Here is a 113,015-nt window from a genome sequence, read left to right as displayed (position 1 = left end):
CCCGGCCTCGGGCTGGATCGCCGACCGCTTCGGCACCAAGAAAATTTTCTTCAGCGCCATTCTGCTGTTCAGCTTTGGCTCGTTGCTCTGTGCCTTGTCCGGCACCCTCAACGAGCTGATCGGTGCACGGATCATCCAGGGCCTGGGCGGCGCCCTGATGCTGCCCATCGGCCGGCTGGTAGTGCTCAAGGCCTACCCGCGCTCGGAACTGGTGCGGATCATGGGTTTTATTACCATCCCCGGCCTGCTCGGCCCGCTGATCGGCCCCACGATGGGCGGCTGGATGGTGCAGTACCTGAGCTGGCACTGGATCTTCCTGATCAACCTGCCGGTGGGCATCCTCGGCTGCTGGGCAGTCTGGCACTTCATTCCGGATTTGCGCGGCAGCGAACGCACCCGTTTCGACGGCCTGGGTTTTGTGCTGTTTGGCGCGGCGATGGTGTTTATCACCATTGCTATGGAAGGCCTGGGCGAGCTGCATATGCCGCACCTGCGGGTGATGTTGCTGCTGTTTGCGGGCATGGCGTGCCTGGCAGCGTACTGGCTGCGCGCGGGTAATATCAGCAACCCGCTGTTCTCCCCGGTGCTGTTTAAAACCAAGACCTTCGCGGTGGGCATCCTCGGTAACCTGTTCGCCCGCCTGGGCAGCGGCGCCCTGCCGTTTCTGGTGCCGCTGCTGTTGCAAGTCGCACTGGGCTATTCACCGTCGCAGGCCGGGATGAGCATGCTGCCTTTGGCCGCGGCTGCGATGCTGGCCAAATGGGTGGCAAGGCCGCTGATTGAACGCGTGGGCTATCGCACGGTGCTGACGGCCAACACCTTCGCCCTGGGCCTGATGCTGGCCAGCATGGGCCTGGTGACCGAACACACGCCTTACCCGCTGTTGCTGTCCATGCTGGCTGTGCTGGGGGCGATCAACTCGCTGCAGTTCACCGCCATGAATACCGTGACCCTGATCGACCTCGACGACGCCAGCGCCAGCAGCGGCAACAGCTTGCTGTCGGTGGTGGCGCAGCTGTCCCTGAGCCTGGGCGTGGCCTGCGCCGGGGCATTGCTCGGCGGTTTTACCGGGGATGGTGGCAGCGATGGCGTAGACACCGTATTGGGCGCGTTCCAGCTGACCTTCCTCACAGTGGGGATCATGGCCATGCTGGCGGCGGCGATTTTCCTGCAACTGTCACCCCAGGACGGGCGCAAACCCAAGGCCAACTCGGAGCATGAGCTGGAACATTAAGCTGCTTTTTATGCAGAACTGGATGACATCTCGTCCAGAATGTTCAGGCAAAGGGCATGGGACTGGTACACTGCGCGACATTTTGTTTTGCAGGCCAGTCCCGTGACCACCATTGCCACCGCTTTTAATACTCTGCCTCTGTCCGCCGCCATGCTGGCTAACCTCGACTCCCTCGGTTATGCCCAGATGACGCCGATTCAGGCGCAGAGCTTGCCGGTGATCCTCAAAGGCATGGACCTGATCGCCCAGGCCAAGACCGGCAGTGGCAAAACTGCCGCCTTCGGCATCGGCCTGCTGAACCCGATCAACCCGCGCTTCTTCGGCTGCCAGGCTCTGGTGATTTGCCCGACCCGCGAACTGGCTGACCAGGTTGCCAAGGAAATCCGCCGTCTGGCCCGCGCCGAAGACAACATCAAGGTGCTGACCCTGTGCGGCGGCGTGTCGTTCGGCCCGCAGATCGGTTCGCTGGAGCACGGCGCACACATCATCGTCGGCACCCCGGGCCGTATCCAGCAGCACTTGCGCAAAGGTTCGCTGGTACTGGACGGCCTGAACACCCTGGTACTGGACGAAGCTGACCGCATGCTCGACATGGGCTTCTATGACGCCATCGAAGACATCATTGTCAAAACCCCGGAGCGTCGCCAGACCCTGCTGTTCTCGGCCACCTACCCGGCCGGTATCAAGCAGTTGTCGTCCAAGTTCATGCGCAACCCTCAGCAGGTAAAAGCCGAGGCGCTGCACACGGACAGCCAGATCGAGCAACGCTTCTACGAAATCTCGCCTGAAGAGCGCATGAGCGCCGTGACCAAGGTGCTGGGCCACTTCCGCCCGCAGTCTTGCGTAGCGTTCTGCTTCACCAAGCAGCAGGTGCAGGAAACCGTTGATCACCTGACCTCCAAAGGCATTTCGGCTGTCGGCCTGCATGGTGACCTGGAACAGCGCGACCGTGACCAGGTGCTGGCGATGTTTGCCAACCGCTCGACTTCAGTACTGGTTGCCACCGACGTGGCGGCGCGTGGTCTGGACATCGACGCGCTGGACATGGTGCTCAACGTTGAGCTGGCCCGCGACTCGGAAATCCATATTCACCGCGTTGGCCGTACCGGCCGTGCCGGTGAAAAAGGCGTGGCCATCAGCCTGGTTGCTCCGTCCGAAGCGCACCGCGCCCAGGCCATCGAGCAGTTGCAGAAAGCGCCGCTGAACTGGGAAACCCTGGACACCCTGACCTCTCAAGGCGGCGCACCGTTGCTGCCGGCCATGAGCACACTGGTGATCGGTGCAGGTCGTAAAGACAAGGTGCGCCCGGGTGACATCCTCGGTGCCCTGACCGGCGACGCAGGCATCCCGGGTGCCCAGGTCGGCAAGATCGCGATCTTTGACTTCCAGGCTTATGTGGCGGTTGACCGCACCATCGCCAAGCAAGCGGCCCAGCGCCTGAGCGAAGGCAAAATCAAAGGCCGCGTATTGCGCGTGCGGGTTTTGTAAATAATCGCCTGAACAACAGCGATCAAATGTGGGAGCGGGCTTGCTCGCGATGCAAATAACTCGGTTCATCTGAATGACCGGGGTGCTGCAATCGCGGGCAAGCCCGCTCCCACATCAGGTTTGCACTGACCATAAATTTTGTGAGGACACCGCTTTGCGCTCTACCGACGTTGTGATTATTGGCGCTGGCGCCGCAGGCTTGATGTGCGCACTGACCGCCGCCAACCGCGGGCGCAAGGTGATGCTGATCGACCACGCCAACAAGGCCGGCAAAAAGATCCTGATGTCGGGCGGTGGCCGCTGCAACTTCACCAACATGTACACCGAGCCGAACAATTTCCTGTCGCAGAACCCGCACTTCTGCAAGTCGGCCCTGGCCCGCTACACCCAGTGGGACTTTATCGAGATGGTCACCAAACACGGCGTGCCCTATCACGAGAAAAAACTCGGCCAGCTGTTCTGCGATAACAAATCCAGCGACATCCTTGAAATGCTTCTCGACGAGTGCAAACAGGCGGGCGTCAGCCTGCACCTGGACACATCGGTCGAGCAGATCGAAAAAACCGACAACGGCTACAGCCTCAACACCACACTAGGCCCGGTTGACTGCCAGTCGCTGGTGGTCGCCACCGGCGGGCTGTCGATCCCGACCCTGGGCGCCACGGGGTTTGGTTATCAAATCGCCAAACAGTTCGGCCACACCTTGTTGCCGACCCGCGCAGGCCTGGTGCCGTTCACCATCACCGATCAGCTTAAGGAAATCTGCACCGAGCTGTCGGGCACGTCGGTGGATTGCCTGGTGAGCTGCAACGACCAGAGCTTTCGCGAAAATATCCTGTTCACCCATCGGGGCTTGAGCGGGCCGGCAATCTTGCAGATTTCCTCGTTCTGGAACCCGGGCGACACGGTTGAAATCAACCTGCTGCCCGACCTCGACGCCCTGAGCTGGCTGCAGACCCAGCAGGCTGAACGCCCCAACAGCGAGCTGAAAACCTTGCTGGGGGAAATCTTCACCAAGAAAATGGCCAACCTGCTGGCCGAGCACTGGTTCGAATCCAAGCCGATGAAACAGTACACCCCGGCAGAACTGGCGCAGGTGGCGGACAAACTGGCGAGCTGGAAAGTGGTGCCCGCCGGCACCGAGGGCTATCGCACCGCGGAGGTGACCCTGGGCGGGGTGGATACCCGTGAAGTGTCGTCCAAGACCATGGAATCGCTCAAAAGCCCGGGCTTGTACTTTGTCGGTGAAGTGCTGGATGTCAGCGGCCACCTGGGTGGTTTCAACTTCCAGTGGGCATGGGCCTCGGGGTATGCGGCGGCGCAGTTCGTCTGACCTGAGCCAGCGCCAAGCGCATCGCGAGCAAGCCCGCTCCCACAGGAATATCGTTGTTCCTGTGGGAGCGGGCTTGCTCGCGATGGGCCTTTGCATAAATATTTTTGGTTCGATGTGACAGCCCCATTGCGCTGTCGTCTTATCTGGCTCAAGTTAGCGAATCACGAGCCAGGCACCGCCACTTCATGTCATCGAAAAGCTTTCAGCATTCCTTGCGTCGCCTGTGGGCACTGGACAAGTTCAGTTACAGCGTACGGGTATTTGTCGCCCTGACCGGCAGCATGGCTTTCTGCTGGTATCAGGATGAGATGTCGTTGCTGATCCCGTTGTTTCTGGGGATTATCGCCAGCGCCCTGTCTGAAACCGATGACAGCTGGCAGGGCCGCCTCAACGCCCTGCTGGTGACCCTGGTGTGTTTCACCGCCTCGGCCCTGAGTGTCGAGCTGCTTTTCCCCTACCCCTGGCTGATGGTCTGCGCGCTGGCCCTGGCCAGTTTCGGCCTGACCATGCTCGGGGCATTGGGCGAACGCTACGGGGCGATTGCCTCGGCCACACTGATCCTGGCCGTATACACCATGATCGGCGTGGACCAGCGCGGCGGCGAAGTCACCAATTTCTGGCATGAACCCTTGCTGCTGGTGGCCGGTGCGGCCTGGTACGGGATACTGTCGGTGCTATGGCAGGCCCTGTTCTCCAATCAACCGGTGCAACAGAGCCTGGCCCGGCTGTTCTGGGAACTGGGGCTGTACCTGAAGATCAAGTCGGCGCTGTTCGAGCCCATCCGCAAGCTGGACGTAGAAGCAGGCCGCCTGGAACTGGCCCGGCAAAACGGCCGGGTGGTGGCGGCGCTGAACACCGCCAAGGAGATCATCCTGCACCGGGTCGGCAACACCCGGCCTGGCTCCAAGCTCAGCCGCTACCTCAAGCTGTATTTTCTCGCGCAGGACATCCATGAGCGCGCCAGTTCGTCCCATTACCCGTACAACGCCCTGGCCGATGCCTTCTTCCACAGTGACGTGATGTTCCGCTGCCAGCGCCTGTTGCGCCAGCAGGGCGTGGCCTGCCAGCGGCTGTCGGAATCGATCAAGCTGCGCCAGCCATTCGTCTATGACGACAGTTTTGCCGAGGCCCTGGGCGACCTGCACGCTTCCCTTGAACACTTGCGCATCCAGAGCAACCCGGCCTGGCGCGGGCTGCTGCGCTCACTGCGGGCGCTGGCCGCCAACCTGGGCACCCTCGACCGCCTGTTGAGCGATGCAAGCAACCCCGACACCCTGGCCGATGCCACCGACAGCAGCCTGCTGGACCGTTCGCCGCGTAACCTCAAGGATGTCTGGTCGCGCCTGCGCCAGCATCTGACGCCAACGTCGCTGATCTTCCGCCACGCCCTGCGCCTGCCTCTGGCCCTGAGCATCGGTTTTGCGATGGTGCACTGGATTCACCCCAGCCAGGGTTACTGGATCATCCTCACCACGCTGTTCGTGTGCCAGCCAAGCTACGGCGCCACGCGGCGCAAGTTCAGCCAGCGGATTATCGGCACCGCCATCGGCCTGGCCGTGGGCTGGGCGCTGTTCGATCTGTTTCCCAACCCGCTGGTGCAGTCGATGTTTGCCGTGGTGGCCGGGGTGGTGTTCTTTATCAACCGCACCACGCGCTACACCCTGAGCACGGCGGCCATCACCCTGATGATCCTGTTTTGCTTCAACCAGGTGGGCGATGGCTACGGGCTGTTCCTGCCGCGCCTGTTCGACACCCTGGTGGGCAGCGTGATCGCGGCAGCAGCAGTGTTCCTGTTCCTGCCGGACTGGCAGGGCCGTCGCCTCAATCAGGTGCTGGCCAATACCCTGAGCTGCAACAGCCAGTATCTGCGCCAGATCATGCAGCAATACGCCCAGGGCAAAAGCGACAGCCTGGCCTATCGGCTGGCACGGCGTAACGCCCACAACGCCGATGCCGCGCTGTCGACCACCCTGGCCAATATGCTGATGGAGCCCGGGCACTTCCGTAAGGATGCCGATATGGGCTTTCGTTTCCTGGTGATGTCCCACACCTTGCTCAGCTACTTGTCTGGCCTGGGCGCCCACCGCGACACCGTATTGCCCGCCGAGGTGCGCGAACAGTTGATTGAAGGGGCCGGGAGCAAGATTGCCGACAGCATCGACCAGATTGCCCAGGGCCTGGCCAGCAAGCAGGCGGTTGCGGTGCAAAGTGACGAGGAAGAGACCCTGGCCGGCGAGCTTGAGCAAATGCCGGACGAAATCGATGAGAACCAGAGGCTGGTGCAAACCCAACTGGCGCTGATTTGCCGCCAGCTCGGGCCGCTGCGCACCCTGGCCGCGCATTTGGTCAAGACGCCTTAGGCCTTGGCGCCAGTCGGTATCGCGCCTACTATCGGGGCATGAACTCGCCAACAAGGACAAGATCGTGACCACCGACTGGCTCTGCAAACACCACAACGACCTGGGCAAGGAACAGCTCTACGCCATTCTCGAATTACGCTCCAAAGTATTTGTCGCCGAGCAGAAATGCGCCTATCAGGACGTCGACGGGCAGGACCTGACGGGCGATACCCTGCATGTGATGGGCTGGCAAGACGACCAGCTGGTAGCGTATGCACGCATCCTCGACCCCGAGTCCCAGGGCGGTGACGTGGTCATTGGTCGCGTGATCGTTGCCGTCGAGGGTCGCGGGCAAAAGCTTGGGCATACCCTGCTTGAACAGGCCCTGGAAAACATCGAAGAATACTGGCCGGGGCAGCCCGTGTTCCTGTCGGCCCAGGCACACCTGCAACCTTTCTATGAGCAACACGGGTTCAGTGTTCAGGGCGAGATGTACCTGGAAGACAACATCCCGCACATCGGCATGCGCCTGACAGCTCAGGGGTAACCCAGCACCTGCTTGATCTGCACCAGGTGCCCGCCGACCCAGGCTTTGTCCACCGGGCCCCAGCTGCGGATCAGGTAGCGACCGGCGTGGTTGCGGGCGCCGTCCTGCTGTTCAAACTCGCAGATGATGTCCAGATCCGCCAGGGCCGCAATGGTGTCCTGCGCGGTACGACGCGGCATGCCGGTCACCTCGGTGAGTGCCGGTACGCTGCTGGCGGTCTGGCTGTCGATCAACCAGGCCACATACAGGCGCCGGTAAAAACTGCTTTTGGTTTTACTGACTTCCATTCAGAACTCCTGCCCGCCTGTACGGGCCCGGCGCGCGTGGGAGCGGGCTAGCTCGCGATTAAATCGCTGCGGTTCGGCAGTTGTACCGAGGCGACCATATCGCGGGCAAGCCCGCTTCCACACACAAAGTAAGTGTCAGGTTTTGCCCTGCATATCCCGCCACGTCAGGTAGACACGCAGGTCAAACTCCAGCTGGTGATAACCCGGCAACATGTGCTCGCATAACTTGTAGAACGCCTTGTTGTGGTCCGACTCTTTCAAGTGGGCCAGCTCGTGAACCACGATCATGCGCAAAAACTCGGGCGCCGCTTCCTTGAACAGCGAAGCCACGCGCAGCTCCTTCTTGGCCTTGAGCTTGCCGCCCTGGACCCGTGATATGGCCGTATGCAAGCCCAGCGCACGGTGGGTCAGGTCGAGTTTGTTATCAAACAGCACCTTGTCAAAAGACGGTGCATTGCGCAGGTATTCCTGTTTGAGTTCCTGAGCGTAGGCATACAAGGCCTTGTCGCTTTGTACCGCATGACGCTGAGGGTAACGCTCGCTCAGGTAACCGCCCAGCTGCTCGCGCGCAATCAATTGGCGCACCTGCTCTTGCAAGGTCTGGGGGTAAGCCTGGAGGTATTTGAGAACAGTCATGGGCGCCAACGCACAGCGTAAAAGTATGCCAGTGTAGCGAATTCACTCCTCAGACGCCCACGTCAGACATTTACGCTGCCAAAAGGCAGACGCTTCCGAGAAAGCGTGGCGCCTGCAAGGGCTGCTTGCAGGCCGGAAACCCGCAAGGCTATCTTCACCAGTCGCCGATGATCCGCGTGGAAGAGACATGAAAAAGACGACGCACGACGATCCCAAAGCCAGTCACCCTCCCCGTGATGATCATCAGCACGATGAGGCCACCCGCAGCCTGTTTGAGGCCCTGCAGCAGGCCCCGCGGGTTTCCCTCGCCAACCTCAAGCCCACGCGGGCGCACAAGGTCAGCGCCACATCACCTTTTGCCGTACAGCCTGATATTCGGGCAATAGAGGCCCTGTCCCATGTGTCGCTGATGCTCAAAAGTGCAGAAGAGGTGTCGGATGAAATCACCGTTCATGCCAGTGGCATAGAGCGCGGGCTGGTATGGTCGCTGGTGCATTCGGTGGAGATGTCCCGCTCGCTGGTCGATGCCCTGCTCAGGGCAAATGGCGTGGACCCTGAGCAGCTTAAAGCACAACCGTCCCGCTAACCCTGCACAGTGCAGGCTGGCCAGGGCCGCTCGAACAGCACAAACAAAAACGCCCCGATCAGATCGGGGCGTTTGTTTGTCGGGCCGGATTAAGCGGCAATCGACAGTTTGAGCTTGTTCATCGCGCTTTTTTCCAACTGACGAATCCGCTCGGCAGACACGTTGTACTTCTGTGCCAGGTCGTGCAGCGTGGCTTTGTCTTCAGCCAACCAGCGCTGATACAGAATGTCACGGCTGCGGTCGTCCAGCACTTCCAGCGCTTCGTGCAGGTTGCTGGTGGAGTTATCGGTCCAGTCAGCATCTTCCAGTTGGCGCGCCGGGTCGTACCGGTGGTCTTCCAGGTAGTTGGCTGGCGACTGGAACGCACTGTCGTCGTCAGCTTCGGCTGCCGGGTCGAAGGCCATGTCATGACCGGTCAGGCGGCTTTCCATCTCGCGCACTTCACGAGGCTCTACGCCGAGGCTTTCAGCCACACGATGAACTTCGTCGTTGTTCAGCCACGCCAGGCGTTTTTTCTGGCTGCGCAGGTTGAAAAACAGTTTGCGCTGGGCCTTGGTGGTCGCGACTTTCACGATCCGCCAGTTACGCAGGATGAACTCGTGGATCTCTGCCTTGATCCAGTGCACCGCGAACGACACCAGACGCACACCCATTTCTGGGTTGAAGCGTTTGACCGCCTTCATCAGGCCGACGTTGCCTTCCTGGATCAGGTCAGCCTGAGCCAGGCCATAGCCCGAATAACTACGGGCAATGTGTACAACAAAACGCAGGTGGGCGAGCACCATCTGCCGAGCCGCCCCCAAATCCTGCTCATAGTAGAGACTCTCGGCCAGTTCACGCTCCTGCTCCGGTGTCAGCAGTGGAATGCTGTTCACCGTATTGACATAGGCCTCGAGGTTCGCACCAGGGACCAACGCATACGCAGGTTGCAAAGAAGTGGTCATACGAAAAAACCTCCGTCTCACATAACTCGTGCAGTTCAGCACTGCGAAAGTTGACCGGAAACCTGAAAAAAAGTTCCCAAAAAAAGCTGAAAAGGTCAACAGGTGTCAAGACACTACTTGGGCGAAAGCTCACGCAAATGCCGCGCTACTGCAATCCATGCACCGATATACCCTAACAGCACCGCGCCAAGCAAGAGAGACAGACCATCGGCTACCGGCACGCCCGCCAGGGCAAAGTTGCTGCCGTACAAACCGGCCAACCCCACCACCGCATCATTGAGCCAGTTCAGGCCGAATGCCAGAACTCCCCACGAAAGTACACCGGCACCAAAGCCATAAAGCGCGCCCATATACAGAAAGGGCCTACGGACATAGCTGTCAGTGCCGCCAACCAGCTTGATGACCTCGATTTCGATACGACGATTCTCGATATGCAAACGAATCGTATTACCGATAACCAGCAGCAAAGCTGATACCAGCAATACAGTCAAGCCAAACACGAAACGGTCACCCAATTTCAGGATGGCCGCCAAGCGCTCGACCCAGACTAGATCAAGTTGCGCCTGTTGCACTTTTGGCAACTGCGCCAAACGCTCACGAAGAGCCTCCAGCGTGGCTTTATCGACCTCGGCCGGGGTAACCAGCACCACGCCAGGCAACGGGTTGTCGGGTAGCTCTTTAAGCGCTTCGCCCAGCCCTGACTGCTGCTGGAACTCTTCAAGGGCTTTTTCGCGGCTGATAAATTCTGCGTCAGCTACCCCCGCCATACCTTTTATCTGATCGCTGAGATTTTCACCCTGCTCGCTGCTGGCATCCATCTGCAAGTACAACGAAATCTGCGCCGCGCGCTGCCAGGAACCGCCCAGGCGCTCGACGTTGTTGAGCAACAACGACAGGCCCATCGGCAAGCTCAGGGCAACCGCCATCACCAGGCAGGTGAAAAAGCTGCCAATCGGTTGTTTGCCCAGGCGCTTGAGGCTGTCGAGCAAGCTCGCACGGTGGGCTTCAACCCAGGCGTGAAACAACATGGCGAAGGTCGGGCCATCGTCATCATCGTGTTTTTTCTTCGGTGGCTGCGGGTCGGCGGCCTTGGGCGCTACGCGTTCGGACACTTTGGGGCTGCGGGTGGCACTCATTGCGCAGCCTCCCCGTCACCAATCAGGCGCCCGCGCTGCAAGGTCAGCATGCGATGGCGCATGCGGGCGATCAGTGCCAGGTCATGGCTGGCAATCAGTACGCTGGTGCCCAAACGGTTGATGTCTTCAAATACGCCCATGATTTCCGCCGCCAGACGCGGGTCGAGGTTACCGGTGGGTTCATCGGCCAGCAGCAAGGCCGGACGATGCACGATGGCGCGGGCAATGCCGACACGTTGTTGCTGGCCCGTGGACAAGTCGCCCGGGTACAGATCGGTTTTATCCGACAGCGCCACGCGCTCCAGCGCCGAATCGACACGCTTGGCAACTTCAGCCTTGGACAAGCCGAGAATTTGCAGGGGCAAGGCGACGTTGTTGAACACCGTGCGATCAAACAGCAACTGGTGGTTCTGGAACACCACACCGATCTGACGACGCAAAAAAGGGATCTGCGCGTTGCTGATCTGCCCCAGGTCCTGCCCTGCCAACAGCAATTTGCCGCTGGTGGGGCGTTCCATCGCCAGCAGCAGGCGCAACAGCGTGCTTTTGCCTGCGCCGGAGTGGCCGGTCACAAAGAGAAATTCGCCTCGACGGACCCGAAAGCTCAGCTCGTGCAGGCCCACGTGTCCATTTGGATAGCGCTTACCGACCTGCTCGAAACGAATCATGGACGCTCCCGCTCCGCAAACAGAGCCTGGACAAAGGGTTCGGACTCAAAATCACGCAAATCATCGATGCCTTCACCCACCCCGATATAACGGATAGGGATATTGAATTGCTTGGCCAGGGCGAAAATCACCCCGCCCTTGGCTGTGCCATCGAGCTTGGTCAGCGCCAGGCCTGTAAGGGCAACGGTCTGATCGAACTGCTTGGTCTGGCTGATGGCGTTCTGCCCGGTACCGGCATCCAGCACCAGCAGCACTTCGTGGGGAGCGTCTTCGTCAAGTTTGCCCATGACCCGGCGAACTTTCTTGAGCTCTTCCATCAGGTTGTCTTTGGTGTGCAGGCGACCGGCGGTATCGGCGATCAGCACGTCGATGCCACGGGCCTTGGCAGCTTGCACGGCGTCAAAAATCACCGACGCAGAATCTGCACCGGTGTGCTGGGCAATCACCGGGATATGGTTGCGTTCGCCCCACACCTGCAACTGCTCAACAGCAGCGGCACGGAAGGTATCACCGGCCGCCAGCATGACTTTCTTGCCTTCCAGCTGCAGTTTTTTCGCCAGCTTGCCGATGGTGGTGGTTTTACCCGCACCGTTGACGCCCACGACCAGAATCACGAATGGCTTGTTTTGCGACTCGATTTTCAGCGGCTGTTCAACCGGCTTGAGCATGGCCGCCAGCTCTTCCTGCAGCGACTTGTACAGTGCGTCGGCATCGGTCAATTGCTTGCGCGCAACCTTCTGCGTCAGGTTCTTGATGATCACCGAGGTGGCTTCAACGCCCACGTCGGCGGTCAGCAGGCGGGTTTCGATTTCTTCGAGCAGATCGTCATCGATGGCCTTTTTGCCCAGGAACAGGCTGGCCATGCCTTCGCCAATACTGGCGCTGGTCTTGGACAAACCTTGCTTGAGCCGGGCGAAAAAGCCGGTTTTTTGCTCGGGCGCGGCCACTGGCGCGGGGGCCGGGGCCTCAACCACGGCTGCAGGTGCAGGCACGACCACCGGTGCCACAACGGCAACTGGCTCTGGCTCTGGCTCTGGCTCTGGCTCTGGCTCTGGCTCTGGCTCTACAACAGTCTCGACCACCTCAGGCACTTCAACCACAGGCTCGGGGATCGGCGGCACGATATGCGGCGCTTGCACATCCTCCACCAGCGCCACCGGTTCTTCGGCAACGGGCAAGTGCGGCCAGGGCGCAGGCTCAGGGGCCACTTCAACAACAGGCTCGGCGGCCACCACGACCACTTCGGGCGCGGCCTCGACCACCACCGGGGCGGCCTCAATCAGCGGCTCAGGAGTGATTTCGGGTGCAGGCGCGGGTTGTTCCACGACGGTTTCCTGCGGCTTTCTGCGCAGCCATCCGAACAGGCCTTTTTTCTCGCCAGCCGCAGCTGGGTTCTTCTTGTCGTCGTTGGAACCAAACATGGAGGACGGCTATCTCATCGTAGCGACGCGCCACTGTGGCGCCTCGGCAAATAATATTCGGTGTGAAACAGACTGTAATTTTGTCAGCTTGTTCGCACGCAACTGTAGTCAGAGGGTAAAACACACCTCGTAAACTTCGTCTTAACTCGGGTCTGTCACGGGAAAGTCGGCAAAAATGCGAAATTTACCGGGATACATCCACACTTCCAAGCGGGCTCCTATACTGCCCGATCAAACGTCGTCTGATCGTCAAAGGCCTGATAGGCGTGGCCGCCAGTAAAACGGATCAGTATCCTAGCACCTCCTCACCCGCTGACGCTAAGGCCGAGCGGGTAGCCCAACAGGTTAAAAAACGAATGAATCTAGCCCGCCGCGCTGCTGGCCTGTTGCTCAGCACAGTTTTACTACCGCTTTCGGCCCTGGCGGCCGAACCGCAGCCCACCCACGAATTCCGCCTGGACAATGGCCTCAAGGTCATCGTTCGCGAAGACCATCGCGCCCCTGTGGTGGTTTCCCAGGTCTGGTACAAGGTGGGCTCAAGCTATGAGACACCCGGCAAGACCGGCCTGTCCCACGCCCTTGAACACATGATGTTCAAGGGCAGCAACAAGGTTGGCCCCGGCGAAGCCTCGTTGATCCTGCGCGACCTTGGCGCCCAGGAAAACGCCTTCACCAGCGATGACTACACCGCCTATTACCAGGTGCTCGCCCGCGACCGCCTGGGTGTTGCCTTTGAACTTGAGGCCGACCGCATGGCCAGCCTTCGCTTGCCGCCTGAAGAATTCAAGCGCGAAATCGAAGTCATCAAGGAAGAGCGCCGCCTGCGCACCGACGACCAGCCCATGAGCAAAGCCTACGAGCTGTTCAGCGCGATGGCCTTCCCTTCCAGCGGCTACCACACCCCGACCATCGGCTGGATGGTGGACCTGGAACGCATGAGCGTTGGCGAACTGCGCGCCTGGTACGAAGAATGGTATGCCCCCAACAACGCCACGCTGGTGGTTGTCGGGGACGTGACACCGGACGAAGTCAAAGCCCTGGCCCAGCGCTACTTCGGCAAGGTGCAAAAACGCGAGATCCCTGTCGCGAAAATCCCGCTGGAGCTGCCTACCCCGGGTGAGCGCCTGCTCAAGATCCACGTTCAGACCCAACTGCCAAGCCTGATGCTGGGCTTTAACGTACCGAGCATCGCGACGGCCAAAGACCCTGTCACCGCCAATGCCCTGCGCCTGATTTCCGCGCTGCTGGATGGTGGCTACAGCGCACGCATGCCGACGCAACTGGAGCGCGGTGAAGAACTGGTCTCCGGCGCATCGTCCAGCTACAACGCCTTCACCCGTGGCGACAGCCTGTTCATGCTTTCGGCAATGCCCAACAGCCAGAAAAAAGTCACCATGGCCCAGGCTGATGCCGGCTTGTGGCGCTTGCTCGACGACTTGAAAAAAACCCCGCCTACCGCTGAAGAGCTGGAGCGTGTGCGAGCCCAGGTGATTGCAGGCCTGGTCTACGAGCGCGACTCGATCACCAGCCAGGCCACTTCGATTGGCCAGCTGGAAACCGTCGGCCTGTCGTGGAAGCTGATGGACTCCGAACTGGCCGACCTGCAGAAGGTCACCCCGGCCGATATCCAGCAAGCTGCCCGTACCTATTTCACTCGCGACCGTCTAAGCGTTGCGCATGTACTGCCCGAGGAGAAAACCCATGAGTGAGCGTAAAGGCCCCCGCTACGCCCTGCTCGGTCTGAGCGCCGCCATACTGGTTGGCGCACTCGGCTATTTTTTGACCAACCCTGAGCAATCGGTTGCCAGCCAGGCGCTGGACCAGGCCAAGACCGAGCACAAGCTCGAATCCCTGGCCGAGCTCGACGGCAAGGCGCCCAGCCACCGTGCGCTGAACGTGCAAACCTGGAAAACCGCCGAAGGCTCCAAAGTACTGTTCGTCGAAGCCCGGCAACTGCCGATGTTCGACCTGCGCCTGACCTTCGCCGCCGGCAGCAGCCAGGACGACAACACCCCCGGCCTGGCCTTGCTGACCAACGCCATGCTCAACGAAGGCGTGGCCGGCAAGGATGTCGGCGCCATCGCCCAGGGCTTTGAAGGCCTGGGCGCGGACTTCAGCAATGGCGCTTACCGCGACATGGCCGTGGCCTCGTTGCGCAGCCTGAGCGATGTGGATAAACGCACCCCGGCGCTCAATTTGTTTGCCGAGGTGGTGGGCAAGCCCACCTTCCCCGCAGACTCCCTGGCGCGGATCAAGAACCAGCTGCTGGCCAGCTTCGAGTTCCAGAAACAGAACCCCGGCAAACTGGCCAGCAATGAGCTGTTCAAGCGCCTGTACGGCAACCACCCGTATGCCCACTCAAGCGATGGCACGGCTGAAAGCATCACTTCGATCACCATCGACCAGCTCAAGGCCTTCCACAACAAGGCCTACACTGCTGGCAATGCGGTGATCGCGATCGTTGGCGACCTGTCCCGTGCTGAAGCCGAGGCCATTGCAGCCCAGGTTTCCGCCGCGCTGCCCAAAGGCCCGGCGGTTGCCAAGACCGTGCAGCCGAGCGAGCCCAAGGCTGGCGAAACCCATATCGAGTTCCCGTCCAAACAGACCCACCTGCTGCTGTCTCAGCTGGGTATCGACCGTGACGACCCCGACTATGCCGCACTGGCGCTGGGCAACAGCATCCTGGGCGGTGGCGGTTTCGGCACGCGCCTGATGACTGAAGTTCGTGAAAAACGCGGCCTGACCTACGGCGTGTACTCCGGCTTCAGCCCGATGCAGGCTCGCGGCCCGTTCATGATCAACCTGCAGACCCGTGCCGAACTGAGCGAAGGCACGCTCAAACTGGTGCAAGACATTTTGGCCGACTACCTGAAAAATGGTCCGACGCAAAAAGAACTCGACGATGCCAAGCGTGAACTGGCTGGCAGCTTCCCGCTGTCCACTGCCAGCAACGCCGCCATCGTCGGCCAACTTGGCGCAATGGGCTTTTATGATTTGCCCCTGGATTACCTGGAAACCTTCATGCAGAAGTCCCAGGACCTGACCACCGAACAGGTCAAGGACGCCATGAACAAGCACCTGAGCGCCGACAAAATGGTCGTAGTGACCGCCGGCCCGACCGTGCCGCAAAAACCACTGCCACCACCTACCGACAAACCTTCAGAGCAACCTCTTGGGGTTCCGGAGCATTAATGGCAAAGCCAAAAAACACATCGCACTCCGGTGCGGGTCAGTTACGTATCATTGGCGGGGAATGGCGCAGCCGCAAGCTGGACTTCCCCCATGTAGAGGGCCTGCGCCCTACGCCCGATCGCGTGCGTGAAACCCTGTTCAACTGGTTGGCCCCGCATATTGGCGGCGCCAGGGTACTGGACGTTTTCGCCGGTAGCGGTGCGCTGTTCCTTGAGGCCATGTCCCGTGGCGCAGCCAAGGGCGTGGCACTGGACAGCAACCGCGATGCGATTTCCAACATCCGCGAAAACATGGGCATCCTGCGCTGCACCGTTGGCCAGGTGCAGCAGACCGACGCCCTGCGTTATCTGGACGCCACGCCGAGCGAAACCTTTGACGTGGTATTCCTCGATCCGCCGTTCAACAAGGACCTGCTCAAGCCTGCCTGTGATTTGCTCGAGCAGCGCGGCTGGCTGACCGAAGACGCCTGGGTCTACACCGAAAGCGAGTTGCGTCCGTCCGAGCTGGGCTTGCCAGCCAACTGGCGCCTGCACCGCGAGCAAAAAGCCGGCGGCGTGAACTACGCCCTGTGGCAGCGCGAAGCAACACAAGCCTGACGAACATGTAGTCGCTGCAGCAGGCTGCGATGGAGCCCGAAGGGGGCGCTTTTTCAAAAGCGAAGGCCTTTCGGCCCTTATCGCAGCCTTCGGCAGCGACTACAGGTTTTTTCGCTCCACGATATCTATGTAACGCCCGCCTCCCCCCTCCCAAGCCCAGTCTGTTCTGACGCTCACTCGTCAGGACACCTACCATGAAACACCCCCTCGCCGGGCTGGCTCTCGGCCTTGTGTTGCAACCGCTGACGGCCCTGGCCAGCAGCGAGACCTCCACGCACCAGTTCACCCTGGACAACGGCCTCAGGGTCATCGTCCACGAAGACCACCGCGCCGCCGTGGTGCATTCCCAACTCTGGTATCGGGTCGGCTCCAGCTATGAACCGCCGGGCCAGTCCGGCCTGTCCCACGCACTGGAACACATGGTGTTCAAAGGCAGCAGCAAACTCTGCCCGGCGGAGTCCGACCACATCTTTCAAAGCCTGGGCATCACCGACAATGCAGCGACGCAAAGCGATGCCACACTTTTTTTTCAAACCCTGCCACCCCACGCCCTGGCGGTCGCACTTGAAGTGATGGCCGACCAGATGAGCACCGCCCATCTGCCCGCCGCGCTTTGGGAAGGTGAACGCGAAGTCATCAAAAGTGAACGCAGCGAAAGCGTCGACAACGACCCCCAGCAGCGGGCCCTGGAGTTGCCCCTGCGCCTGGCATTTCCTGCCAGCGCCTCTGGCAGCCCGGTGATCGGCTGGATGCACGACCTCGAACGCATGCATGTCGACGAGCTCAAGCACTGGTACCAGAGCTGGTATGCCCCCAACAACGCCACGTTGATCATCGTCGGCGCGATCGACGCCGGGCAGGTCAAGGCGCTGGCCACCCGCTTTTTCGGCCCGATTGCCCGGCGCCAATTGCCTGCAATCAAACCCCCGCTCGAACTCGCAGCGCCAGGTGAGCGCAACATCACCCAGTACATCGACCATCAAATCCCCAACCTGAGCATGACGTTCAACGTCCCCAGCCTGAGCACCCAGACCGAACCCCATACGGCAGCCGCACTGGAGCTGCTCAGCGAGGTGCTGGGAGGCGGTGACAGCTCGGCACTCAAAAGCCGGTTGTGGCGCGGTGAAGAGCTGGTCATCAGCGTCGACTCACACTACAGCGGCATCAGTCGCGGTGATGTGCTGCTCAGTATCTCCGCCACCCTCAACCTCGAAAAAATCAAAACCCTCAGCGAGGTGCAAGCGGGTATCTGGGAAGTGCTCGAATCACTGAAACACACACCGCCCTCCAGCAGTGACCTTGAGCGCGCCCGCACGCGGATCATTGCCCGACAGGTATTCAACCGTGACGACCTGCAAAGCCTGGCCCTGTATCTGGGCGAACTGGACATTGCCGGGCTGTCGCCGGAGCACGACGACAAGCGCCTGCAGACCCTGAAGGCAATCACCCCCGAAGACATCCGCCACGCCGCGCAAACCTTCCTGACCCGCGACCGCATGACCGTCAGCCATGTGCTGCCCAAGGAGTCTCGCCATGAATCTGAATAAGCCCCTGCCAGTCGCAGCCCGATGCGCCTTGTACGCTACCCTGCTGCTCGCCCTGGTCACGCTATGTACCCGCACACAGGCGCAGGCGCCCGCGCCCCAGCTGCAATCGTTGCTTGAGTTAAGCCCCACGGTCCCCGCCACCCGCCTGCCAGCCATCAAGGCCTGGAAACTGGCTCAAGGTACCCGGGTGCTGTTTGTCGAAAACCATAACCTGGCCATGTTCGATTTACAGATCAGCTTTGCCGCCGGCAGCAACCAGGATGGCGACTCACCCGGCCTGGCCGCCACCGTGCTGAGCCTGTTCAACGAAGGCTCGGCACTCAAGGACGCCAATGCGCTGGCCGAGGGGTTTGATCGCCTGGGCGTGGCCCTGGGCAACGGCATCAGCAAGGAGCAGAGCTTTTTTACCCTGCGCAGCTTGAGCGCCCCGCACATCCGCGAACCGGCCATGCACTTGTTCACCGAGATGCTCGCCCGGCCGGGCTTTACCGTGGAAGGTCAGCGCCGGGTAAAAAACGAGCTGCTCACCCAGCTCAAAAAAGACCACGACGACCCCCACGCCCTGGCGCGCACATTGATCTACGACGAGCTGTACCCCGGGCAAGCGGTCGCCCGCCCCAGGTACGGTACAGCCGAGAGCCTTGAACGCATTGATGCCGCCCAACTGGTGAATTTCTATCGCCGAGCCTACACCGCCGCCAACGCACAGATCGTGATCGTCGGTGACCTGACCCTGCAACAGGCACAGACCCTCAGCCGCTCACTGGCCAACGCCTTGCCTGCCGGGCCGGCACTGACCCGGCCGCACGCCGTAACAGCCCCGTCTGCCCGCGGCAAAACCGTGCATATCGAAGATGAAGCCAGCCATACCCTACTGATGATGGCCCAGAACGCAGTGCCCACCCAGCACCCTGACTGGGCAGCCATCCGTGCCGGGAACATCATGTTCAGCCACATTCTCAACGGCGATCTGCGCGAGGATCGCAGCATCACCTACGGCGTGCTATCGGACATTACCAACGGCCAAGGCCCGGCGCCCTGGGTTATCAGCCTCAATACCCCCTCACGCTACAGCCAGGGTGCTCTGGCCCGGATCAAGGCCCTGTTTGCCCAGTACCTGGAAGAAGGGCCCAGCGAAACACAGCTCGACGACGTCAAGCAGCACCTGCTGCGAGCCTTGCCCCAGCACACGGCCAGCAATCTGGAGGTGCGCAATGAGCTGTCCATCATCGGCCGTTTTGACCAGCCCCTGACCTTCGGCTACAAAAACCAGCAGATCCAAGCCCTAACCCGTGAACAAATCAAGGCGGCCATGAACCGCCATCTCAGGGCCGACGGCTGGGTCAGCGTGACCGTCGGGCCTGACGTGGCACAACAGCCCCTGCCGGATCCCATAGCACCGCAGACAGTAACGCCACAAAGCTGCATGCCGGCCAACCGATAACCCCACGGCCTGCACGCAACACTTGGGCGTCAGGCCATGATGTGGCAATTTAGACAACCGCCGTACCTGTCATCCGATGAGAACCACCGTGCCTTTTTCAGACAGCCATGCTTTACCCCTCAAGCCGTTTGCTCCGGCTACGGGCCTGGGCAACCCCCATATCCAGACACTATGGGGGCCGTTGTGGCGCACCAAACCCGCCATTGAACATCGACGTGAACGTATCTGGCTCAAGGATGGCGATTTTCTCGACCTGGACTGGCACGGCCTATCATCAGCCCATGCACCGGTGGTACTGGTGCTGCACGGCCTGACCGGGTCATCGAACTCGCACTATGTACTGGGGCTGCAAAATGCCCTCGCCGCACGCGGCTGGAGCAGCGCCGCACTGAACTGGCGAGGCTGCTCGGGCGAGCCCAATTTACTGGCCCGTAGCTACCATTCGGGGGCCAGCGAAGATCTGGCCGAGGCCGTGGCCCATATACGCGCCGCACACCCCCTGGCCCCGCTGTATGCCGTGGGCTATTCGCTGGGGGGCAACGTGCTGCTCAAGTATCTGGGCGAAAGCGGCAGCGACAGCGGTTTATGCGGTGCCGTTGCGGTGTCGGTGCCGTTCCGGCTTGACCAGTGTGCCGACCGGATCGGCCTGGGCTTTTCCAGGGTCTATCAAGCCCACTTCATGCGCGAGATGCTGGCTTACGTCAAAGACAAAAAACACCGGTTCCAGCTCGACGCCCGACATGAAGGCCTGGCCAGCCTGACCAAGCTGGGCTCGGTCAAGACCCTGAGCAAAATGCGCACCTTTTGGGAGTTCGATGACCGCGTAACGGCGCCTCTCAACGGCTACCTGAATGTCGATGACTACTACCGGCGCGCCTCCAGCCGCTACTTTCTGGGGACCATCGATACACCGACACTGATTATCCAGTCCACGGACGATCCGTTCGTGTTCAAGCACAGTATTCCCGAACCCAGCGAGCTATCGCCCTGCACGCAACTGGAGCTGCACGCCAAGGGCGGCCATGTCGGATTTCTGGAAGGCTCGCCAGGAAGGCCGGGGTATTACCTTGAGCGCAGAATCCCGCAATGGCTGGCCGCGCTGCGGCTTGAATCTGCGTAATGGACGCAGAACAGGGTGAGTCGATCCGCTTCTGGCAAACGCCTCCCCTGACGGGTGTGGAGCTGCTGACGGCGCGCTATATCGAACACCGCTTCGTGCCCCATGTGCATGATGGTTTTGTGATCGGCATGATTATCGAAGGCGCCCAGCGTTATCGCTATCGCGGCGCCGAGCATCTGGCGGCCACCGGCACCCTGGTGCTGATCAACCCGGACGAAGTGCACAATGGTCACAAAGGCCATGATGCGGGTTGGCGCTACCGGGCTTTCTACCCGGACAACGCGCAAATTCAACAGCTGCTGGAAGAACTGGAACTGCCCGCCAGCCACTTGCCGACCTTCAATGACACACTGCTGTACGACTGCGAGCTGTTTCGCGGGTTGTTCCAGTTGCATCAATTGCTTGAAGGGCCAGAGACCGCATTGCAGCAACAAACGGCATGGCGCCAGATGATGCTTGCCCTGCTTAACCGCCATGCCCGCCTGCCGCTACCGGCAAAGCCCGGGGTCGAACACCGCGCCGTCAGCCGCGCCAAGGAAGTGCTGCAAGCCCGCCTGGCAGAGCCGCCATCACTGGAAGAGCTCGCCGCAGCGGTCAATTTGTCGCCATTCCACTTTGCCCGGGTATTTCAGCGCGCCACCGGCATGCCGCCGCACACCTGGCTGATGCAGCAACGTATCGCCCATGCCCGGGCGTTGCTGCAACAGGGCTGCTTGCCATTAGAGGTGGCGACGCAATTGGGCTTTGCCGACCAGAGCCACCTCAACCGGCAATTCAAGAAGGTCTATGGCGTTGGCCCCGGTGCATACCGATTGGCCAGTGCCAACTCGAACCGCTGAAATCTGCACACGTGCTGTGGGAGCGGGCTTGCCCGCGATTCAGACGCTGCGGTCTATCCGTTAAACCGCGTTGCTGGCATCGCAGGCAAGCCCGCTCCCACAGGTGTTGTGTACTGCACACCTCAATCGCCGGTGGCAATACCCCGCGCCGGATCGTTGATCCATTCACTCCACGAACCCGCATAGAGTTTGCCCAGCGGATAGCCCGCCAAGCCCATTGCAAAGAGGTTATGGCACGCCGTCACACCCGAGCCGCAATAGGCCACCAACTCATCAGGGGAACGACCAGCGAGCTTTTCGGCAAAACGCTGCTTGAGCTGCTCTGCAGGCAAAAAGCGCCCGCTGCTGTCGAGGTTTTCGCTGAAGGCCGCACATTGCGCACCCGGAATATGCCCGGCGATCGGGTCAATCGGCTCGACCTCACCGCGAAAACGCGGCTGGGCACGCGCATCGATCAGGGTCAGCTCCGGCTGGCCGAGGCGCTTTTGCAGTTTTTCGGCACTCAGCAACATATGGCTGTCGGGCTTGCCTTCGAATGTCCCGCGCAGCGTCGGCGCGGCATCCAGGCTCAGCGGGAAGCCCGCGCCATGCCAGGCCTTGAGGCCGCCATCAAGGATAAACACGCCATCACGCTTGCCCAGCCAGGTCAGCAACCACCATGCGCGAGCGGCAAAAGCGCCCGGGCCATCGTCATACAGCACCACATCGCTGTCGGCATTGATGCCCCAGGCTTGCAGACGCTCAACCAGGGTACGCGGGTCGGGCAATGGATGGCGGCCGGTCACGCCCTTGATCACAGGCCCGCTCAGGTCGCGTTCAAGATCGGCAAACTGCGCACCGGCAATATGCCCCTCGGCATAGCTGCAGCGGCCGTAGTCCGGGTCTTCAAGGGCAAAGCGGCAATCCAGAATAACCAGGCCGGGCTGCGCCTGACGTTCATTCAGGGCTTGCGGGCTGATCAGTTGCGCAACGGGCATAGTGGACTCCTGTGAGGGGTGAAATGCGGTTATTGAGCGTACAACGCATGTTCCAGGGGGACGTAGTATTCCTTGATCAACTCATCGACGGCTTCGCGAGCCTGCTCGGTGACAAAACCCGACTCCAGCACCAGCAGCTGGTACACACCGCGCTTGATGGCCTGCTCGCTAAGCTGGTCGCTGCTGTCACGGGTGGCACATAAAAAACCTACCCAGGAGGTAAGAATAATCCAGGCATTCAGGCTTAAGGATTCAATTTGCTGGGGGGTCATGCGCAAGATGTCAGCCTCGACAAACCCGGCGTAAATGGCCTGGGCCTGAGTGAGGCAGTGCTGGGAGAAACGTCGATAGCGGATGGCCAGTTCCGTGTCGCTGTGCAGCAAGTGTTCGATATCACGGTACAGAAACCGGTAACGCCACATGGCGTCCAGCAGTTGCTGCAAGTACTGGCGCTTGTCGGCAACGGTTGGCAACCGCCCTTGCGGCGGGTGCAAAAAGCTCAATACCAGCGCCTCGTACTCGCTGAACAAGACCGAGATAATCGCCTGCTTGTTGGGGAAGTGGTAATACAGATTGCCCGGCGAAATTTCCATGTGGGCCGCAATGTGGTTGGTGCTGACACTGCGTTCACCCAGCTGGTTAAAAAGCTCCAGGCTGCTATTGGCGATGCGCTGGCTGGTTTTTAGTCGTATGGCCATGGGCTTGCGCTTAAATTAAAAACGAAAGGCATCTTACGGCCTAACCTTGAAACGATAAACAACACCAAGGGCAGGCCTGCAATTGACAAGTTAGAGCATAGGCTCTAAAAACATGACTGCTCTGTAACGATAAAAACCGATAAAAAACGCCTGGAGCCTCTATGTCTGTCGACAGTTCCCACCTTCACGACGCCTCGCTCCAACCGGACGATCTCCAGTCCCTGCTCGACAAGCAGCGCCAGGCCTACGCCGCTCATCCATTCCCGCCCCTTGCACAGCGCCAGCAATGGCTAAAAAGCCTGCGCCAACTGTTGAGCCGCGAGCGCGAGGTGCTGATCGACGCCATCAGCCAGGATTTCAGCCACCGCAGCCCCGACGAAACCCTGTTTGCCGAGCTGATGCCGTGCCTGCACAGCATCGATTACACCCTCAAGCACCTTAAGCGCTGGATGAAACCTTCATCACGCCGCGTAGGCATGATGTTCGCGCCCGCCAGTGCCAAGGTGATGTACCAGCCGCTGGGCGTGGTGGGGATTATCGTGCCGTGGAACTACCCGCTGTACCTGGCCGTTGGCCCTTTGGTCGGGGCACTGGCGGCGGGCAACCGGGTCATGCTCAAGCTCAGCGAATTCACCCCGGCCACCGGGCGTTTGCTCAAGGATTTGCTGGGGCGCATTTTCCCCGACGACATGGTCACCGTGGTGCTGGGCGAGGCAGCAGTAGCGGTCGCGTTTTCCGGCCTGGCCTTCGATCACTTGCTGTTCACCGGTTCTACCCAGGTGGGCAAACAGGTGATGCGCGCCGCGTCTGAAAATCTGACGCCGGTCACCCTGGAGCTGGGCGGTAAATCTCCCGCCATCGTGTCGGCCGATGTACCGCTCAAAGACGCTGCCCAGCGCATCGCCTGGGGTAAAACCCTGAACGCCGGGCAAACCTGCATCGCCCCGGATTATGTGCTGGTCCCCCAGAATCGGCTTGAGGGTTTTATCGATGCCTATCGCCAGGCCGTGCTCAGTTTTTATCCGACGCTCACCGACAACCCGGACTACACCGCAATTATCAACGACCGGCAGCTGGCGCGCCTGGAACGGCTGCAAACCGACGCCACCCTCAAGGGCGCACGTCTGATCCCGCTGTATGAACAGGGCCAGGGGCGGCGCATGCCCCACGCCCTGCTACTGGATGTAAACGACGACATGCAGGTCATGCAGGATGAAATCTTCGGCCCGCTACTGCCCGTTGTGCCCTACTCCACTCTGGATCAGGCAATGGCCTACATCAACCGCAGAGACCGCCCTCTGGCACTGTATTACTTCGGCTACAACAAGGCCGAACAACAGACCGTTATCCACAACACCCACTCGGGCGGGGTCAGCATCAACGAAACACTGCTGCATGTGGCCATCGACGACCTGCCCTTTGGTGGTGTCGGCCATTCGGGCATGGGCCATTACCACGGTCACGAAGGCTTTTTGACCTTCAGCAAGGCCAAGGGGGTGCTGGTGAAACAGCGCCTGAACAGCGCTTTGCTGATCTACCCGCCCTATGGCCGAAAACTGGTAGGCATCATCCAGAAGCTGTTTATCCGCTAGCGGAGCCTTGACCATGCCAGCACACAGTGTCGAAAACACCCTGCTTTCACGTCGCGGGGTCTTGAAGGTCGGCGCAGTGGCCAGTGCATTACTGGCCACTGCCGGCATGGGTGCCAGCCTCAGCGGCTGTTCCGCCAGCAGCAGCGCCCGCGGGTTCTCGGTTCTGCGCAGCAGTGACCTGGCATTCTTGCGTGCACTGATCCCGGTGATGCTCGCCACCAGCGTAACCGAGCCGGCAATGCCCGGCGCGGTCAAGGCCACACTCGACGCACTGGACGACAACCTCAACCACCTGTCACCCGCGCTGCTGACCCTGACCCAACAATTATTCGACGTGCTGGCCATGCCTGTAACACGCGGGCCGTTGACCGGGGTGTGGGGGCACTGGGAAAACGCCAGCCCCGAACAGATTCAGTCATTCCTGCAGCGCTGGCATAACAGCAGCCTGAGCCTGTTGAAAATGGGCCACGGCTCGCTGGTGCAACTGGTGATGATGAGCTGGTACGAGTGCCCGCAGTCTTGGGGCGCCTGCGGCTACCCAGGGCCACCCAAGCTGTAAAAACCCTGTGGGAGTGGGCTTGCTCGCGATTCAGGCAACGCGGTACTTGCGACCTGTTGAGTTGATGCCATCGCGAGCAAGCCCGCTCCCACAGTGATATCTCACACTCATTTTGAGTACTTCCTATGCCTGTACCCGATCCGTTCCGAGAAGGCCTGGCCCGAGGCTGGAAAACCCATGACGGCTCCCGCCTCGACAGCGACCTGACCCTGGAGGCTGACGTTGCCATTGTCGGCAGCGGTGCAGGCGGCGGCACCACGGCAGAGATCCTCAGTGCTGCGGGTTACAAGGTATTGCTGATTGAAGAAGGCCCGCTCAAGACCAGCAGCGATTTCAAACTTCTCGAAAACGAAGCCTACGCCAGCCTGTATCAGGAAGGCGTCGGGCGCATGAGCAAGGACGGCGCCATCAGCATTCTGCAAGGCCGGGCCGTGGGCGGCACCACCTTGGTCAACTGGACCTCAAGCTTTCGCACGCCAACCCCGACGCTGGAGCACTGGGCCCGCGAACACAACGTGGCGGGGCACAGTGCCGAACAAATGGCACCGTGGTTCGAACACATGGAGCAGCGCCTGGGTGTCGCCCCCTGGGCAGTGCCGCCCAACGCCAACAACGAGGTGATCCGCAGCGGCTGTGAAAAGCTCGGTTACAGCTGGCATGTGATCCCGCGCAATGTGCGCGGCTGCTGGAACCTGGGCTATTGCGGCATGGGCTGCCCCACCAACGCCAAGCAATCGATGCTGGTCACGACCATTCCCGCCACCCTCGACAATGGCGGTGAACTGCTCTACCTGGCCCGCGCCTGGAAACTGCAGATCAGTGGCGAGCAGGTCACCGGCCTGCAATGTCAGGCTATGGACAGCCGCTGCGTAGCGCCCACGGGCCGCACCATAACGGTCAAGGCCCGGCACTATGTACTGGCAGGCGGCGGCATCAATACACCCGGCCTGCTAATGCGTTCCGACGCACCCGACCCCTACAAACGACTGGGTAAACGGACGTTTCTCCATCTGGTCAACTTTTCGGCTGCGCAATTTCCTACTGCCATTAACCCTTTTTACGGAGCGCCGCAGTCTATTTACTCCGACCACTTTCAGTGGAAAGACGGCGTCACAGGCCCAATGGGCTACAAACTCGAAGTCCCGCCTTTGCACCCGGCCCTGGCCGCCACCCTGTTTGCCGGCGTTGGCCAGACCAGCGCCGCACACATGGCACAACTGCCCAACACCCATATGATGCTGGCACTGATGCGCGACGGCTTTCACCCCGACAGCCCCGGCGGCCATGTGCAGTTACGCAGCGATGACACCCCCGTGCTCGATTACAGCCTCACGCCCTATGGTTGGGAGGGTCTTAAGCGCGCGTTTCACAGCATGGCCGAGATCCAGTTTGCCGCAGGCGCCAGCGCGGTGATGCCGCTGCACAGCGATGCTGGCTACACCACCCGCCTGAGCGCAACCCGTGACCTGATCGACAGTTTGAGCCTTGAGTTGTATCGGACCCGCCTGGCCAGCGCCCATGTAATGGGTGGATGTGCGATGGGGGAAAATTCGCAAATGGCCGTCAGCGACAGCCTTGGGCGCCATCATCAATTACAAAACCTGTCCATCCATGACGGCTCGTTGTTCCCCACCAGCATAGGCGCCAACCCACAATTGTCGGTATATGGGCTGACAGCAAAACTGGCAACGCGACTGGCTGAGCGCCTTAAAAATTCATGAAAAAGCAGTTATTTCGTCGCGTCTATAGTGCTTTCTTCTGCGAATGGCGACTTGGCCGACCGGGAATGCTGCGATACCATCCGACTCCCCAACGGATTCCCGCCAGGACGACGCGATGAACCGAGTGTTGTACCCAGGTACATTCGACCCTATTACCAAGGGCCATGGCGATCTGGTCGAACGCGCTTCGCGCCTGTTTGACCATGTGATCATTGCTGTCGCTGCCAGCACCAAGAAAAACCCGCTATTCCCTCTGGAACAGCGGGTGGAGCTGGCTCGTGAAGTCACCAAACACCTGCCCAATGTCGAGGTGGTCGGTTTCTCGACGCTGCTCGCGCACTTTGCCAAGGAACAGAATGCCAATGTATTCCTGCGTGGCCTGCGTGCCGTGTCGGACTTCGAATACGAGTTTCAGCTGGCGAACATGAACCGCCAACTGGCCCCCGATGTGGAGAGCCTGTTCCTCACGCCGTCGGAGCGTTATTCGTTTATATCGTCGACATTGGTGCGGGAAATCGCGGCATTAGGCGGCGATATCACCAAGTTTGTGCACCCGGTTGTGGCCGATGCTCTGACTGAGCGTTTTCGCAAGAAATAACCACTGAAGCGGCGCCCGCGTGCACTGCGGGCGCCAATGCGGCACAATTGACGCATTCGATTTCAGTTGCCCGGGCCGATCGCCCCGGCCGGAGTACCCATGTCCCTGATCATCACCGACGATTGCATTAACTGCGACGTCTGCGAACCCGAGTGTCCGAACGCTGCCATTTCCCAGGGCGAAGAGATCTATGTGATCGACCCCAACCTGTGCACCCAGTGCGTCGGCCACTACGATGAGCCGCAATGCCAGCAAGTGTGCCCGGTTGACTGCATCCCGCTGGATGAAGCCCACCCGGAAACCGAAGAACAGCTGATGGAAAAGTACCGGGCGATTACCGGCAAGGCCTGATTCATCGTCTATGCGATTTGTGTGGGAGCGGGCTTGCTCGCGATAGATTCACTGCGATCGACCCGTTCGACCGAGGGGGTTGCATCGCGAGCAAGCCCGCTCCCACAAGAGTTCAGCCCATTACGGGTGGCTATGTTTGGCAACGCGGGCAAAACACACTGGCGCGCTGGCCCAGCTTGACGTCACGCAGCTCAGTGCCGCAGACCTTGCACGGTTCATACCCGCGACCGTACACAAACAGCTCCTGCTGAAAGTAACCGGGCTGGCCGTCGCCGCCGATAAAATCGCGCAATGTGGTGCCGCCGCGCTCGATGGCGGCCGCCAGAATCCGCTTGATCTCAATCGCCAGCTTTAAATAGCGCGCCCGGGAAATGCTCCCGGCAGCGCGACGCGGATCAATGCCGGCAGCAAACAGCGCCTCGGTCGCGTAAATATTGCCCACCCCCACCACCACGGCGTTGTCCATGATGAATGGCTTGACCGCCATCGAACGCTTGCGCGACAGCTGAAACAGCCGCTCGCCATCAAACAGGTCAGTCAGCGGTTCCGGGCCCAGGCGCACCAGCAATTCATGGTTCAGCGGGTCAAGGCTCCAGAGCATGGCCCCAAACCGGCGCGGGTCGGTGTAGCGCAGGGCCAGCCCGGACTCCAGCTCGATATCCACATGCTCATGCTTGGCCGCGGGCAACCCGGCTTCCACCAGCCGCAGGTTGCCCGACATGCCCAGGTGACTGATCAGCGTGCCGACTTCAGCATTGATCAACAGGTACTTGGCCCGGCGCTCCACCAGCACGATACGCTGCCCCGACAACCGCACGTCGAGGTCCTCAGGGATCGGCCAGCGCAAACGCCGCTCGCGCACAATCACCCGACTGACCCGCTGCCCTTCAAGGTGCGGGGCGATGCCACGGCGAGTGGTTTCGACTTCAGGTAATTCAGGCATGGAGGCTCCGTACTCTGGAATAGCTGGCAATTCTAACGGAAATTTCTGCGCAACTGGCTCCGCGATCCGACGCAATGCGGTGAATCAGCCACGCCTCCGGGGTGCGTCTAAGGCTATAATCGCGCCCTTTTCAATACCCGGAGCGACGTCATGTCCCTGCCAAGCCTGCGCCTTAAAGCCAATGCCGATCGACGCCTGCGCGCCGGCCACTTGTGGGTCTACAGCAACGAAATCGATGTAGCCGCCACACCGCTGAACGGTTTTAAGGCCGGCGACCAAGCGGTACTCGAAACCGCCGGCGGCAAGCCGCTGGGCATCGTTGCCATGAGCCCCAATAACCTGATCTGTGCACGCCTGTTGTCGCGCGACATCAAGCTGCCACTGGACAAGTCGCTGCTGGTACACCGCCTCAACGTGGCCCTGTCCCTGCGCGAGCGCCTGTTCGACAAGCCATACTACCGCCTGGTCTACGGTGATTCCGACCTGATGCCGGGCCTGGTGGTTGACCGTTTCGGCGATATCCTCGTGGTCCAGCTGGCCTCGGCCACGATGGAACAGCACAAGGACGACGTGATCGCAGCCCTGGTGCAAGTGATCAAGCCAAGCGGCATCCTGTTCAAGAACGATTCGGCGGCCCGTGATGCCGAAGGCCTTGAGCGTTATGTTGAAACCGTCTTCGGCCTGGTGCCGGAGTGGGTGGCACTGGAAGAGAACGGCGTGAAATTCGAAGCCCCGGTGATCGCCGGGCAAAAAACTGGCTGGTTCTACGACCACCGCATGAACCGCGCCCGCCTGGCCCCGTACGTCAAGGGCAAGCGCGTACTGGACCTGTACAGCTACATCGGCGGCTGGGGCATCCAGGCCGGTGCTTTTGGCGCCAGCGAAGTGTTCTGTGTCGACGCATCATCCTTCGCCCTCGACGGCGTTGAACGCAACGCAGCGCTGAACGGCTTTGCCGAGAAAGTCACCTGCATGGAAGGCGACGTGTTTGAGGCCCTTAAAGAGCTGAAGGCCAACGAAGAACGTTTCGACGTGATCGTGGCTGACCCGCCTGCCTTTATCAAACGCAAGAAAGACCTGAAAAACGGCGAAGGCGCGTACCGTCGCCTGAACGAGCAGGCCATGCGCCTGCTCAACAAGGACGGCATTCTGGTCAGCGCATCGTGCTCGATGCACCTGCCCGAAGACGACCTGCAAAACATCCTGCTGACCAGCGCCCGTCACCTGGACCGCAACATGCAACTGCTGGAACGCGGCGGCCAGGGCCCGGATCACCCGGTACACCCGGCCATCCCGGAAACCCGCTACATCAAGAGCATCACCTGCCGTCTGCTGCCTAACAGCTGATGTAACGCCCGCTCCTTGCAGGAGCGGGCTTGCTCGCGATTAGTACGATGGGGTTAGCCAGACACACCTCGTCGCACCCTTCGCGAGCAAGCCCGCTCCCACTGCGCTTATTGCGCCTTGGGGTTCGGGCTCAGCTCCACGCCATCGATCAACAGCGATTGATATCGCGGCGCCACCACCTTGGCCTTGCCTTCACGGATCTGCTCGATCAGCTCCAGCGCATTGCCATCGACCTCAAACGTACCCGCCAACTGCCATTTACCCTGCGCATCACGGTTGAAGAAGTCCAGCGACCTCACCCAACCCCGCTTGGGCAACTGCAGCACCTCGCTTTGCCCATCCCTATCCAGATCAACCGCCCACAGCACACAGCCCGGTTTCTCGCAGGTCTGCTTGCCAAAGTCTGACGCTTCAAACTGTTCGCTGCCCGCCACTTCAGGGCCGATCCACTCCAGGGCTTTCTCCTTGGGCGCGCGTTTGCCTTTACCGGTGTCGGCATTCTTGAGCCGCTTGAGCAAGGCCTGACGCTCGGTTTGCGTGAGTACCTGCCCTTGCTCCACTTGCGCCAGCAGCGCGCTGAACGCCTGCTCACCGGGTTGGCCCAAGCGATAGCGCAAGGTATCGGCGTCAAACATATCCACCGGGGTCTTGCCGCTCAGTACACGGGCAACCTGGTTGCTTGCGCTGATTTTCAACGGGCTGAACCACGGCGTATGAATTGCCAGCAACAGCGCAACCGTCAGCAGCGCAATCACCGGGTTAGTGCGACGCACACTCCATAGCCACTGGCGCTGTGGCACCACTACCGCCCAGACGGCCGCCACACAGTGGGCAAAAATCACCGCCACCAGCAGGATTGCCAGCACCCGGGAAGGTGTCAGGCCGTACTGGGCAATGCGCAGCCACGTTGAATACCCCGCCAGCAACACCAGCACCGGCAAGCACAACAGGCACAGGTCGACCACACGCACCAGCCAGACCGGGTACCCGCTGCCCTGGGCACCGTCCTGGAACACGCCATTGAGCAAAAACAGATTGACCGCCACCAACCACAGCATGATGGGTGTCGAATAGCCGGTATCCCAGATGGGCTCCAGCCCGGTAAAGGGCAAGGCGAAAGTGAACACAATCGCAATCAACGCCCCCAGAGGCAGCAGGAAACGGCACAGTGTCAGCAAAATACCGCGCAGCAGGCCAATGATCCGGTCGTTCTCACGGCCCATGTTCAAGCCGAGGGCAAACACCATAGCCGAGCTGACGCAAATAAACCCCTCGGTTGAAAACAGCCGGTTGAGCGCCACGATCCCGAGCATCTTGAACAGGTTGCCCCACAACAGCAGCAGCCCCCAGAACACCACATTCAGCAACAAGCCCAGCAATACGATAAACACCGTGTCCCAGGCATGGCGGAACAAATCTTCATAACGCGGATAGCGCCCTTCGCGGGTTGGCCAGCTGAGGATGAACACCGTGCAGACGTAAGCAATCACCAGGGAAAAGAACGTCCAGCTGCCCGTCAGCCAGCGGTTGTTGAACAGTTGCCTGTCGCCGTCCACAAACACCCAGGTACTGATTGCCGCCATGACCACCGTGAGTCCGACCACCAGCCAGGCAGTGCCGCGCTGTCGCACGTTGTCACCCAACAGCAGCAGGTTGATGCCACCCACCAGCACGACAGTGGCCAAGGCAATCCTGGCCCCGGGGTCGTTCAGCGTACTCGCCAGCCAGAGCAGCAGGCCCTGTATCAGGCCGATGGTCAGGCTGGTTGTGACAGAGCGGTTGAGGGTTAGCATTTAGAGTCCTTCTTTGAAATGGTTGTTCCTACTTAAAGACGACTTTCAATCGACGTACGCATAATGAGAAAGCGGAAGGTAAACGCCCAGTGTAGTAAGGACAATCATCAAAGCCATATTGATCCCGAGAAATGGCCTTTCCAGCTGCAATTTCCGTTACACAACCTTATGGCGCTGCCCTGCTGCAGGCATTCATTACGCCAAGAAAATTCGAACACGGACGAAACTTCGAGCAGCATTGCGAACCAGGCATATACATCATTCGCCAATATAGAGACCTGAGCGTTATACCTCACAAGCCTATACTTGAAAAGTGCCATTATAAAAACCCAACCATATCAGCAATATACATCAAACACTGTACAACATAGGAAAACAGCCACCTTAATTAGAAAAGCATCCTACAAAATTTCTTATTGATACTCGCGCTTATGCGTCTACTATTTGCTTGCCGCCACAACACATTGCGGCCAACCCAAAAAACGAAAAAGGAGATCAACCATGAAGAAAGTTATCCTTGAACACCTTTCAGCCCAGCATCACGCAATGATGCTACACACTTCAAAATAATCACTAAAACGCCGTAGGCTGAGCAGCTCACGCCTGCTCAGCCAAAGCGCTCCAGCGAATTACAACGGAGCAATACAATGAATATAAACCCTTATATCTTTCTATTGCCGAAGCCCCCCTCGCTTATAGTATGGAATTACAAGACCCACGAGCAGTTTGAAATAGACAAGGCTCATAGCTATCGTTTAACCGAGCTTTTGGAGCAGCCCTCGCTATTCGATGAAGATAACGAACTGGATAAAAACCTTTTCAGCGCGGGCGTTCTGATCGATAAACCCCATCTGCCTGACCTATGGCAGTGGGATGCACTATCGAAAATTTTTCATGTCGGCACCAAAAACCTCGCTGCCGGCGTACTACCACAGACCCGTCAGGAGTGGGCCCAACATTACGTTGCTCAGTGTAAGGAAGCAATGGATCGCCCCTTACCGCCACCTCATCGGCTAGCCAGCTTGCAGCCCCAAGACATGATCCAACTGCCTCAACCACGAAGCAGTAGCGACCTGGACAAACCAGGAAGCCTCAAACAGAGCCTGTTAAACCGCAAAACATGCCGAGCATTTGAAAACACCCGTGTTTCGCTGGAGGATATTTCAACTATTCTCTACCTTTGCCTGGGATACTTATCAGAGCGAGAGTCAGAAGTCAGCCAGTTTACCCCTCCCCTGTTCAGGGCGAGGCGAAGCAGTCCCTCGGGAGGCGGCCTGAATGCCAGCGAAGGCTATTTATACGCATACAACATCAAAGAACTTGACCCAGGCTTCTATTATTATCACCCACAAAAACACGCTTTAAAATTCTTGAGTCGTACGAAAGAACCACTGGGCGCTTATTTACAGGGACAACATTTCGCCAACTCCTTACCCTTCGGTATTTTCATTACTTCCAGGCTCGACAAAATGTGGTGGAAATACCCCCACTCTCAAGCTTATAGAGTCGCACTTCTGGAAGTCGGGCATATTTCACAGTCCCTTCAGCTGTGTGCGACCTCATTAGGATTGAACACTTGGCTTACGGCGGCATTGTCCGAGCAGAAAATTGAAAAGGCGCTGTACCTTCCAGATCTTTCAGAGCAAGTTTTCCTCTTTTTTGGCGCAGGAAATAGTAATAATCAAGAAATCTTCAGTGAACTTGAAGAGCTATTAAAATAATAATCATGTCACGGGTATTAAAATGCCTCACCTTTTGAAATCAGACAGGCCACATTATTCAAGGCGTGAATTTGCATCCCGTTTCATACTGATTATGAACATCTCGTTAATCAGCTTTTTTCCACTGAACATTCTGCTGCCCTCGTTTCCGGCCCTGGCCGCAAGGTTCAATACACCTATCGCAGACATCGCACTCGCCATCGGCCTGTTCACACTGGTTTTTTCGATTTCCCAACTGATAACCGGCCCGCTCTCGGATAAGTGGGGGCGTAAAGAAGTGCTGCTCGGCTGCATCACGCTATCTATCCTGGGGGCTGTTGGTTGCGCACTGGCGCAGAACTACCTGACGTTTCTGCTGTTTCGTTCGCTGCAGGCAGCAGGCTGCGGCTTCTTCGTTCTGGCCCACGCGCTAGTGGAAGACCTGTTCGACGAACAGTATCGAGCACGTGTGCGCCTTTACTACATGACTCTCGGCGGATCGTTTGTCGCACTTTCACCACTGATCGGTTCGTGGCTTCAAACCACATTTGACTGGCAAGGCAGCTTCTATGGATTCGCCCTGATGGCGCTGGGCATGCTGATCCATGCGTTCTGCATCCTGCCTTCCAGGTCCTCAAGTGTGCATCGCACCCCCGTCTCGATCATTGACACCCTTACAGCCGTCGCAACCAATCGGGACTTTTTGCGCTACTGGTGGATCGCCGCTCTAGTATTCGCCTGTTACTTTGCCTTGATCAGCGTGACACCGCTTATTTTCATGGAAGGCTTGAAACTTTCCGAATATCAGTACGCGCTGGTACTGATGGTATACGGCGTGGCTTATCTGCTCGGTGGCGTTGCAGCCTCGTTTTTGCAGAAACGCATCACGCTGTCCCTGCAAATCTATATTGGCCTCGGGCTACTAGGCGTCGCCGGAGTGCTACTGGCCTTGATCATCAGTTACAAGGCCATCACCCCCGCGACCCTGCTGGTCCCGATGCTGATCAGCGCCCTGGCCGTCACCCTGGTTCGACCCGCCGCTATTTCAGCCGCGATGCTGTTATTTTCAAGTAGTGCAGGTACGGCGGCCTCAGCGGGCAACAGCATCATGTTCTTCACCGCCGCCATCAGCAGTGCTGCACTCACCCAAACGGGCGACCATCTGCTGATGATTATTGCCATCAGCTTCATTGTGTTCAGTTTTTGGGGCGCGTTGACGAATGCCAGGGTCAACAGATGAGTCCCGATTAGCGGTTTTACTCGCCCGCAATCCCTCCCGGCCGCTATCTTCACGGTTCAGACCATTCCCTCCAGCCGCCAGCGGTGTAGAATCTGCCCCATTCATCGCCAATCATCCCCGGCGGGTTTATGAGCTCAAGCCCCGGCGCGCGGCGATCCCGCAGCGTTTACGGCAACTCGCGGATACGTAGTCATTTTCTGTGTGATCCGTCAGTCATTAGAAGCTCACTTCCCTGTTTGTTACCTGATTAGCCGCCCGGAGTTGTTCCATGCCTGACTATCGTTCGAAAACCTCCACCCACGGCCGCAACATGGCCGGCGCCCGCGCTTTGTGGCGCGCCACGGGGATGAAAGATGCCGACTTTAAAAAGCCGATCATCGCCATTGCCAACTCCTTTACCCAGTTCGTACCCGGCCACGTCCACCTCAAGGACATGGGCCAGCTGGTTGCCCGCGAGATCGAGCGCGCTGGCGGCGTGGCCAAGGAATTCAACACCATTGCCGTGGACGACGGCATCGCCATGGGCCATGACGGCATGCTGTATTCGCTGCCAAGCCGCGAAATCATCGCCGACTCCGTGGAATACATGGTCAACGCCCACTGCGCCGACGCCATTGTGTGCATTTCCAACTGCGACAAGATCACCCCTGGCATGCTGATGGCCTCGCTGCGCCTCAACATCCCGGTGATTTTCGTTTCGGGCGGGCCGATGGAAGCGGGCAAGACCAAGCTCGCCAGCCACGGCCTCGACCTGGTAGACGCGATGGTCATCGCCGCCGACTCCAGCGCTTCTGACGAGAAGGTTGCCGAGTACGAGCGCAGCGCTTGCCCGACGTGTGGTTCATGCTCCGGCATGTTCACTGCCAACTCGATGAACTGCCTGACCGAAGCCCTGGGCCTGGCCCTGCCGGGCAATGGCTCGGCCCTGGCCACCCACAGCGACCGCGAGCAACTGTTCCTGCAGGCCGGCCGCACCATCGTCGACCTGTGCCGCCAGTACTATGTCGAGAATGACGAGTCGGTTCTGCCGCGTAACATTGCCAACTTCAAGGCATTTGAAAACGCCATGACGCTGGACATCGCCATGGGCGGCTCGACCAACACCATCCTGCACTTGCTGGCCGCCGCCCAGGAAGCCGAGATCGATTTCGACCTTAAAGATATCGACCGCCTGTCGCGCCATGTGCCGCAACTGTGCAAAGTGGCGCCGAACATTCAGAAGTACCATATGGAAGACGTGCACCGTGCCGGCGGCATTTTCTCCATTCTCGGTTCGCTGGCCCGTGGCGGCCTGCTGCACACCGACCTGCCGACCGTACACAGCAAGACAATGGCAGAAGGCATCGCCAAATGGGACATCACCCAGACTGACGACGAAGCCGTACACACATTCTTCCGTGCAGGCCCTGCCGGTATCCCTACGCAAACCGCGTTCAGCCAGTCGACGCGCTGGGACACCCTGGACGACGACCGTGAAAACGGCTGCATCCGCAGTGTCGAGCATGCCTACTCGCAAGAAGGCGGCCTGGCCGTGCTGTACGGCAACATTGCGCTGGATGGCTGCGTGGTCAAAACCGCCGGTGTCGACGAGTCGATCCACGTGTTCGAAGGCAACGCCAAGATCTTCGAAAGCCAGGACAGTGCCGTGCGCGGCATTCTGGCAGACGAAGTGCAGGCCGGTGACATCGTGATCATCCGTTACGAAGGCCCGAAAGGCGGCCCGGGCATGCAGGAAATGCTCTACCCGACTTCGTACCTGAAATCCAAAGGCCTGGGCAAAGCCTGCGCCCTGCTCACCGATGGTCGTTTTTCGGGCGGCACGTCGGGCCTGTCCATCGGCCATGCTTCACCTGAAGCGGCTGCGGGCGGGGCGATTGGTCTGGTGCAAGACGGCGACAAGGTGCTGATCGACATTCCGAACCGTTCGATCAACCTGCTGGTCAGCGATGAAGAGCTGGCGACACGCCGCGCTGCGCAAGACAAGAAAGGCTGGAAGCCGGTGGAAGTGCGTCCGCGCAAAGTCACCACAGCCCTCAAGGCCTACGCCTTGCTGGCTACCAGCGCCGACAAAGGCGCGGTGCGTGATAAAGCGCTGTTGGACAAATTGGTGCCGTAAGCCAATGCGTTAAACAAAAATCCCGGCCATGTGCCGGGATTTTTTATGACCTGCACCACACCTTTGTGGGAGCGGGCTTGCTCGCGATGGCATCGCCGTGGTCATGCAGGCAGACCGCGCCGCCTGCATCGCGGGCAAGCCCGCTCCCACAGGGATTACTGGATCTGATCCGGCTTGACGATCACCCAGTTCTTGTCCGCTGTTACCGGCAACCCCTCTTTGGCTTGCGCCGCCGCATTCTTGGCCATCATCCCTTCCAGCTGTGCCATGTATTTGTCCTTGCGGTTGATCCACAAGTGCACGCCACCCTTGGCCACGTCCACACCGTGAAACAGCATGTAGCCGTCACTGGACGGCGTGTCTCCGCCCACCAGCACCGGTTTTTTCCACTGGTCGATATAGGTCAGGATCGCCGCTTGCTTGCCCGCCATCCAGGTGGCCGGGGTCCACAGGTAAGGGGTCAGCTCCAGGCCCAGGTTGGCTTTTTCGTTGTAGGTGCCAGCGCTGATCTGTTTGCGCGCAGTGGTGAGTTCGCCCGTCTTGCGGTCCTTGAGCAGCGTGCTCACGCCAATCACGTTCTGCGGTTTGACGTTGTAGCCGTACTTGGGATCGGCCGCGACCATGCGCACCAGCTCTTCCGAGGCGGCGGTCATCACATAGACCTCGATGCCGTTCTCCATCAGCTTGTTGAACAGCTCCACCTGCCCGGTAAACACCTTGGGCGGCTGCACCTCGGAGGTCTTGACCACATCCCCCTCGAAGTAAGTCACCGGCACTGGCTTGCCTGACGCCATCAACTCGTCCACATAGCCCTTGAGCTGTTGCAGGGTAAAACCGGAAAACACCTGGGCCACCCACGGGTAACAGACCATGTCGTCCACTTCACACAGGCGGTAGTAGTAACTGAACAGGCTTTCCTTATGGTCGGCGGTGTCCTTGAACGGGATCAGCTTGAGCGACGGGTCGAGGCTGTCTCGGGTGATCTGGCCACGGTTTTCCATAAACGGCAGCAGCGCTTCTTCCAGGTCATAGCGGTAGCTGGTGTTGTCCATGTCAAAGACCGCGAAGTTACCCTTGTTCGCGTTGGCGGCGATCATGGCGTCCAGTTGCCGGGCCTGGTCGGCGGGCCAGTGCTTGAGCTCGGTGGCCAGTGCCTGCCCGGCAAGCCCCATGCACAGGGTTAATGCGGTCAACTTGGCGGTCAGTTTCATCAGCTATGCTCCTCGTCAAAGGCATCGACGCTAACAAACCTGCATGACAGTTTTTGGCTTGGGCACGACCGTCATCGTCTTGTCTGCGCCACCTGCTTATTCCAAAAACCTAGGTTGTCATTCCACATCGGTATATTTGTAGATATATCAACCTGTTACGATTTCCGGTTCGCAATAGTTACATCCAAGACTGGTACAAGTCGTCCCTCGGAGCTTTCATGAATTTCCCGCTGATCCTCAATCTGCTGGTGTTCCTCGCGTTGCTGTTCGGCTTGTCGCTGACCCGCCACACCGCGTGGAGCCTGGCGAAAAAAGTCTTGCTGGCGCTGGTTATAGGCGTGGTGTTCGGCCTGTGCCTGCACCTGACCTACGGTACAGACAGCCCGACCCTTAAAGCCTCCATCGGCTGGTTCGATCTGGTTGGCAGCGGCTATGTGCAATTGCTGCAAATGATCGTGATCCCGCTGGTATTTGCCTCGATCCTCAGCGCCGTGGCCCGTCTGCATAATGCCTCGTCCCTGGGCAAGATCAGCTTCCTGACCATCGGCACGCTGCTGTTCACCACCATGATCGCGGCACTGATCGGTATTGGCCTGACCAACCTGTTCGGCCTGACTGCCGATGGCCTGGTGGCTGGCGCGGCGGAAATGAGCCGCCTGCAAGTGATCCAGAGCGATTACGCGGGCAAGGTGTCAGACCTGAACGTGCCGCAACTGCTGCTGTCGTTTATCCCGCAAAACCCGTTTGCCGATTTGGCCCGGGCCAAGCCGACGTCGATCATCAGCGTGGTGATTTTCGCCGCGTTCCTGGGCATCGCCGCGCTGCAGCTGTTCAAGGACGAGCCGGAAAAAGGCGGCAAGATCCTCAGCGCCATCGACACCCTGCAAGCCTGGGTAATGCGCCTGGTGCGCCTGGTGATGAAACTGACCCCGTACGGCGTACTGGCCCTGATGACCAAAGTGGTCGCCATGTCCAACGTGCAGGACATCATCAAACTGGGCAGCTTTGTGGTGGTGTCCTACATCGCCCTGGCGCTGATGTTTGTGATTCACGGCGTGATCGTGTCGTTTTCCGGGGTTAACCCGCTGCGCTTCTTCCGCAAGGTATGGCCGGTGCTGACCTTTGCTTTCACCAGCCGTTCGAGCGCAGCCAGCATCCCGTTGAGCATCGAAGCGCAAACCCGCCGCCTGGGCATTCCGTCTTCGATCGCCAGCTTTGCTGCCTCGTTTGGTGCAACCATTGGCCAGAACGGCTGTGCCGGTTTATACCCGGCCATGCTGGCGGTGATGGTGGCCCCGACCGTGGGCATCAACCCGCTGGATCCGGTGTGGATTGCTTCGCTGGTGGCCATCGTGACCTTGAGTTCGGTAGGCGTGGCCGGTGTGGGCGGTGGCGCGACCTTTGCGGCACTGATCGTGTTGCCGGCGATGGGCTTGCCGGTATCGCTGGTGGCGTTGCTGATTTCGGTTGAGCCCCTGATCGACATGGGCCGTACTGCGCTGAACGTCAGCGGTTCGATGGTGGCAGGTACCGTGACCAGCCAGATCCTGCACCAGACCGACAAGGCCATCCTGGCTGAAGACGATCATGGTGATCTGGCGCACGCGTAACTCCTGACTGACCCCGCGCCCACTCTTGTGGGAGCGGGCTTGCTCGCGATTCAGGCAACGCGGTTTGTCTGTACCAACGCGGTGATGCAATCGCGAGCAAGCCCGCTCCCACAGGGTAATGGGTTGCCTTAAACCCTTTCCCACACCTCAAAACTGAACGCCGGCTTGCCATCAGCAGCCTCGTGCTTCTCTTCCGACACCAGTTTCCACTGCGCCTGATCAAACTCAGGAAACCACGCATCCCCTTCGGGGCTCAGGCCCACTCGCGTCAGATACAAGCGGTCGGCATCCGCCAAACCCTGGGTGTATAGCTGTGCGCCGCCAATCAGCATCACTTCGCTAACGCCCTGCTCATGCGCCCATTCTTCGGCACGCGCAACAGCGTCCTGCAGCGAGGCAAATACCTCGGCACCTTCTAGCTGCAAATCAGTCTGACGACTGACCACCAGGTTCAAGCGCCCCGGTAACGGCCTCCCCAACGAATCCCAGGTCTTGCGGCCCATGATGATCGGCTTGCCCAGGGTGGTGGCCTTGAAATATTTGAAATCCGCCGGCAAATGCCACGGCATGCTGTTGTCGACGCCGATCACGCGGTTTTCAGCGAGTGCCGCGATCAGGCTAAGGGGGAGTGATTTTTTCATGGCGCCGAGGATACCAGAGCCGCCCGCGCCGACAGTACCCCGCCTGACTAACAGCGGTTATGCTCTTGGTTCACTTGAATGGAATGTCGCGTGACTCAACTTTCCCCGCTACAACGCCTCTGGCTGACCGAAACCGTGCGCCTGCGCGAAGAACACGCGGGCCCGCTGGACGACCTTGAAGCCAATCGACGCGCCCGCACCACCGCCGGCGACTTGCCCACACGCCTGCAAAACCGCGCCCTGTGGCTGGCCGAGCGCGACGGCCTGCTCGCTGCCATGCAGCACTGGCTGCAAGGTGCGCGGTTGGCGCTGCTGGTACTGGCCGTGCTGGCCGTGATCAGTGGCGCCGGGCTGGCATTCGCCGCCCTGGGCGACGGGCAAACCCCGGTCAATGTGTTCTGGGCGCTGGGCAGCCTGCTGGGGCTCAACCTGATCCTGCTGTTGAGCTGGGCACTGGGCCTGCTGTTTGCCGGTGAACACGGCGCCAGCCTCGGTCGCCTGTGGTTGTGGCTCAGCGAAAAACTCGCCCGTGACGCCAAGGCCGCGCAATTGGCCCCCGCGTTATTGCTGTTGCTGCAACGGCGCAAACTCAATCGCTGGGCGCTCGGCACACTGGTCAATGGCCTGTGGTTGCTGGCCATGCTCAGCGCGCTGGTGATGATGCTGCTGCTTATGGCCACCCGCCGCTACGGGTTTATCTGGGAAACCACAATCCTCGGTGCCGATGTGTTTGTCGCCGCCACCCGCGCCCTCGGCGCGCTGCCCAATTGGCTGGGCATGAGCGTGCCCACCGTGGAGATGATCCGCATCAGCAACGACACCAGCCTCTATAACAATGAAGGGGTGCGTCAGGCCTGGGCAGTCTGGCTGGTAGGCGTGGTGCTGATTTACGGCGTGATCCCGCGTCTGCTGCTGGCGGCTTTGTGCCTGTGGCGCTGGAAAACCGGACGCAACGCCCTGCAACTGGACCTCAACCTGCCCGGCTATAGCCAGTTGCGCGAGCGCCTGATGCCCAGCAGCGAACGGCTGGGGGTCAATGACACCGCCCCCGAACACTTGCACAACGTGCAGGCCGGGCACAGCGACCTGCAAACCGATGGCGCCCTGATCGTGGCCATTGAGCTGGACGACCAGCACCCGTGGCCGCCCAAGCTGCCTGCAATGGTCAAGGACGCGGGCATCCTCGACAGCCGCGAGTCGCGGCAAAAACTGCTGGAACAAATGACCCGTTTCCCCCCGGCACGCCTGGCCATAGCCTGCGACCCGCGACGCTCGCCGGACCGCGGCAGCCTGGCGTTGATCGGCGAACTGGCGCGCAGTGCCCGCGAAACCCGCATCTGGCTGCTGCAAGCACCTCCCGGCCAGGCACTGGACGCCGACCGCCTGGGCGACTGGCATGTCGCGCTGCAAAAGCTCGGCCTGCCCTTCGCCGCCAGCGCCCCCCTCAACTGGCTGGAGACGGGCCATGACTAAGCCACTGACGCTGGCCGTGGTCGGCCACACCAATGTCGGCAAAACCTCATTGCTGCGTACCCTGACCCGGGATGTCGGCTTTGGCGAAGTGTCCCACCGCCCCAGCACCACCCGCCATGTCGAAGGGGCGCGGCTGTCGGTCGACGGCGAGCCGTTGCTGGAGCTGTACGACACGCCGGGGCTGGAAGACGCCATCGCCCTGCTCGACTACCTTGAGCGCCTCGACCAACCCGGCGAACGCCTGGATGGCCCGGCGCGGGTGGCCCGCTTTCTCCAGGGCAGCGAGGCGCGCCAGCGCTTTGAGCAGGAAGCCAAAGTACTGCGCCAACTGCTGGCTTCGGACGCCGGGCTGTATGTGATCGATGCCCGCGAGCCGGTGCTGGCCAAGTACCGCGACGAACTCAGCGTACTGGCCAGTTGCGGCAAGCCGCTGCTGCCAGTGCTCAACTTTGTCAGCAGCCCGCAACACCGCGAGCCCGAGTGGCGCGAAGCCCTGGCCCGCCTGGGCCTGCATGCGCTGGTGCGGTTCGACAGCGTGGCCCCGCCCGAAGATGGCGAGCGCCGCTTGTATGAAAGCCTTGCGCTGTTGCTGGAGCATTCCCGCGGGGCGCTGCAGCGCTTGATCACTGACCAGGAGGCCCAACGCGAAGCCCGCAAGCACAGCGCCCTGCGCCTGATCGCCGAACTGCTGATCGACTGCGCCGCCTGCCGACGCAGCGTGGCCAGCGAGAAAAACGCCGAGCAACAGGCCATCCAGCAGTTACGCGAAGTCATTCGCCAGCGCGAACAACGTTGTGTGGAAGCCATGCTCAAGCTGTACGGCTTTCGCCCCGGCGACGCGGCGGCCAGCGACTTGCCGTTGCTCGACGGGCGCTGGGGCGATGACTTGTTCAACCCGGAGACGCTCAAGCATCTGGGTGTAAGGGTCGGCGGCGGGATTGCCGCAGGCGCTGCGGCCGGTGCCGGTGTGGACTTGATGGTCGGCGGCCTGACCCTGGGCGCTGCCGCATTGGCCGGCGCCATTGCTGGCGGTGCGCTGCAAACTGCACGCAGCTACGGCAGCCGCTTGCTGGGCAAGCTCAAGGGCCAGCGCGAATTGACCGTGGACGACAGCGTGTTACGCCTGCTGGCCTTGCGTCAGCGGCAATTGCTGCATGCACTGAACGCGCGCGGGCATGCGGCCGTAGACAGCATCAAGGTCGCCACCCCGCAGGACAAGACCTGGCGCGAGGGCAAACTGCCTGAAGCCCTGAACAAAGCGCGGGCGCATCCACAATGGTCGTCGCTCAACCCGCATCCGAAGTTGAGCCAGGCCGAGCGCCAGGAGCAGATCGAGTGGCTGGCCGAGCAAATCTAGACGCCGCCCCCCCTTGTGGGAGCAGGCTTGCTCGCGATTGGATCACTGCGGTGAAGCTGATGTACCGCGCCGTAAGCATCGCGAGCAAGCCCGCTCCCACAATGATCAGTGATCACGCATTCAGCAGACGCAGGGCTTTGGCCTTGAGGATTTGCAGGTCGATAACTGGCACATGCATCGCCTTGGCCTGTTCATCCCACGCCCGCATGCGCAGGCTCAGCTGGCACAGCGGGTCCTGCTCGAATGCATCAGCCTCGGCCTCGCTCATCACCCCGCCCTGATAACCCAGGGTGCGAATGCTCGCTTCGCTCAACAGCGCGTAATACCCCGGCTGGCGCAAGGTAAGGTAGCGCTTGGCCTGTACATGGTATTCCACCAGCCTGGCCAGCCGCTCGCTGAACCCGGCCCGGCGCAGGTAATCGGCGCCAACCCGCTCATGGCTGACCACCCCGTAGCCGCCCATGTTCTGCGCACCTTTGCCGCAAAAGTGCCCGATATCGTGAAAGAACGCTGCCAGCACAACTTCATCGTCATAACCTTCGGCCAACGCCAACTGCGCGGCCTGGGACATATGCTCGATCTGTGACACCGGCTCACCGATGTAATCATCGGTGCCGTAGTGCTGGTACAAACCAAAAACCTCTTCAACCACTTGCTGCGCATGGGTCATCACATCGTCTCCAGCATCCGGGCGATATTGCCCTCGGCCATCGCCGGGCCCACGCTCATGCCCACGCCAGTGTGCATCAGCGCCGCATGCAGGCCGGGCTCGACCTCCAGCCAGGTGAAGGGTTTGGCCCCCCTGGCACCATAGACGCCCTGCCAGCGCTCGACCACCTGCACTTCACAGCCCAACGTGTCTTCGCACAATTGCAACATCCAGTTATCCACCTGTTCACCGTTGAAAGGTGAAGGATCCCGACTGTAATCGTGAGAATCGCCGACGATCAAATCACCATAAGGCGTCGGGCTGATCAGCAGGTGAATACCGTGCTGTTCCAGGTGCGGACTGTCGCGCAGGATTTCGGCCTGCACGGCTGCCGCTTCGGGCAAGTCGGCAAAAGCGCCGTAATGCACGCAACTCAGGCCGGTGAGCAGGGCATGTTGCAGCTTCAATTCCGTCTTGGGCCGCACGCGCAGCATTTGCAGACGGCACACCTGCGGGTTGAGTCTGGCCAGCGGCTCGGCCAGCAAGGTCAGGTAATCGTGACCCGAACACACAATCACCTGCGCGCCCTTGAAACTGCCTGCCGTGGTGTGGACTTGACCGGGTTCAACCTCGCGCACTAGGGTGGAAAAATGAAACTCGACCCCCAGCTCACGCTGCAAATAGTTGATAAGGGCCGGGATGGCTTCGCGCGAATACACCTGCTGGTCGTCAAGGCCATGCAATGCGGCGCGGTGATGGCTGAACTGGCCAGCGTACAGAGCCTCCATCGCTGCACCGCGCAATAATTCAACGCGATAGCCGGACTCCCGTGCACGGCCCTGGCAGAAGGCTTCGAGCAAGTGCTCTTCGGCTTCGGTGCGGGCGAACAGGTATGAGCCATTGCGCTTGAGATCAAAGCCTGCGCGGTGTGCCCAGTCAGCCCAGATGCTGCGGCTGGCGCGGGCCAGGTCGAGCATCACGCCCGGTGGTTGGCCGGTGACCAGCGCCTGGCCGAAGTTGCGCACCGAGGCGCCCAGTGGCGTGGCGGTACGTTCGAAGACGCGCACCTTGAGCCCGCGTTTTGCCGCAGCGTAGGCATGGGACAGGCCGAGGATGCCGGCGCCGACGATAAGGATTGGTAGAGTCATCACGATGTCCTGAAGGGCAACTTCACTTCCCTTGTGGGAGCGGGCTTGCTCGCGATACAAACGCTGCGGTGCGGCTGTCCAACCGCAGCGATCCAATCGCGGGCAAGCCCGCTCCCACAGGTCTTTTGTGGCTACAAAACTACTGCGCCACTTTCTCGGACTTGCCGTCATAGCGCTTGCGCCATTCAGCCAGGATGCTGTCGCGGTTCTGCGAGGCCCAGGCGAAGTCGTTCTTGATCAGGCGCTGCTCGTAATCGGCCGGCAGTTCGGTCTGCGGCTTGGCGATACCCGGCTGGGCCAACACGGCGAAGTTCTCTTTATAAAGCTCCATCGCCGCGGGGCTTGCGGAAAAATCGGCGAGCTTTTTCGCAGCCTCTTCATGGGGCGTGCCTTTAATCACCGCCGTGGCTTCGATTTCCCAGCCCAAGCCTTCCTTCGGCAATACGATGTCCAGCGGTGCGCCCTGGCGCTTGAGCTGCACGGCCGGGTATTCAAACGAGATACCGATCGGGAACTCACCCGCCGCCGCCAGCTTGCAAGGCTTGGAGCCCGAATGAACGTACTGGCCGATGTTCTGGTGCAAATCGTCCATAAACTGCCAGCCCTGCTTCTCGCCGAAGGTTTGCAACCAGGCGCTCACATCCAGAAAACCGGTACCGGACGAGGCCGGGTTGGGCATCACGATCTTGCCCTTGTATTCAGGCTTGGTCAGGTCTTGCCAGCTCACCGGCTTGCTCAGGCCCTGCTTTTCGGCCTCGATGGTGTTGAAGCAAATGGTCGCGGCCCACACGTCCATGCCTACCCAGGCTGGCGGGTTGGCCGCATCACGGTAGTTGCCGCCAATCTTGGCCAGATCCTTGGGCGCGTAGCTTTGCAGCATGCCCTGCTGGTCCAGAATCGCCAGGCTGGAGGCGGCCAGGCCCCACACCGCATCCGCTTGCGGGCGGGCTTTTTCGGCCAGCAGCTTGGCGGTGATGATGCCCGTGGAATCGCGCACCCACTTGATCTCGACGTCCGGGTTAGCCTTTTCAAAGGCCTGCTTGTAGGTCTTGAGCTGTTCGGCTTCCAGGGCCGTGTACACGGTCAGTTCGGTTTTGGCAGCGAACGCGTTAAGGCTAAAAGCGCTGAGGACTGCAGCGGCAAGAGCAAGAGGCTTGAACATGGTGCGGTTCCTTTTGGGTGTAGGGGGCAGGGTTATTGTTATTGCGCCGGCGCGCCCTGGCGCCAAGCCTGGGAACGGCGCAGCAAGCCGCGCGAAGCCCGGGCCAGGAGCAGGGACACGCCCGCCGAAGTGAACAGGATCAGGGTCGACATGGCCGCCGCGCCGCCCACGTTGCCGGCGTCGTCCATGTTCAGCACCGCCACCGCCGCCAGGATGGTGTCGGGGCTGTAGAGGAAGATTGCCGCAGACACGGTGGTCATCGCCGAGACAAACAGGTAGCGCATGATGTCCAGCAGCGCCGGCAGGCAAATCGGCACGGTGACGCGCCAGTAATGGCGATACAGCGGCGCCTTGAGCGACAGCGCGGCGGCTTCGAATTCGCCGTCGAGCTGGCGCAGGGCCGTGGTGGCGGTCATTTGTGCGGTGGTCAAATAATGCGCAATGGTGCAGGCCACCAGCAGGGTCATGGTGCCGTAGAGCACATGCAGCGGGTTACCCGGCAGGTTGAAAAAGAACACGTAACCCAGGCCCAGCACCAACCCCGGCACGGCCATCGGCACAAAGCTGAGCATGCGCAGGGCCAGGTTGAGGCCTTTCTGGCTGCGGGTTTTTTCCATCAGATAGGCGCCGGTGAAGATCACCGCACTGCCAATCACCGCCGTACACAGGGCCATCGTCACGCTGTTGCGATACGCCAGCCAGCCACCGCCAGCGGTGTCGTTGAACTGGTAGTGATTGAGCGACAACGACAGGTTATACGGCCAGAACTTGACCAGCGACGAGTACACCGCCATGCCGAACACCAGCAACAAGGTGGCGCAGATCAACAGCACAATGGCCAGATAGCAGCGGTCACGGACTTTCGACGGCACCGGCTTGAACACCTGGGCGCGGCCGCTCATCGAGTCACCATGCTGACGGCGCAGCCAGGCATCGACGCCAAAGCTGAACAGCGCAGGCAGCAGCAAGACCATGCCGATCAAGGCTCCGCGACCGAATTGTTGCTGGCCAACCACCGCCTTGTAGGCTTCCAGCGCCAGCACCTGATAGTCGCCGCCCACCACAACCGGTACGCCGAAGTCGGTGATGGTCAGGGTGAAAACCAGACAAAACGCTGCAAACACGGCCTGTTTGGTGCCCGGCCAGGTGATGCTGCGAAAGGCCTTGAAAGGCCCAGCGCCCATGCTAGAAGCGGCGTCAAACAAGCGCGCATCAGCCAGGGACAATGCCGAGAGCAAAATCATCAGCGCGTGCGGGAAGGTATAGATCGCTTCGCCGAGCACGATCCCCCAGAAGCCGTAGATATTGTCGGAAATCAGCCCGCGCAGCATGCCCTGATTGCCGAACAGGTACACAAGCGCGATGCCCGGCAGCATGGAAGGTGCCATCAGTGGCAACAGCGACAGCCCGCGCCAGATGCGTTTGCCGGGGATCAGGGTGCGTTGCAGGGCGTAGGCAAACAGATAGGCCAGCGGTACGACAATTGCCGCCACGCTGAGGGAAACCTTAAGGCTGTTACCGAGCAGCCAGTGAAAGTTGGCGCTGGTGACCAGCTCACGCGCCGCGACCCAACCGCCGCCCTGGCCGTCTTCGGCACTGAACCCGCGCCAGAAGATCGCCAGCAGCGGCATCAGTACTGCCACGCTCAACAACAGCAATAACAGCAGTTTGCCGCCGACTACGAAGATGCGGTCACCGAGTTCCGCGCGGCTGGCTTGGCGGGGGATTTTGCCGGGCAGTGGCAGGGCCATTTCAGCGGCCATCTTAGGCAAACACCTGCAGGCTAGCGGGCGGCAGGGCGACAACAATGTCCGGCGTGCCGAGGCGCGGCAAGTCCTGGCTGCCCACTTCAGCCGTCAGGGCATGGCCTGGCAGGTGGTTGAGTTCAAAACTCATGCGGCAGCGATTGCCCAAAAAGGTGATTTCGCGCACACGGGCCGGGAACAGGTTTTCCTGATGCAACACCGGGTTGACGCTAATGGCTTCGGGGCGGCAGAACAAACGGCCCGAGGCGGCGCGGCCGGCGTCGTCCGCCAGGCGCATGTTCATGCCACCGACCTGGGCATGGGTGGCGCTGTTGCGCATAAACGGCAGCCAGTTGCCCTGCCCCACAAACTCGGCAACGAACGGCGTGGCCGGCTTGTCGTAGATTTCCTGCGGTGTGGCGTACTGCTCGACCTTGCCGTTGTTCATCACCGCAATGCGGTCGGCCATCAGCATGGCCTCGTCCTGGTTGTGGGTGACCATCAGGGTGGTGATGCCCAGGCTGCGCTGCAACTGGCGCAGTTCGGTACACAGATGCTCACGTACGCGGGCATCCAGGGCCGACATCGGCTCATCGAGCAACAGCAGCGACGGCGACGGCGCCAGGGCACGGGCCAGGGCAACCCGCTGCTGCTGGCCACCGGAAAGCTGGCCAGGGAATTTCTTTTCGCTGCCAGTCAGGCCCACCAGTTCCAGCATGTCGCCAACGCGCTTGCGCACCACCTCGCGATTGCTGCCAGCCAGGCCGTAGGCAATGTTGGCCTCAACGGTCAGATTGGGGAAAAGGGCGTAGGACTGAAACAGAATCCCGTAGTCACGGGCTTGCGGGGCCAGCTCGGAGACATCGCGATCACCCAGGTACAGCGCGCCGTTGTCCTGGCGCTCAAGCCCCGCGATGCAGCGCAACAGCGTGGTCTTGCCGCAGCCGGACGGCCCGAGCAGGCACACCAGCTCGCCTGCGGCCACCTCCAGCGAGACGTTGTCCAGCGCGGTAAAGGCGCCAAAGCGCTTGCTCACATTGCGCACCTTCATCGGCACGCCGGGTTGGGTCAAAGCGGTTGCGTTCGAGCTGTTCATGGATGCACCTCATCAAGCAGATGGGGGTCATCCTAGAGACGCAATGCGTACAAGATGTGGCAACAAGGCCAAAGCTGGCGATAGTGGTATTGGTGGATTTGGGTATGCGAGCAAAGTCATTGTGGGAGCGGGCTTGCTCGCGATGGCCTTACCGCGTTTTGCCTGACAGACCGCATCGCCTGCATCGCGAGCAAGCCCGCTCCCACAATGGTTGTAACTAGGCCGGGGCCATTTCCTGCGCCAGCCCCAGAAACGCCGCTGGCAAACGCGCGCTTTTGCGTTCCTTGAGGCAGTACAGGTACTCATGGATAACCGGCGCATTCTCCAGCGTCAGCACCCGTAACTGCGGGTCATGGGGCACTTCCTGGCGGGCAATGATGCTGATGCCGATATTGCGCAGCACCGCTTCGCGGATCGACTCCCGGCTGCCAATTTCCAGCAGCGGACCAAAACTCACCCCGGCATTGGCCAGCAGGTCTTCGGTCAACTGGCGCGTGGTCGAACCCTGTTCGCGCATCAACAGGCAGTGCCCGGTCAGCGCACTGAGCGGTACATGCTCAAGCTTGGCCAGCGGGTGGTTGCGGTGCACCGCCAGCACCAGCGGGTCGGCACCCAGGATGCGGCGGATCAGACGGGGGTCTTCCACCAGTTGCGACGACGCGGCGATATCGACCCGGTATTCGTCCAGCGCTTCGAGCACCTGCTGGGAGTTGCCGATATCCACCGCCACTTCGATCTGCGGCAAGCGTTCGCGAAAGGCCTTGACCAGATCGAGGATGTAATACGGCGCAGTCGCGGCAATGCGCAACGTACCGCTGCCCTGGCCACTGTTGCGCAAAAAGAACTCAATGTCGGCTTCTTGTTGCAGCAACGCCTTGACCATCGGCAGCAGGCGCACGCCTTCGTCGCTGAGGGTCAGACGCCGGCCGCCGCGGTAGAACAGCTCCACGGCGTAGTGGCTTTCGAGGTTGCGGATCTGCGTGGTCACGGTCGGCTGGCTCAGCCCGAGCTTTTTGGCGGCCTGCGTAATACTGCCCAGTTGGGCCACCCGGTAAAACGCTTTCAGCTCGGCACTCAGCACAGCGACCTCTCTTGTTCTATTTACGCAGCAGGCGCAAACCGTTGAACACCACCAACAGGCTGACGCCCATGTCGGCAAACACGGCCATCCACATGGTGGCCAACCCGAGGAAGGTTACCGCAAGAAAGATCGCTTTAATGACCAATGCCAACGCAATGTTCTGCTTGAGGATGCTCGAGGTCTGACGTGACAGGCGGATGAATGCCGGGATCTTGCGCAGATCGTCGTCCATCAGGGCGACATCGGCAGTCTCGATCGCGGTATCCGTGCCCGCCGCCGCCATCGCAAAACCGATCTCGGCACGGGCCAGGGCCGGGGCGTCGTTGATGCCATCGCCCACCATGCCAACGTGATGACCCTGGGCGTACAGGGCTTCAATCGCCTTGAGCTTGTCTTCAGGCAGCAAGTTGCCCTGCGCTTCGTCGATACCGACCTGGGCGGCAATGGCGTTGGCGGTGTGCGGATTATCGCCAGTCAGCATCAGGGTCTTGATGCCCAATTCATGCAGCTCGCGGATCGCTTCGCGGCTGCTTTGCTTGACGGTATCCGCCACGGCGAACAATGCCAGCGGGCCTGAGGTGTCACACAGCAGGATAACGGTCTTGCCCTGCTCTTCCAGCGCAAACAACTTTTCTTCCAGCGCCGGGGAGCACAGGCCCAGCTCCTCAACCAACCGGTGGTTGCCCAGGTGATACAGCTTGCCGTCGATTTCGCCGCGCACACCGCGCCCGGCCAGTGCAGCGAAGTTATCCACAGCGAGCAGTTGCAGGTTTTTATCCACAGCCGCATTGGCCACTGCCAGCGACACCGGGTGGTCGGAACGCGAAGCCAGGCTCGCGGCCAGCAGCACCGCACTGTCCGTGACCAGCGGATCAAGCGGCAGGTAGTCGGTTTGCACCGGTTTGCCGTGGGTAATGGTGCCGGTCTTGTCGAGGGCCAGAAAGTCCAGTTTGTGGCCGCTTTCAAGGTACACCCCGCCCTTGACCAAAATGCCCTTGCGCGCCGCTGCCGCCAGACCGCTGACGATGGTGACCGGCGTCGATATCACCAGCGCGCACGGGCACGCCACCACCAGCAGCACCAGGGCGCGGTAGATCCAGTCAAACCACACGCCCCCCATGAACAGCGGCGGAATCACCGCCACCGCCAGGGCAAAGGCGAACACCAGCGGGGTGTAGATTTTCGCGAAGCTGTCGACAAAGCGCTGGGTCGGTGCCCGGGCGCCCTGGGCTTGTTCCACGGCATGGATGATGCGCGCCAGCGTCGAGTGGCTGGCCTCGGCCGTCACCCGGTATTCCAGGGCGCCGGACTGGTTGATGGTGCCCGCAAAAACCTTGTCGCCCACGGTTTTTTCGATGGGCAGGCTTTCGCCGGTGATCGGCGCCTGATCGACCGTAGAGGTGCCGGCCACCACTTGACCGTCCAGGCCGATGCGCTCGCCGGGCCGCACCCTGACCAGGCTGTCCAGGGCGATGTCCTTGACCTCACGCTCCTGCCAGCTGCCATCCGCCTGCTGCACGGTGGCCTTGTCCGGCGCCATTTGCATCAGGCCGCTGATGGCATTGCGCGCACGGTCGAGGGACTTGGCTTCGATCAGCTCGGCCACGGTAAACAGGAACATCACCATCGCCGCTTCCGGCCATTGGCCGATCAGTACGGCGCCGGTCACGGCAATGCTCATCAGGGCGTTGATGTTCAGGTTGCGGTTTTTCAGGGCAATCCAGCCCTTTTTATAGGTGGTCAGGCCGCCGCTGAGGATCGACGCCAACGCCACCAGCGCAATCACCCAGGTGGGCGCCGCGTCGGTAAAGTGCAGCACTTCCGCTGCCAGCGCGCCTACACCGGCCACGGCCAGGGGCCACCAATGCTTTTTCGCCGGTGGCGCAGGCGGTGTCGCGTCCGTCCCGGCATCTATAGGGTCAGCTTGCATGCCGAGGGATTTGATCGCGTCGACAATCGGCTCGACGGACGGCAGGTCATGGGTCACGCCCAATACCCGGTTGATCAGGTTAAATTCCAGCTGCTGCACACCGGCCAGCTTGCCCAGCTTGTTCTGGATCAGGGTCTGTTCGGTGGGGCAGTCCATCGCTTCGATGCGAAAGCTGCTCAGGCGAGCTCCCGCAGTCAGGGCAGTATCGAGCTTGATCACGCTGGGGCCGGCAGGGGCCGAGCAGCAGCTATGGGCATGGCTGGCATGGTCATGCGTGTCGCCATGATCGTGATCGTGCTTGTGCGGTGTGTGAATGGAATCGCTCATCGGGTTGCGTCCGGAATAGGTGCCTGTTGCCAAGTAAAGACCCTGTAGCCACTATAGGGTCAAGCATCCTTTCGGAGATAAGCGTGATGAAAATTGGCGAGCTGGCGAAATTGACCGACTGTCAGGTCGAAACCATCCGTTACTACGAACGCGAAGGGCTGCTGCCGGAGCCAGCGCGCAGCGAAGGCAATTACCGTTTGTACACCCAGGCCCATGTCGAGCGGCTGACGTTTATCCGCAATTGCCGCAGCCTGGACATGACCCTGGAAGAAATCCGCAGCCTGCTCAACCTGCGCGACAGCCCCCAGGACCAGTGCGAAAGCGTGAACGCGCTGATCGACGAGCATATCCACCACGTCAAGGCTCGGGTCGACAGCCTGCTGGCCTTGCAGGCGCAACTGCTCGACCTGCGGCAAAAGTGTGGCGAAGGGCCGAACGGCGAGCATTGCGGGATTTTGCAGCAACTGGAAGTCAGCGGCTCGGTCAGCACGCCGGAAGGCGAACCCAGCCATGTGGGCAGAAGCCACGGGCATTGATTGCAGTGCGCCGATGGGTGCCACGGCCCTTCAATCGCGCCGGACGCGGAGCGCCTAAAACGCTATTCTGTCGAGGATTTTCCTTTTACAGAATGTGAACCGCCAAATGCCAGACTGGAACCACTACGTACAGCGCGTCCTTGAGTTGATGAAGCGCTATCCAGGGCTGATTGCGGCGTTTGGTTTTTGCTCCGGCGTGGGCAGTTTTATCCTGGTCGACCGCCAGCAAGGCATGGCCCGCTGGATCGCCGTGATCCTGCTGGTGAGCTGGGTCTGGCTGATGCTGGAAAACACCTTTACCCAGTTGTTCAGCCGGGTGTTCAAGCGCGAAATACCCGAACCGTTGCTGCGCTATGCAACCCAGATGATCCATCAGGAAAGCTTTTTCTTCGTCCTGCCGTTTTTCTTTATCACCACCACCTGGAACAGCGGTCAGCTGGTGTTTACCGGGCTGCTGGGGGTGTGCGCACTGATCGCCATCACTGACCCCTTGTACTACCGATGGCTGGCCCCGCGGCGCTGGCTGTTTCTGGCATTGCACACCCTTGCCCTGTTCGCGGCGATGCTCACGGCCTTGCCGATCATCCTCAACCTCACCACTTCCGAGAGCTACAAGCTGGCGCTGGGCACTGCCGTGCTGCTGTCCATCCCCAGCCTGGCCGTGAGCCTGCCGCTTAAAACCTGGCGTGGCTGGCTGGTGTTGCCGCTGATTGTCCTGGCTTTGGGCGGCACCGGCTGGCTGCTGCGCTCGTGGGTGCCGCCGGCTACGTTGTGGATGACCGAGGTGGCCGTTACCACCCAGCTGCAAGACCGCACACCGGGTGAAAGCATCAAGCAGATCAGCGTCAGTGAGCTGCGCAGCCAGGGCCTGTATGCCTACACCTCGATCAATGCCCCGCGCGGCCTGAACGAGCGCATCTACCATGTGTGGCAACTCAACGGCCAGGAAGTCGATCGTATTGCCCTGGATATTCACGGCGGGCGCAAGGAAGGCTACCGGGCCTGGACCCACAAGCAGAATTTCCCGCCCAACCCCCAGGGGCGCTGGCAAGTGCGGGTGCTGACGGAAGATGGCCAGTTGATCGGGGTTTTGCGCTTCAGGGTTAACCTGGATCAATCCGCGCCGGCGGTTGTTAAGGCAAACTGAAACACTTTTACAGGATTGTGCTATTACATAGGGTCTGTGTTTAAACGTACTGAGCTGGGAGCTTAAGACTATTACGGCCATGGCGGGCAATGCCCAACTAGACACTTCCAGTAATCCGGCGCGGCTGTTGATCAGCGGCGACTGGACGCTTGCCCATTACACCGGCCTCAAGCAGCAGACCGAGCAACTGGTCGGCAAATACGATGACCAGACCGCCATCAACCTGGACGACGTGTCCAGCATCGATACGGCCGGGGCTTCGCTGCTGGTGGAGCTGCTGGGGGCCGAGCGCGTCAGCCAGCTGACCGATACCGCGCAAAAACTGCCTGCGGCCGACCGCGCCTTGCTGCAAACGGTGTATTCCTCGATGCGCGATTTTTGCGTGCCGGTCGCAGCCCAGGAACAGAACGTCGGCATCCTGTTGCTCAGCCGTATCGGCAGCGCGGTCTACAAGCTGTGGCAAGACACCCTGCAATTGCTGGGTTTTATCGGCCTGATCCTGCAAACCCTGGCGCGCAACCTGTTGCGCCCCAAACAATGGCGCATCACCCCGGTGGTGGCACATATCGAGCAAATCGGCCTCAACGCCGCGCCGATCGTGGTGTTGCTGACCTTTATGGTCGGCGCCGTGGTGGCGTTTCTCGGGGCCACGGTACTGGCCAACTTTGGTGCCGGGATTTTTACCGTTGACCTGGTGGCGTTTTCCTTCCTGCGTGAGTTCGGCGTATTGCTCACCGCCATCCTCCTGGCCGGGCGCACGGCCAGTGCCTTTACCGCGCAGATCGGCTCGATGAAAGCCAACGAAGAAATCGACGCCATCCGCACCCTGGGCCTGGACCCGATGGACTTGCTGGTGCTGCCACGGGTGCTGGCGTTGTTGATTTCCCTGCCGCTGCTGACGTTCATGGCCATGATGGCAGGCATCCTCGGCGGTGCCGTGGTGTGCGTGGTGTCGCTGGGCATCTCGCCGGACATGTTTATTTCGCTGCTGCACTCGGACATCGGCGTGCAGCACTTTTTGGTGGGCATGGTCAAAGCGCCGTTTTTTGCCTTTCTGATTGCCGCAGTGGGCTGCCTTGAAGGCTTTAAAGTCAGCGGCAGCGCCGAATCGGTGGGCGCCCACACCACGTCCAGCGTGGTGCAGTCGATCTTTATCGTGATCGTCCTCGACGCCGTGGCCGCGTTGTTCTTTATGGAGATGGGCTGGTGAGTACGTCCCTGCGCAAGCCCGGCGAGGCAGTGATCGAGGTGCGTGACCTGTGCAACCGCTTTGGTAGCCAGACCGTGCATGAACACCTCGACCTTGATGTGTACAAAGGTGAGATTCTCGGTGTGGTCGGCGGCTCCGGTACCGGTAAGTCCGTGCTGTTGCGCAGTATTGTCGGCCTGCGTCGGCCCACCGAGGGGCAAGTCCGGGTATTTGGCCAGGACTTGATGAGCCTTGATGAGCAAGCGCGCTCAATGGTCGAACGGCGCTTTGGCGTGCTGTTTCAGATGGGCGCGCTGTTTTCTTCGCTGACGGTAAAAGAGAACATCGCCCTGCCCCTGATCGAGCACGCAGGCCTGAGCCGCCCTGATGCCGAGCACCTGGCGTGCGTCAAGCTGGCGCTGTCGGGGCTGCCCCTGTCGGCGGCAGACAAGTACCCGTCCTCGCTGTCCGGCGGCATGGTCAAGCGCGCTGCGCTGGCCCGGGCGCTGGCGCTGGACCCGGATATCCTGTTTCTCGACGAACCCACTGCCGGGCTCGACCCGATCGGGGCGGCGGCTTTCGACCAACTGATCCTGACCCTGCGCGATGCGCTGGGCTTAAGCGTATTCCTCGTGACCCACGACCTCGACACGCTGTACACCATCACTGACCGGGTGGCGGTGCTGTCACAAAAACGGGTGCTGGTGGCAGCGCCCATCGCTGAGGTCGAAGACTACGACGACCCGTGGATTCATGACTATTTCCATGGCCCCCGTGGCCGCGCCGCATACGAAGCGGCAACCCACCTCAAGGAGCAATGACATGGAAACCCGTGCCCATCATGTATTGATCGGCCTGTTCAGCGTCCTGGTTGTCGTCGGGGCCATGCTGTTCGGCCTGTGGCTGGCCAAGGCGAGCATGGACAGCACGTTCAAGGATTACGAAGTGGTGTTCAACGAAGCCGTCAGCGGCCTGTCCAAAGGCAGCTCGGTGCAATACAACGGCATCAAGGTCGGTGACGTGATCGAGCTGCGCCTGGACGACAAGGACCCGCGCCGGGTGCTGGCGCGCATTCGTCTGGCGGCCAACACGCCGGTCAAGGTCGACACCAAGGCCAAGCTGGCGCTGACAGGCGTTACCGGGACTTCGATCATCCAGCTCAGTGGCGGCGACCCCAACAGCCCGGACCTCAAGGGCAAGGACGGCAAGTTGCCGGAAATCGTGGCTTCGCCCTCACCCATTGCCCGCCTGCTCACCGATGGCAGTGACGTGATGGCTAACGTCAATATGCTGCTGCATAACGCCAATGCGCTGTTCTCCGAAGACAACGTCAATCGTGTCAGCAAGACCCTGGACAACCTTGAGCAAACCACTACGGCCATTGCCGGCCAACGTGGCGATATCAGCCAGACGTTGAAACAGCTGGCCCAGGTTGGCAAACAGGCCAGCGTCACACTTGAGCAAACCAACGTGCTGATGCGCAATGCCAACGGTCTGTTGAGCACCGAAGGCAAGCAGATGTTCAACAGTGCCGAACAGGCCATGAATTCGCTGCAGCAGAGCACCGCGACGATCAACAAGCTGATCAACAACAATGAGGACTCGCTCAACAGCGGCCTGCAGGGGCTGAATCAACTTGGCCCTGCGGTCAACGAACTGCGCGAAACCCTTGGCACACTGCGCTCGATCTCGCGGCGCCTGGAATCCAACCCAAGCGGTTACTTGCTGGGCCGCGAGCAGAACAAGGAATTCACCCCATGAAGCGCACTTATCGCCTGGCCGGTTCCATCGTCCTTGCGGCCGGCCTGAGCCTGCTCAGCGCCTGCTCGATCCTGCCCAAACCCGAGATAGTCGACGTGTATCGGCTGCCGGCTGCGCAAGCGCCCATGACTTCGAGCCAGGGTGCGCCCGTGAAGTGGTCGCTGCGCCTGGAAAAACCGATGACCACCGGCGCGCTGAACAGCCAGAACATCGTGGTGGTGCCCGAGGGCAACCTGATCAGCAACTACAAGGGCGCCCGCTGGAGCGATACGGCGCCGGTGCTGCTGCGCAACCGTCTGCTTGAGGCGTTCCTGCAGGACGGGCGGATCCAGGGCTTGAGCACCGATGACAGCAACTTGCAGTCCGATTACGAGCTGGGCGGGGAGTTGCTGGCGTTCCAGACGCACTACAACGGCAAAAGCCCGGAAGTGCTGATCCAGTACAACGCGCGACTGGTGCGCAGCAGCGATCAGCGGGTGATTGCTTCCAAACGCTTTGAGGTGCGCCAGCCGCTGAGCAACCCGATGGTGCCAGGCGTGGTCGCAGGTTTTGGCCAGGCCAGTGATGTGCTGATGCCACAAGTGGTGCAGTGGGTGATGCAGCAGGGGCAGGCACAGCGCTAAAAGCCCAACGCAAGAGCCAAGAGCCCCTCACCCTGACCCTCTCCCTCCGGGAGAGGGCGCATCTGCTTTTGCTTTACTTACACCAACCCGCCATTGGCCCGCAAAACCTGCCCGTTGACCCAGTCCGCTGCCGGGCTCACCAGAAACGAGATGATATTGGCGATGTCTTGTGGCTGGCCCAGTCGCTCCAGTGGCGGCATCTTGGAAAAGGTCTGGATCTGTTCCTCGGTCTTGCCGTGCAAAAACAGCTCCGTCGCCACCGGTCCCGGCGCCACGGCGTTGACCGTGATCTGCCGCCCGCGCAGTTCCTTGGCAAACACCTGGGTCAACGACTCCACCGCCGCCTTGCTGGCGATATACACCGCATAGCCCGGCAGGTTCATGCCCACCGTACTGCTTGAAAAATTGACGATGCGCCCCCCGCCGTTCAACCGCGTGGCCGCTTCGCGCAGGGTGTTGAACGTACCTTTGGTGTTGATGTTGAAGGTCTGCTCGTACAGCTCGTCGCTGTGCTGGGCCAGCGGCAGCACCTTGAGCACGCCTGCGTTGTTGATCAGCACATCGACCTTGCCCAGTTGCGCCTCGGCTTCGTCGAACAGGCGCTTTACGTCGTCAGCGCTGCTCACGTCTGCCTGCACGGCAATCGCTTCATGGCCGTCCTCACGCAGTTGGGCGACCAGCTGGGTAGCTTCGCCAGCACTGCTGGCGTAGTTGATGACCACGGCAAAACCTTCCCCGGCCAACTGTTTGGCAATAACGGCACCGATGCCACGCGAGGCGCCGGTAATGATGGCGACTCTGGGTTGTGAAGAACTCATGACAACACTCCGTATTGGTTCAGGCGTGGGGCTAGGTTCACATGTGCTTTCAGGCAGATAAAGACTGCTTTCTTGATACCGGCATTCGTAAATTCACAACAATCACCCTGCTGTGGGAGCGGGCTTGCTCGCGATGGGATCGACGCGGCGTGTCTGTCAGACCACGTTGTCCGAATCGCGAGCAAGCCTCAGCCACAGGTTTACGCATGTTCTGGCGGCGGGTTCTTGTTCTCCTTGATCTTGTACGAAGCCACATACAGCGCAGGCAGGAACAACAGCGTGAGCAAGGTGGCCGATAGAATGCCGCCGATCATGGCGTAGGCCATCGGCCCCCAGAACACGTCACGGGCAATCGGGATCATGCCCAGGCTGGCGGCGGCTGCGGTCAGCAGAATCGGCCGACGACGATGCTGGGTGGCTTGCATCACGGCGTGCCACGGATCAAAGCCGTCGCGTTCGTACTGGTCGATCTGGGTTACCAGGATCACCGAGTTACGCACAATGATGCCCACCAGCGCCAGAATCCCCAGGATCGCCACAAAGCCCATCGGCGTGCCGGTGGGCACCAGTGCCAGCACCACGCCAATCAGCCCCAATGGCGCGACACTCACCACCAGGAACATCTTGTGCACGCTTTGCAGCTGGATCATCAGGAAGGTTGCCATCAGGAACAGCATCAACGGCACCACCTTGGCAATCGGGCCCTGGGCCTTGGCGCTTTGCTCTACCGTACCGCCGGTTTGCACGTTGTAGCCTTCAGGCAGATTGGCCGCGAACTTGTCGACATCGGGCTTGAGCACCTTGACCAGATCAGTCGGTTGCATCGAACCGCGCACCGAGGCCTTGAGGGTCAGGGTGGGGATCCGGTCACGGCTCCAGACCAGCGGCTGCTCCAGCTCGTAGCGCACCGTGGCAAAGGCCAGTAGCGGGATCGAGGTGCCGCTGGGGGTGGTGATCTGCAGGTTGAGCAGGGTTTCGGGGGTACCGCGCTCGGTGTTGTTGGCCCGCCCGACGATGTTGATCAGGTAGATGTTGTCCTTGACCTGGCTGACCGCTGCACCGCTGACGATGCTGTTCATCACATGGGCCACGTCCTCGGACGACAGGCCGAACTGGCGGGCCTTGTCCTGGGCGATATCGATGCGTAGCACCTTGCCGGGTTCGTTCCAGTTGAAGATGGTTTCGCCGACGTTGGGGTTGGCATCGAGCACGGAGGCCAGGTCAATCGAGTACTTGCGCACCAGATCAATGTTCGGCCCGCTAACCCGGTATTGCAGCGGCTGACCCACTGGCGGCCCCAGTTCCAGGGTATGCACGAAACTGCCGACGCCCACAAAGTCCTCGCGCAGGCGTTTGTTCAGCCGTTCGATCAGGGCGTCGCGGCTTTCCAGGCCTTTGCTGACAATCACCAACTGGGCGTAGAAGGGGTTTTGCAGTTGCTGATCGAGCGGCAGGTAGAAACGGATCGCGCCTTCGCCGATATACGAGCTCCAGCGCACGATATCGTCATCGCCCTTGAGCGATTCTTCAAAACGCTGGGTGACCTTGAGCGTCTCCTGGATCGAGGCGTTTTGCGGCAGGTTCAGGTCCACCAGAATCTCGGGGCGATCGGAGGCCGGGAAAAACTGGTTCTGCACCAGGCCCATGCCGAATACCGCCAGCACAAACATCAGCACTGTCGCGCCGATGGTCGTCCAGCGATAACGCATGCACCACAGCAGCGCGGTGTCGAAGGCCTGGGCCAGACGCCCGGGCTTCTCGGGCTTGGGTTTGACCTTGGCGCTGAGGATGTGCACCCCCAGCACCGGCGCGAACAGCACCGCCACCACCCACGACACCAGCATGGCCACGGCGATCACCGCAAACAGGGTGAAGGTGTACTCCCCCGCCGAGCTGTTGTTCAGGCCGATGGGCACAAAGCCTGCCACGGTCACCAGCGTACCGGTGAGCATCGGGAACGCCGTGGAGTGATAGGCAAAGGTGGCCGCCTGCTCCTTGGTTTCCCCCAGTTCGAGCCGCGTGATCATCATCTCCACCGTGATCATCGCATCGTCCACCAGCAGGCCCAGGGCGATGATCAGCGCACCCAGCGACACACGCTGCATGGCGATGCCGGTGAACTCCATAAACACGAACACCAGCGCCAGCACCAGCGGGATCGAGATTGCCACCACCAGCCCGGCACGCAGGCCCAGGCTGATAAAGCTCACCGCCAATACGATCACCACGGCCTCAAACAGCGCACTGGTAAAGCCGCTGACGGCCACCTCCACCACCTGTGCCTGATTGGAGACCATGTGTACGCCCACACCCACCGGCAACTGCGCGGTCAGGTCGTCGATGCGTTGCTGTAGCTGCTTGCCGAATTCCTGAATATTGCCGCCATCGATCATGGCGACGGCCAGGCCAATGGCCGGCTTGCCGTTGTAATGGAACATGGGCGCTGCCGGGTCCACATAACCACGGGTGATTTCGGCGATATCGGCCAGGCGATAAAAGCGGTCGTTGACCCGCAGGTTCACCGCAGCCAGGTCTTCAACACTGTGGAACTGCCCCGAGGTGCGCACCGACATGCGCTCCGGGCCTGCTTCGATCACCCCGGCGGGGGTCACGGCGTTTTGCTCTTGCAGGCTTTCGAGGATGTGCTGCTGGTCGAGGCCCAGGGCCGCCAGTTTGCGGGTCGAAAAGTCCAGGTAGAACGTTTCGTCCTGCTCGCCGATGGTCATCACCTTGCCGCGGTTGGGTACATCGCGGATGCCGGTGCGCACTTGCTCTACATAGTCGCGCAATTGACGCATGGTAAAGCCGTCGCCGGTGAAGGCGAAGATGGTGCCGTACACATCACCGAACTCGTCGTCGAACCCCGGGCCTTGAATGCCCTGGGGGAAGTCGCCGCGAATGTCGCCGATCTTTTTGCGCACCTCATACCAGATATGGGGGATGGCATCGGCCTTGGTGGTGTCCTTGAGGAACACAAACACCGTGGACTCACCGGGGCGGGTGTAGCTTTGCACGTAGTCGAGGGAATCCAGCTCCTCGAGCTTTTTCTCGATGCGGTCGGTGATTTGCAGACGAGTTTCGTCGACCGTAGCACCGGGCCATTTGGACTGGATCACCATCGTCTTGATGGCGAAGGACGGGTCTTCAGCGCGCCCCAGATTGATGTACGAAAAAATCCCGGCGACCACCGCGACAAACATCAAATACCAGACAAATGACTGATGCTTCAGAGCCCACTCGGACAGGTTGAACTTCCCATTCATTGCGAGCTTTCCTTATCGAGTCTGACTTTCTGCCCGGGGGTGAGGCTGTACACACCTGCACTGACGACCCTGTCGCCGGTTTTGATGCCACCCGACAACAGCACGTTGCGAGCGTCGCGGCGCAGTACGCTGACGTCGCGCGGGCTGACGGTCTGGGTGGTGCTGTCAATGATCCATACGCGGCTGTGGCCGTCGACTTCCTGCAGGGCGGTGAGCGGCAGCTGGAAGTGCTCGGCCGTCGGGCTGCTGACGGTCACGCTCACCGAACTGCCAAGGCGAAATGCTGCCGGGGTCTGGTCCAGCGTCAGGCGGGTTCGCCGGGTACGGGTGGCACTGTCGGCTTGCGGGGCGATTTCGCGCACATGGGCATGGGTGTTGATATTCGGGTCGAGCTGGCCAGCGACAAGGAACTCGATGCCCTTGGGCAGCGCCTCGGCCAGCGGGCCCGGCAGGTCGATGACCGCCTCTTTGATCTCGGGACGGGCCAGGGTGACGACTTCCTGGCCAATGCTCACCACTTGCCCGGCCTCGGCATGCCATTGGGTGATCACGGCATCATGGTCGGCGCGCAGGTTGCAGTAACTGAGCTGATCCTGAGCCTGATTGACCGCCGCCTGCGCCTGTTGCATCGAGGCCAGTGTGGTCTTGAGGTCGGCTTGCGCAGTGTCGAGCTGGGCCTGGGCGCCCACGCCACGGTCAAACAACTCTTGCTGGCGGCGGGCGTTGGCTCTGGCGTTGATCAATTGCGCCTGCACCTTGGCCAGGTCGCCTTGGGCCGAGCGCAGCTGGTTTTGCTGATCGGTGGGGTCGAGGTTGGCCAGTATGTCGCCCTGCTTGACCACCGCGCCCACATCGTAATAGCGCCGCACAATGCGCCCCGGCACCCGAAAACCCAGGGTGCTTTCGTAGCGCGCTTCGATATTACCGGCAAAACGGCCCAGATCTTGTGCCAGCTCGGGTTTGGCCACCACATACAGAGCCGGGCGAACCGGTTCCGGCGGCTGTTTTTCCGAGCAGGCCACCAGCATGGCGGCAGCCAGCGGTAGCAACCATAAGCGCCTCATAGCTGCACCCCCTCGGCCGGGGGAGTGGCGATTTCAACCTTCATGCCGGGGTGTAGCAACTGCCCGCCTGCAACCACGACGTTTTCTCCCTCCTTGAGACCTTCGCTGACGATCACGCTGCCGGTCAGATAGCGCCCGACCTTGACCCGCTGCAGGCGCACATTGCTTTGTTCGTCGGCGATCCACACGGCGGGTTCGCTGATGTCCTTGGTCAACGCCGACCACGGCAGCTCAATGCTGCGGCTTGGCGGCGGGGTCAGGTTTACGCTGACAATCGAGCCCAGGTCCATGCCCTTGGGCAAGGCATCGAGCTGCACCTTGATCTGCAGCGTGCCGCTTTGCGCCGCAACGGTCGGTGTGATTTCACGTATCTGGCCGTTGACCTTGATCGTTGGATCGCTCAGCAGCGTGACCTGCACCGTGGGGTCTTTGGGCGGCTCGATAAACAGCGATTCATACACGTTAAACACGGCATCGCGGGCACCATCGCGGGCCAGGGTAAAAATCGGCATGGTGGCCTGTACCACCTGGCCCACTTCGGCCTGGCGCGCGGTAATCACCCCGGGTGCCTCGGCTTTCAGGTTGCTGTAGCTCAGTTGGTCACGGGCGTTGGCCAGTTGCGCCTGTGCCGCCGCCAGGGCGCTCTGTGCGCTCAGTTGCGCGGCGTTGGCGGCGTCGTATTCACTTTGGCTGGTGTAGCCTTTGGGCAGCAGCTTTTGCTGGCGCACAAACGCCGCGCGGGTTTGCACCACTTGAGCCTGTTGCGCATTGACGCTGGCCTGGGCGGTCTCAACCTGGATCTTCAGGTCTTTGGGGTCGAGCCGCGCGAGCACCTGGTTGGCCTGGATGTGGTCACCCACATCGACCGTGCGCTCGATAATCTTGCCGCCCACCCGGAATGACAGCTGGGTTTCGACCCGGGCCTGGATATCGCCGCTGAGCTGGATGGGCGGGGCGAATTCGCGGGTGCTCACCTGCTGCACATACACCCGGGGGGACAGAGGCTCTTTGGGGCCCTCCTTGCCGCACGCGGTGAGCAGCGCCAGCAGGCTCAAGCCCAAAATGCCCTTGTTCAGTGGACCAGCCATGCAAGCTCCTTTGCGTGATGCTGTTTAACATGCGAATACGACTGACAGCGTAGAACAGGGTTCAGTGTCTGTGGGACTCTATGTGCATTGACTTGTAGTCGCTGCCGCAGGCTGCGAAGGGTTGCGGAGCAACCCGTTGTCCTGGGAACGCCACAGAACCCTTCGCAGCCTGCGGCAGCGACTACAAATCCACCCGGCAACGAGGTCACCCATGCTCACCACCCTGGCCGTGGCCAACTACCGCTCTATCAACCACTTGGTAGTGCCTTTGGCCAGGCTGAACCTGATCACTGGCCCCAATGGTAGTGGCAAATCCAACCTTTACCGTGCGCTGCGGTTACTGGCCGAAACCGCCCAGGGCGGCGTGGTGAATGCATTGGCGCGTGAAGGCGGGCTGAGCTCAACGTTCTGGGCGGGACCTGAAGTGATCTCCCGGCGCATGAAATCGGGTGAAGTCGATGTGCATGCCAGCGTGCGTCAGGAAACCAAGCGCCTGCGTCTTGGCTTTGCCGGGGAAGACTTCAGCTACGCCATCGCCCTGGGCTTGCCGATACCCGGACGTACGCAGTTCAACCTCGACCCGCAGATCAAGCACGAAAGCATCTGGGCGGGGCCTTTTTATCGGCCGGCCAGCGAGCTGGTCGAGCGCAACGGCCCCATGATCCGCGCGCGTGACGGGCGCAACTGGCAGGTGCTGGCACAGCACACGCCGCTGTACGACAGCCTGTTCGATCAGGTTGGCAGCTTGCAGGCCTCGCCCGAGGTGTTGCAACTGCGCGAGTCGATCCGTGGCTGGCGCTTTTACGATCACTTTCGCACCGACCCCCAGGCGCCTGCGCGCCAACCGCAACTGGGCACGCGCACACCGGTGCTGCATCACGACGGCAGTGACCTGGCCGCTGCGTTGCAAACAATCCTTGAGGTCGGCAACCCCGAAGCCTTGCATGCCGCGATCAGCGATGCATTCCCTGGCGCGCGGCTGGCCATTGAATGTGTGCCCGGCGGGCATTTTTATATCGAGTTTTATCAGGAGGGGCTGCTGCGCCCGTTATCTGCCGCCGAGCTGTCAGACGGTACCTTGCGCTATCTGCTGCTGGTTGCGGCTTTGCTGACCCCGCGCCCGCCGAGCATGATGGTGCTCAACGAACCCGAAACCAGCCTGCACCCCGACTTGCTGCCCGCGCTGGCGCGGCTGATCATCAGTGCTTCGCAGCATTCACAAGTATGGGTGGTGTCCCACGCCCGGCGCCTGATCGCCGCCTTGCAGCAAGACCCTGAGTGCAACTGCATCGTGCTGGAAAAAAACCTCGGCCAGACGCAAGTGGTTGGCCAACGCATGCTGGATCAGCCCGCCTGGCACTGGCCGGACAAATAAAAACGCCGACGCTGTGCAAGCCGTCGGCGTTTTCAGTGGGCTGGCGCGTGATCAGAACGCTGGCAGCACCGCGCCTTTGTATTTCTGCTCGATAAAGGCTTTCACTTCAGGGCTGGTCAGGGCCTTGGCCAGCTTCTGGATGGCCGGGCTGTCTTTGTTGTCCGGACGGGCTACCAGGAAGTTTACGTATGGCGAGTCAGCCCCTTCGATGATCAGCGCGTCAGTGGCCGGGTTCAGGTCAGCTTCCAGCGCGTAGTTGGTGTTGATCATGTCCAGGTCAACCTGGTCCAGCACCCGTGGCAGCAGTGCGGACTCAAGTTCTTTGAACTTGAAGTTGTGCGGGTTCTTGGCGATGTCTTTTGGCGTCGACACAGCGTTGGTCGGATCCTTGAGTTCGATCAGACCGGCCTTTTGCAGCAGGATCAGGGCACGGCCGCTGTTGCTGCCTTCGTTAGGGATGGCGATGGTCGCGCCGTCTTTAAGCTCGGACAGGTTTTTGACTTTCTTCGAGTAACCGCCAAAAGGCTCAACGTGTACGCCGGTCACGGTCACCAGGTTAGTGCCTTTGCCTTTGTTGAAGCTTTCCAGGTAAGGCAGGGTCTGGAAGTAGTTGGCGTCCAGGTGTTTTTCGGCCACTTGCACGTTGGGTTGCACATAATCGGTGAAGACCTTGATTTCCAGATCCACGCCTTCTTTGGCGAGGGTTGGTTTGATCAGCTCAAGGATTTCAGCGTGAGGCACCGGCGTTGCGGCAACCACCAGTTTTTCGCCAGCCTGGGCCAGGCCTGCAGTCAAAGCAGCCGCCAATGCGGTAAACAACAGAACCTTTTTCATGCGATACCCTTATGTGTGTGACCGTTCGGATGACGGTTTTCCTGGAAGACGAAGCGGACAATACCGAGATTCTTTATTCCCGAACAATAATATTTATTCAGCTTCTTATGCCATTTTGTTCACTTGAGTTTTTGTGGGAGCGGGCTTGCCCGCGATAGGAACGCCTTGGTGTGACAGATACACCGCGTTGCTGCCATCGCGGGCAAGCCCGCTCCCACAGGGTCAAGGCAGCAACTGCCTGATCGCTGACAACTCCTGCGCCGTGGCGCCTTTTATAAACAACTCAATCTGGCTCAGGGCGTCGGGCAGGTTCAGGTGCTCTGGCTGGATCTCTTCGCCGGTACTGACCAGCAACGCAAAATGAATCACGTTTTCCAGCTCCCGGGTGTTGCCCGGCCAGCTGTGGCGCTCCAGTACCCGCTGTGCAGCGTCGCTGATGAACGGCACGGGCAGGTTCAGGCGCTGGCTGTAAATGCCCAGAAAGTATTCGGCCAGCGACAGGATATCCCCGGGCCGTTCGCGCAACGCGGGCAAGTCCAGCCGCCCTTCGCTCAGGTAGTGATACAAGCGCTCATGGAATTTGCCTGCACTCACGGCCTGCGCCAGATCGATGCTGGTGGCCGCCACCAGGCGCACGTCCACCGGGCTCGGCTGATGGGCGCCCACGCGGGTCACTTCGTGGGTTTCCAGGGCCGCCAGCAGCTTGGTCTGGATCGCCCACGGCAAGTCGCCGATTTCGTCCAGATACAGGGTGCCGCCATTGGCCGAGCCAAACCACCCGGCGCGGCTGCTGGCCGAACTGCTGTGGGCTCCGGCGGCATAGCCGAATAACTCGGCGTCGGCGTAGGTGGGGCTGATGGCACCGCAATTGACGGACACAAAAAGGCCGGTGCGGTCGCTGGCGCGGTGGATATGCCGGGCCAGCAGCTCTTTGCCGCTGCCGGTTTCACCCCGAATCAGCACGGGCAAGGCGCGTGGCGCGAGCAGTTCCAGATCGTTGCGTAACTGGCGCGAGCGGGGGTCGACAAACACCAGCGCTTTGGCGCGAATGCTCAGCGGGCTTTTTTCCGCGTCGGGAAAGGTCAGCAACGGCTGACCGAAGGTTTCATGCAGGCTCATGGCAGGCTCCCGCCCGCCGCCGGAGGGTGGGCGCGGGCGTTACAGGAATTCACGCGCGACGCAGGGCGCCGTGCTCGATGCGGGTTTGCAGGCGGTATAAAAAGGCGAAGCCTTGCTCCCAGCGCTGGTGTCCGGATTTCACGTTGATATGCCCCGCGCCGCTGATGATGCCGATCTCGGCGCCCCATTGACGGGCAAATTCCATCGCCCGTGGCGCACTGACCGCACCGTCGTTATCCGAGCTGACGATATGGCTTGGAAAAGGCAACGGCCGGGTCGGGATCGGCGCGAAGTTGCGCAACGCCGGCGCACAGGCCGGGCGCTCGACGTCTGCCGGGGCCACCAGCAGCGCGCCGCGTACTTGGCTTAACAGGCTTTCTGGCGCACGCTCGGCCCAATGGGCTACGGTAATGCAACCCAGGCTGTGGGCAATCAGGATCACGGGTGTGCTGTCGGCAGCAATGGCTTCGGCCAGGGCAGCGATCCAGTCTTCGCGGCGTGGCGTCAGCCAGTCGGCCTGCTCCACCCGGGTACTGTTCGGCAGGCTGTTTTGCCAGTGGGTTTGCCAATGATCGTCGGACGAACCTTGCCAGCCCGGCACTATCAAATAGCGAATCGAATCGTTGCCCATAGGTGTGCGCCTCCAGCGGTCTGTGTGTTACCGAGTCAGTATAGGGACGGTTTTTAGATTCGCTAAGGAATAAGAAGCTATTTGTTTATAACTAAAAAGTAATCCTTGAGGGTTCTGCACCATGAAAAGCCTGGTCGACCATCTAAGCCAATACGCGGCTTATCACCGTGATCCGCACAATATCGCCACCCATTTCGTGGGCATCCCGCTGATCGTGATTGCCGTGGCGACGCTCTTGTCGCGGCCGCAGTGGGCGGGTGTTTCACCGGCGGTGCTGGTGATGGTGGCCAGTGCGATTTTTTATTTGCGCCTGGAGTTGCGCCTGGGGTTGTTGATGACGGTGCTGCTGGCGTTGAGTGTATGGCTGGGGCACACACTGGCGGGGTTGAGCACGGCAGCCTGGCTGGCCTGGGGTATTGGGCTGTTTGTGGTGGGCTGGGTATTCCAGTTTGTCGGGCATTATTACGAAGGGCGCAAACCGGCGTTTATCGATGACGTGACCGGGCTGATCGTGGGGCCGCTATTCGTGGTGGTGGAACTGGGGTTCTTGCTGGGCTGGCGCGAGGACTTGCGCCGGGAGATGGCGCTGCGCGCCGGTTAGCACCTTGTGGGAGCGGGCAAGCCCGCTCCCACAAGCGCAGGTCAGTGCTTGAACGCCTGATGCAACTGCGCCAGGGTTTCGAAGTGGTATTTGGGCGCGAATGAATTCAGTTCTTCAAAGCTGCCAAAGCCATAACCCACCGCCGCCGCATCCATACCGTTGTCACGCGCACCGATCAGGTCGTGCTTGCGATCACCGATCATCAGGGTTTGCGCCGGGTCCAGCCCTTGTTCGTTGACCAGATGGGCAATCAGCTCAACCTTGTTGGTACGGGTACCGTCCAGCTCGCTGCCGTAGATCACCTTGAAATGACGGGCAAAATCAAAGTGGCGGGCAATTTCCCGGGCGTAGATATGCGGCTTTGAGGTCGCGATAAACAGTTGGCGGCCCTGGGCCACCAGCTCTTCGAGCAGCGGGGTCACGCCTTCGAACACTTCATTTTCATACAGCCCGGTCACGGCAAAACGCTCGCGGTAATAGCCCATCGCTTCCCACGCCCTGGCTTCGTCGAAGCCATAGCTGGCCATAAACTGCTGCAACAGCGGCGGGCCGATAAAGTGCTCGAGTTTGCTCAGGTCGGGCTCGTCAATGCCCATCTTGCTCAGGCCGAACTGGATCGAGCGGGTGATCCCTTCCCGTGGGTCGGTCAGGGTGCCATCGAGGTCGAACAATACGTTCTGGTAATGCATGCGGGGCTCCAAAAGAGGGGGGCTTAAACGGGCTGGTCGTAGCCTTCGGCCAGGTGCTGATCCTTGAGTTTTACGTAGTTGCCGGCGCTGTAGGTGAAGAAGGCTTTCTCTTTTTCGGTCAGCTCGCGCACCTGCTTAACCGGACTGCCCACATACAGGAAGCCGCTGGCCAGGCGCTTGCCCGGCGGCACCAGGCTGCCCGCGCCGACGATCACGTCGTCTTCGATCACGGCGCCGTCCATCACGATGCTGCCCATGCCGATCAGAATGCGGCTGCCCACGTTACAGCCGTGCAACATGACTTTGTGGGCGATGGTCACGTCATCGCCGATCAGCAGTGGGAAGCCATCAGGGTTAAAGGGGCCTGCGTGGGTGATGTGCAGTACGCAACCGTCCTGCACGCTGGTGCGCGCACCGATGCGGATGCGGTGCATATCGCCGCGAATCACGGTCAACGGCCAGATGGAACTGTCGGCGCCGATCTCGACATCACCGATCACCACCGCCGAGCGGTCCACAAAGGCGCGCTCGCCCAGGGTCGGTGTGTGCTGCTGGAATGGACGAATGGACACAAATAGCTTCCTTCTTTAGCCGTAATAGGGCGTTGCAATGCTGCGGTCAGCGTCGATTGTAATTAAGATGGCCCAATGTTTCTTCCAGCCAAGGTGCCAAACGTGAGCGAGAACAACCCTCTTTTGCAGCCCTACGACCTGCCGCCGTTCTCGGCGATCCGTCCTGAGCACGTACAGCCGGCCATCGAGCAGATCCTCGCCGACAACCGCGCCGGCATTCAAGCCATCCTCAAGGACCAGGGCCAGAACCCGACATGGGCCGGCCTGGTGTTGGCAATGGATGAACTGAACGACCGCCTGGGCGCAGCCTGGAGCCCGGTCAGCCACCTCAATGCCGTGTGCAACAGCGCAGAACTGCGTGAAGCCTACGAGGCCTGCCTGCCGGCCTTGAGCGCCTATTCCACCGAGATGGGCCAGAACCGCGAACTGTTCCAGGCCTTTGAAGCCCTGGCCCATAGCCCGCAGGTCGCAGATTTCGACCAGGCGCAAAAAACCATTCTGGAACACTCGCTGCGTGACTTCCGCCTGTCGGGTATCGACCTGCCAGAGGCTGAGCAAAAGCGTTACGCCGAAGTCCAGAGCAAGCTTTCGGAGCTGGGCAGCAAGTTCTCCAACCAGTTGCTGGACGCCACCCAGGCCTGGACCAAACACATCACCGACGAAGCTGCGCTGGCGGGCCTGACCGATTCGGCCAAGGCGCAAATGGCTGCTGCAGCACAGGCCAAGGGCCTGGACGGCTGGCTGATCAGCCTGGAGTTCCCCAGCTACTTCCCGGTGATGACCTACGCGCAAGACCGCGCCCTGCGCGAAGAAGTCTACGCCGCGTACTGCACCCGCGCCTCGGACCAGGGCCCGAATGCCGGCAAGTTCGACAACGGCCCGGTGATGGAAGAAATCCTCGACCTGCGCCAGGAACTGGCCAAACTGCTGGGTTTTGCCAGCTTCGCCGAACTGAGCCTGGCCACCAAAATGGCCGAGACGCCGGATCAGGTGCTGACCTTCCTGCGCGACCTGGCCAAGCGCAGCAAGCCGTTCGCTGCCCGTGACCTGGAGCAACTGCAAGCCTACGCCAGCGAGCAAGGCACCCCTGAGCTGAAAAGCTGGGATACAGGCTTCTTTGGCGAAAAACTGCGTGAGCAGCGTTACAGCGTGTCGCAAGAAGCACTGCGTGCCTACTTCCCGATCGACAAGGTACTGGGCGGCCTGTTTGCCATCGTACAAAAGCTGTACGGGATCGAAATCGCCGAAATCAAGGGCTTCGACACCTGGCACCCGGACGTGCGTCTGTTCGAAATCAAGGAAAACGGCCAGCACATCGGGCGTTTCTTCTTTGACCTCTACGCCCGCGCCAACAAGCGTGGCGGCGCGTGGATGGACGGCGCCCGCGACCGTCGCCGCACGGCGGCCGGCAACCTGCAAAGCCCGGTGGCCAACCTGGTGTGCAACTTCACCCCGGCCGTTGCGGGCAAGCCTGCGCTGCTGACCCACGATGAAGTCACCACCCTGTTCCACGAGTTCGGCCACGGCTTGCACCACATGCTGACCGAGATCGAACACGCGGGCGTGTCGGGCATCAACGGCGTGGCCTGGGATGCGGTCGAGCTGCCGAGCCAGTTCATGGAAAACTGGTGCTGGGAGCCTGAAGGCCTGGCGCTGATTTCCAGCCACTACGAAACCGGTGAAGCGCTACCCAAGGACCTGCTGGATAAAATGCTCGCGGCCAAGAATTTCCAGTCCGGGCTGATGATGATTCGCCAGCTGGAGTTCTCGCTGTTCGACTTCGAGCTGCACGCCACCCACGGTGACGGCCGCAGCGTGGCGCAGGTGCTCGACGGCATCCGCGACGAGGTATCGGTCATGCGTCCGCCGGCCTACAACCGTTTCCCGAACAGCTTTGCGCATATCTTCGCCGGCGGTTACGCGGCGGGTTACTACAGCTATAAGTGGGCGGAAGTGCTGTCGGCCGATGCGTTCTCGCGCTTTGAAGAAGAAGGCGTGTTCAACCCGCACACCGGCAAGGCATTCCGCCAGGCGATCCTGGCCCGTGGCGGCTCGAAGGCCCCGATGGAGCTGTTCAAGGACTTCCGTGGTCGCGAGCCATCGATTGACGCCCTGTTGCGTCACAGCGGCCTGACCGAGGACTCGGCAGCATGAGTGAGGCACCTGTGAACGTGACCAAAAAACGCTTTATCGCCGGGGCTGTCTGCCCGGCGTGCAGCGAGCCTGACAAGTTGATGATGTGGAACGAAGACGAAGTGCCGCACCGCGAATGCGTGGCCTGCGGTTATTCGGATACGTTGAATGAACAGGGGTTGTCGGTGCCCAAGGAATTGGGTACGCGGGTTAATACGTCAGCGCTGAAGAAAGCACCGGATCCTAAAGTGCAGGCAGTGCAGTTTTTTCCCAATCCGAAGCTTAAAAAACCGTAACCCTGCAATAACCCTGTGGGAGCGGGCTTGCTCGCGATGGCAGCAACGCGGTTTGGAGATAGACCGCATCGGCTGTATCGCGAGCAAGCCCGCTCCCACAAGGGCGGTGGGTTTACGCCTTCTGCCACACCTTCGGCTTGAAGAACAACGTCTCGCCCCGCGCCAGATCGGTCAGGCTGTCATGGTCCTTGACCACTTCCACTTCGATCAGCTCGCTTTGCCCTTCAACCTTCAACGTCACCCGGGTGGTCGCACCCAACGGGCGAATGTCGCGTACCTGGGCGGCATGGTGGTCTTCAAGCTCGTGACGGGACAACGACACTTCATGGGGACGGAACAGCACATGCTGGTCTTCGCCGATATGCAGGCGGTTGGAATCGCCCAGGAAGTGGTAAACAAAGTCGCTGGCCGGGTTTTCGTACACTTCGCCCGGTGAACCGATCTGCTCGATCACGCCCTTGTTCATCACCACGATACGGTCGGCGACTTCCATCGCTTCTTCCTGGTCGTGGGTCACGAACACCGACGTCAGGTTGATGTCTTCGTGCAGGCGCGCCAGCCAGCGGCGCAGCTCTTTACGCACCTTGGCATCCAGGGCACCGAAAGGCTCGTCCAGCAGCAGTACCTTAGGTTCTACCGCCAATGCACGCGCCAGGGCGATACGCTGACGCTGACCACCCGAAAGCTGCTCGGGGTAGCGATCCGACAGCCAGTCCAGTTGCACCATGTTCAGCAGTTCGTGGACTTTTTCAGCGACGCGGGTTTCGCTCGGGCGTTCCTTTTTCGGCTTCATGCGCAGGCCGAAGGCAACGTTGTCGAACACCGTCATGTGGCGGAACAGCGCGTAATGCTGGAACACAAAGCCGACGTTGCGATCACGCACGTCGTGCCCCGAGACGTCTTCGCCGTGGAACACGATATTGCCTTCGTCCGGAGTTTCCAGGCCGGCAATGATACGCAGCAAGGTGGTCTTGCCACAGCCCGACGGGCCGAGCAGGGCCACCAGCTCGCCGCTTTGAATATCCAGGTTGATGCTGTTCAGCGCCTTGAAAGCGTTGAAGTTCTTGCTGACGTTACGGACTTCGATCGACATGGTTTATTCCTCCGCGGCGCTGGCGCGCAGGCGGTTAATACGGGATTCGCTCCACTGCTTGAGCAGCAGGATGAAGAGCGCCAGGATCAGCAACAAGGTGGCCACAGCGAAGGCGGCAACGTGGTTGTATTCGTTGTAGAGGATCTCGACGTGCAGCGGCAGGGTGTTGGTCACCCCGCGAATGTGCCCGGAAACCACCGACACCGCACCGAACTCACCCATCGCCCGCGCAGTACACAACACCACGCCGTAGATCAGACCCCATTTGATATTGGGTACGGTGACGTGCCAGAACATCTGCCAGCCGTTGGCGCCCAGCAGGCGTGCGGCCTCTTCTTCCTGGGTGCCCTGCTCTTGCATCAGCGGGATCAGTTCCCGCGCCACAAAAGGCACGGTGACGAAGATGGTGGCCAGCACGATGCCCGGCAACGCGAAGACGATCTGGATGTCGTGATCCTGCAGCCACGGGCCGAAGAAACCCTGGGCGCCGAACATCAGCACGTAGACCAGACCGGCAATCACCGGCGACACCGAAAACGGCAGGTCGATCAGGGTGACCAGGATGCTCTTGCCGCGAAAGCTGTACTTGCTTACGCACCAGGCCGCGCTGACACCGAACACCACGTTGAGTGGCACCGAAATCACCACGGCGATAATGGTCAGCTTCAGGGCCGACAGGGCGTCAGGTTCGAGGATGGCATCGAAGAAGGTGCCAACCCCCATTTTCAGCCCCTGGGACACCACGATCAGCAGCGGCAGCAGCAGGAACAGGGTGAAGAACAACCAGCCGAAGCCGATCAGCAAACGCCGCGACAGCGGACTGCCACGGCGGGCGGCGTTGGCCACGGATGAGGCGCTTTGGGTTGAACTGGACATGGTCAGGCCTCCTTCACGGTTTTTCGATGCGCCGCTGAATCAAGTTGATGATCAGCAGCAAAATGAAGGAAACCACCAGCATCATCACGCCAATGGCCGTGGCGCCGGTGTAGTCGTACTGGTCCAGTTTGACCATGATCAACAGCGGCAGGATTTCGGTTTTGAACGGCATGTTGCCGGCGATAAAGATCACCGAGCCGTATTCCCCGACACCGCGGGCGAAGGCCAGGGCAAAGCCGGTCAACCAGGCGGGCAGCAAGGCCGGCACCAGGATGTAGCGGAACACTTGCAGGGGCTTGGCGCCCAGGCAGGCGGCGGCTTCTTCGATTTCACGGGGAATATCGGCCAGCACCGGCTGCACGGTGCGCACCACAAACGGCAGGGTAACAAAGGTCAGTGCCAGGGTAATGCCCATCGGGGTGTAGGCAATCTTGAAACCCAGGTCGGTGGCGAACTGGCCGATCCAGCCGTTGGGGGCGTACAAGGCGGTCAGGGCGATACCGGCCACGGCGGTCGGCAGGGCAAACGGCAGGTCGATCATGGCATCGATGACCTTGCGCCCGGGGAAGGTGTAGCGCACCAGAACCCAGGCCAGTACGGTGCCGATCACACCGTTGATGATGGCTGCCACAAAGGCGGTGCCGAAACTCAATTGCAGCGCTGCCAGCACCCGGGGGGCGGTGATGATGGCCCAGAACTGGTCCCAGGTCAGTTGAGCGGCATGCACAAACATCGCAGCCAACGGGATCAGCACAATCAGACTGAGATACACCAAGGTGTAGCCCAGTGTCAGCCCGAAGCCGGGTATGACGGGGGAGATACGACGAGACATAAGAGTCCTTGGTTAACGCACGAAGCCCGCAACTCAGTCGCGGGCTCTATGTTCTAGCTTTCAGCGAGGCCAAAGGCCGCGCCCCACAGGTTACTGCGCCTGGTAGATCTGGTCGAACACGCCACCGTCATTGAAAAATTTCGGCTGCGCAGTTTTCCAGCCACCGAAGTCTTTGTCGATAGTCACAAGCTCCAGTTTCGGAAACTGCTGTGCGTACTTGGCAGCGACTGCAGCGTCACGCGGGCGGTAGAAATTTTTGGCAGCGATTTCCTGGCCGGCCGGGCTGTACAGGTGTTCGAGGTAGGCTTTGGCGATTTCGGTGTTGCCCTTTTTCTCGGCGTTCTTGTCGACTACAGCCACTGGCGGCTCAGCCAGAATCGACAGGGAAGGTACGACGATGTCGAATTTATCGGTGCCGCCGTCTTCCTTGAGTGCCAGGAATGCTTCGTTCTCCCAGGCCAGCAACACGTCACCCTGACCGTTGTTGACGAAGGTAATGGTCGAACCGCGTGCACCGGTGTCCAGTACGGGCACGTGCTTGAACAGGGTTTTTACGTATGCCTTGGCTTTTTCTTCGTCGCCGCCGTTGGCTTTCAGGCCATAGGCGTAAGCCGCGAGGAAGTTCCAGCGCGCGCCGCCACTGGTTTTAGGGTTCGGGGTAATGACCGATACGCCGTCCTTGGTCAGGTCGCCCCAGTCCTTGATGCCTTTAGGGTTGCCCTTGCGCACCAGGAACACGATGGTCGAGGTGTACGGGGTGCTGGCGTCCGGCAGGCGGGTTTGCCAGTTTTCCGGCAGCGAGCCCTTGTTGAGCTTGGCGATTTCGTCGATATCACCGGCCAGGGCCAGGGTTACCACGTCAGCGCGCAGGCCATCGACCACACCGCGGGCCTGTTTGCCCGAACCGCCGTGGGATTGCTGGATTTTGACGTTGTCGCCAGGGTGGCTGGCTTTCCAGAAACTGGTGAATTCAGTGTTGTAATCCTGGTACAGCTCGCGGGTTGGATCGTAGGAAACGTTCAACAACTCGTAATCTTTGGCCACAGCGGAGCCAGCAAAAATGGCACTGGCCAGCGCGGCCAAAGCGTAACGGCGTAGGGACATAGGTGAGGCTCCAAAGCATTTTTTAATTTTTATTGAGCGCACTCAGGTGAATGCGCTTGAACGGTTCAGGCGTTTTTTTGACTCGGGTTTTGCAGGCGGAATTTCTCTTTGCGTTCGATCTGCACCACTTGCGCGTTATGCACAGTGATTTCCACAGCACCAAAGCGCAGGTCTCGCAGCGCGCTCTGGATTTCCCGCAGGATGGTTGCTTCGTCCTGACCGTCAACGCTACGCAGAGATGCGCTCATGGTGCTGCTCCTGAAAAAATGGGGTGCCGACAGGGTTGCTGGCGTAGGGGCAATAGTAGTGAGGTGCGGATATTCTTAAAAAGACTATTTAAGAATGTTTATATAACTGAAAAAACAAATGATTGATTCGGGCCATTTACGCCCTTGTGGGAGCGGGCTTGCTCGCGATTAGATGGATGCGGTGTATCAGGCAGACCGAGCCGGCGCCATCGCGAGCAAGCCCGCTCCCACAGGTTTAAAAGGCAGTTGCTCCCACAAGTTATTGCGCATTAGCCCTGCGTTTGACCGGGTACTGACTACACTCCAACTGCCTTATATCGACAGGCTGTTTTACAAAGGTGGGAAGTGTTGCTGGACAGTCAGCACAAGTGGGATCACCTTAGAGCGGCTGTCGTCTTTTCCTGCATAGTCTGGAGTCTTTATGTCGTTTACCCCTGAGTTGGTTGCCGAACTGGAAGTCCTTGCACTGTTTGACTTGGAAAGTACCCTTGAGGGCCTGAAGATTCATCAACATGCCGCGCCAGAAAAAATCGCGGCGGCGCAGCGCCTGTTTGATAAAAAGCTGATTGACCAACCGGATGGTGGCTACCTGACAAGCCTGGGCCGTGATGCTGCCGAAGCTGTTCAAGTACTGTTGTCGATTCTCGTTGAATCCAAAGAAGTTGCCTGACGCCACGCCACGCCCTCGGGATCTGCACGATTCATGATTCCGCGGGCACACTTCTCTGCACCCGCACTGAACGAGGGAACCGGGCGACAGGTTCTCCAGCAGTTGCGTGGGCGCTTTTTACGCGTCAATCAGGGCCGCCTGGCCCGCGCCCGGGAAGGCCTGGCGCCACGCCAGCAAACGCTGTTGAGCCTGTTGGCGCTGCTGTTTCATGTCAATCACCCGCTGTTGCCCGGCTATGTGTCGGACTGCACCCCCGCCGGGGTGTCGGGTTATACGCCGGATGCCGCTACCCTTGCCGCCGCCCGCCAACTGGTTCAAGACTTTTCTTGCAGCATGGCCAGCGTTTGCCCGTCGCAACCGATCCACGGGCTGTTTTTGATGGGCAGCCTCGGCACATTGGCCCAGACCGCGCAAAGCGATATGGACGTATGGATTTGCCTGGCGCCGGACTTGAGCGATGCCGCCGTATCGGCGCTGCGCAAAAAATGCCGCCGCCTGGAAGCGTGGGCGACGAGTCAGGGCAGTGAGGCGCACCTGTTTTTGATCGACGCCCAATTGCGCAACGACGAAGGCAGCGAACCACGGCAAAGATTGTTGCTCGATGAGTTTTACCGCACCGCCATCTGGCTCGCCGGGCGCACGCCGATGTGGTGGTGGGTGCCGGTGCAGGAGGAAGCGCGATACGCTGAATTCACCCGTGGGTTATTGGACGCGGGGCTGATCGGCGGCGACGAAACCATCGATCTTGGCCATCTGGCCCATATCGCCCCCGGCGAATTCGTGGGCGCCGGGCTGTGGCAGCTGTTCAAGGGCATTGAGTCGCCGCACAAGTCGCTGCTCAAGTTGTTGCTGATTGAGGTTTACGCCAGCGAGCACCCACAGGTGAACTGCCTGAGCCTGGGCTTCAAGCAAAGGGTGTACGCCAATCAGCTTGACCTGGATGAGCTGGACCCCTACGTCGTGGTTTACCGACGCATTGAGCGCTACCTTGAAGGGCGCGGCGAGGCGCAACGCCTGGAACTGGTACGCCGCAGCCTGTACCTGAAGGTTGACCATGCGTTAAGCAATGGCGAGGCAGGCACACAGTGGCAGCGGCGCTTGCTCAAGCGCCTGACCCGCGAATGGGGCTGGGATGAGCAGCATCTGGCCCTGCTCGACCATCGCTCGCAGTGGCAGGCGCAGCAGGTCAGTCATGAGCGTCGGGCCCTGGCCCGGGAGCTGAGCACCAGCTACCGGGCCTTGCGCCAGTTTGCCCGTGACGGGCAAGGGCCTGCGCAGTGACATGACTGATCTGGAAGGTCTTAGGCGCTGAAATCGCTGGCAGCTTTTGGCTGGTATTCCACTTCAAGCAGTTCCAGCTTGAGGGTCTTGCCACCCGGCGCGGGCCAGTTGATGTGCTGGCCAACTTGCAGACCCAGCAGTGCGCTACCCACAGGGGCCAGAATCGAAATCTTGCCTTCGTCGGCGTTGGCGTCTTTTGGATACACCAGCGTCAGGCGGTAGTCCTTGCCACTGCTTTCTTCGCGGCAGTGCACACGGGAATTCATGGTCACAACGCCTGCAGGCACTTCTTCGTGACCGACGATAGTTTCGGCGCGATCGAGTTCGGCTTGCAGTGCCTCAATGCCAGGAGTCGTTTCTGGCAAGCTGTCGATCAATTGCTCCAGACGCTGTACGTCCAGGCGGGTGAGGATGAGTGGGGTTGGTGTGCTCATGACCTGGCAGACTCCTTTTTTCTGCACGAAAAAGCAAAACCCCGCCGGAATATGGCGGGGTTTTGACGAACCTCGTTAGTGCGAGGCGAACCCGGACACTACCACAGCAAAATAAATACACAAGCCGGGTGGGGGTTTTGTGGGAGCGGGCTTGCTCGCGATGGTATCAGCGTGGTTTGCCAGATACACCGCGCCGCCTGTATCGCGAGCAAGCCCGCTCCCACCTTCACTCCTCAGCCCTGGCGTTGCCGGGCCTGTTCACAAATCACCCGGCGCCGCTGGTCGTCTGCCGAGCGCCACTCGCGAATATCTTCAACGTGGCGAAAACAGCCCAGGCAGACTTTGTGCTCATCCAGCCGGCAGGTGCTGATGCAAGGGGACGGCACTGCCGGGCTGACGTTGCTGTAAAGCGGTTTTGCAGGTTTAGCAGAAGCGGTCACTGTCAGATCTCTTCAAATTCCAGCTCGGCGCCTGCCAGTTCCAGGGTCAGGCGCTGAACCATTTCACTGAGCAGTTCGTCGGTTTTATCGCACTTCCACGAACTGCGTTTTTCATCGTAGTCGAAGTGAAAACCACCGCTTGGGGCCGCCAGCCAGAGCTGCAGCACGGGCGCCTGACGGCTGAAGATCAGGGCTTTGCCATTCTCGAACTTGATGGTCAGGATGCCGGCGGAGTTTTCAACATCTACATCCAGATCGCAGTCGTCGAAGATGTCTTCCAGATTTTCCTGGGTGGCATCGACCAGATCGTGAAAACGGGCTTCAGTCAAACTCATGGTGGAACCTCGTAGTATCTAGTCATGCTCGGAGCTCGCAAGATACGGGCGCTCCAGGCCGATTGCAAACCCCATGACAGCCATCTGCCCGCTATCACTGATCATCCACACAGCAGGTTACGCTCGGCCGCTCTGCTGCATAGGCAAGCTGGTGGGTGCTCGGTATACTCGGGCGCAATTAATGCTTTTCAAAGGATTTCGCCATGAAGCGCCTGATCTCTTCTATTGCTGCGCTCGTCGCGGTCGCCTGCCTTGTTTCTGCCTGTGGTCAAAAAGGACCGCTGTATCTGCCCGATGACAGCAAATCCCCTGAAGACCAAGCGAAGTCGTCGCAAACGCAATCGCACAAGCACCAATAAGGGAACACCATGGACGCTTTTAATTACCGCAACGGTGAGCTGTTCGCCGAAGGTGTTGCGCTGACGGCCATTGCCGAACGTTTCGGTACACCGACGTACGTTTACTCCCGGGCGCACATCGAGGCGCAATACAATGCTTTCGCCAATGCCCTGAGCGGCATGCCGCACCTGGTGTGTTTCGCGGTCAAGGCCAATTCCAACCTGGGCGTGCTCAATGTCCTGGCCCGTCTTGGCGCCGGTTTCGACATCGTGTCCCGTGGCGAGCTGGAACGTGTGCTGGCCGCTGGCGGCCAGGCTGACAAGATCGTGTTCTCCGGTGTCGGCAAGACCCGTGACGACATGCGTCGCGCCCTGGAAGTCGGCGTGCACTGCTTTAACGTCGAGTCCACCGAAGAGCTGGAGCGCCTGCAGGTCGTGGCCGCCGAAATGGGCGTTCGCGCGCCGATTTCGCTGCGCGTCAACCCGGACGTCGATGCGGGCACGCACCCGTACATCTCCACCGGTCTGAAAGAAAACAAGTTCGGCATTGCCATCGCTGACGCCGAGGATGTGTACATCCGCGCCGCCCAGTTGCCCAATCTGGAAGTGGTCGGTGTCGATTGCCATATCGGCTCGCAACTGACCACCCTCGAACCGTTCATCGACGCTCTCGACCGCCTGCTGGCGCTGATCGACCGCCTGGGCGATTGCGGTATCTACCTGCGCCACATCGACCTGGGTGGCGGTCTGGGCGTGCGTTATCGCGATGAAGAACCGCCACTGGCCGGTGATTACATCAAGGCCGTGCGTGAGCGTCTCGACGGGCGTGACCTGGCACTGGTGTTCGAGCCGGGCCGTTATATCGTGGCCAATGCCGGCGTGTTGCTGACCCAGGTCGAGTACCTCAAGCACACCGAGCACAAGGATTTCGCCATCGTCGATGCGGCGATGAACGACCTGATCCGCCCGGCCCTGTATCAGGCCTGGATGGACGTGACTGCAGTGCGCCCGCGTGACAGCGAAGCGCGCGCCTACGACATCGTCGGCCCGATCTGCGAAACCGGTGATTTCCTCGCCAAGGACCGCCAGTTGGCGCTGGCCGAAGGTGATCTGCTGGCCGTGCATTCGGCCGGTGCCTACGGTTTTGTCATGAGCTCGAACTACAACACCCGTGGCCGCGCCGCCGAAGTATTGGTGGATGGCGAGCAGGCGTTTGAAGTGCGTCGTCGCGAGACCGTTGCCGAGTTGTTTGCTGGCGAAAGCCTGCTGCCGGAGTAAAACCATGTTGCTGCGTTTTACCAAAATGCACGGCCTGGGCAATGATTTCATGGTTCTCGACCTGGTCAGCCAGCACGCGCACATCCTGCCCAAACACGCCAAGCAATGGGGTGACAGGCACACGGGTGTCGGCTTTGATCAGTTGTTGATCGTTGAAGCGCCAAGCAACCCGGAGGTGGATTTCCGTTACCGGATCTTCAACTCCGACGGTTCCGAAGTGGAGCAATGCGGTAACGGGGCGCGCTGCTTTGCGCGCTTTGTGCTCGACAAACGCCTGACCACCAAGCGCCAGATCAAGGTCGAAACCAAAAGCGGCATTATCGAGCTGAATGTGCGCAGCGATGGGCAAATCAGCGTCGACATGGGCCCGCCGCGCCTGGTCCCGGCAGATATCCCGTTTGTGGCTGACGCCCAGGCGTTGAGCTATGAACTGGATGTCGACGGACAGACCGTCGAGATTGCCGCCGTGTCGATGGGCAACCCCCATGCGGTGCTGCGCGTTGACGATATCAACGCGGCGCCGGTGCATGAGCTGGGACCAAAAATTGAACACCACCCGCGCTTTCCGGCACGGGTCAATGTCGGTTTTCTGCACGTTATCGATCGCCAGCGCGGGCAACTGCGGGTCTGGGAGCGCGGCGCCGGGGAAACCCAGGCCTGCGGTACCGGGGCTTGTGCCGCCGCCGTGGCGGCGATCAGCCAGGGCTGGATGGATTCACCGCTGATCCTCGATTTGCCGGGTGGCCGTTTGTCCATCGAGTGGGCAGGCCCTGGCCATTCAGTGATCATGACCGGCCCGGCGATGCGTGTTTACGAAGGACAAGTCCGTTTATGAGCGAGCGCAACCGATGACCGACAAAACGCAGTCAGCTGAACCCGACGTATCTGTGGATAACTCAGCCGCCAACACGGTGGCCGCTTATCTGCAGGAGCACCCGGATTTTTTCGCCCAGCGCGAAGAGCTGCTGCTGTCGCTGCGTATTCCGCATCAGCGTGGCGACACCATATCCCTGGTGGAGCGCCAGCTCGAGCTGTTGCGCGGGCGCAATATAGAGATGCGTCATCGCTTGTCGCAATTGATGGACGTGGCCCGTGACAACGACCGTCTGTTCGAAAAAACCCGTCGCCTGAACCTGGCCTTGATGGACGCCACCAGCCTCGAAGAGCTGGTGATTGCCGTCGAAGACAGCCTGCGCCAGGACTTCCAGGTGCCTTTTGTCAGCCTGGTGCTGTTTGGCGACAACCCGATGCCGGTCGGCCGCTGGGTCAGCAGCGCTGATGCGCAACGCGCACTGGGTGGCTTGTTGACTGAAGGCAAGACCGTGAGCGGCAGCTTGCGCGAGCATGAGCTGGACTTCCTGTTTGGCGAAGAACAGCGCAAGCAAATCGGTTCGACGGCCGTGGTCGCGCTTAATCATCTGGGGTTGCACGGTGTGCTGGCGATTGCCAGTCGCGATCCGCAGCACTACAAAAGCTCGGTGGGCACGCTGTTCCTCGGCTATATCGCCGAAGTGCTGGGCCGGGTGTTGCCGCGTTTTACCAACGCCCTGCGCTCGGTGCGCTAGATGGAACGGCAGCTGGACGCTTACTGCATTCATCTGCGCAGTGAGCGCCAGGTGTCACCCCACACGCTTGAGGCCTACCGTCGCGACCTGAACAAGGTGCTGGCGTTTTGTGCCAAGGAATCAATCCCCGGCTGGGCAGCACTGGACATCCAGCGCATGCGCCAACTGGTGTCGCGTCTGCATCAGCAAGGGCAGTCCTCGCGCAGCATTGCGCGGCTGCTGTCGGCAGTACGCGGGCTTTACCACTACCTCAATCGTGAAGGCCTGTGCGACCACGACCCGGCAAACGGGCTGGCCCCACCCAAAGGCGAGCGTCGCCTGCCCAAGACCCTGGATACCGATCGCGCCCTGCAATTACTGGAAGGGGGCGTTGAAGACGACTTTCTGGCCCAGCGCGACCAGGCCATTCTGGAGCTGTTTTATTCCTCGGGCCTGCGTTTGTCGGAGCTGACCGGGCTTAACCTGGAGCAGCTGGATTTGGCTGACGGGCTGGTCGAAGTGCTCGGCAAGGGCAGCAAGACCCGCGTGTTACCGGTGGGCAAAAAGGCCCGGGAGGCGCTACAGGCCTGGCTGCCGCTGCGGGCGCTGGCCAACCCGCAGGACGATGCAGTATTTGTCAGCCAGCGTGGCACACGTCTGGGGCCGCGAGCCATTCAAGTCAGGGTCAAGGCTGCCGGTGAGCGCGAGCTGGGGCAGAACCTGCACCCGCATATGCTGCGCCATTCATTTGCCAGCCACTTGCTGGAGTCCTCCCAGGACTTGCGTGCGGTGCAAGAATTGCTGGGGCATGCGGACATCAAAACCACGCAAATCTATACTCATCTGGATTTCCAGCATCTGGCATCGGTCTACGACAGTGCCCATCCACGCGCCAAACGCAGTAAGGACAGTGAATGACGATTGAGCTGATTACCTTCGACCTTGACGACACCCTGTGGGACACCGCCCCGGTAATCGTCAGCGCTGAAGCCGTGTTGCGGGACTGGCTGACAGACAACGCACCAAAATTGGGCGTTGTTGCGGCCGGGCATTTCCAGGCGATCCGCGAGCGGGTGTTGAGCGAAGAGCCGCAGCTCAAGCACCGGATCAGCGCGTTGCGCCGCAGGATTCTGTTTCATGCGCTGCACGGTGCCGGTTACGCCAACGCTGCGGCGTTGGCAGACGAAGCGTTTGAAGTGTTTATCGAAGCGCGCCATGCCCTGGAAGTGTTCCCCCAGGCTGAGCCAACCCTGATTGCGCTGGCGCACGATTACGCCTTGGGCGTGGTGACCAACGGTAACGCCGATGTGCGCAGAATCGGTTTGGGGCATCACTTCAAATTTGTGTTGTGTGCTGAAGATATCGGCATTGCCAAGCCTGATGCGCGCCTGTTTCACGAAGCCCTGCTGCGCGGTGGCGTAGCGGCGGGTGCCGCAGTGCATGTGGGCGATCACCCTGGTGACGACATTGCTGGCGCGCAGTTGGCGGGCTTGCGGGCGGTATGGTTCAACCCTGGCGGCAAGCATTGGGACGGCGACAAGGCCCCGGATGCCGAAATTGGCTGTTTGAGTGAATTGCCACTGGTGTTGAAGCACTTGTAACGGTGGGAGTGGGCTTGCCCGCGATGCAGGCGCCCCGGTCGCCAGGCAAACCGGGGTGATGCAATCGCGGGCAAGCCCGCTCCCACAACAAGCCCGCGCCACTGGGGTGTGAAGCTTTCCCATTGCCCACAAAAAAACCCGCAGCGACGGCGGGTTTTTTCTTCAAGCAAGCAAGCGGTTCTTATCCTTAGATAGGACGGCTGCCGTACTTGTTGTCAGGCTTCTTGGGTGGGTCTGCCACCACATTGGCCTCAACTTCCTGCACTTTGCCGCCTTTGGACAAAAACTCTTCCATCGCGCGGGCCAGAGCATCACGCTCCTTGTTTTTGGCTTCTACGCTGGGCAGGTCATCAACCGACACCGCAGCCTTCGACTTGCCTTTGGCCGCAGGGGCCGGCGCATCATCGCCACCATCGTCGTCCGCCACCTCATCGGCAGACGTTTCCAGACCTTCTTCGGTTTCGTCTTCGTCACCTACTTCGAGGTCATCATTTTCCAGATCGTCGTCGCTCATGTTCTACCCCATGACATACGTAAAGCAGATTAGTTATAGACCAGCTGTGGCGACTGTCTACCACCGCTGGTGAAAAAGTAGCCTTGGGCAAACCGCGGCTTACGCCTCTTTACCGTTGTGAGGCAAAGAGGACTTGGCGCACACCACCACACACATGGCCTGCGCCTGAATAAACACCTTGCCAGGCGCCCGCTGCCAGAAATTGCGCAGCACGGATCACGGGCCTTGAAAGCGTCGGGAGATCATCCTCGCCTTCGTCGTACTCGAGCTTTGTTTCAAGCCCTCGGCGCGCATTCTAGCGTGCTGAAGAAAAAAGCAAAGCGGCTAATAGTCGAGTTGTGTCACAAGCCCGTGTCACATAAACAAGCGTAGAACTCGTTCACCCTTTTAACCTGTAGGGCAAATCATTTCGACGCCGCGAATATCGCTTTATTACCGGCAAAAAAAAACCCGGCACGCCGGGTTTTTTATAAACGAAACCTTACAGGTTGTAGCCACGTTCGTTGTGCTGGGCCAGGTCCAGGCCCACGGCCTCTTCCTCTTCATTCACACGCAGCCCCATCACGGCATCCAGTACCTTGAGGATGATAAAGGTCACGATGGCGGTGTAGACCACGGTAAAGGCCACGCCTTTGAACTGGATCCAGACTTGCGCTGCGATGTCGGTCACAGTGCCGAAGCCGCCCAGTGCCGGAGCTGCAAACACACCGGTGAGGATTGCGCCGACGATACCGCCGATGCCGTGAACGCCGAATGCATCCAGCGAGTCATCGTAGCCCAGCTTGCGCTTGAGGCTGGTGGCGCAGAAGAAGCAGATCACGCCAGCCGACAGACCGATCACCACCGAGCCCATCGGGCCAACCGTGCCCGCAGCCGGGGTGATTGCCACCAGGCCTGCTACCACGCCCGAGGCGATGCCCAGTGCGCTTGGTTTGCCGTGGGTGATCCACTCGGCAAACATCCAGCCCAGCGCTGCGGCTGCGGTGGCGATTTGAGTCACCAGCATGGCCATGCCGGCAGTGCCGTTGGCGGCCGCTGCGGAGCCTGCGTTGAAGCCGAACCAGCCGATCCACAGCATGGCCGCGCCCACCAGGGTATAACCCAGGTTGTGTGGCGCCATCGGGGTGCTAGGGTAGCCTTTACGCTTGCCGAGCACGATGCACGCTACCAGGCCGGCGATACCGGCGTTGATATGCACCACGGTGCCGCCTGCGAAGTCGAGTACGCCCCAGTCCCACAGCAGGCCGCCGTTGCCGCTCCACACCATGTGCGCAATCGGCGCATACACCAGGGTGAACCACACGCCCATGAAGATCAGCATGGCCGAGAACTTCATGCGCTCGGCGAATGCGCCGACGATCAGTGCCGGGGTGATGATGGCGAAGGTCATCTGGAAGGTGATGAACACGGCTTCCGGGAACAGCGCGGTGGACGAGGTCAGGCTTTCTGGCGTGACACCCGCCAGGAACGCTTTGCCGAAGCCGCCGATAAACGAATTGAAGTTGGTGACGCCCTGCTCCATGCCTGCGGTGTCGAACGTGATGCTGTAGCCATAAATGACCCACAGGATGCTGATCAGACCGGTAATGGCAAAGCACTGCATCATCACGGAAAGAATGTTTTTGGAGCGCACCATGCCGCCGTAGAACAGCGCCAGGCCGGGAATGGTCATAAACAGCACCAAGGCGGTAGCCGTCAGCATCCAGGCGGTGTCGCCGGAATTGAGGACTGGAGCAGCCACTTCGTCTGCCGCCATGGCCAGGCCAGGCATTACAACAGACAGCAGGGCTCCGAGCCCTGCGATTTTACGCAGAGTCATAGTGTTTTCTCCTGGGGCGTTGGGTTTGGCGGCTTAGATTGCGTCGGTATCGGTTTCGCCGGTACGGATGCGAATAGCCTGTTCCAGATTGACTACGAAAATCTTGCCGTCACCAATCTTGCCGGTGTTGGCAGCCTTGGTGATCGCCTCGATAACCCGATCAAGATCCTTGTCGTCAATGGCGACATCAATCTTCACCTTTGGCAGAAAATCGACCACATATTCCGCGCCGCGATACAGCTCGGTATGGCCCTTCTGCCGGCCGAAGCCTTTGACCTCAGTAACGGTAATGCCTTGTACGCCGATCTCAGACAGCGACTCGCGCACGTCATCCAACTTGAACGGCTTGATAATGGCGGTGACTAGCTTCATGAAACTTCTCCCGAATTGGTGGACTTGCCCCAGGAAAACAAACCCGGCTCAAGTCTAAGCGCAGTGTCTGGCTTTGTAACGCATCGTCAGCCTTCTTCAGGCTGTACAACGTGTGTTAAATCGCTGGTGACGAAAACACTCCTTGAACCACCTGCCGCACTGCCTTCGTCACAGCTACTGCATCAGTGCATGAGTCATGTTGGTCTTAGCAGAAACCTTGCCATGTCTGGAAAAACCAATAATTACAGCGATTTAGCGGGAACTGATGGCTTTTAGCCTGATTTCCCGGGTGGTTTGTGCGCGAAGTTGGTGCGCGACCTGGCCGATCGATGCGCGAAAAATGTGCAGAAAGCCCCCGACAATAGGCCCCGGCACCCCGTGATACACTCGCCGCCATCAGTTTTAAGGACCTTATCCATGCTCGCGCCCAAAGATTTTCTCGACGCCCTTGGCGGCCACGCCTCCCGCTTGTTCAGTGGCGAAACCGCGCTGCCGCGCAATGAAATCGAAAGCCAGTTCAAAGCCTTGCTGCAAAGCGGTTTCAGCAAGCTTGATCTGGTGAGCCGTGAAGAGTTCGACAGCCAGATGGTGGTGCTGGCCCGTACCCGTGCCCGCCTTGAAAGCCTGGAAGCCAAAGTGGCCGAACTGGAAGCCAGGTTGTTGCCACCGTGCGAATAACGCTCAAAGGCGGTGCATTCGCCTGTCAGAACAAGGACGTTTTTATATGCTGGTGATGAATCCGCTGGTGCCCGAGATGATCGTCTCGGACCTTTCGCGCAGCCTGCACTTTTACTGTGACGTGCTCGGTTTCAGGGTCGAATACCAACGGCCCGAGGATCTGTTTGCATTTTTGTCGTTTCATGGCAGCCAGCTGATGCTGGAGCAGGATGACCTCGAAGCGTCCTCCTGGCGGGTCGGGCCGCTGGAACAGCCGTTCGGGCGGGGCATGAACCTGTCGATCAAATGCCCGCATGCCCAAGGGCTGATCGAGCGCCTGGAGGCCGCAGGCCACACCCTGCGCAAACCCCTGGAAGAACGCTGGTACCGCAGCAACGACGTGCTGTTTGGCGAGCGCAACTTTTTGGTGCTCGACCCTGACGGCTATCTGCTGCGCTTCGCGCAAGACCTGGGCACCAAAGCGCTGGGGGAGTGAGTCAAGCGCAGTGGTGAATCGGCTGCACCTGTTCGCGAATCGCGGCGCCGCGGTCGATTTCGGCTTTTCGCAGGTCGTAAGTGGTTTGCAGGTTCAGCCAGAACTCGGGGGTTGTCCCCAGGCAGACCGACAGTCGCAACGCCATATCGGCACTGACGCCACGGCGTTGCAGCACGATATCGTTGACCGTCGGTGTAGACACCCCGAGCGCCCTGGCCAAAGCAGCGGACGAGAGGCTCAGGGGCTCAAGGTATTCTTCCTTGAGCACTTCACCCGGGTGAACCGGGCGCATGCCGTTCTTGTTCATCATGACCTCAATGGTAATCGACGATTTCTACTGCTTCAGGGCCTTTGGCGCCCCAGATAAAGCAGATTCGCCATTGTGCGTTGATACGGATGCTGTATTGGCCCTTGCGAGCTCCGCCGAGTGCCTCGAGGCGGTTGCCAGGGGGGGGACGCCAAATCTGTCAGCACGCTGGCAGCGTCCAGCATGGTTAATTTTCGCTCAATGACATTGAGAATATCTGACCATAAGCGCGTCTTGCCGCTTCGATACAGACGTTCCGTTCTGTTGCATTTAAAGCTTACGATCATAATTAACGAGTAACGTTATTAGTTAATAATAGGCCGTTCAGTTCTTTTTGCAACCGCACTCTGGCAGCTCATATGCCGTGTTCCCATACCCGTTAACATCCCGTATCCATTCCCTGCCTGCCCCTGGCTTCTGATTCGCGCACCATGAGTTTTTTAGCGAACTCAAGGAATGAGTCATGGCTCTGGCGATTGTTTACAGCCGCGCCCAGGTGGGCGTCGAGGCGCCTGCGGTGACGGTGGAGGCGCATCTGGCCAATGGGTTGCCGGCGTTGACGCTGGTCGGTTTACCTGAAACCGCAGTCAAGGAAAGTAAAGATCGGGTACGCAGTGCAATCATCAATTCCACCCTGGATTTCCCGGCCCGGCGGATCACCCTTAATCTCGCTCCCGCTGACCTGCCCAAGGACGGCGGGCGCTTTGATCTGGCCATTGCCCTGGGCATTCTGGCGGCCAGCGGGCAACTGCCGGCAGTGGCGCTGGAGCAAGTGGAGTGTTTGGGCGAACTGGCGCTATCGGGGGCAATCAGGCCGGTGCAGGGCATATTGCCGGCCGCCCTGGCAGCTCGCGCAGCCGGTCGGACGCTGGTGGTGCCGCTGGCCAATGCCGAGGAAGCCTGCCTGGCCTGCGGGCTGACGGTCATCGCGGCCGAGCACTTGTTGCAGGTGGTGGCCCATTTCGCAGGCCGGGAAATGATTGCCCCTTATAGCCCCAGCGGCTTGCTGCATCTAAGCAAGCCCTATCCCGACCTGAGCGATGTCCAGGGCCAGCTTTCGGCCAAACGGGCGTTGCTGGTGGCCGCGGCCGGCAGTCACAACCTGCTGTTTACCGGGCCGCCGGGCACAGGCAAAACCTTGCTGGCCAGTCGCCTGCCTGGCTTGTTGCCCCCCCTCAATGAACACGAGGCACTGGAAGTGGCGGCCATTCAGTCGGTGGCCAGCCATGTGCCATTGAACAGCTGGCCTCAGCGACCGTTTCGCCAACCCCATCATTCGGCCTCCGGCCCCGCGCTGGTGGGGGGCGGTTCCAAACCCCGGCCCGGGGAAATCACCCTGGCCCATCACGGCGTGTTGTTTCTCGATGAACTCCCCGAGTTTGATCGCAAGGTGCTGGAAGTCTTGCGTGAACCTATGGAGAGCGGCTTTATCGTGATTGCCCGGGCCAAGGATCGCATGCGTTTTCCGGCGCGCTTCCAGCTGGTGGCGGCGATGAACCCCTGCCCGTGTGGCTACCTCGGCGAACCCACAGGGCGCTGTCGCTGCACACCGGAGCAGATCCAGCGCTATCGCAACAAACTGTCTGGCCCATTGCTCGATCGCATTGACCTGCACCTGACCGTGGCGCGTGAAACCACCACCCTCAACCCGCCACTGGCCTCAGCTGATACCACGGCCAAGGCGGCTACGTTGGTGGCTGCGGCGCGAGAACGGCAGTTGCAACGCCAGGGCTGTGCCAATGCCTTTCTCGACCTGCCGGGGGTGCGTGCCCAGTGCCGCTTGAGTGATGGGGATAACCACTGGCTGGAGGCTGCTTGCGAGCGCATGACCCTGTCACTGCGGGCGGCACATCGTTTGTTGAAAGTGGCAAGGACCCTGGCAGACCTTGAGCAGGTACAACACATAGAGCGCAAACATCTGGCAGAGGCGTTGCAGTATCGGCCGCTCAGTGGCTGATCAGGCCGGTCAGTGCAACTGCTCAACCGCTGGCAGCACCATTGCAGCGACTTCGTGTTGCAAAAAGTCGCTGAGCCGGCGCAAACGCTCGCCCCCGGGGCGGGTCTTGGGCCAAACCAGATAATAATTATCGCCGCTGGCCACCGCGGCCGGAAACGGCAGGCTCAGGCGGCCCTGGGCCACGTCTTCGGCCACCATCAGCAGGTCACCCATAGAGATGCCGTACCCCCGGGCGGCGGCAATCATGCCCAACTCCAGGGTGTCGAAAACTTGCCCGCCCTTGAGTGACACTTGCCCGCCCAGGCCCATGCAGTCGAGCCAGCGCCGCCAGTCGCGGCGGTCGGGCGTGGGGTGCAGCAGTTCAGTGGCGGCCAGACGCGTGACGTCCCAGGGTTGGTCGTCCTGGCTGGCTGGCGCGCCGACCGGGATCAGCATCTCCGGAAACAGCAACGTGGCCTCCCAGTCGGGCGGAAAGTGGCCGTTGCTCAACAGTACCGCACAGTCGAACGGCTCCTGATTGAAATCCACATGGTCGATGTCCATCCAGGCGCTGGTCAGCTGTACCTCGTTGCCCGCCTGCAAGTGACGAAAACGGCTCAGCCGGGCCAACAGCCAGCGCATGGTCAGGGTCGAGGGGGCTTTCATGCGCAAGATGTCATCTTCGGCGCGCAAAGTGGTGCAGGCGCGCTCCAGCGCGGCAAAGCCTTCGCGCACTCCGGGTAGCAGCAAGCGCGCCGCTTCAGTGAGTTGCAGGCTGCGGCCGCTGCGCTGAAACAGCCGGCAGGCGAAATGCGCCTCCAGGGTTTTGATATGGCGGCTGACGGCACTCTGGGTAATCGACAGCTCTTCCCCCGCCCGGGTGAAGGAGCTATGGCGAGCTGCAGCCTCAAAGGCGCGCAGGGCATAAAGCGGAGGAAGGCTACGAGCCATTACGAATATTCCTATAGCTCAACAGGTGATGGCACCAAACTTAAGATCAAGCATGAGTTTAAATCATGCCAGTGATCGTTTTTATCCCTTTGCTTAAAACACTCAACGCGCCGAGAATCAAGCCTTTCAACGCGCCTATAGATATTTTTACGATGACCAAACAGCATCCTGCACGTATCGAACTCTTGGCCATTATGCGGTTGGCCGGGCCGCTGATCGCTTCGCAGCTGGCTCACATGCTGATGGTGCTCACCGATACGCTGATGATGGCGCGCCTGAGCCCCGAGGCGCTCGCGGGCGGGAGCCTGGGGGCGGCCAGCTACTCGTTCGTGTCGATTTTCTGCATTGGTGTCATCGCCGCCGTGGGCACGCTGGTGTCAATTCGCCAGGGTGCAGGGGATATTGAAGGTGCAACCCGCCTGACCCAGGCCGGGCTGTGGCTCGCCTGGGCGCTGGCAGTGGGCGGCGCGGTGATGCTGTGGAATATCAAGCCGCTGTTGCTGCTGTTTGGCCAGACGCCCACCAACGTTGAAGCCGCTGGTCAGTTCCTGTTGCTGCTGCCGTTTGCCCTGCCCGGCTATATGACCTTCATGGCCCTGCGCGGCTTTACCAGTGCAATGGGGCGGGCCACGCCGGTCATGGTGATCAGCCTGATCGGCACCGTGGCCAACTTTTTGCTCAATTACGCGTTGATTACCGGCATGTTTGGCCTGCCAAAACTGGGCTTGATGGGTATCGGCCTGGTCACGGCGGTTGTGGCGACCGGCATGGCCCTGGGTCTGGCCTGGCATATCCATCGGCACCCGGCCTACGACGCGTATCCGATCAGCAAGGGCCTGTCGCGGATCAATCTGACTTACCTTCGGGAACTGTGGCGCCTTGGCCTGCCGATTGGCGGCACCTATGCGGTGGAAGTCGGGCTCTTCGCCTTCGCAGCCCTGTGCATGGGCACGATGGGCAGCACGCAACTGGCGGCGCACCAGATCGCGCTGCAAATCGTCTCGGTCGCCTTTATGGTGCCGGCAGGCATGTCCTATGCAATCACCATGCGCATCGGCCAGCATTATGGTGGCGATGATTTGCAGCGGGCGCGGCTGGCAGGCCGGGTCGGGATCGGCTGTGGTGCAGTGATCATGCTGGGGTTTTCGGCGGTGTTCTGGTTTATCCCGAGCCAGTTGATCGGGCTGTTTTTGGATTACAACGACCCGGCCTTTCGCCCGGTGTTCGAGCTGGCGGTGAGCCTGTTGGCCGTCGCGGCCTGGTTTGAGCTGTTTGATGGCGCGCAGACCATTGCAATGGGGGCGATTCGCGGGCTCAAGGATGCCAAGACCACGTTCCTGGTAGGGTTGTTCTGCTACTGGGTGATTGGTGCGCCGATGGCCTGGCTGCTGGCGTTTACCTTTGGCTGGGGGCCAACCGGCGTGTGGTGGGGCCTGGCGATGGGGCTGGCCTGCGCGTCGATCAGCCTGACCCTGGCGTTCGAGTGGAAGGTGCGGCGCATGCTCAAGCAGGAACGCAAGGCGGCGAAAGTGGCGGGCTTGAGCGCTGTGTAGGGACCAGACCGGTTGCCTGGCCTCTGTGGGAGCGGGCTTGCTCGCGATGGCATCACTGCGGTTCGCCTGAAAGGCCGCGTCGTCTGCATCGCGAGCAAGCCTGCTCCCACAGGTGAGGTGCCGGCCTTATATTGCCTGCGGCACCTGCTGCCTGGTTCCGAAGGTCAGGTAGTCCACCAGTTCTGCCAGCGGCAGCGGCTTGCTGATGAAGTAGCCCTGCACCTGATCGCAGCCAAAATCACGCAAAAGCGCAAGCTGCTCCGGGGTTTCGACGCCTTCGGCAACCACTTCCAGTTTCAGGTTATGGGCCAGGTTGATCATGGCATGCACCAGCTTGCGGTTTTCTTCGCGGCTTTCCATGCCGCCCACAAAGCTTTTGTCGATCTTGAGCAGTGCTATCGGCAGGCTGTTGAGGTGCACAAACGATGAGAAACCCGTACCGAAATCATCCAGCGAAAAGCGCACACCCAGTCGGCCCAGGGCGTCCATAGTCTGTTTGACCAGGTCACTGCGCCGCATCACGGCTGTTTCGGTCAGCTCGAACTCCAGCCACTGGGCTTCAACGCCGCGTTCGGTGATCAGGCGGCTAAGGGTCGAAAGTAACTGGCTGTCCTGAAACTGGCGAAACGACAGGTTGACCGCCATATGCAATGGTTCAAGCCCCCGCTCGCGCAGCGCCTGCATATCCCGCAGGGCGCGGGAAATCACCCAGTAGCCCAAGGGCACAATCAGCCCGCTTTGCTCGGCCAGCGGCACGAACTCACTGGGGGCCAACAGGCCGCGCTCGGCATGGCGCCAGCGCACCAGCGCTTCCAGCCCGACGATTTGCCCCGTGCCCAGGTCCAGCCGCGGCTGGTAATGCAGCTCCAGTTCGTCACGGCGCAGGGCCCGGCGCAGCTCGCTTTCGAGGTCGGCCAGGCTGCGGGCGTTGCGATTGATACGTTCGTTGAATACGTGAAAAGTGCAGCCCTGGGTGCTTTTGGCCTGCTGCATGGCGATGTGTGCGTGCCACATCAACGGGTCGGCCCCGGCATTGGCGCGGGCGTGGGCGATGCCCAGGCTACAGCCGATCAGCAGGCTCTCACCGTCAACCCAGTAGGGCTCGGCCATCACCTCGGTGATGCGCTCGGCCATCCACTCGGCGCGTTCGGGCGCACGATGGGTGTTAATCAGCAGGGCGAACTCGTCGCTGCCCAGCCGGGCCAGCTGGTCGCAGGCCTCAAGCTGGCTTTTGAGGCGCGCCACCACTTGCAGGATCAGCCGATCGCCCGCCTGATGGCCCAGTGCGTCGTTGGCGTGGCGAAAGTTGTCCAGGTCCAGGTGGCCCAGGGCTATGCCGCGACCGTCGCCTTCAGCCAGGCGCACGGCCAGCAAGGTCTGGAACCCCTGACGGTTGGCGATGCCGGTCAGCGGGTCTTCTTCGGCAAGACGCTGCAACGTGTGCTCCAGCAGGCCGCGTTCACGCACATGGCGCAGGCAGCGGCGCAGCACATCGCTGGTCAGGCTGGCGTCCACCAGCCAGTCGCTGACGCCCGCAGGGGCGCTCGCAGGTTCGCTGTCGAGCAGCAAAATCGTGGGCAAGCGACAGCGGCCCGCTGAGGGCTGCAGGGCCGGGGTCGTCAGGAGCAGCGCATTGCGATCGTTCTCGAACAGATGGCTGACAGACTCCCAGCTCGGCGCGTCTATCAGCACGGCCGCACTTCCCATTGGCGCCAGACACTCGCGCAACAACGCTGCCCAAGATGGCTCTTCGGCCAATAGCAGCAAACGCAAGGGTTCGACAGGCGTAGACAAGCTAGCTCCCTAGACTCTGCAAAAATTCGACCGGTGGGCATTATGACGTGCCAGCAACCAATGGCAATGACACTGGTTATCAAATACGCATTTGCTGCATTTACCGAACATTAGCTGTAAATGCGCTCAGCATCCTGCTCGAAAGTAACAAAAGCGGCAAATTTAGATGCTGTGGCATGTCACACCGTCGCACAGAGGCAGCAATATTCGCTCAGCCTGTTAAAATGCCCGCCCTTTTTACACACGACCCCTGATCTCGTCATGTCCCGACTCAATCCCCGGCAGCAAGAAGCCGTGAGCTACGTCGGCGGCCCTCTATTGGTGCTCGCCGGCGCAGGCTCCGGCAAAACCAGCGTGATTACCCGAAAAATCGCGCACCTGATCCAGAATTGTGGCATCCGTGCCCAGTACATCGTCGCCATGACTTTCACCAATAAAGCCGCCCGCGAGATGAAAGAGCGTGTCGGTACCCTGCTCAAAAAGGGTGAAGGCCGCGGCTTGACGGTGTGTACGTTCCACAACCTGGGCCTGAACATCATCCGCAAGGAGCACGCGCGGCTGGGCTACAAGCCGGGTTTCTCGATTTTTGACGAGGCTGATGTCAAGGCGCTGATGGCTGACATCATGCAAAAGGAATACTCGGGCGACGACGGGGTCGACGAAATCAAGAACATGATCGGCTCGTGGAAAAACGACCTGATCCTGCCGCCCCAGGCCCTGGAAAACGCGCGCAACCCCAAGGAGCAGACGGCAGCCATCGTCTACACCCACTATCAGCGCACGCTCAAGGCCTACAACGCGGTGGACTTTGACGACCTGATCCTGCTGCCGGTCAAGCTGTTCGAAGAACACGCCGACATTCTGGAAAAATGGCAGAACAAGGTACGTTACCTGCTGGTGGACGAGTACCAGGACACCAACGCCAGCCAGTATTTGCTGGTCAAATACCTGATCGGCAAGCGCAACCAGTTCACCGTGGTGGGTGACGACGACCAGTCGATCTACGCCTGGCGCGGCGCCCGCCCGGAAAACCTGATGCTGCTCAAGGACGATTATCCGTCCTTGAAAGTGGTGATGCTGGAGCAAAACTACCGCTCCACCAGCCGTATCCTGCGCTGCGCCAATATCCTGATTGCCAACAACCCCCACGAGTTTGAAAAACAGCTGTGGAGCGAGATGGGTCACGGTGACGAAGTGCGGGTGATCCGCTGCCGCAACGAAGACGCCGAAGCCGAGCGCGTTGCCGTCGAAATCCTCACCCTGCACCTGCGCACCGACCGCCCGTACAGCGACTTCGCCATCCTGTACCGCGGCAACTACCAGGCCAAGCTGATCGAATTGAAGCTGCAGCACCATCAGATCCCCTATCGCTTGTCGGGCGGTAACAGCTTCTTCGGGCGTCAGGAAGTCAAAGACCTGATGGCTTACTTCCGCCTGATCGTAAACCCGGATGACGACAACGCCTTCCTGCGTGTGATCAACGTCCCGCGTCGCGAAATCGGTTCGACTACCCTGGAAAAGCTCGGCAACTACGCGACCGAGCGCAAAATCTCGATGTATGCCGCCACCGATGAAATCGGCCTGGGCGAGCATCTGGATGCGCGTTTTACCGATCGCCTGGTGCGCTTCAAGCGTTTCATGGACCGCGTGCGCGAACACTGCTCGGGCGAAGACCCGATAGCGGCGCTGCGCAGCATGATCATGGACATCGACTACGAAAACTGGCTGCGCACCAACAGTTCCAGCGACAAGGCGGCGGACTACCGCATGTCCAACGTCTGGTTCTTGGTCGAGGCGTTGAAAAACACCCTCGAAAAAGACGAAGACGGCGCCATGACCATCGAGGAAGCCATCGGCAAGCTGGTACTGCGCGACATGCTTGAGCGCCAGCAAGAAGAGGAAGACGGTGCCGAAGGCGTGCAGATGATGACCTTGCACGCCTCCAAGGGCCTGGAATTCCCCTACGTGTTCATCATGGGCATGGAAGAAGAAATCCTGCCGCACCGCTCCAGCATCGAAGCGGACACCATTGAAGAAGAGCGTCGTCTGGCCTACGTGGGCATTACCCGTGCCCGTGAGACGCTGGCGTTCACCTTCGCGGCCAAGCGCAAGCAGTACGGCGAGATCATTGATTGCGCGCCAAGCCGCTTCCTCGATGAGTTGCCACCGGACGATCTGGCCTGGGAAGGCAACGACGATACCCCTACCGAAGTCAAAGCGGTTCGCGGCAATACGGCACTGGCCGATATACGCGCCATGCTAAAACGCTAAAATCGACTATTTTTCACTCTACCTTCAGCGCATAAGCGCTATTTGAGGACGTTACGTTGGAAGCACTGCACAAGAAAATTCGCGAAGAAGGCATCGTGCTTTCCGATCAGGTTTTGAAGGTCGATGCCTTTTTGAACCATCAGATCGACCCTCAGCTGATGAAAGAGATCGGCGACGAGTTCGCGCGTTTGTTCAAGGATTCGGGCATCACCAAGATCGTCACTATCGAAGCATCGGGCATCGCCCCTGCCGTGATGACTGGCTTGAACTTGGGTGTACCTGTGATTTTTGCGCGTAAGCACCAGTCCCTGACCCTGACAGAAAACCTGCTGTCGGCCACGGTGTATTCGTTCACCAAGCAGACCGAAAGCACCGTTGCGATCTCCCCGCGTCACCTGCAAAGCAGCGACCGCGTTCTGGTGATCGATGATTTCCTGGCCAACGGCAAGGCGTCGCAAGCGCTGATTTCGATCATCAAGCAGGCGGGCGCCACCGTTGCCGGCCTGGGGATCGTGATCGAGAAGTCGTTCCAGGGCGGCCGTGCCGAACTGGACGCGCAGGGCTACCGCGTTGAATCCCTGGCCCGGGTCAAATCCCTGGCGGGCGGTAAAGTGACCTTTATCGAGTAAGCCTTTCAGCCCGTAGCAGCTGCCGAGGAACGTAGGCTGCGTTCGAGCGCGAAGCGGTCGTAAACCCGGTAGTCGCGGTCTATCAGAACAACCGGGGTTGCAGGGTTTACGACGGCTGCGCCGCCGAACGCAGCCTGGCGGCAGCTGCTACGAAAGGCGCGTCAATGGCTTTTCGCGGTTGCCTGCAACCCCGCCAGCAGCAAACGCTGGTACAGCTCATCGCGCAACCCGTCGGGCTGTGCGAGCTGCATACGCGCCAGGTGTTCGGGGAAGGCCTGCGGCGACGGCGCGTCCAGCGTGGCCTTGCCCAGCTGGTAAATCTGCGTGAGCTTGAATTTGCTCTTGAGCCAATTCAACGCTCGCAGCAGGTCTTGCTCCTGCGCGCTGAAATCGCTGCCCAGCGGGTACTCCGGGAACAAGTGCGGGTGCCTGGCAGCTATCCCCTGCAAGCGTTCCGGGCTGTTGTCGGCAAAACGCGGGTCAAGGCAGAAATCCTTGGGCAATTTGCCCATTAATTGCGCCTGCGTCGTCAGCTCGGTCTGAAAGCGTGAGTCGGTAATGTTGAGCAGCGCTTCGATCACCTTGCTGTCGGTTTTGCCGCGCAGGTCGGCAATCCCGTATTCAGTGACCACAATGTCGCGCAAATGCCGCGGGATCGTGCAGTGACCGTACTCCCAGACAATATTGGAACTCACCTCCCCTGCGGACTCACGCCAGCTGCGCAGCATGATCACCGAGCGGGCGTCATGCAGGGCGTGGCCCTGGGCAACAAAGTTGTATTGCCCGCCGACCCCGCTAAGCACCCGGCCATCTTCAAGCTGATCGGCCACCGCAGCACCGAGCAAGGTGGCGGTGAAAGCGCTGTTAACGAAACGCGCATCGCGCCGTTGCAAGCGCTTCAACTCTTCCTGGCCGTACAGCTCGTTGATATAGCTGATGGCAGTCATGTTGAATTCGCAACGCTTGCTGTGGGGCAACTCCCTCAGGCGCTGGTAAAAGTCGCGGGGGCCGAGAATAAAACCGCCGTGGATGCTGACTCCGTCATCCTGCAGGCTTTCATCCAGGGTGCCGGCATTGGCTTGGGCTTGCCTGTCTGCATCGGGATAGACCTTGCGTCGCACAATCCCGGCATCTGCCAGCACCATCAGGCCGTGGACAAACATCTCGCTGCAACCGTACAGGCCACGGGCAAAAGGCTCGACGCCACCTTCACGTTCGATCAGCGTGTGCCACGGGGTGGTATCGATATCGTCGAGCAGGGCGCGATAGCCCTCGTTGTCACCCTGGCGTGCAAGCAAAGCTGCGCTCAGGGCATCGCCCATCGAGCCAATGCCAATCTGCAGCGTGCCGCCGTCACGGATCAGGGTGCTGGCGTGCAAGCCGATCATATGGTCTTGCAGGTTGACCGGCATGCTGGGGGTTGAAAACAACGTAGTGTGCTCATCTTCGTCGATCAGCAGGTCAAAATCGTCGATGCTCAATTCCGAGTCGCCGGGCATATACGGCAGGTCCTCATGTACCTGGCCCAGCATCAGAATGGTCTCGCCTGCCGCTCGCCGCCTGGCAATCATGGGCAATAGATCGAGGGTAATGTCGGGGTTGCAGCTCAGGCTCAGGCGCGTGGCATCCTCGGGGTGGCGAGCCACCAGTTGGGCCACCAGGTTCAGGCCGCTGGCATTGATGTCGCGGGCCGCGTGGCTGTAATTGCTGCTGACGTAATCCTGTTGGGCCGCCGGGCTGTTGAGCAAACTGCCCGGCTGCATAAAGAACTGCTCAACGTGGGTATTGGCGGGCATGCGGTTGTGCTGCAGATCGGCAAGGTAGTCCAGCTCGATATAGTCGCCAAAGACCCGCTCGACAAAAGGCTCCAGAAACAGCCGCTGCAAACCATCGCCAAGCGCTGGGCGACCCAGGCTCAGGGCGGTATAGATCGTCAGTTGGCGCTCGGGCAGCAGTTTGATCCGCTGATACAGCGCATTGACGAAGCGGTTGGCCTTGCCCAGACCCAGCGGCAGACCAAGGTGAATATGTATCGGTAACCGCGCCAGCACATCATCGACTGCGCGTTCGATCGAACAGGGCTGCACCATCTGACTCTCCTTATCCATCCTTGAATATAGACGTGATAAAGAACAGTTGGTGCAATCCCCCCCAAATCCCGGGCACAAAAAAGCCGCCCATCAGCGGCTTTTTCAGGGACGTTCGGCTTATTTGAGGCCGGACATCTTCTCGATGGCGCCTTTAAGCTCTTCATCGGTACAAGTCATGCAAGTGCCCTTTGGCGGCATGGCGTTGATACCGGTGATGGCTTTGGCCAGGATGCCATCAAGGCCGCCTTGGTGATCGGCGCGCTCTTTCCAGGCCGCGGTGTCACCGATTTTCGGTGCGCCCAACAAGCCGGTGCCGTGGCAAGCACTGCAGTGCTTGGCAATAATATCGTCTGGTGTCATGCCACCACCACCGCCTACAGAAGCAGTCACTTCCATCCCTTTGCATTCCTGCCCTTGAACACAGACTTTACCCACTGGCTCAAGACGTTTTGCAATGTCATCGTTCGTTGTTGCCTGAGCGTTGACTGCCCAAAGGGCCACTACTGCTGCTGGTACGGCCAGCATTTTCATAATTAGGTTCACGCGTTCACCCTCAATGGTGGCTATTCACGCCCACAACCACGGTTTCGCGGGCGGCAAAAGTATAACGGTTAGCCCGCCTCTCTGAAACAACCCTAAAGACAAAGGGGGAATAGAGCTGGCGAAATGCATCTACGGGTGCCTCTGCAAGCAGGCAGGGCGCCTCTGTTTTTAGAAATTCGCCGGGGTGGCTGCGCTGATTAGTCGCGCCGCGACGTCGAACGGATTGCGAAAACGGTGCGGTTTGGAGCTTTCAAAATAATAGCTGTCACCGGCTTCCAGCACGAAGGTCTCAAGGCCCACGGTTAACTCTAGGCGACCTTCCACCAAAATCCCGGTTTCTTCGCCTTCATGGGTCAGCATTTCGTCCCCGGTATCGGCGCCAGGTGGGTAAATTTCGTTGAGAAATGCAATGGCCCGGCTCGGATGCGCCTTGCCTACCAGTTTCATGGTCACGGCACCGTCGGAAATGTCGATCAGCTCATTGGCTTTGTAGACAATTTGAGTTGGGTTTTCTTGAAGGATCTCTTCGGAAAAAAACTCGACCATGGACATGGGGATGCCACTCAGCACTTTGCGCAGGGAGCTTATGGACGGGCTCACGCTGTTCTTTTCGATCATCGAAATGGTGCTGTTGGTGACGCCCGCGCGCTTGGCGAGTTCACGCTGTGACAGGCCTTTGAGTTTGCGGATGGATTGCAGTCGTTCACCGACGTCCAATGCGGGAGCCTCCTGGGGCAGATTCAAGTCGAGAAGCCGCCATGATGGCGATAGCGTTCAGTATTTACAACACTTCGACTTCAAACCCGGGTACCCATTTGCCCCCGTACATTGGATACAACCTGTCAGCTACCGGAATAGAGGCGTGGCACGCGTTTAAGGTTGCAGAAAATCTGGTAAGGAATGGTGTCTGCTGCGGTTGCCACTTCGTTGGCGAGAATGTTTTTGCCCCACAACTCGACCGTCGAGCCCAGGCCGGCTTGCGGCACATCGGTAAGGTCGATGCACAGCATGTCCATCGACACTCGGCCCAGTAACTGGCTGCGCACACCGTCCACCAGCACCGGGGTACCGGTGGGTGCCTGGCGCGGATAACCGTCGGCATAACCCATTGCCACCACGCCAATGCGCATCGGCTTCGGGGTGATGAATTTGGCACCGTAGCCCACAGGCTCACCGGCGGGCAGTTCGCGCACGCAAATCACTTTGGACTCCAGAGTCATCACCGGTTGCAGACGTGATGCAGTGGCCTGGGGTTCTTCAAATGGCGAGGCGCCATACAGCATCAGCCCCGGGCGTACCCAGTCACTTGGCACCCGTGGCCAGCCGAGTACAGCTGGCGAGTTACGCAAGCTGATTTCTGCCGTCAAGTCGGCGCGAGCGCCCAGGAACACAGCGACCTGCTCTACGCTTCGGGTGCAATCGAGTTCATCGGCGCGGGCAAAGTGGCTCATCAGCACGATTTTCGCCACATTGGCACTGGCCTGCAGACGCTGGTAAGCCGCTTGGTAATCACTGGGGTGCAAACCGACGCGGTGCATGCCGCTGTCCAGTTTCAGCCATACGTGGATCGGTTTGGCGAGGCGGGCCTGCTCGATCGCATCGAGCTGCCACAGCGAATGCACCACGCACCAGAAGTCATGTTCGACGATCAGGGGCAGTTCATCGGCTTCAAAAAAACCTTCGAGCAGCAGGATGGGTGCGCCAATACCGGCGGCACGCAGCTCCAGTGCTTCTTCTATGCAGGCAACGGCAAAGCCGTCGGCTTCGGCTTCAAGGGCCTGGGCGCAGCGAACGGCCCCGTGGCCGTAGGCATCGGCCTTGATCACAGCGAGGGCTTTGGCCCCCGAGACTTCACGCGCCAGTTGGTAATTGTGACGCAGGGCTTGCAGGTCAATCAGGGCACGGGCTGGGCGCATGGCGGCGGGCTTCTAACGGCAATTGAATAAAAAAACGGTGCAAACCCGCAGCGTGAACCGCGTGCTGCACCGCAAGAGGGACAGTTACATGATCAAACGACTAGGGCAGTGCGGCCACAACAGATAGTTCGACCAGAATTTCAGGTTCGCACAGCTTGGCTTCGACGGTCGCTCGGGCTGGCGCTACACCTTTTGGCAGCCACTGGTCCCAGACGCTGTTCATGCCGGCAAAGTCGGCATCGATGTCCTTGAGGTAGATGGTGACCGACAGGATGCGGCTTTTGTCGGTGCCCGCCAGGTCCAGCAGGTGCTCGATATTGGCCAGTGTTTCACGGGTTTGCTGCTCGACCCCGGCGTTCATGTCGTCGCCGACTTGCCCGGACAGGTAGACAGTGCCGTTATGGGCAACGATCTGGCTCATGCGTTCATTGGTGAGCTGGCGCTGGATTGCCATGTTTTGCAGTCTCCTGGTGGTTACCGTAGCGGGAAATATCAAGGCCTTCGGCGCTGATTTGCGGGGTCTTTTTGGCCATCACGTCCGCAAGGAAACGACCGGAACCGCAGGCCATGGTCCAACCGAGTGTGCCATGACCGGTGTTCAGGAACAGGTTTTTAAACGGGGTCGCGCCAACAATCGGCGTACCGTCCGGGGTGGTCGGGCGCAGGCCGGTCCAGAAGCTGGCCTGGCTCAGATCACCGCCCTGAGGATAAAGGTCGTTGACGATCATCTCCAGGGTTTCGCGTCGACGCGGGTTCAGCGACAGGTCAAAACCGGCGATTTCAGCCATGCCGCCAACGCGGATGCGATTGTCGAAACGGGTGATCGCGACCTTGTAGGTCTCGTCCAGAATGGTCGAAGTCGGGGCCATGTCCGAATTGGTAATCGGGATGGTCAACGAATAGCCCTTGAGCGGGTAAACCGGAGCCTTGATGCCCAGCGGCTTGAGCATCTGCGGCGAGTAGCTGCCCAGTGCCAGTACATAGCGGTCGGCGGTTTCGAGTTTGCCGTCGATCATCACGCCATTGATTCGGTCGCCTGCGTAGTCCAGACGCTGGATATCCTGGCCGAAGCGGAATTCCACACCCAGGTTCTTGGCCATTTCAGCCAAGCGGGTGGTAAACATCTGACAGTCACCAGTCTGATCATTCGGCAGGCGCAGGGCGCCGGCCAGGATATCGGTGACGCTGGCCAGTGCAGGCTCAACCCGGGCAATGCCGGCACGGTCGAGCAGTTCGAACGGTACGCCGGATTCTTTCAGGACCGCGATGTCCTTGGCGGCGCCATCGAGCTGGGCCTGGGTGCGGAACAGCTGCGTAGTACCGAGGTTGCGGGCCTCGTAGGCAATACCGGTTTCGGCGCGCAGTTCATCGAGGCAGTCACGGCTGTACTCGGACAGGCGGACCATGCGCTCCTTGTTCACGGCGTAGCGGCTGGCGGTGCAGTTGCGCAGCATCTGGGCCATCCACAGGTACTGGTCGATGCTGGTCGTGGCCTTGATGGCCAGAGGCGCGTGGCGTTCGAGCAGCCATTTGATGGCCTTGAGCGGCACACCCGGTGCAGCCCACGGCGAAGCGTAGCCCGGGGACACCTGGCCGGCGTTGGCAAAGCTGGTTTCCATTGCAACGGCTGGCTGACGGTCGACGACGACCACATCGAAACCGGCTCGGGCCAGATAATAGGCGCTGGCAGTACCAATAACGCCGCCACCCAATACCATAACTCGCATATTTATATCCCTCATCGCGGCCAGCCGCAGACGTTTATTGTTCAGAGCGAAGATGAGCGCAGTATAAGAAGCATTGGCTAGTGGAATTCACTGTATAAGCAGCTATATTTGGCGACAATTCCCGGGCGAATCGCTTTTCACGGAGGAGAATCTCCTATGCGTACAAATCATCAAACAAAGCGTGAACTGGACAAGATAGACCGCAACATTTTGCGCATCCTGCAAGTCGATGGCCGCATCTCGTTTACCGAGCTGGGGGAGAAGGTCGGGCTGTCCACAACGCCCTGTACCGAGCGGGTGCGCAGGCTGGAGCGTGAAGGGATCATCATGGGCTACAACGCCCGGCTCAACCCGCAGCACTTGCAGGGCGGCCTGCTGGTATTTGTAGAAATCAGCCTGGACTACAAGTCAGGCGATACTTTCGATGAATTCCGACGAGCCGTGCTGAAGTTGCCCCATGTGCTGGAGTGTCATCTGGTTTCGGGGGATTTTGACTATCTGGTGAAAGCGCGGATCAGCGAGATGGCTTCATACCGCAAGCTGCTGGGTGACATCCTGCTCAAGCTGCCCCATGTGCGCGAATCCAAGAGCTATATCGTGATGGAAGAAGTGAAAGAGAGCCTGAATCTGCCGATTGCGGATTGACAGCTTTCCCTCACCCCGGCCCTCTCCCTGGGGGAGAGGGGCTCTTGATCTTTTAAACCAGCACCTGCCGCGTACTGGCGATGTATTCATGCACCAGCTTCTCTGCACTGGGGTGAATCATCTCTACCGGGCGTCGGCCATTGGGGCACGGCAAGGTGGGCGTCGTACCGAACAGCCGACAGATCAGTGGCCGCTCTTCATACACCGTGCAGCCATTGGGTCCCAGATGCACACAGTTCAGCTCATCCATCGCCGCTTCCTGCTCGGCCGCCGTCTTGCGTGGCAAACGGGCCATTTCTTCGGATGAAGTGGTCACAGGCCCACAGCAATCATGGCAACCCGGCACGCAGTCGAACGAGGGGATTTGCTGCCTGAGAAAGCGGATCTTGTGGCTGTTGCAGCTCATCCAGAACGTACCGATTTTGAAAAGGCCGCAGAGTCTGCCTGAAAACCCCTGCACTAGACAGGGCCATTCGGCTGTTCTTGCCCCGCGGGAATGGCACGGCTTATGCTCCGTCAAATTTTCCAAACATCAATAATCAGGATTACGCACATGAACGCCCCAGTTCAGCGCAACCAGCACACCGCTTCTTATTACGCCGCCAGCAGCCTGCCGCAACCCGACCACCCGGTGCTGCAGGGCGAGCTGATGGCGGATGTGTGTGTGGTGGGCGGTGGCTTTTCCGGCCTGAACACGGCCCTGGAGCTGGCCGAGCGCGGCATGAGCGTGGTCTTGCTGGAAGCGCACAAGATCGGCTGGGGCGCCAGCGGGCGCAATGGCGGCCAGTTGATTCGCGGTGTCGGTCATGGCCTTGAGCAGTTTGAAGGCATCATCGGCAAGGACGGTGTACGACACATGAAGCTGATGGGGCTGGAGGCCGTGGAAATTGTGCGCCAGCGCGTCGAGCGCTTCAATATTGCCTGTGACCTGACCTGGGGCTATTGCGACCTGGCCAACAAGCCCCGTGACCTTGAAGGCTTTGCCGAAGAAGCCCAGGAGCTGCGCGACCTGGGCTATCGCCACGAAACCCGCCTGTTGCAGGCCAATGAAGTACATACCGTGGTGGGTTCGGACCGTTATGTTGGCGGTTTTGTCGATATGGGTTCAGGGCATCTGCATCCGCTGAACCTGGCGCTGGGCGAAGCCGCAGCGGCGGCACAACTGGGTGTAAAGCTGTTTGAAAATTCCGCCGTGACCCGCATTGATTATGGCCCTGAGGTGCGGGTGCACACGGCCCAAGGCACGGTGCGGGCCAAAAGTCTGGTGCTGGGTTGCAATGCTTACCTCAAGGACTTGAACCCGCAGCTCAGTGGCAAAGTGCTGCCTGCGGGCAGTTACATCATCGCCACCGAGCCGTTGAGCGAGGCCCAGGCGCACGCCTTGCTGCCGCAAAACATGGCCGTGTGCGATCAGCGAGTGGCGCTGGACTACTACCGGCTTTCGGCGGACCGACGCTTGCTGTTCGGGGGTGCCTGTCATTATTCGGGCCGTGACCCGCAGGATATTGCGGCGTATATGCGTCCGAAAATGCTTGAGGTGTTCCCCCATCTCAAGGATGTAAAAATCGATTACCAGTGGGGTGGCATGATCGGCATCGGTGCCAACCGTTTGCCACAGATTGGCCGCCTGCCAGACCAGCCCAATGTGTATTACGCCCAGGCTTACTCGGGGCACGGGGTCAATGCCACTCACCTGGCGGGCAAGTTGCTGGCCGAAGCCATCAGTGGCCAGCACAGTGACGGTTTTGACCTGTTTGCCAAAGTCCCGCATATCACCTTCCCCGGCGGCAAATACCTGCGTTCGCCGTTGCTGGCGCTAGGGATGCTGTGGCACCGGTTAAAAGAACTGCGTTAAACCTGTGGGAGCGGGCTTGCCCACGATCAAGCCCCCCGGTGTAGCCGACACACCGCGGCGCTCCCATCGCGGGCAAGCCCGCTCCCACAGGCGTTGCAGTCATGAACGCCAAAACGGCTTGCAGCCTTCGCGCTGGGCCATTTCACGGCTCAGGCCCACGTCGCGCAGCTGTTGTTCGTCCAGGTTCAGCAGTACGCGGCGGCTGCGGGCGCGATGGCAAAACAGGCCCCACAACCCAAGGCCGGTCGGGGTGCTGGTGACTTCACGGGTTTCGTGATCAGCCAGTAATTGTTGGCTGTGCAGCGTCAGGCGCACATCGCTCAAACCATTCATCAGACAGCTCCTTTTGACTCAATTACCATGAGTCAGCATGATGGCGATCTGCTCAAAACCATGACAGATCCAGCAAAGTCCTTTTAAGTGCATACAGATTCGGCGTTTCAGGCGCTGAATCCTCGGTTTTAACCCTATCTGTACTGGTCAACCCTGCAGGAGCCCTGCCCATGACCCTCTACGTCAACCTCGCCGACCTGCTTGGCACACGCATCGAACAAGGCTTTTATCGCCCTGGCGACCGCTTGCCTTCGGTACGCGCGCTAAGCGCCGAGCACGGCGTGAGCCTAAGCACGGTGCAGCAGGCGTATCGGTTGCTGGAGGACAATGGCCTGGCATCGCCGCGGCCCAAGTCCGGGTACTTTGTGCCGATGGAGCGTGAGCTGCCCGCCTTGCCGGGCATGGGCAAGCCGGCGCAGCGCCCGGTGGAAATTTCACAATGGGAACAGGTGCTGGAACTGGTGCGCTCGGTGCCGCAAAAGGACGTGATCCAGCTGGGGCGCGGCATGCCCGATGTCACCACGCCGACCATCAAGCCGCTGCTGCGCAGCCTGGCGCAGATCAGCCGGCGTCTGGATTTGCCCGGTCTGTATTACGACAACGTCTACGGTGTGCTGGCCCTGCGCGAGCAACTGGCGCGGCTGTTGCTCGATTCAGGCTGCCAGCTGGGCGCAGATGATCTGGTGATCACCACCGGCTGCCATGAGGCGTTGTCGTGCAGCATTCGCGCCGTGTGCGAGCCGGGGGATATCGTCGCGGTGGACTCGCCGAGCTTTCATGGCGCCATGCAAACCCTCAAGGGCCTGGGCATGAAAGCCCTGGAAATCCCCACCGATCCACTGACGGGTATCAGCCTCGAAGCCCTGGAGCTGGCCCTGGAACAGTGGCCGATCAAGGCCATCCAGCTCACCCCCAGTTGCAATAACCCGCTGGGCTATATCATGCCCGAGGCCCGCAAGCGGGCGCTGGTCACCCTGGCCCAGCGTTTTGATGTGGCGATCATTGAAGACGATGTATATGGCGAATTGGCCTACACCTACCCTCGCCCGCGCACCATCAAATCCTTCGACGATGACGGTCGTGTCCTGCTGTGCAGTTCATTCTCCAAAACCCTGGCCCCCGGCTTGCGCGTTGGCTGGGTTGCGCCGGGGCGTTATCTGGAGCGGGTGCTGCACATGAAATACATCAGCACCGGCTCTACTGCGCCGCAGCCGCAACTGGCGGTTGCCGATTTTTTGAAAAACGGTCATTTCGAGCCGCACCTGCGCAAAATGCGCAGCCAGTATCAGCGCAATCGCGACCTGATGCTGGGCTGGATCAGTCGTTACTTTCCGCCCGGCACCCGCGCCAGCCGGCCCCAGGGCAGTTTTATGCTCTGGCTTGAACTGCCGGAGGGGTTTGACAGCCTGCGCCTCAATCGCGCGTTGCTGGACCAGGGCGTTCAGATCGCAGTGGGCAGTATTTTTTCGGCCTCGGGCAAGTACCGTAACTGCCTGCGCATGAACTACGCTGCAAAGCCTACACCGCAGATCGAAGACGCTGTGCGCAAAGTGGGTATAGCGGCCAGTAAACTGCTGGCAGATTCCGTTTAACTCCCGTGACGTCTGCCCGAGGCTCTACCCGTTGAAATCACTTTGCGCATTGTTTTTAGCCGTCTTGCTGGGAGGCTGTGCCACGTTGGACGTACCCCGTGAACCCACCCAGGCGTTGCCCGCAACCGACTCTTCCTTTGGCCGTTCAATCCAGGCCCAGGCCGCACCGTATCAGGGCCGCTCGGGGTTTCGCCTGCTGCCCAACAGCGGCGAAGCGTTCAGGGCCAGGGCCGAGCTGATCCGCAACGCGCAAACCAGCCTCGACCTGCAGTACTACATCGTCCATGACGGGCTGAGTACGCGCATGTTGATCGACGAGCTGCTCAAGGCGGCAGATCGCGGAGTGCGGGTGCGCATCCTGCTCGATGACACCGCCAGTGATGGCCTGGACGATGTGCTGGCAACCCTTGCGGCCCATCCCAATATCCAGATCCGCCTGTTCAACCCGCTGCAACTGGGGCGCAGCACGGGCGTGACCCGGGCAATGGGGCGGCTGTTCAATCTCTCGCGCCAGCACCGGCGCATGCACAACAAGCTCTGGCTGGCCGATAACAGTGTGGCGATCGTCGGCGGGCGCAATCTGGGCGATGAATATTTCGATGCCAAGCCGGAGCTGAATTTCACCGATATCGACCTGCTCAGCGTCGGCCCGGTGGCAGAACAATTGGGGCACAGCTTCGACCAATACTGGAACAGCGCCCTGAGCCAGCCGATTGGTGATTTTGCCTCCTCGAGCCTGACGGAGCACGAGCTGGGCAAGGCGCGCAAACAACTGGAAGCCTCGCTCAAGCGTGCGCAGCAACGCAACCCGGCGCTGTATCAGGAGCTGGCCTCATACGAAACCCGCCCCCAGCTCGACGTGTGGCGCAAGGAACTGATCTGGGCCTGGAATCAGGCGCTGTGGGATGCACCCAGCAAGGTGCTGGCCCGCGACGAGCCCGACTCGCACTTGATGCTGACCACGCAACTGGCGCCGGAACTGGCGGGGGTGAACCAGGAGCTGATTCTGGTTTCCGCCTACTTTGTACCCGGTGAAACCGGGCTGCTGTACCTCACGGGCCGCGCCGATGCCGGGGTGGATGTACGTTTATTGACCAATTCGCTGGAGGCCACGGACGTACCCGTGGTGCATGGCGGCTATGCACCGTACCGCAAGGCGTTGCTGGAGCATGGGGTCAAGCTTTTTGAGCTGCGGCGCCAGCCGGGCAGTAGCGGCGGCAGCGGCCCGCATTGGTTCAAGCCGGGGATGAGTTCGGATTCGAGCCTGCACAGCAAGGCGATGATTTTCGACCAGCAGAAATCCTTTATCGGCTCGTTCAATTTTGACCCGCGCTCGGGCTTATGGAACACCGAGGTCGGCGTGCTGGTGGACAGCCCTGAACTGGCCGCCGAGGCCCGCAAACTGGCGTTGCAGGGCATGGCCCCGGCCTTGAGTTATGAACCGAAACTGGAACAGGGCAAGTTGGTCTGGGTGACCGAAGACAACGGCCAGTTGCACACCTTGCACCATGAGCCAGGCAATTGGTGGCGCCGCCTCAATGCCTGGTTCAGCAAGAGTGTGGGGCTTGAGCGAATGCTCTGAGTGAGGGCGCTACTTGTGTGGGGTAAAAACCACTGTGGGAGCGGGCTTGCCCGCGATGAAGGCACCGGGGTCTGTCAGTCAGACCTCAGTGCTGCCATCGCGGGCAAGCCCGCTCCCACAGGGTGTTGCGTTTACGTTGTTACAGCTTGATCCAGGTGGACTTCAGCTCGGTGTACTTGTCGAACGCATGCAGCGACTTGTCACGGCCGTTGCCCGACTGCTTGAAACCACCAAACGGCGCGGTCATGTCGCCGCCATCGTATTGGTTGACCCACACACTACCGGCGCGCAGGGCCTTGGCGGTCAGGTGCGCCTTGGAGATGTCCGCAGTCCACACGGCTGCTGCCAGGCCGTAAGGTGTGTCGTTGGCAATCTTGATGGCCTCTTCGGCGCTGTCGAAGGTGATCACCGACAGCACAGGGCCAAAGATTTCTTCCTGGGCGATTTTCATCGCGTTACTGACGCCGTCGAAAATGGTCGGTTCAACGTAGGTGCCGCCGGTTTCTTGCAGGATTTGATTTCCGCCTGCGACCAGTTTTGCGCCTTCACTATGGCCAGACTTGATGTACGACAGCACGGTGTTCATTTGCTGGGTATCGACCAGAGCGCCCACGGTGGTGTCCGGGTCCAGCGGGTTGCCGGGCTTCCAACCCTTGAGGGCGTCGACTACCAGCGGCAGGAATTTGTCTTTGATCGAGCGCTCCACCAGCAGGCGCGAACCGGCGGTGCAGACTTCGCCCTGGTTGAAGGCAATGGCGCTGGCCGCCGCTTCGGCAGCGGCTTGCAGGTCCGGCGCATCGGCGAAAACGATGTTCGGGCTTTTGCCGCCAGCTTCAAGCCAGATGCGCTTCATATTGGATTCGCCCGCGTAAATCATCAATTGCTTGGCGATTTTGGTCGAACCGGTAAACACCAGCGTATCGACATCCATATGCAGGGCCAGGGCCTTGCCAACGGTGTGGCCGTAGCCTGGCAGCACGTTGAACACGCCCGCAGGAATACCGGCTTCAACCGCCAGCGCTGCGATACGAATGGCTGTTAGAGGAGACTTTTCGGACGGCTTGAGAATGACCGAGTTACCAGTCGACAGGGCCGGGCCCAGTTTCCAGCAGGCCATCATCAGCGGGAAGTTCCACGGCACGATGGCAGCGACCACGCCCACCGGCTCACGGGTTACTAGGCCCAGCTGGTCGTGGGGGGTGGCGGCAACTTCATCGTAGATCTTGTCGATGGCTTCGCCGCTCCAGCTCAGCGCGCCAGCAGCACCGGGTACGTCGATATGCAGGGAGTCACTGATCGGCTTGCCCATGTCCAGGGTTTCAAGCAGGGCCAGTTCTTCGGCGTTTTGCTTGAGCAGGCCGGCAAAACGGATCATTGCCGCCTTGCGCTTGGCCGGGGCCAGGCGCGACCAGACGCCGGACTCGAACGTCTTGCGGGCCACTTCAACGGCGCGCTGGGCATCTGCGCTATCACAGCTGGCAACCTTGCCCAGCAAGCGGCCATCGACCGGGCTCAGACACTCGAACGTTTCATTGGAGACCGCAGCGGTGTATTCACCGTTGATAAAGGCACGACCTTCGATTTTCAGCTGTTGGGCCCGTTGTTCCCAGTCAGCACGCGTCAGGGTGGTCATTCGAGTGTCCTCCTCTTGTTGAAATGGAAGCGCCACCCTAAACCAGTGGCCAATGAACTTTCAATATATTTGACACAAGTGACGCATACGGCATGGCTTGTTCGTTTTAATAAACATAGACTTTGGTTTTCTGACCACATACGCCGCAATTTCGGGGGGATAACAAAGATGAGCATCGCAAGCGTAGTCGACTTCAGCACTGCCAATACCCAGGCTGAGCGTTTTAGCCCGGCCCCGGAAAAGGTGCTCAAAGGCAGCCCCGAACAAGTTATCCACAACCACTACGACAGCCCCTGTGGGCAAATGAGCGCCGGGGTGTGGGAAGGGGCTGTAGGCCAGTGGACCGTCAATTACACCGAGCACGAATACTGCGAGATCGTGCAGGGCGTTTCCGTTTTGCGTGACCATGAAGGTAACGCCAAGACCCTGCGCGCCGGAGATCGCTTTGTCATCCCCGCGGGCTTCAAAGGGACATGGGAAGTGCTGGAGCCATGTCGGAAGATTTACGTCGTCTTTGAGAAAAAAGCCGAAGATAGCTGATCCAGAGCCTTCAAAAAGCCCTGCCACGCTTTGCTGGCGGGGCTTTTTTATGCCTGCCCTTCAAGGAAACGACTACAAATTCAGAAATACGTCGCCAGCACCTTTCGCGCCGACTTGGGCCAGTCTTGGAAGAACGCCGGGCACTTACGGAATGAGGCCCGCAGCGTTACTTCATTTATCTGAAAACAGGGAAGAACCATGTCCAGTCTGAATGCGTTGAAACGTTTGCTAGTGGCCAGCAGTGTCGTACTGGGGGTTTGCTCCACGCCCGCAATGGCTGAGCAGGGCGGCAAGTGCAAACAGGTTGCAATCAATTTTCTGGTTGCGCCTGAGGCCACGCCTGCACTGCTGGAGATGTTGCGCCGGGAGTCCGGTGCAACAGAGATTCGCGTCGAGGTGCCCGGCAAGGGCTATACCAAGGAGTACAACGCTGATCGTCTTCGCGTCATTGTCGACGAAAACAACCTGATGCAGAGCTTTATGTGCGGCTAAGGCTGAAAAGCGCGCACAAAAAAGGCCCGTATCGTGAGATATGGGCCTTTTTCGTAAGAAGAAAAACCAATTACTTGATTTTGGCTTCTTTGTAGATCACGTGCTTGCGAACCCGCGGATCGAATTTTTTGATTTCGATTTTGTCCGGAGTGGTGCGCTTGTTCTTATCAGTGGTGTAGAAATGGCCTGTACCAGCGCTCGACACCAAACGGATCAATTCACGCATGATTAGCTCCCTTAGATCTTGCCAGCACGGCGGATTTCGGCCAGCACGACAGTGATGCCACGCTTGTCGATGATACGCATGCCTTTAGCAGATACGCGCAGACGTACGAAACGTTTCTCTTCTTCAACCCAGAAGCGGTGATGCTGCAGGTTCGGCAGGAAACGACGACGGGTTTTGTTATTTGCGTGGGAAATGTTATTCCCAGTCACCGGACCCTTACCGGTAACTTGACAGACTCTCGACATGCCTCAGCCCTCTAAAACCACATGCCCAACCCGGCATGGGTTGGCCGCTTAATCTCTCAGTC

At 60.2% G+C, this 113,015-nt stretch carries 107 protein-coding genes and 2 pseudogenes (1 of these 109 running past the window's edge); 55 read left to right on the top strand and 54 right to left on the bottom strand.

Features of this window, described 5'->3' with window-relative positions; all coding sequences use genetic code 11:
* The 5 genes from mdtD to BFC21_RS20005 form a co-directional block, all read left to right on the top strand.
* On the top strand, positions 1-1,234 hold the 3' portion of the coding sequence (mdtD, locus tag BFC21_RS20030; protein ID WP_016782591.1) for a multidrug transporter subunit MdtD. 197 nt of this gene lie to the left of the window's left edge; 1,234 of the gene's 1,431 nt are visible here — the last part of the coding sequence; its start codon lies off the left edge, out of view; it ends in the stop codon at positions 1,232-1,234.
* 150 nt (positions 1,235-1,384) lie between these two features.
* Entirely contained in the window at positions 1,385-2,722 is a 1,338-nt protein-coding gene (gene dbpA / locus BFC21_RS20025) for an ATP-dependent RNA helicase DbpA (RefSeq protein ID WP_228795946.1), read from the top strand.
* A gap of 154 nt (positions 2,723-2,876) precedes the next feature.
* Positions 2,877-4,055, top strand: coding sequence for an NAD(P)/FAD-dependent oxidoreductase (locus BFC21_RS20015; RefSeq protein ID WP_088378739.1), 1,179 nt, complete (start codon positions 2,877-2,879; stop codon positions 4,053-4,055).
* A gap of 185 nt (positions 4,056-4,240) precedes the next feature.
* On the top strand, positions 4,241-6,415 hold the full coding sequence (gene yccS / locus BFC21_RS20010) for a YccS family putative transporter (RefSeq protein WP_088378738.1): 2,175 nt from the start codon (positions 4,241-4,243) through the stop codon (positions 6,413-6,415).
* A gap of 64 nt (positions 6,416-6,479) precedes the next feature.
* Entirely contained in the window at positions 6,480-6,941 is a 462-nt protein-coding gene (locus tag BFC21_RS20005) for a GNAT family N-acetyltransferase (protein WP_088378737.1), read from the top strand.
* Here the strand turns inward: BFC21_RS20005 and BFC21_RS20000 are convergent.
* Both BFC21_RS20000 and BFC21_RS19995 read right to left on the bottom strand, forming a co-directional pair.
* A complete protein-coding gene (locus tag BFC21_RS20000) occupies positions 6,932-7,228 on the bottom strand; it encodes a helix-turn-helix domain-containing protein (protein WP_016782595.1) in 297 nt (98 codons plus the stop codon). The genes BFC21_RS20005 and BFC21_RS20000 overlap by 10 nt on opposite strands.
* 135 nt (positions 7,229-7,363) lie before the next feature.
* A complete protein-coding gene (locus BFC21_RS19995) occupies positions 7,364-7,864 on the bottom strand; it encodes a YgjP-like metallopeptidase domain-containing protein (protein ID WP_088378736.1) in 501 nt (166 codons plus the stop codon).
* 187 nt (positions 7,865-8,051) lie between these two features.
* Here BFC21_RS19995 and BFC21_RS19990 point away from each other — a divergent pair, with 187 nt between their 5' ends.
* Positions 8,052-8,450: a hypothetical protein gene (locus BFC21_RS19990; RefSeq protein ID WP_088378735.1), complete on the top strand. Its 399-nt coding sequence runs from the start codon at positions 8,052-8,054 to the stop codon at positions 8,448-8,450.
* Positions 8,451-8,539: 89 nt separating this feature from the next.
* Here BFC21_RS19990 and rpoH read toward each other — a convergent pair whose 3' ends face one another.
* The 4 genes from rpoH to ftsY form a co-directional block, all read right to left on the bottom strand.
* Positions 8,540-9,394 carry an RNA polymerase sigma factor RpoH gene (rpoH, locus tag BFC21_RS19985; protein WP_016782598.1) on the bottom strand — a complete coding sequence of 285 codons (855 nt, stop codon included), beginning with the start codon at positions 9,392-9,394 and terminating at the stop codon, positions 8,540-8,542.
* Positions 9,395-9,507: 113 nt separating this feature from the next.
* On the bottom strand, positions 9,508-10,530 hold the full coding sequence (gene ftsX, locus BFC21_RS19980; protein WP_083369726.1) for a permease-like cell division protein FtsX: 1,023 nt from the start codon (positions 10,528-10,530) through the stop codon (positions 9,508-9,510).
* Positions 10,527-11,198, bottom strand: coding sequence for a cell division ATP-binding protein FtsE (ftsE, locus tag BFC21_RS19975; protein WP_016782600.1), 672 nt, complete (start codon positions 11,196-11,198; stop codon positions 10,527-10,529). Before ftsE ends, ftsX begins: the two co-directional genes overlap by 4 nt.
* Positions 11,195-12,619, bottom strand: a complete 1,425-nt coding sequence (gene ftsY, locus BFC21_RS19970; protein ID WP_120266451.1) for a signal recognition particle-docking protein FtsY — start codon at positions 12,617-12,619, stop codon at positions 11,195-11,197. The genes ftsE and ftsY overlap by 4 nt, the downstream gene beginning before the upstream one ends.
* Positions 12,620-12,975: 356 nt before the next feature.
* Here ftsY and BFC21_RS19965 point away from each other — a divergent pair, with 356 nt between their 5' ends.
* The 7 genes from BFC21_RS19965 to BFC21_RS19935 all read left to right on the top strand — a co-directional run bounded on the left by BFC21_RS19965 (position 12,976) and on the right by BFC21_RS19935 (position 21,357).
* A complete protein-coding gene (locus BFC21_RS19965; protein ID WP_016782602.1) occupies positions 12,976-14,328 on the top strand; it encodes a pitrilysin family protein in 1,353 nt (450 codons plus the stop codon).
* Positions 14,321-15,811 carry a pitrilysin family protein gene (locus tag BFC21_RS19960; RefSeq protein WP_088378733.1) on the top strand — a complete coding sequence of 497 codons (1,491 nt, stop codon included), beginning with the start codon at positions 14,321-14,323 and terminating at the stop codon, positions 15,809-15,811. The genes BFC21_RS19965 and BFC21_RS19960 overlap by 8 nt, the downstream gene beginning before the upstream one ends.
* Positions 15,811-16,407, top strand: coding sequence for a 16S rRNA (guanine(966)-N(2))-methyltransferase RsmD (gene rsmD / locus BFC21_RS19955; protein ID WP_016782604.1), 597 nt, complete (start codon positions 15,811-15,813; stop codon positions 16,405-16,407). Before BFC21_RS19960 ends, rsmD begins: the two co-directional genes overlap by 1 nt.
* Positions 16,408-16,601: 194 nt before the next feature.
* Complete coding sequence (locus BFC21_RS19950; protein WP_120266450.1) at positions 16,602-17,954, top strand: pitrilysin family protein; 1,353 nt, start codon at positions 16,602-16,604, stop codon at positions 17,952-17,954.
* Complete coding sequence (locus BFC21_RS19945; RefSeq protein WP_162939359.1) at positions 17,941-19,398, top strand: pitrilysin family protein; 1,458 nt, start codon at positions 17,941-17,943, stop codon at positions 19,396-19,398. The genes BFC21_RS19950 and BFC21_RS19945 overlap by 14 nt, the downstream gene beginning before the upstream one ends.
* A 76-nt stretch (positions 19,399-19,474) precedes the next feature.
* Positions 19,475-20,518 (top strand): hydrolase, encoded by a 1,044-nt coding sequence (locus tag BFC21_RS19940; protein ID WP_088378731.1) that lies wholly within the window; start codon positions 19,475-19,477, stop codon positions 20,516-20,518.
* Positions 20,518-21,357, top strand: a complete 840-nt coding sequence (locus BFC21_RS19935; protein ID WP_088378730.1) for an AraC family transcriptional regulator — start codon at positions 20,518-20,520, stop codon at positions 21,355-21,357. Before BFC21_RS19940 ends, BFC21_RS19935 begins: the two co-directional genes overlap by 1 nt.
* A 122-nt stretch (positions 21,358-21,479) precedes the next feature.
* Here BFC21_RS19935 and BFC21_RS19925 read toward each other — a convergent pair whose 3' ends face one another.
* Positions 21,480-22,334: a sulfurtransferase gene (locus BFC21_RS19925; RefSeq protein ID WP_088378729.1), complete on the bottom strand. Its 855-nt coding sequence runs from the start codon at positions 22,332-22,334 to the stop codon at positions 21,480-21,482.
* 29 nt (positions 22,335-22,363) lie between these two features.
* Positions 22,364-23,032: a TetR/AcrR family transcriptional regulator gene (locus tag BFC21_RS19920; RefSeq protein ID WP_088378728.1), complete on the bottom strand. Its 669-nt coding sequence runs from the start codon at positions 23,030-23,032 to the stop codon at positions 22,364-22,366.
* 161 nt (positions 23,033-23,193) lie between these two features.
* Between BFC21_RS19920 and BFC21_RS19915 the strand changes: the two genes are divergently transcribed.
* The 5 genes from BFC21_RS19915 (at position 23,194) to BFC21_RS19895 (ending at position 27,853) form a co-directional block, all read left to right on the top strand.
* Complete coding sequence (locus BFC21_RS19915; RefSeq protein ID WP_088378727.1) at positions 23,194-24,624, top strand: coniferyl aldehyde dehydrogenase; 1,431 nt, start codon at positions 23,194-23,196, stop codon at positions 24,622-24,624.
* 13 nt (positions 24,625-24,637) lie between these two features.
* Entirely contained in the window at positions 24,638-25,183 is a 546-nt protein-coding gene (locus BFC21_RS19910) for a twin-arginine translocation pathway signal protein (RefSeq protein ID WP_088378726.1), read from the top strand.
* Positions 25,184-25,308: 125 nt separating this feature from the next.
* A complete protein-coding gene (locus tag BFC21_RS19905) occupies positions 25,309-26,904 on the top strand; it encodes a GMC family oxidoreductase (RefSeq protein ID WP_088378725.1) in 1,596 nt (531 codons plus the stop codon).
* 115 nt (positions 26,905-27,019) lie between these two features.
* On the top strand, positions 27,020-27,502 hold the full coding sequence (coaD, locus tag BFC21_RS19900; protein ID WP_016782612.1) for a pantetheine-phosphate adenylyltransferase: 483 nt from the start codon (positions 27,020-27,022) through the stop codon (positions 27,500-27,502).
* Between the two features lie 99 nt (positions 27,503-27,601).
* Complete coding sequence (locus BFC21_RS19895) at positions 27,602-27,853, top strand: YfhL family 4Fe-4S dicluster ferredoxin (protein ID WP_016782613.1); 252 nt, start codon at positions 27,602-27,604, stop codon at positions 27,851-27,853.
* A 130-nt stretch (positions 27,854-27,983) separates the two neighbouring features.
* Here the strand turns inward: BFC21_RS19895 and mutM are convergent, their stop codons facing one another.
* Entirely contained in the window at positions 27,984-28,796 is an 813-nt protein-coding gene (mutM, locus tag BFC21_RS19890; protein WP_016782614.1) for a bifunctional DNA-formamidopyrimidine glycosylase/DNA-(apurinic or apyrimidinic site) lyase, read from the bottom strand.
* A 150-nt stretch (positions 28,797-28,946) separates the two neighbouring features.
* Between mutM and BFC21_RS19885 the strand changes: the two genes are divergently transcribed.
* Positions 28,947-30,143, top strand: a complete 1,197-nt coding sequence (locus BFC21_RS19885; RefSeq protein WP_088378724.1) for a class I SAM-dependent rRNA methyltransferase — start codon at positions 28,947-28,949, stop codon at positions 30,141-30,143.
* A 107-nt stretch (positions 30,144-30,250) separates the two neighbouring features.
* On the opposite strand, the gene BFC21_RS19880 is transcribed toward BFC21_RS19885, so the two are convergent.
* The gene (locus BFC21_RS19880; protein WP_088378723.1) at positions 30,251-31,936 is read right to left on the bottom strand and encodes a DUF4153 domain-containing protein; all 1,686 of its coding nucleotides are present in this window, start codon (positions 31,934-31,936) and stop codon (positions 30,251-30,253) included.
* Between the two features lie 647 nt (positions 31,937-32,583).
* On the opposite strand from BFC21_RS19880, the gene BFC21_RS19875 reads away from it, so the two are divergent.
* From BFC21_RS19875 to ilvD, 3 genes are all read left to right on the top strand, one after another.
* Complete coding sequence (locus BFC21_RS19875) at positions 32,584-33,657, top strand: SagB family peptide dehydrogenase (protein ID WP_120266447.1); 1,074 nt, start codon at positions 32,584-32,586, stop codon at positions 33,655-33,657.
* 22 nt (positions 33,658-33,679) lie between these two features.
* Positions 33,680-34,876, top strand: a complete 1,197-nt coding sequence (locus BFC21_RS19870) for an MFS transporter (RefSeq protein ID WP_120266446.1) — start codon at positions 33,680-33,682, stop codon at positions 34,874-34,876.
* Between the two features lie 268 nt (positions 34,877-35,144).
* Positions 35,145-36,992: a dihydroxy-acid dehydratase gene (ilvD, locus tag BFC21_RS19865; RefSeq protein WP_088378722.1), complete on the top strand. Its 1,848-nt coding sequence runs from the start codon at positions 35,145-35,147 to the stop codon at positions 36,990-36,992.
* Between the two features lie 155 nt (positions 36,993-37,147).
* On the opposite strand, the gene BFC21_RS19860 is transcribed toward ilvD, so the two are convergent.
* A complete protein-coding gene (locus tag BFC21_RS19860) occupies positions 37,148-38,203 on the bottom strand; it encodes a phosphorylcholine phosphatase (protein ID WP_088378721.1) in 1,056 nt (351 codons plus the stop codon).
* A 218-nt stretch (positions 38,204-38,421) separates the two neighbouring features.
* Between BFC21_RS19860 and BFC21_RS19855 the strand changes: the two genes are divergently transcribed.
* Entirely contained in the window at positions 38,422-39,813 is a 1,392-nt protein-coding gene (locus BFC21_RS19855) for an L-cystine transporter (RefSeq protein ID WP_083369724.1), read from the top strand.
* 128 nt (positions 39,814-39,941) lie between these two features.
* Here the strand turns inward: BFC21_RS19855 and BFC21_RS19850 are convergent, their stop codons facing one another.
* Positions 39,942-40,454 (bottom strand): dihydrofolate reductase, encoded by a 513-nt coding sequence (locus BFC21_RS19850; protein ID WP_120266445.1) that lies wholly within the window; start codon positions 40,452-40,454, stop codon positions 39,942-39,944.
* Positions 40,455-40,544: 90 nt separating this feature from the next.
* On the opposite strand from BFC21_RS19850, the gene BFC21_RS19845 reads away from it, so the two are divergent.
* Both BFC21_RS19845 and BFC21_RS19840 read left to right on the top strand, forming a co-directional pair.
* Positions 40,545-41,927 (top strand): DUF2868 domain-containing protein, encoded by a 1,383-nt coding sequence (locus tag BFC21_RS19845; RefSeq protein WP_120266444.1) that lies wholly within the window; start codon positions 40,545-40,547, stop codon positions 41,925-41,927.
* Positions 41,920-43,284 (top strand): DUF3482 domain-containing protein, encoded by a 1,365-nt coding sequence (locus BFC21_RS19840; protein ID WP_120266443.1) that lies wholly within the window; start codon positions 41,920-41,922, stop codon positions 43,282-43,284. Before BFC21_RS19845 ends, BFC21_RS19840 begins: the two co-directional genes overlap by 8 nt.
* A 112-nt stretch (positions 43,285-43,396) precedes the next feature.
* On the opposite strand, the gene BFC21_RS19835 is transcribed toward BFC21_RS19840, so the two are convergent.
* The 7 genes from BFC21_RS19835 to BFC21_RS19805 all read right to left on the bottom strand — a co-directional run bounded on the left by BFC21_RS19835 (position 43,397) and on the right by BFC21_RS19805 (position 52,422).
* Positions 43,397-43,954 (bottom strand): phosphonate degradation HD-domain oxygenase, encoded by a 558-nt coding sequence (locus tag BFC21_RS19835; protein ID WP_095003952.1) that lies wholly within the window; start codon positions 43,952-43,954, stop codon positions 43,397-43,399.
* The gene (locus tag BFC21_RS19830; RefSeq protein ID WP_120266442.1) at positions 43,954-45,081 is read right to left on the bottom strand and encodes a TIGR03364 family FAD-dependent oxidoreductase; all 1,128 of its coding nucleotides are present in this window, start codon (positions 45,079-45,081) and stop codon (positions 43,954-43,956) included. Before BFC21_RS19830 ends, BFC21_RS19835 begins: the two co-directional genes overlap by 1 nt.
* 139 nt (positions 45,082-45,220) lie before the next feature.
* On the bottom strand, positions 45,221-46,243 hold the full coding sequence (locus BFC21_RS19825; protein ID WP_016782625.1) for a putative 2-aminoethylphosphonate ABC transporter substrate-binding protein: 1,023 nt from the start codon (positions 46,241-46,243) through the stop codon (positions 45,221-45,223).
* 38 nt (positions 46,244-46,281) lie between these two features.
* Positions 46,282-48,006, bottom strand: coding sequence for a putative 2-aminoethylphosphonate ABC transporter permease subunit (locus tag BFC21_RS19820; protein ID WP_016782626.1), 1,725 nt, complete (start codon positions 48,004-48,006; stop codon positions 46,282-46,284).
* A gap of 1 nt (position 48,007) precedes the next feature.
* A complete protein-coding gene (locus BFC21_RS19815) occupies positions 48,008-49,084 on the bottom strand; it encodes a putative 2-aminoethylphosphonate ABC transporter ATP-binding protein (RefSeq protein ID WP_088378715.1) in 1,077 nt (358 codons plus the stop codon).
* Between the two features lie 217 nt (positions 49,085-49,301).
* Positions 49,302-50,165 (bottom strand): LysR family transcriptional regulator, encoded by an 864-nt coding sequence (locus BFC21_RS19810; RefSeq protein ID WP_095003955.1) that lies wholly within the window; start codon positions 50,163-50,165, stop codon positions 49,302-49,304.
* 16 nt (positions 50,166-50,181) lie between these two features.
* The gene (locus BFC21_RS19805) at positions 50,182-52,422 is read right to left on the bottom strand and encodes a heavy metal translocating P-type ATPase (RefSeq protein ID WP_095003956.1); all 2,241 of its coding nucleotides are present in this window, start codon (positions 52,420-52,422) and stop codon (positions 50,182-50,184) included.
* Between the two features lie 86 nt (positions 52,423-52,508).
* Between BFC21_RS19805 and cadR the strand changes: the two genes are divergently transcribed.
* The 6 genes from cadR (at position 52,509) to BFC21_RS19775 (ending at position 57,678) form a co-directional block, all read left to right on the top strand.
* On the top strand, positions 52,509-52,958 hold the full coding sequence (cadR, locus tag BFC21_RS19800) for a Cd(II)/Pb(II)-responsive transcriptional regulator (RefSeq protein WP_016782629.1): 450 nt from the start codon (positions 52,509-52,511) through the stop codon (positions 52,956-52,958).
* A 106-nt stretch (positions 52,959-53,064) separates the two neighbouring features.
* Positions 53,065-54,105 (top strand): DUF5924 family protein, encoded by a 1,041-nt coding sequence (locus tag BFC21_RS19795; RefSeq protein ID WP_016782630.1) that lies wholly within the window; start codon positions 53,065-53,067, stop codon positions 54,103-54,105.
* Positions 54,106-54,184: 79 nt separating this feature from the next.
* On the top strand, positions 54,185-55,315 hold the full coding sequence (locus BFC21_RS19790) for an ABC transporter permease (protein ID WP_088378713.1): 1,131 nt from the start codon (positions 54,185-54,187) through the stop codon (positions 55,313-55,315).
* Between the two features lie 8 nt (positions 55,316-55,323).
* Positions 55,324-56,115: an ABC transporter ATP-binding protein gene (locus tag BFC21_RS19785; protein WP_169845016.1), complete on the top strand. Its 792-nt coding sequence runs from the start codon at positions 55,324-55,326 to the stop codon at positions 56,113-56,115.
* A gap of 1 nt (position 56,116) precedes the next feature.
* Positions 56,117-57,055, top strand: coding sequence for an MlaD family protein (locus BFC21_RS19780; protein ID WP_088378712.1), 939 nt, complete (start codon positions 56,117-56,119; stop codon positions 57,053-57,055).
* Entirely contained in the window at positions 57,052-57,678 is a 627-nt protein-coding gene (locus BFC21_RS19775) for an ABC-type transport auxiliary lipoprotein family protein (RefSeq protein WP_095003957.1), read from the top strand. The genes BFC21_RS19780 and BFC21_RS19775 overlap by 4 nt, the downstream gene beginning before the upstream one ends.
* 77 nt (positions 57,679-57,755) lie before the next feature.
* On the opposite strand, the gene BFC21_RS19770 is transcribed toward BFC21_RS19775, so the two are convergent.
* The 4 genes from BFC21_RS19770 to BFC21_RS19750 form a co-directional block, all read right to left on the bottom strand.
* Complete coding sequence (locus tag BFC21_RS19770) at positions 57,756-58,496, bottom strand: SDR family oxidoreductase (protein WP_016782635.1); 741 nt, start codon at positions 58,494-58,496, stop codon at positions 57,756-57,758.
* A gap of 200 nt (positions 58,497-58,696) precedes the next feature.
* A complete protein-coding gene (locus BFC21_RS19760) occupies positions 58,697-61,759 on the bottom strand; it encodes an efflux RND transporter permease subunit (RefSeq protein WP_095003958.1) in 3,063 nt (1,020 codons plus the stop codon).
* A complete protein-coding gene (locus tag BFC21_RS19755) occupies positions 61,756-62,823 on the bottom strand; it encodes an efflux RND transporter periplasmic adaptor subunit (RefSeq protein WP_120266440.1) in 1,068 nt (355 codons plus the stop codon). The genes BFC21_RS19760 and BFC21_RS19755 overlap by 4 nt, the downstream gene beginning before the upstream one ends.
* Positions 62,820-63,911: an efflux RND transporter periplasmic adaptor subunit gene (locus BFC21_RS19750; RefSeq protein ID WP_088378708.1), complete on the bottom strand. Its 1,092-nt coding sequence runs from the start codon at positions 63,909-63,911 to the stop codon at positions 62,820-62,822. Before BFC21_RS19750 ends, BFC21_RS19755 begins: the two co-directional genes overlap by 4 nt.
* Positions 63,912-64,122: 211 nt before the next feature.
* On the opposite strand from BFC21_RS19750, the gene BFC21_RS19745 reads away from it, so the two are divergent.
* Positions 64,123-65,286: an AAA family ATPase gene (locus tag BFC21_RS19745; protein WP_088378707.1), complete on the top strand. Its 1,164-nt coding sequence runs from the start codon at positions 64,123-64,125 to the stop codon at positions 65,284-65,286.
* A gap of 51 nt (positions 65,287-65,337) precedes the next feature.
* Here the strand turns inward: BFC21_RS19745 and BFC21_RS19740 are convergent, their stop codons facing one another.
* From BFC21_RS19740 to BFC21_RS19730, 3 genes are all read right to left on the bottom strand, one after another.
* Entirely contained in the window at positions 65,338-66,120 is a 783-nt protein-coding gene (locus BFC21_RS19740; RefSeq protein ID WP_088378706.1) for a MetQ/NlpA family ABC transporter substrate-binding protein, read from the bottom strand.
* A gap of 222 nt (positions 66,121-66,342) precedes the next feature.
* Positions 66,343-67,239 (bottom strand): sigma 54-interacting transcriptional regulator, encoded by an 897-nt coding sequence (locus BFC21_RS19735; protein ID WP_088378705.1) that lies wholly within the window; start codon positions 67,237-67,239, stop codon positions 66,343-66,345.
* 49 nt (positions 67,240-67,288) lie between these two features.
* Positions 67,289-67,870, bottom strand: coding sequence for an alpha/beta hydrolase (locus BFC21_RS19730; protein ID WP_016782642.1), 582 nt, complete (start codon positions 67,868-67,870; stop codon positions 67,289-67,291).
* A 121-nt stretch (positions 67,871-67,991) separates the two neighbouring features.
* Here BFC21_RS19730 and BFC21_RS19725 point away from each other — a divergent pair, with 121 nt between their 5' ends.
* Entirely contained in the window at positions 67,992-68,471 is a 480-nt protein-coding gene (locus tag BFC21_RS19725; RefSeq protein WP_120266439.1) for a DUF962 domain-containing protein, read from the top strand.
* Positions 68,472-68,512: 41 nt separating this feature from the next.
* On the opposite strand, the gene BFC21_RS19720 is transcribed toward BFC21_RS19725, so the two are convergent.
* Entirely contained in the window at positions 68,513-69,160 is a 648-nt protein-coding gene (locus BFC21_RS19720; protein ID WP_016782644.1) for an HAD family hydrolase, read from the bottom strand.
* A gap of 23 nt (positions 69,161-69,183) precedes the next feature.
* The gene (locus tag BFC21_RS19715) at positions 69,184-69,732 is read right to left on the bottom strand and encodes a gamma carbonic anhydrase family protein (protein ID WP_016782645.1); all 549 of its coding nucleotides are present in this window, start codon (positions 69,730-69,732) and stop codon (positions 69,184-69,186) included.
* A gap of 102 nt (positions 69,733-69,834) precedes the next feature.
* Between BFC21_RS19715 and prlC the strand changes: the two genes are divergently transcribed.
* Both prlC and BFC21_RS19705 read left to right on the top strand, forming a co-directional pair.
* The gene (prlC, locus tag BFC21_RS19710) at positions 69,835-71,886 is read left to right on the top strand and encodes an oligopeptidase A (RefSeq protein WP_088379557.1); all 2,052 of its coding nucleotides are present in this window, start codon (positions 69,835-69,837) and stop codon (positions 71,884-71,886) included.
* Entirely contained in the window at positions 71,883-72,161 is a 279-nt protein-coding gene (locus BFC21_RS19705; RefSeq protein WP_016782647.1) for a YheV family putative zinc ribbon protein, read from the top strand. Before prlC ends, BFC21_RS19705 begins: the two co-directional genes overlap by 4 nt.
* Before the next feature lie 112 nt (positions 72,162-72,273).
* On the opposite strand, the gene BFC21_RS19700 is transcribed toward BFC21_RS19705, so the two are convergent.
* The 5 genes from BFC21_RS19700 to oscA form a co-directional block, all read right to left on the bottom strand.
* Positions 72,274-73,254 (bottom strand): sulfate/molybdate ABC transporter ATP-binding protein, encoded by a 981-nt coding sequence (locus tag BFC21_RS19700; protein WP_088378703.1) that lies wholly within the window; start codon positions 73,252-73,254, stop codon positions 72,274-72,276.
* Positions 73,255-73,257: 3 nt separating this feature from the next.
* Positions 73,258-74,130 carry a sulfate ABC transporter permease subunit CysW gene (gene cysW, locus BFC21_RS19695; RefSeq protein WP_048361415.1) on the bottom strand — a complete coding sequence of 291 codons (873 nt, stop codon included), beginning with the start codon at positions 74,128-74,130 and terminating at the stop codon, positions 73,258-73,260.
* A gap of 13 nt (positions 74,131-74,143) precedes the next feature.
* Complete coding sequence (gene cysT, locus BFC21_RS19690) at positions 74,144-74,962, bottom strand: sulfate ABC transporter permease subunit CysT (protein WP_083369721.1); 819 nt, start codon at positions 74,960-74,962, stop codon at positions 74,144-74,146.
* A 90-nt stretch (positions 74,963-75,052) separates the two neighbouring features.
* Positions 75,053-76,066: a sulfate ABC transporter substrate-binding protein gene (locus BFC21_RS19685; RefSeq protein ID WP_088378702.1), complete on the bottom strand. Its 1,014-nt coding sequence runs from the start codon at positions 76,064-76,066 to the stop codon at positions 75,053-75,055.
* 65 nt (positions 76,067-76,131) lie between these two features.
* A complete protein-coding gene (gene oscA / locus BFC21_RS19680; protein ID WP_016782652.1) occupies positions 76,132-76,314 on the bottom strand; it encodes a sulfur starvation response protein OscA in 183 nt (60 codons plus the stop codon).
* Positions 76,315-76,735: 421 nt separating this feature from the next.
* Here oscA and BFC21_RS19675 point away from each other — a divergent pair, with 421 nt between their 5' ends.
* Together BFC21_RS19675 and BFC21_RS19670 are read left to right on the top strand one after the other, a co-directional pair.
* Positions 76,736-76,984 carry a TIGR02647 family protein gene (locus tag BFC21_RS19675; RefSeq protein ID WP_016782653.1) on the top strand — a complete coding sequence of 83 codons (249 nt, stop codon included), beginning with the start codon at positions 76,736-76,738 and terminating at the stop codon, positions 76,982-76,984.
* 36 nt (positions 76,985-77,020) lie between these two features.
* Positions 77,021-78,250 (top strand): annotated as a pseudogene (locus tag BFC21_RS19670) (class I adenylate cyclase); the annotation flags it as partial.
* A gap of 35 nt (positions 78,251-78,285) precedes the next feature.
* On the opposite strand, the gene rnk reads toward BFC21_RS19670, so the two are convergent.
* The 3 genes from rnk to cyaY all read right to left on the bottom strand — a co-directional run bounded on the left by rnk (position 78,286) and on the right by cyaY (position 79,474).
* Positions 78,286-78,699 (bottom strand): nucleoside diphosphate kinase regulator, encoded by a 414-nt coding sequence (gene rnk, locus BFC21_RS19665; protein ID WP_019828269.1) that lies wholly within the window; start codon positions 78,697-78,699, stop codon positions 78,286-78,288.
* 233 nt (positions 78,700-78,932) lie between these two features.
* The gene (locus BFC21_RS19660; RefSeq protein ID WP_169845772.1) at positions 78,933-79,145 is read right to left on the bottom strand and encodes a DUF1289 domain-containing protein; all 213 of its coding nucleotides are present in this window, start codon (positions 79,143-79,145) and stop codon (positions 78,933-78,935) included.
* The gene (cyaY, locus tag BFC21_RS19655; protein ID WP_016782656.1) at positions 79,142-79,474 is read right to left on the bottom strand and encodes an iron donor protein CyaY; all 333 of its coding nucleotides are present in this window, start codon (positions 79,472-79,474) and stop codon (positions 79,142-79,144) included. The genes BFC21_RS19660 and cyaY overlap by 4 nt, the downstream gene beginning before the upstream one ends.
* Positions 79,475-79,677: 203 nt before the next feature.
* On the opposite strand from cyaY, the gene BFC21_RS19650 reads away from it, so the two are divergent.
* Genes BFC21_RS19650 through BFC21_RS19625 form a run of 6 tightly spaced genes read left to right on the top strand, consistent with a single transcriptional unit; the run spans position 79,678 to position 84,235 of the window.
* Positions 79,678-79,833 (top strand): lipoprotein, encoded by a 156-nt coding sequence (locus BFC21_RS19650; RefSeq protein ID WP_016782657.1) that lies wholly within the window; start codon positions 79,678-79,680, stop codon positions 79,831-79,833.
* A 9-nt stretch (positions 79,834-79,842) separates the two neighbouring features.
* Positions 79,843-81,090 (top strand): diaminopimelate decarboxylase, encoded by a 1,248-nt coding sequence (lysA, locus tag BFC21_RS19645; RefSeq protein WP_088378700.1) that lies wholly within the window; start codon positions 79,843-79,845, stop codon positions 81,088-81,090.
* A 4-nt stretch (positions 81,091-81,094) separates the two neighbouring features.
* Entirely contained in the window at positions 81,095-81,925 is an 831-nt protein-coding gene (dapF, locus tag BFC21_RS19640) for a diaminopimelate epimerase (RefSeq protein WP_016782659.1), read from the top strand.
* A 13-nt stretch (positions 81,926-81,938) separates the two neighbouring features.
* Positions 81,939-82,655: a DUF484 family protein gene (locus BFC21_RS19635; protein WP_016782660.1), complete on the top strand. Its 717-nt coding sequence runs from the start codon at positions 81,939-81,941 to the stop codon at positions 82,653-82,655.
* Positions 82,656-83,552, top strand: coding sequence for a tyrosine recombinase XerC (xerC, locus tag BFC21_RS19630; protein WP_088378699.1), 897 nt, complete (start codon positions 82,656-82,658; stop codon positions 83,550-83,552). It abuts the gene before it with no gap.
* The gene (locus BFC21_RS19625; protein WP_088378698.1) at positions 83,549-84,235 is read left to right on the top strand and encodes an HAD family hydrolase; all 687 of its coding nucleotides are present in this window, start codon (positions 83,549-83,551) and stop codon (positions 84,233-84,235) included. The genes xerC and BFC21_RS19625 overlap by 4 nt, the downstream gene beginning before the upstream one ends.
* A 187-nt stretch (positions 84,236-84,422) precedes the next feature.
* On the opposite strand, the gene sutA is transcribed toward BFC21_RS19625, so the two are convergent.
* The 3 genes from sutA to glnK all read right to left on the bottom strand — a co-directional run bounded on the left by sutA (position 84,423) and on the right by glnK (position 86,940).
* Positions 84,423-84,749: a transcriptional regulator SutA gene (gene sutA / locus BFC21_RS19620; protein WP_088378697.1), complete on the bottom strand. Its 327-nt coding sequence runs from the start codon at positions 84,747-84,749 to the stop codon at positions 84,423-84,425.
* A 481-nt stretch (positions 84,750-85,230) separates the two neighbouring features.
* Complete coding sequence (locus BFC21_RS19615; protein WP_088378696.1) at positions 85,231-86,568, bottom strand: ammonium transporter; 1,338 nt, start codon at positions 86,566-86,568, stop codon at positions 85,231-85,233.
* A gap of 33 nt (positions 86,569-86,601) precedes the next feature.
* Complete coding sequence (gene glnK / locus BFC21_RS19610) at positions 86,602-86,940, bottom strand: P-II family nitrogen regulator (protein ID WP_002555808.1); 339 nt, start codon at positions 86,938-86,940, stop codon at positions 86,602-86,604.
* 417 nt (positions 86,941-87,357) lie between these two features.
* Here glnK and BFC21_RS19605 point away from each other — a divergent pair, with 417 nt between their 5' ends.
* Positions 87,358-87,618, top strand: coding sequence for an accessory factor UbiK family protein (locus BFC21_RS19605; protein WP_088378695.1), 261 nt, complete (start codon positions 87,358-87,360; stop codon positions 87,616-87,618).
* Between the two features lie 46 nt (positions 87,619-87,664).
* A complete protein-coding gene (locus BFC21_RS19600; protein ID WP_088378694.1) occupies positions 87,665-88,093 on the top strand; it encodes a VOC family protein in 429 nt (142 codons plus the stop codon).
* 1 nt (position 88,094) lies between these two features.
* Here BFC21_RS19600 and BFC21_RS19595 read toward each other — a convergent pair whose 3' ends face one another.
* Positions 88,095-88,400, bottom strand: a complete 306-nt coding sequence (locus BFC21_RS19595; RefSeq protein WP_088378693.1) for a HigA family addiction module antitoxin — start codon at positions 88,398-88,400, stop codon at positions 88,095-88,097.
* 7 nt (positions 88,401-88,407) lie between these two features.
* Positions 88,408-88,687: pseudogene (locus BFC21_RS19590) on the bottom strand (type II toxin-antitoxin system RelE/ParE family toxin).
* Between the two features lie 176 nt (positions 88,688-88,863).
* Here BFC21_RS19590 and BFC21_RS19585 point away from each other — a divergent pair.
* The gene (locus tag BFC21_RS19585; RefSeq protein WP_120266438.1) at positions 88,864-90,357 is read left to right on the top strand and encodes a YifB family Mg chelatase-like AAA ATPase; all 1,494 of its coding nucleotides are present in this window, start codon (positions 88,864-88,866) and stop codon (positions 90,355-90,357) included.
* 9 nt (positions 90,358-90,366) lie between these two features.
* On the opposite strand, the gene BFC21_RS19580 is transcribed toward BFC21_RS19585, so the two are convergent.
* Positions 90,367-91,287: a LysR substrate-binding domain-containing protein gene (locus BFC21_RS19580; protein WP_088378691.1), complete on the bottom strand. Its 921-nt coding sequence runs from the start codon at positions 91,285-91,287 to the stop codon at positions 90,367-90,369.
* Between the two features lie 152 nt (positions 91,288-91,439).
* On the opposite strand from BFC21_RS19580, the gene BFC21_RS19575 reads away from it, so the two are divergent.
* A complete protein-coding gene (locus BFC21_RS19575; RefSeq protein WP_088378690.1) occupies positions 91,440-92,840 on the top strand; it encodes a NorM family multidrug efflux MATE transporter in 1,401 nt (466 codons plus the stop codon).
* A gap of 126 nt (positions 92,841-92,966) precedes the next feature.
* Here BFC21_RS19575 and BFC21_RS19565 read toward each other — a convergent pair whose 3' ends face one another.
* Positions 92,967-94,634 (bottom strand): bifunctional diguanylate cyclase/phosphodiesterase, encoded by a 1,668-nt coding sequence (locus tag BFC21_RS19565; RefSeq protein ID WP_088378689.1) that lies wholly within the window; start codon positions 94,632-94,634, stop codon positions 92,967-92,969.
* A 261-nt stretch (positions 94,635-94,895) separates the two neighbouring features.
* On the opposite strand from BFC21_RS19565, the gene rep reads away from it, so the two are divergent.
* Together rep and BFC21_RS19555 are read left to right on the top strand one after the other, a co-directional pair.
* Positions 94,896-96,905, top strand: coding sequence for a DNA helicase Rep (gene rep, locus BFC21_RS19560; protein WP_016782673.1), 2,010 nt, complete (start codon positions 94,896-94,898; stop codon positions 96,903-96,905).
* Positions 96,906-96,961: 56 nt separating this feature from the next.
* The gene (locus tag BFC21_RS19555; protein ID WP_016782674.1) at positions 96,962-97,534 is read left to right on the top strand and encodes a xanthine phosphoribosyltransferase; all 573 of its coding nucleotides are present in this window, start codon (positions 96,962-96,964) and stop codon (positions 97,532-97,534) included.
* Positions 97,535-97,695: 161 nt separating this feature from the next.
* Here BFC21_RS19555 and BFC21_RS19550 read toward each other — a convergent pair whose 3' ends face one another.
* From BFC21_RS19550 to dadA, 6 genes are all read right to left on the bottom strand, one after another.
* Complete coding sequence (locus BFC21_RS19550; RefSeq protein WP_120266437.1) at positions 97,696-99,624, bottom strand: acetyl-CoA hydrolase/transferase C-terminal domain-containing protein; 1,929 nt, start codon at positions 99,622-99,624, stop codon at positions 97,696-97,698.
* Between the two features lie 117 nt (positions 99,625-99,741).
* Positions 99,742-100,155, bottom strand: a complete 414-nt coding sequence (locus BFC21_RS19545; protein WP_029611629.1) for a cytochrome c5 family protein — start codon at positions 100,153-100,155, stop codon at positions 99,742-99,744.
* Positions 100,156-100,335: 180 nt separating this feature from the next.
* Positions 100,336-100,884 carry a cupin domain-containing protein gene (locus tag BFC21_RS19540; RefSeq protein ID WP_016782677.1) on the bottom strand — a complete coding sequence of 183 codons (549 nt, stop codon included), beginning with the start codon at positions 100,882-100,884 and terminating at the stop codon, positions 100,336-100,338.
* Between the two features lie 125 nt (positions 100,885-101,009).
* Positions 101,010-102,083: an alanine racemase gene (gene alr / locus BFC21_RS19535; RefSeq protein WP_088378687.1), complete on the bottom strand. Its 1,074-nt coding sequence runs from the start codon at positions 102,081-102,083 to the stop codon at positions 101,010-101,012.
* 100 nt (positions 102,084-102,183) lie between these two features.
* Positions 102,184-102,537: a RidA family protein gene (locus BFC21_RS19530; RefSeq protein WP_088378686.1), complete on the bottom strand. Its 354-nt coding sequence runs from the start codon at positions 102,535-102,537 to the stop codon at positions 102,184-102,186.
* On the bottom strand, positions 102,509-103,810 hold the full coding sequence (gene dadA / locus BFC21_RS19525; RefSeq protein WP_029611630.1) for a D-amino acid dehydrogenase: 1,302 nt from the start codon (positions 103,808-103,810) through the stop codon (positions 102,509-102,511). Before dadA ends, BFC21_RS19530 begins: the two co-directional genes overlap by 29 nt.
* 156 nt (positions 103,811-103,966) lie before the next feature.
* On the opposite strand from dadA, the gene BFC21_RS19520 reads away from it, so the two are divergent.
* The gene (locus BFC21_RS19520; RefSeq protein WP_088378685.1) at positions 103,967-104,455 is read left to right on the top strand and encodes an Lrp/AsnC ligand binding domain-containing protein; all 489 of its coding nucleotides are present in this window, start codon (positions 103,967-103,969) and stop codon (positions 104,453-104,455) included.
* A gap of 52 nt (positions 104,456-104,507) precedes the next feature.
* Here the strand turns inward: BFC21_RS19520 and BFC21_RS19515 are convergent, their stop codons facing one another.
* A complete protein-coding gene (locus BFC21_RS19515; protein WP_016782682.1) occupies positions 104,508-104,861 on the bottom strand; it encodes a YkgJ family cysteine cluster protein in 354 nt (117 codons plus the stop codon).
* A gap of 147 nt (positions 104,862-105,008) precedes the next feature.
* On the opposite strand from BFC21_RS19515, the gene BFC21_RS19510 reads away from it, so the two are divergent.
* Positions 105,009-106,310 (top strand): FAD-binding oxidoreductase, encoded by a 1,302-nt coding sequence (locus BFC21_RS19510; protein ID WP_088378684.1) that lies wholly within the window; start codon positions 105,009-105,011, stop codon positions 106,308-106,310.
* Positions 106,311-106,409: 99 nt separating this feature from the next.
* Here the strand turns inward: BFC21_RS19510 and BFC21_RS19505 are convergent, their stop codons facing one another.
* The gene (locus BFC21_RS19505) at positions 106,410-106,643 is read right to left on the bottom strand and encodes a DUF1127 domain-containing protein (RefSeq protein ID WP_088378683.1); all 234 of its coding nucleotides are present in this window, start codon (positions 106,641-106,643) and stop codon (positions 106,410-106,412) included.
* Positions 106,644-106,813: 170 nt separating this feature from the next.
* On the opposite strand from BFC21_RS19505, the gene BFC21_RS19500 reads away from it, so the two are divergent.
* Both BFC21_RS19500 and BFC21_RS19495 read left to right on the top strand, forming a co-directional pair.
* Positions 106,814-108,235, top strand: a complete 1,422-nt coding sequence (locus BFC21_RS19500; protein ID WP_088378682.1) for a PLP-dependent aminotransferase family protein — start codon at positions 106,814-106,816, stop codon at positions 108,233-108,235.
* Between the two features lie 31 nt (positions 108,236-108,266).
* Positions 108,267-109,817 (top strand): phospholipase D family protein, encoded by a 1,551-nt coding sequence (locus BFC21_RS19495; protein WP_029611631.1) that lies wholly within the window; start codon positions 108,267-108,269, stop codon positions 109,815-109,817.
* 139 nt (positions 109,818-109,956) lie between these two features.
* Here BFC21_RS19495 and BFC21_RS19490 read toward each other — a convergent pair whose 3' ends face one another.
* On the bottom strand, positions 109,957-111,450 hold the full coding sequence (locus BFC21_RS19490) for an aldehyde dehydrogenase (RefSeq protein ID WP_083369714.1): 1,494 nt from the start codon (positions 111,448-111,450) through the stop codon (positions 109,957-109,959).
* Positions 111,451-111,618: 168 nt separating this feature from the next.
* Between BFC21_RS19490 and BFC21_RS19485 the strand changes: the two genes are divergently transcribed.
* Together BFC21_RS19485 and BFC21_RS19480 are read left to right on the top strand one after the other, a co-directional pair.
* Positions 111,619-111,990: a cupin domain-containing protein gene (locus tag BFC21_RS19485; RefSeq protein ID WP_088378681.1), complete on the top strand. Its 372-nt coding sequence runs from the start codon at positions 111,619-111,621 to the stop codon at positions 111,988-111,990.
* A gap of 198 nt (positions 111,991-112,188) precedes the next feature.
* Complete coding sequence (locus tag BFC21_RS19480) at positions 112,189-112,482, top strand: I78 family peptidase inhibitor (RefSeq protein WP_088378680.1); 294 nt, start codon at positions 112,189-112,191, stop codon at positions 112,480-112,482.
* Between the two features lie 70 nt (positions 112,483-112,552).
* Here the strand turns inward: BFC21_RS19480 and rpmG are convergent, their stop codons facing one another.
* Both rpmG and rpmB read right to left on the bottom strand, forming a co-directional pair.
* A complete protein-coding gene (gene rpmG / locus BFC21_RS19475; protein ID WP_003437824.1) occupies positions 112,553-112,708 on the bottom strand; it encodes a 50S ribosomal protein L33 in 156 nt (51 codons plus the stop codon).
* Between the two features lie 11 nt (positions 112,709-112,719).
* Positions 112,720-112,953, bottom strand: a complete 234-nt coding sequence (rpmB, locus tag BFC21_RS19470; protein ID WP_019410280.1) for a 50S ribosomal protein L28 — start codon at positions 112,951-112,953, stop codon at positions 112,720-112,722.
* Positions 112,954-113,015: the final 62 nt, after the last annotated feature.

The organism is Pseudomonas sp. TMW 2.1634 (genome assembly GCF_001703595.1).
Taxonomy (GTDB): Bacteria; Pseudomonadota; Gammaproteobacteria; order Pseudomonadales; family Pseudomonadaceae; genus Aquipseudomonas; species Aquipseudomonas fragi.
The sequence above is the reverse complement of the archived record's forward strand: the minus strand, read 5'-3'. Positions and strand labels throughout refer to the sequence as shown.

Coding starts and splice junctions, on each gene's coding strand:
- dbpA (WP_228795946.1), top strand. CDS start 1,385: ATGCTGGCTAACCTCGACTCCCTCGGTTATGCCCAGATGACGCCGATT.
- yccS (WP_088378738.1), top strand. CDS start 4,241: ATGTCATCGAAAAGCTTTCAGCATTCCTTGCGTCGCCTGTGGGCACTG.
- BFC21_RS20000 (WP_016782595.1), bottom strand. CDS start 7,228: ATGGAAGTCAGTAAAACCAAAAGCAGTTTTTACCGGCGCCTGTATGTG.
- BFC21_RS19995 (WP_088378736.1), bottom strand. CDS start 7,864: ATGACTGTTCTCAAATACCTCCAGGCTTACCCCCAGACCTTGCAAGAG.
- BFC21_RS19990 (WP_088378735.1), top strand. CDS start 8,052: ATGAAAAAGACGACGCACGACGATCCCAAAGCCAGTCACCCTCCCCGT.
- rpoH (WP_016782598.1), bottom strand. CDS start 9,394: ATGACCACTTCTTTGCAACCTGCGTATGCGTTGGTCCCTGGTGCGAAC.
- ftsX (WP_083369726.1), bottom strand. CDS start 10,530: ATGAGTGCCACCCGCAGCCCCAAAGTGTCCGAACGCGTAGCGCCCAAG.
- ftsE (WP_016782600.1), bottom strand. CDS start 11,198: ATGATTCGTTTCGAGCAGGTCGGTAAGCGCTATCCAAATGGACACGTG.
- ftsY (WP_120266451.1), bottom strand. CDS start 12,619: ATGTTTGGTTCCAACGACGACAAGAAGAACCCAGCTGCGGCTGGCGAG.
- BFC21_RS19965 (WP_016782602.1), top strand. CDS start 12,976: ATGAATCTAGCCCGCCGCGCTGCTGGCCTGTTGCTCAGCACAGTTTTA.
- BFC21_RS19960 (WP_088378733.1), top strand. CDS start 14,321: ATGAGTGAGCGTAAAGGCCCCCGCTACGCCCTGCTCGGTCTGAGCGCC.
- rsmD (WP_016782604.1), top strand. CDS start 15,811: ATGGCAAAGCCAAAAAACACATCGCACTCCGGTGCGGGTCAGTTACGT.
- BFC21_RS19950 (WP_120266450.1), top strand. CDS start 16,602: ATGAAACACCCCCTCGCCGGGCTGGCTCTCGGCCTTGTGTTGCAACCG.
- BFC21_RS19945 (WP_162939359.1), top strand. CDS start 17,941: ATGAATCTGAATAAGCCCCTGCCAGTCGCAGCCCGATGCGCCTTGTAC.
- BFC21_RS19940 (WP_088378731.1), top strand. CDS start 19,475: ATGAGAACCACCGTGCCTTTTTCAGACAGCCATGCTTTACCCCTCAAG.
- BFC21_RS19935 (WP_088378730.1), top strand. CDS start 20,518: ATGGACGCAGAACAGGGTGAGTCGATCCGCTTCTGGCAAACGCCTCCC.
- BFC21_RS19925 (WP_088378729.1), bottom strand. CDS start 22,334: ATGCCCGTTGCGCAACTGATCAGCCCGCAAGCCCTGAATGAACGTCAG.
- BFC21_RS19920 (WP_088378728.1), bottom strand. CDS start 23,032: ATGGCCATACGACTAAAAACCAGCCAGCGCATCGCCAATAGCAGCCTG.
- BFC21_RS19915 (WP_088378727.1), top strand. CDS start 23,194: ATGTCTGTCGACAGTTCCCACCTTCACGACGCCTCGCTCCAACCGGAC.
- BFC21_RS19910 (WP_088378726.1), top strand. CDS start 24,638: ATGCCAGCACACAGTGTCGAAAACACCCTGCTTTCACGTCGCGGGGTC.
- BFC21_RS19905 (WP_088378725.1), top strand. CDS start 25,309: ATGCCTGTACCCGATCCGTTCCGAGAAGGCCTGGCCCGAGGCTGGAAA.
- coaD (WP_016782612.1), top strand. CDS start 27,020: ATGAACCGAGTGTTGTACCCAGGTACATTCGACCCTATTACCAAGGGC.
- BFC21_RS19895 (WP_016782613.1), top strand. CDS start 27,602: ATGTCCCTGATCATCACCGACGATTGCATTAACTGCGACGTCTGCGAA.
- mutM (WP_016782614.1), bottom strand. CDS start 28,796: ATGCCTGAATTACCTGAAGTCGAAACCACTCGCCGTGGCATCGCCCCG.
- BFC21_RS19885 (WP_088378724.1), top strand. CDS start 28,947: ATGTCCCTGCCAAGCCTGCGCCTTAAAGCCAATGCCGATCGACGCCTG.
- BFC21_RS19880 (WP_088378723.1), bottom strand. CDS start 31,936: ATGCTAACCCTCAACCGCTCTGTCACAACCAGCCTGACCATCGGCCTG.
- BFC21_RS19875 (WP_120266447.1), top strand. CDS start 32,584: ATGAATATAAACCCTTATATCTTTCTATTGCCGAAGCCCCCCTCGCTT.
- BFC21_RS19870 (WP_120266446.1), top strand. CDS start 33,680: ATGCCTCACCTTTTGAAATCAGACAGGCCACATTATTCAAGGCGTGAA.
- ilvD (WP_088378722.1), top strand. CDS start 35,145: ATGCCTGACTATCGTTCGAAAACCTCCACCCACGGCCGCAACATGGCC.
- BFC21_RS19860 (WP_088378721.1), bottom strand. CDS start 38,203: ATGAAACTGACCGCCAAGTTGACCGCATTAACCCTGTGCATGGGGCTT.
- BFC21_RS19855 (WP_083369724.1), top strand. CDS start 38,422: ATGAATTTCCCGCTGATCCTCAATCTGCTGGTGTTCCTCGCGTTGCTG.
- BFC21_RS19850 (WP_120266445.1), bottom strand. CDS start 40,454: ATGAAAAAATCACTCCCCCTTAGCCTGATCGCGGCACTCGCTGAAAAC.
- BFC21_RS19840 (WP_120266443.1), top strand. CDS start 41,920: ATGACTAAGCCACTGACGCTGGCCGTGGTCGGCCACACCAATGTCGGC.
- BFC21_RS19835 (WP_095003952.1), bottom strand. CDS start 43,954: ATGACCCATGCGCAGCAAGTGGTTGAAGAGGTTTTTGGTTTGTACCAG.
- BFC21_RS19830 (WP_120266442.1), bottom strand. CDS start 45,081: ATGACTCTACCAATCCTTATCGTCGGCGCCGGCATCCTCGGCCTGTCC.
- BFC21_RS19825 (WP_016782625.1), bottom strand. CDS start 46,243: ATGTTCAAGCCTCTTGCTCTTGCCGCTGCAGTCCTCAGCGCTTTTAGC.
- BFC21_RS19820 (WP_016782626.1), bottom strand. CDS start 48,006: ATGGCCGCTGAAATGGCCCTGCCACTGCCCGGCAAAATCCCCCGCCAA.
- BFC21_RS19815 (WP_088378715.1), bottom strand. CDS start 49,084: ATGAACAGCTCGAACGCAACCGCTTTGACCCAACCCGGCGTGCCGATG.
- BFC21_RS19805 (WP_095003956.1), bottom strand. CDS start 52,422: ATGAGCGATTCCATTCACACACCGCACAAGCACGATCACGATCATGGC.
- cadR (WP_016782629.1), top strand. CDS start 52,509: ATGAAAATTGGCGAGCTGGCGAAATTGACCGACTGTCAGGTCGAAACC.
- BFC21_RS19795 (WP_016782630.1), top strand. CDS start 53,065: ATGCCAGACTGGAACCACTACGTACAGCGCGTCCTTGAGTTGATGAAG.
- BFC21_RS19790 (WP_088378713.1), top strand. CDS start 54,185: ATGGCGGGCAATGCCCAACTAGACACTTCCAGTAATCCGGCGCGGCTG.
- BFC21_RS19780 (WP_088378712.1), top strand. CDS start 56,117: ATGGAAACCCGTGCCCATCATGTATTGATCGGCCTGTTCAGCGTCCTG.
- BFC21_RS19775 (WP_095003957.1), top strand. CDS start 57,052: ATGAAGCGCACTTATCGCCTGGCCGGTTCCATCGTCCTTGCGGCCGGC.
- BFC21_RS19770 (WP_016782635.1), bottom strand. CDS start 58,496: ATGAGTTCTTCACAACCCAGAGTCGCCATCATTACCGGCGCCTCGCGT.
- BFC21_RS19760 (WP_095003958.1), bottom strand. CDS start 61,759: ATGAATGGGAAGTTCAACCTGTCCGAGTGGGCTCTGAAGCATCAGTCA.
- BFC21_RS19755 (WP_120266440.1), bottom strand. CDS start 62,823: ATGAGGCGCTTATGGTTGCTACCGCTGGCTGCCGCCATGCTGGTGGCC.
- BFC21_RS19750 (WP_088378708.1), bottom strand. CDS start 63,911: ATGGCTGGTCCACTGAACAAGGGCATTTTGGGCTTGAGCCTGCTGGCG.
- BFC21_RS19745 (WP_088378707.1), top strand. CDS start 64,123: ATGCTCACCACCCTGGCCGTGGCCAACTACCGCTCTATCAACCACTTG.
- BFC21_RS19740 (WP_088378706.1), bottom strand. CDS start 66,120: ATGAAAAAGGTTCTGTTGTTTACCGCATTGGCGGCTGCTTTGACTGCA.
- BFC21_RS19735 (WP_088378705.1), bottom strand. CDS start 67,239: ATGAGCCTGCATGAAACCTTCGGTCAGCCGTTGCTGACCTTTCCCGAC.
- BFC21_RS19730 (WP_016782642.1), bottom strand. CDS start 67,870: ATGGGCAACGATTCGATTCGCTATTTGATAGTGCCGGGCTGGCAAGGT.
- BFC21_RS19725 (WP_120266439.1), top strand. CDS start 67,992: ATGAAAAGCCTGGTCGACCATCTAAGCCAATACGCGGCTTATCACCGT.
- BFC21_RS19720 (WP_016782644.1), bottom strand. CDS start 69,160: ATGCATTACCAGAACGTATTGTTCGACCTCGATGGCACCCTGACCGAC.
- BFC21_RS19705 (WP_016782647.1), top strand. CDS start 71,883: ATGAGTGAGGCACCTGTGAACGTGACCAAAAAACGCTTTATCGCCGGG.
- BFC21_RS19700 (WP_088378703.1), bottom strand. CDS start 73,254: ATGTCGATCGAAGTCCGTAACGTCAGCAAGAACTTCAACGCTTTCAAG.
- cysW (WP_048361415.1), bottom strand. CDS start 74,130: ATGTCCAGTTCAACCCAAAGCGCCTCATCCGTGGCCAACGCCGCCCGC.
- cysT (WP_083369721.1), bottom strand. CDS start 74,962: ATGTCTCGTCGTATCTCCCCCGTCATACCCGGCTTCGGGCTGACACTG.
- BFC21_RS19685 (WP_088378702.1), bottom strand. CDS start 76,066: ATGTCCCTACGCCGTTACGCTTTGGCCGCGCTGGCCAGTGCCATTTTT.
- oscA (WP_016782652.1), bottom strand. CDS start 76,314: ATGAGCGCATCTCTGCGTAGCGTTGACGGTCAGGACGAAGCAACCATC.
- BFC21_RS19675 (WP_016782653.1), top strand. CDS start 76,736: ATGTCGTTTACCCCTGAGTTGGTTGCCGAACTGGAAGTCCTTGCACTG.
- rnk (WP_019828269.1), bottom strand. CDS start 78,699: ATGAGCACACCAACCCCACTCATCCTCACCCGCCTGGACGTACAGCGT.
- cyaY (WP_016782656.1), bottom strand. CDS start 79,474: ATGAGTTTGACTGAAGCCCGTTTTCACGATCTGGTCGATGCCACCCAG.
- BFC21_RS19650 (WP_016782657.1), top strand. CDS start 79,678: ATGAAGCGCCTGATCTCTTCTATTGCTGCGCTCGTCGCGGTCGCCTGC.
- lysA (WP_088378700.1), top strand. CDS start 79,843: ATGGACGCTTTTAATTACCGCAACGGTGAGCTGTTCGCCGAAGGTGTT.
- dapF (WP_016782659.1), top strand. CDS start 81,095: ATGTTGCTGCGTTTTACCAAAATGCACGGCCTGGGCAATGATTTCATG.
- BFC21_RS19635 (WP_016782660.1), top strand. CDS start 81,939: ATGACCGACAAAACGCAGTCAGCTGAACCCGACGTATCTGTGGATAAC.
- xerC (WP_088378699.1), top strand. CDS start 82,656: ATGGAACGGCAGCTGGACGCTTACTGCATTCATCTGCGCAGTGAGCGC.
- BFC21_RS19625 (WP_088378698.1), top strand. CDS start 83,549: ATGACGATTGAGCTGATTACCTTCGACCTTGACGACACCCTGTGGGAC.
- sutA (WP_088378697.1), bottom strand. CDS start 84,749: ATGAGCGACGACGATCTGGAAAATGATGACCTCGAAGTAGGTGACGAA.
- BFC21_RS19615 (WP_088378696.1), bottom strand. CDS start 86,568: ATGACTCTGCGTAAAATCGCAGGGCTCGGAGCCCTGCTGTCTGTTGTA.
- glnK (WP_002555808.1), bottom strand. CDS start 86,940: ATGAAGCTAGTCACCGCCATTATCAAGCCGTTCAAGTTGGATGACGTG.
- BFC21_RS19605 (WP_088378695.1), top strand. CDS start 87,358: ATGCTCGCGCCCAAAGATTTTCTCGACGCCCTTGGCGGCCACGCCTCC.
- BFC21_RS19600 (WP_088378694.1), top strand. CDS start 87,665: ATGCTGGTGATGAATCCGCTGGTGCCCGAGATGATCGTCTCGGACCTT.
- BFC21_RS19595 (WP_088378693.1), bottom strand. CDS start 88,400: ATGAACAAGAACGGCATGCGCCCGGTTCACCCGGGTGAAGTGCTCAAG.
- BFC21_RS19585 (WP_120266438.1), top strand. CDS start 88,864: ATGGCTCTGGCGATTGTTTACAGCCGCGCCCAGGTGGGCGTCGAGGCG.
- BFC21_RS19580 (WP_088378691.1), bottom strand. CDS start 91,287: ATGGCTCGTAGCCTTCCTCCGCTTTATGCCCTGCGCGCCTTTGAGGCT.
- BFC21_RS19575 (WP_088378690.1), top strand. CDS start 91,440: ATGACCAAACAGCATCCTGCACGTATCGAACTCTTGGCCATTATGCGG.
- rep (WP_016782673.1), top strand. CDS start 94,896: ATGTCCCGACTCAATCCCCGGCAGCAAGAAGCCGTGAGCTACGTCGGC.
- BFC21_RS19550 (WP_120266437.1), bottom strand. CDS start 99,624: ATGGTGCAGCCCTGTTCGATCGAACGCGCAGTCGATGATGTGCTGGCG.
- BFC21_RS19545 (WP_029611629.1), bottom strand. CDS start 100,155: ATGAAAATGCTGGCCGTACCAGCAGCAGTAGTGGCCCTTTGGGCAGTC.
- alr (WP_088378687.1), bottom strand. CDS start 102,083: ATGCGCCCAGCCCGTGCCCTGATTGACCTGCAAGCCCTGCGTCACAAT.
- BFC21_RS19530 (WP_088378686.1), bottom strand. CDS start 102,537: ATGGCAATCCAGCGCCAGCTCACCAATGAACGCATGAGCCAGATCGTT.
- dadA (WP_029611630.1), bottom strand. CDS start 103,810: ATGCGAGTTATGGTATTGGGTGGCGGCGTTATTGGTACTGCCAGCGCC.
- BFC21_RS19520 (WP_088378685.1), top strand. CDS start 103,967: ATGCGTACAAATCATCAAACAAAGCGTGAACTGGACAAGATAGACCGC.
- BFC21_RS19515 (WP_016782682.1), bottom strand. CDS start 104,861: ATGAGCTGCAACAGCCACAAGATCCGCTTTCTCAGGCAGCAAATCCCC.
- BFC21_RS19510 (WP_088378684.1), top strand. CDS start 105,009: ATGAACGCCCCAGTTCAGCGCAACCAGCACACCGCTTCTTATTACGCC.
- BFC21_RS19505 (WP_088378683.1), bottom strand. CDS start 106,643: ATGAATGGTTTGAGCGATGTGCGCCTGACGCTGCACAGCCAACAATTA.
- BFC21_RS19500 (WP_088378682.1), top strand. CDS start 106,814: ATGACCCTCTACGTCAACCTCGCCGACCTGCTTGGCACACGCATCGAA.
- BFC21_RS19490 (WP_083369714.1), bottom strand. CDS start 111,450: ATGACCACCCTGACGCGTGCTGACTGGGAACAACGGGCCCAACAGCTG.
- BFC21_RS19485 (WP_088378681.1), top strand. CDS start 111,619: ATGAGCATCGCAAGCGTAGTCGACTTCAGCACTGCCAATACCCAGGCT.
- BFC21_RS19480 (WP_088378680.1), top strand. CDS start 112,189: ATGTCCAGTCTGAATGCGTTGAAACGTTTGCTAGTGGCCAGCAGTGTC.
- rpmG (WP_003437824.1), bottom strand. CDS start 112,708: ATGCGTGAATTGATCCGTTTGGTGTCGAGCGCTGGTACAGGCCATTTC.
- rpmB (WP_019410280.1), bottom strand. CDS start 112,953: ATGTCGAGAGTCTGTCAAGTTACCGGTAAGGGTCCGGTGACTGGGAAT.